This window comes from Phocaeicola sp. GP0067 (genome assembly GCF_031119655.1).
Lineage (GTDB): Bacteria > Bacteroidota > Bacteroidia > Bacteroidales > Bacteroidaceae > Phocaeicola > Phocaeicola vulgatus.
Window position 1 is genome coordinate 1 of the sequence record NZ_JAVHZY010000012.1, and the last position, 115343, is coordinate 115343.

The window sequence follows — 115343 nt, forward strand, 5'->3', positions numbered from 1 at the left end:
AAGTTCTTCATGTTCAGACTGGCTAGGCTATACGCTTAAAAGAAAGCTTGCCAACCCGGAAAATCCGCTGACCCTATTTTATGGACGGGTGCGATATAATGTTAGATCAACTTTATTCTTATCCCCTGGGATTAAAATGCATTATATGCCATGAGCAAAGGAATTATAGTTGTAGGAGGTGCAGAAGAGGAACATTACAACTTATTAGGCAAAGACAGACTTCATCCTATCATCAACGTATACCCTGAAGAAAATGACATTTATAATAAACTAGATAGTTTATAGCTAACCCAAATTTCTCAATTATCCGCCGACAGCATTGAATATATCAAAAAATACCATTGCCTAATAAGGTGGCTAAAGAATGTTTGGATTTTTGGGAGAAAAATTAATTCCATCCATTAGCACTTCACTATCAGCATCTTATTACTTCCATCAAAAAAATATATCTAAAAAAAGAGCAAAATGTTTGCATAATTCAATTTATCCCCTTATCTTTGCACCGCGTTTGAGAGATAACGCTTCTGAAAAGAAGGAAGTTTGGGTGAGTGGCTGAAACCACCAGTTTGCTAAACTGACGTACGGGTAACCGTACCGGGGGTTCGAATCCCCCAGCTTCCGCAAGCGGGTCATAAAAGTAGTTTATGACCCGCTTTTATTTTTCAATGATTTGAGATCAAGGCTTTCGGAAGCCCTAAAAAGACGGCTCAAAATACTTCATTAAAACTTCAGGGAAGATAACCAGTAGTAACTTATGTAGATTGCGATCAGAATCGCATTGGGTTGTTTTTTTTAATCCAACCGCACTGATAGCTTACTTTCGCGTATTAACATAACATACCCACAGTTTTTTCGGACTGACCATTAAATTCCTATTTTATAGTAACAGCACAAAAAAAATCATTTTTTATTTTGCAGATTAAAAACAAACTTTTAACTTTGCAGCGTCTTAGAAAAAGAGTTAAGAGCAACTGATGGCGGTATCGTCTAGTGGCCTAGGACGCGGCCCTCTCACGGCTGAAACTCGGGTTCGATTCCCGGTTCCGCTACCTTTAGAAGCTAATTGGTTTATTGTCACCAATTAGCTTTATTTTTTTATAAAACTAAAATAAAAAGAGTACTTATCATTTTTTCATTTATTGACTACTTTATACTTAAAAATGCACAAGTATTCGCATTATACCTACTAATAGTGATGCATAGCTCACAAAAAAGGAGTACCTTTGCAGCCCTAAATCATCTTAATAATGACAGTATGGAAATGAACAAAGTTTTTAAGGATGGATTGTGGAGTAAGGAAATTAATGTTTCAGACTTCGTATATACCAACATTACCCCTTATGAGGGCGATGCCTCATTCTTGGCAGGCCCCACAGAGCGAACTAAAAAAGTGTGGAACGAATGCCTCAAGGCACTAGAAGAAGAACGTGCCAATAACGGAGTTCGTTCCCTTGATAATGTAACAGTATCTACTATCACCTCACATAAAGCAGGATACATTGACCGTGAAAACGAACTGATTGTAGGTCTTCAGACGGACGAACTTCTGCGCCGTGCCATCAAACCTTACGGTGGTATCAAGGTCGTAGAAAAAGCCTGCCATGAAAACGGTGTGGAAGTAGATGAAAAAGTAAAGGATATCTTTACTCATTATCGCAAAACCCATAATGATGGCGTATTTGATGCTTATACCGAAGAAATCCGCTCTTTCCGTTCACTCGGTTTCCTGACCGGTCTGCCCGATAACTATGCACGCGGACGCATTATTGGTGACTACCGCCGTTTGGCACTGTATGGTATCGACCGACTGATTGAAGCAAAACAAGAAGATTTGCGCAATATCACCAGTCCGATGACCGATGCCCGTATCCGCCTGCGCGAAGAAGTAGCCGAACAAATTAAAGCACTGAAAGAAATAAAAATATTGGGTGAATATTACGGACTCGATTTGAGCCGTCCCGCTACTAATGCACAAGAAGCGGTTCAGTGGGTTTATATGGCATATCTTGCTGCCGTGAAAGAACAAGATGGAGCAGCTATGTCATTGGGCAACGTTTCTTCATTCCTGGATATCTATATTCAATATGATTTGGATCATGGTAAAATTGACGAGTCATTCGCTCAGGAGCTAGTGGATCAGTTTATCATCAAGTTACGTATGGTCCGCCATCTGCGTATGCAATCATACAATGACATCTTTGCAGGTGACCCCACCTGGGTGACCGAATCTATCGGCGGACGATTCAACGACGGACGCACCAAAGTAACAAAAACTTCTTTCCGCTTCTTACAAACACTATACAATCTGGGTCCGTCACCTGAACCCAATATGACTGTACTGTGGAGTCCGGAGTTGCCGGAAGGTTTCAAAGAATTCTGCGCACAGGTTTCTATCGACACTTCTTCCATACAGTACGAAAACGATACGCTGATGCGCGAAGTGCGTAACTGTGACGATTATGGCATTGCCTGCTGTGTGTCTTATCAGGCTATCGGCAAACAAATCCAATTCTTCGGGGCACGCTGTAATCTGGCTAAGGCTCTGTTACTAGCTATCAATGGCGGACGTTGCGAAAATACAGGAACTGTAATGGTGAAAGATATTCCTGTATTGACAGGAGACTTGCTGAACTTTGAAGAAGTATGGTCTAATTATAAGAAAGTATTAATGCAGATTGCACGTGTGTATAATGATGCGATGAATATCATTCACTATATGCATGACAAATATTATTACGAAAAGGCTCAAATGGCATTCATTGATACCGATCCACGTATCAATCTGGCATATGGCGTAGCCGGTCTGTCCATTGCCATTGACTCATTGTCTGCCATCAAATACGGCAAGGTACGTGCCAAACGTAATGATATAGGTTTGACTGAAGGCTTTGATATTGAAAATACATATCCTTGCTTCGGTAATGATGATGACCGCGTAGACCACTTAGGAGTAGATTTGGTTTATTTCTTCAGTGAAGAATTAAAGAAACATCCGGTATACAAAAACGCCCGTCCTACCCTGTCACTGCTGACTATCACCTCCAATGTAATGTACGGTAAGAAAACAGGTGCCACTCCTGACGGTCGTGCCAAAGGGGTTGCTTTCGCTCCGGGTGCCAACCCGATGCACGGACGTGATAAGAACGGTGCCATCGCCTCATTGAGTTCTGTAGCCAAACTACGCTATCGTGATGCTCAGGACGGCATCAGTAACACATTCTCTATCGTACCAAAATCACTAGGAGTGGATCGGGAAACCCGTATAGAGAATCTGATAACCATGATGGACGGTTATTTCACCAAAGGGGCACACCACCTGAATGTAAATGTGCTGAACCGTGAAATGCTGGAAGATGCAATGGAGCATCCTGAAAAATACCCGCAACTTACTATCCGCGTATCAGGTTATGCCGTAAATTTCATCAAATTGAGCCGTGAACATCAGCTGGAAGTAATCAGCCGTTCTTTCCACGAAAGAATGTAACATCACATATACATTAATCGTAGGGGCGGGTTTTAAACCTGCCCTTACCAGTTTAAAGACAAACCATTATGATCAGAGTACATTCTTACGAGTCAATGGGGACGTTTGACGGTCCCGGCTTACGCTTAGTCGTATTTTTACAAGGATGCAATTTCCGATGTCTCTATTGTGCCAACCCCGACACAATTGACACCAAAGGTGAAAGTACGGAAACGGCAATAGACGAAATTGTGCATATGGCTGTCAGCCAAAAAGCTTTTTTCGGTAAAAAAGGAGGTGTGACTTTCAGCGGCGGCGAACCTACATTGCAAGCAAAAGCACTGATTCCGTTATTCCAGCGGTTAAAAGAACAAAACATCCACATCTGTATAGATACCAACGGCAGTATATGGAATGAGGAAGTAGAGGAACTGCTAAAATGGACAGACCTCGTATTATTAGATATCAAGGAATTTAATAATGTGCGACATCGGCAACTGACAGAACGTAGCAACGAACAAACCATACGTACCGCTGAATGGCTTGAAAAAAACGGAAAACCTTTTTGGTTGCGCTACGTATTAGTTCCAGGCTATAGTTCCTTTGAGGAAGACATACGGGCATTAGGAGAGCACTTCAAGAACTATCACATGATTCAAAGAGTAGAGATACTACCTTATCATACATTAGGCGTACACAAATATGAAGCCATGGGAAAAGAATACAAACTGAACGGAATAAAAGAAAATACCCTAGAACAATTGGAAACAGCCAAAACGTTATTTGGTGAATATTTCAATACCGTATATTTAAATTAGAAAAGACAAACTTACCGTCTATCCGGTACTTAAGTTCCGTTAAGGAGATGAGCCCCATAATTTTCGCCTCATCTCCTTTTTATGTATAAGAAACAATATATTTATATCAGCACTACCATCACATCCCGTGCCCCATGAGCACCCATTACCAAGGCCTGCTCAATATCAGCTGTCTTTGACGGACCGGAAATAAAGGTTCCGAAACCATATTCGCCTGTATCTATCAGTTTATATGCTTCATGCATATTGTTCACAATCTTATTCTTATCTAGAAGAATAACCAACTTTTCGGCAATAAAATAAATGGCACGCTGCTTTACATCCTGCTCTATCCATACCGCACCATTCTCCGCAACCCCAATCTTTCCATCTATGACAGCCAAATCCGTCCCATTCAATTCTGCAGGATCTTCCAAATCATCGGGATTAAATGTTGCACAAGTAATACTCTTCAGATTAGAAGCGATGCGTTTGGCTCCAGGATAAGCTTTTTTAATGAAATCATTCACGTTCTCCTCTTTTTCCAAAAAAATGGCTTCTCCTCCTACTTGCTTCATGACGAAATAAAACTGTTCTACCTTACTGGGATAAGTCAATGCCATATCTTCCAATGGCTTTAAATCCGGTTTCTCATATTTTACATGTGTAGCACGCCGGATGCTCTGCAATATATCTTCTCTGCTGCTCATAATTTACTTCACTTTACCTTTCTTCCACATTTCATTGAAACTCTCCTTAGCAAATTTCGGCATTTCACGTCCTTTCCCCCAGTCATTCAATCCGTTATAGATAAGGAAACGCGGCACTCCATTTACCAATGGCGCCCATTTTAATGCCATATTGAATATCGAAGGGCGGTTCATCATGAATTCCATGCCACCGGACATTACCTTTTTCATCCGGTCTGCCTTACCCAATTTATCCAAATCCTGGCGCCACAAATAGATCTGCTCCGCCAAATCCACTTTAGCCGGACATACAAACGAACAGGAATAACACAAAGAACAAGCCGACACATTGTCATAATAATGTAACGGCGCCTTCAACATCCCCAGGTTAATCCCGATAGGGCCGGGAATAAAATAAGTATAAGAGTACCCCCCACTACGTCTATATACAGGACATGTATTCATACAGGCTCCACAACGAATACAATTCAAAGTCTTGATATGCTTTGGGTCGGCTAATATCTTACTACGTCCGTTATCTACAATAATAATATGAAGTTCCCCACCCTCTCTAGGCTTTCGATAATGAGAAGTATATGTAGTAATGGGTTGTCCTGTAGCCGAACGGGCCAACAAACGGGTGAACACTCCCAATGATTCACGATCCGGCACAATTTTTTCCATACCAAAAGCCGCAATCTGTAATTTAGGCTGGGAAGTACCCATATCCGCATTTCCTTCATTGGTACATACCACAATCTCACCAGTAGAAGCTACAGCAAAGTTAGCACCTGTCATAGCCGCCTCAGCATGAATAAATTTCTGACGGAGATTTTTCCGGGCTGCATGTGTAAGGTAAGTAGGGTCAAAATTTCCTTTCTCCGTACCCATCTCTCTCTCGAAAAGCTCACCTACCTGTTCACGTTTGATATGAATAGCAGGTAATACAATATGGCTCGGCTTCAGATGCATCAATTGCAAGATACGCTCTCCCAAGTCGCTTTCTACCACTTCAATCCCTTTGCTTTCCAAAAAAGGATTAAGTTCACACTCCTCAGCCAACATGGATTTGCTTTTTATAAAATGCTTCACTCCATGCTGGTTCAGAATATTGTAGACAATGTTACAATACTCATCCGCATCCTTTGCCCAATAGACATGAGCTCCGTTAGCACGCGCATTGTTTTCAAACTCCACCAATAATTCGTCCAAATGGCTGTTACTATATAGTTTAGTAGCACATGCCATATTACGCAATTCCTCCCATTCGGGAACTTCTTTACTCAGTCTGTCACGCTTTGCCCTAACCAGCCAAAGTGTTTCGTCATGCCATGCGGCCTGTTTCTTGTTTTTCAGAAACTCCGCAGCTGCTTTTGAATGTTTCGTACTCATAATCCTGCCGCTAAGATTTCAACAATGTGCAATGTCTTGATAGGAAGTTTGTCACGGGCAATGATACCATTCTGATGCATCAGGCACGAACTGTCGGCCCCCACAATATATTCAGCACCGGTAGCAATATGACGCATCACCTTGTCATGCCCCATCTGCACGGAAACCGCATCTTCCTCTACGGCAAACATACCGCCGAAACCGCAACATTCGTCTTTGCGTTCCGGTTCCACAACTTCCACTCCTTCTACCAAAGAGAGCAAATCACGCAATTTGCTGAAATAAGGAATATTAAGTTCGCTGGCAGAAGAAAGTTTCATCAATCTCACTCCATGACAACTGTTTTGCAGACTCACTTTATGTGGAAACTTGGCTTTCAACGAAGAAGGCTTGACGATATCATGAATAAACTCACAGATATCATATATCTTACCTTCGCTGGCACACCGATGTTTGTCTTCTTTCAACAGACGACTGTAGTTATCACGCACAAAAACGACGCAACTGGCCGAAGGGCCCACTATATAATCGTAATTCTTAAACTGTTCGTCAAAATGACGGGCCAAATCTACCGCTTTATTCTCGAAACCTGCATTCGCCATCGGTTGGCCGCAACAAGTCTGATTGAGAGGATAATCCACATCCACTCCCAAACTTTTCAGCAGCTTGTACGAGGCTATCCCCACCTGCGGATATACCGCATTGATATAACAAGGAATAAATAAACCTACTTTCATTGTCATTAGTTAATATGTGTCCTATATTGAATAACAAAGTTAGAGGATATTTGTTAAGAAAACAACGAGATTTCTAACGAATAATGAAGCGGAATAGGTAAAAAAGCATAATATTGTGAGCAAAAGCCTTACTAATAAAAAAGTACTCCCCGCGAATCACTTCGCAGGGAGCACTTTTAACTAATAACTAACTTTGTGGTTTACGTAATTTCTATATGACTAACTTATAGTGCAAAGATAGAGGTTAGGGACCACATCCACAATCACTTCATTTAGGTATTCTATCTTATTCCACTCACCATTTGTAGGTATTATAAGTTCATCTTCACCTCGCTTAGTTCAACCAGTTTATTTACGATAGCGTAAATAGTCAATCCGGCAGGTGAATGTATCTGTAGCTTGCGCGCAATATTCCGACGGTGAGTTATCACCGTATGAATGGAGAGGAACAGTTTTTCCGCCGTTTCCTTATTTGTCATCCCACGTACCACGCAACAAATAATTTCTTTCTCACGCTGGCTCAACGCTTCCTGTTCGCCATCTGTTTCATCCACACCAAGATTCATCAGGTCTACTAACTTTTTATTTAAAACTTCGATGTCATCATATAGCGCTATACTCTCATCGTATCCCTTCAACAGATTGGTATCTGTGACTGAACACAACAAAGAAACGCATTTGACAGATGCCTGTGGATAGTTCGATTTGAACTCGTCCACGTTAAACCATCCTCCGAAAGTAGGATTTATGATTAGAATATCCGGCTGATGTCCCTGCATACAATTTTGCAGTCCTTCAAGAGAAGTTATTTCCACCGGCTGTATTATAAGATCAGGCATGCGCTTCAGCACAGCCACAAGTCCGCTACGCACAATGACTGAAGTTTCGGCCACCGCAACGTGCACAAGTTCTGTCCGTTTCATTTCCCCTCCTTTTCCAGCCTAAGTACAGCAGGCACAAACAAGTAATCCTCTACGCGGCAATGAGATGCCAAATCTTGTTCACAACTGAATATGTCGAATAATACGGCGTTCAACAAATGGTTATTTCCTTTTGCCGGATAATATTTAATAATGATGTTTTTTAACTCAGTCAGTGTCGCATCTATCTGATCATGCCTGCGGGCAAACTGTGAGATACGGAATCCTCCCGTTTCTCGTCCCGTCATCAGATTCTCTACATAAGTAAACACATTCATATCTTCATAATCCATGTGTTTACGCACTTCTCCGGCATACTGATCAAAAAATTTCAGAATGAGAAATGCAACCTCGTTTTCCGTGGAACAATCTATAGCTTCTATCAATTTACGGCGTATGGTAGGCAGACAGAAATCAAGGAAATAATGATGTGCCTGTTTTAAATAATTCATCAATGAAGGCATAGAAATATCCTTCACATCATCCTCCATCCGGTCGCTATCTTCAATCATGAAGTTTACCACCGCAAGGAAAGTACGACAATCCACTCCATTTTCACGGCACACCTCCTGTACTGTCTTGTCTCCAAACCCTAACGAAAGATCAAAACGACTCATTACCTGTAGCAATGTATAGTTATCACAGATAAGATAACTCATTTTGTCCGTCGGAGTATATTTACTTGTTTTATACATAGTTATGTTTTTTGTTTCTCTTTATGGCCGCAAAGTTACGGAAAATCACCAGGGTTATCAATCACTATAAATAGGTATTTTCTCTTGTACCCTATAATTCCCGTTCAACCGGCCAATGCCAGTCTTTTAATTATATATTAATATATAGCCGTTAAGATAAGTGGCAAGAAGCAACCACAAAAGATAAGGAACAAAAAGATATGCCGAAGATTTCCTCACCGGATAACTTTCTATCATATAATAAATAACAAGCACATCCAGCACCAGAATATTTGCAAAACCTAGCAACGGACTCCGAAAATAAAAGAAGAAAATGCTCCATGTAAAATTAAACAGAAGCTGGAATCCGAATAATCTGATAATCATTTGTCGTCTTATTGTCCATATATGCCAAATCAACCCGATAGAAATTCCCATGCACAGATAGATAAAACTCCAAGCAATGGGAAAAGCTATATCAGGGGGTGTACAAGAAGGTTTTTCCAATGCAGGATACCAGTTGAGTATAGACTCCGACTGAAAATAAGAAGCAGTACAGCCTACACTAAAACAGATAAGTATAGCAATCAGTATGGGGATTATTCTTTTCATAAGGAGAATTATTTCTATTTATGCCATAATTAACAAACCAACCTCCGGATTTGTTGCAGAAACAGAACACTTCTCCCCTGCAGGTGTCTAAAAAACGTGCTCCCATTCGTTCGCTTACGATGGGAGCACTTACAACACAAAAACTAAACTAGACTTAACTAAACTATTCTATTAAGAAGTTTCACAACTTCCCTTGTCTATGCTGCAAATATAAAAAGATTATTTCTTTTTTGCAAAAGGATATCGACAAAATATCAACTTTTATCATTCAAATATCACATTTTTCAAACAGAATGACTATTCAAATATATCTGTAACTCCTGTTTATAACTATCGGAAATCGGAATATACTCTTTACCGAAAACAATCCGCCCCCGATCAAGCACCTTAATTTTACTCTTTTGCACTATAAACGAGCGATGTACGCGAATAAAACGACTGGAAGGAAGCTTCTCTTCCATAGCTTTCATACTGATAAGTGACAGGATAGCTTTCGGCTCATCCTCCACATGTATTTTAATATAATCCTTCAACCCTTCTATATACAATATCCGGTCTAAAGCAATTCGGAGCAATTTATAATCACTTTTTACATATATACAATCATCCGCCTCATCGGCATCAACACCATTATCCGCCTTTTGTTTCAATTCATACCATTGCACCGCTTTATTCACCGATTGCAAAAAATCGACATAGCTGATAGGTTTCAACAAATAGTCCAAGGCATTGACTTTATAACTATCCAAGGCATACTGTCCGAATGCAGTAGTAAAAATAATCCTTGTTTCAGGACTGACCATGCGTGAAAACTCCAAACCGTTCAACTCGGGCATTTGAATATCAAGGAACAAGACATGCACCTCCTCGTGAAGAGGAATTTCTGTCATAGCTTGCACCGCACTGGAATACCTCCCTACCAACCGGAGGAAAGACGTTTTTTCCACATAGCTTCTCAGCAATTCCAAAGCCAGCGGCTCATCATCTACAATAGCACAATTCAGTATCATAAACTTTTAGTCTGTATAGTTAATATAGAAGAATATACCTGTCCGTTTTCACTGATCCCTTTTATCCATTCGTAATGTCCCGGATAAATCAGTTCCAACCGCTTGCTTACCTGTTCCAGCCCCACTCCACTTCCACTTTTATCTTGCCCGGACTTCGGATGATTGCTGTTAAGGATCTCACATCTCACCGTACCATCCGTATGCCCAAAGATAGAGATACTGATAAAACTGTCTACCGTGGGGCTGATACCATGCTTGAAGGCATTTTCTATCAGCGATATGAAAATAAGGGGAGCGATTTGCAACGCACCTCCAGAGTCTGCCTCCAAATTCACACTCACTTCTACCTGCTGTGGCAGGCGGATACGCATCAGAGCTACATAATTACGGATAAAGTCCAATTCTTTTTCAAGCGGAACAAAAGTCTGCTGATTGTCATAAAGCACATGCCGCAACAATTTACTCAGCTCTTGTACTGCCTCTTGTGCCTTGTCACTATTAAAAGCAATCAAAGCATAGATATTATTTAATGTATTGAGCAGAAAATGAGGATTCAACTGGTTCTTCAAGTTTTTCAGTTCCGCTTCCGTCTTTTGTCTCTCCGCTTCTATCAACCGCTCTTCCGCCTGACGCCAACGCAGGCTGGTACGAATGGCCGCACCCAATCCGGCAACAAAAATCATCATCCCCATATCCCGCGCATAAAATATCCAACGGGGCGGAATATGACGTGCAAACTCAGGAGGCGGAGGAGTGCTTATACTTTCCAGAAATACATGAAGAAGCACACTCAGACAAAGTATCAGCACGGCATTGCTCAGAATATACTTACGCATTTCGTCCGTGAACATATAGCGGGGAACCAGGCACAAGTAATTGACATAGAAGATAATAAAATAGCACAAAGGAACACAACTATGCCTCAAGAATTGGGCCAGATTGAAGCCGCTTCCAAGGTCCATGAATACAAGCGGAAAGCCAAAAACGAGCAACCAACTGACAATATGGATACTCATTTCCAAAAAACGTCGTTGTGAAAATAACTGTTTCATACAGGCAAAGATAAGAAAGATTAGATTAGAAATAAGATTTCCATGATTCTTATTCCATAAAATAAGACTGGCAGGAATCAGTGAAACAAAATTGATTTACAAAAAACATTATAAACAGATAATCGGGAAAAGACCGGAACCCAACTAGCATTCCCATAAATCAATTCTGCTTCACCCCCACACCTTTTCATCCCTACTCGTAACGCAAAGCGTCTATCGGATCCAAATCTGCAGCTTTCTTCGCCGGATACCATCCGAAAAACACACCGGTGACGGTACATACCAGAAATGAAAGCAACACACTCCAAGGCTGGATAAATACAGGCCAATGTGCTATCGTTTTAATCATAAAACTGGCTCCACAACCGATAATCACTCCTATCAGCCCCCCCGTGATACTGATCAGGATAGCCTCTATCAGAAACTGGCTCAGGATATCTACTCCTCGAGCCCCGACCGACATACGCAAACCTATTTCACGAGTACGCTCTGTTACAGACACATACATGATATTCATGATACCGATACCACCGACCACCAAAGATATACCGGCAATACAAGCCAACAAGGTAGTCATCAAGTCTGTTGTAGTGTTGAGCATACTACTCAGCTCCTGCTGGGTGCGGATGGTAAAGTCATCATCATCCGTTTCTTTCAGCTTATGTTCACGACGCAGAATGGTCGTTATCTCATCTACAGCCTCATCGGTCATATCTTCTGTCAGAGCCGAAGCAAAAATTCCACTTAGGTAAGTCTGTGCCAGCAATCGTTTCATCACTGTACTGTAAGGAGCCAGTACTACATCATCCTGGTCCATGCCCATCGAGTTATACCCTTTTGATTTCAGCACACCAATTACCCGGAAAGGAATTTGATTACAACGAATCACTTTCCCTATCGGATCCGATCCGTCGGGAAAAAGATTATCGACAATGGTTTTACCGATAACACAAACCTTGGCTGCCGTACGGATGTCATTCTCGGTAAACATCTCCCCCTGTTCCACGGTGAGCTGACGTATGGTAAGATAATCCATACTTACACCACTCACCGAAGACGGGTAGTTGTTGGCCCCCGCAACAAGTTGTCCCGAAGAAGAAACGTTGGGACTAATGCCGGAGAGATAAGTACACTCTTCGCTCAACTTTTCATAATTTTCCAGTTTCAGTGTCTGCATGGCCGAAGGGTCTTGGCGGACCCCTCCACGCATCTCTGCTCCCGGATGAATCATAATCATGTTTGACCCCATCTCCGAGATTTGTTGCTGGATGCTCTTTTTCGAGCCCTGACCGATGGCAAGCATAGCAATGACTGATGCCACACCGATGATGATCCCCAACATGGTGAGGAAAGCGCGGAGCTTGTTGTTGGCAAGAGCCCGGAGAGCTATTTTAAATAGATTCGTTCCGTTCATAATGATTCTTTTTTATGGTTAGTCCTCATCATTCTTGGGCAAGGCAGCCAGCGCGGCAGCGGCCGAAAGGATCTGAGGATTGATGGTATCTTCCACTACATGCCCGTCACGCAAGCGGATATTACGGCTGCTATACTGGGCTATTTCGGGATTGTGAGTGACAAAAATAAGTGTACGACCTTCGGCGTGTAACTTTTGGAAAAGTACCAGAATTTCGAAAGAGGTACGGGTATCCAGATTACCGGTCGCTTCATCAGCCAAAATAACGGCAGGATTATTCACCAGAGCACGGGCAATGGCCACACGCTGCATCTGTCCGCCGGACATTTGGTTGGATTTATGTTCCAAACGGTCACCTAGCCCCACGGCTATCAGTGATTCAATGGCACGTTTCCGTCTTTCGGAAGCCGATATGGACGAGTTATACATCAAGGGCAACTCCACATTCTCTACGGCAGTCGTCTTAGGCAACAGATTATAGTTCTGAAATACAAAACCTATTTTACGGTTGCGCAACACAGCCCGCTGAGGTTTGCTCATGGTACGCACGGACACACCATCCAACAGGTATTCACCACTGGTAGGGGTATCAAGACATCCCAAAGTATTCAGCAGAGTGGACTTGCCGGAACCAGAAGTACCCATGATAGTGACAAACTCTCCTTCATAAATGGTAAAAGAGATGCCACGCAGAGCGTGGACGGTTTCATCGCCTACCTGGAAGTTCCGTTTTATATTTTGTAATTCGATTATCTTTTTCATATGATTTATTCTTTCAATGTAAACGGAAGCATTACCTTTTATTACTTGTTCTTTTTCTTATTGCTTCCCGGAGGGCCTGGCATGAACGGACTTCTCTCACCTTCTCCGGCAGACGGCTCTTCCATTCCAGGCATAGCACCTTTCACTACCGTTTCTGTCACTACCGGCGTATTTTCAGTGATGCCACTCACAATCTCTGTCTTGCTGCCATCAGTAATACCTATTTTCACAGGATGGGCGGTAAAGGTATTGTTATCCAGTGTCCACACTTTATGACTGCTCTGGCAATCGTTTATCTTACGACCTCCCACTATGTCTTTGTTGGGAGTAAAGCGCAAAGCCTTGTTGGGAACGGTCAACACATTATCCTTGGTCAATGTATAAATGGTAGCGTTGGCGGTAAGACGCGGTTTCAGTTTCAAATAGGGATTATCAGCTGTTATCACTACCTCATAAGTAACTACAGTGGTACTGGTGGTTGTTGAAGAGCTGCTGCTCGTGCTGTTCGTACTTCCCAAACGAACCTGTCTGACTACTCCTTCGAACACATCGTCGGGATAAGCATCCACGGTAAAGGTTACACGGGCTCCTTCCTCCACCCCGGCAATATCGGCTTCATCCACATCGGCCACCACCTGCATCTTGGTCAAGTCGGCAGCGATGGTGAACAGTGTCGGAGTTTCGAAACCGGATGCTACGGTCTGTCCTTCTTCCACATCACGGCTGGTCACCACTCCATCGATAGGCGAGGTGATGGTTGCGTATGACAGGTTACGCTCAGCCTTTGCCAGAGCCGCCTTGCTTTGCTCCAATGCACTTTGGGCACGTTGGAAATTATAAACCGTTTCTTCATAGTCCATATCGCTGATTAATTGCTTCTCGTGCAGTTTACGGTTGCGGTCATATAATTTCTTTTGGTAATCGTACTCGGCCTCATTGCCGTCATAAGTGGCCTTTGCCGACTGAAGTTCACTTTGCAGTGTCACTTTATCCATCTCGGCTATCAATTCTCCTTTCTTTACCACAGAATTGTAATCCACATAAATCTTGTCAATAATACCAGATACCTGCGTACCCACTTCCACCTCTGTCACCGGCTCTATGGTTCCGGTAGCAGTAATGAAATTGCTGACATTACCTTTCGTTACGGTTTCCGTTGCGAAATCGACCGTACTTTTTCCCTCCGGTCCGCCAAGCATCCAGTAACCGCCTGCCACGACCACTACGGCTACCGCTGTAGTAAGGATCATTTTCTTCTTTTCCATAATATAATATGTATAGCGTTATGATTATAATTTTATATCCTGACCTGCATAGAAGTTCAGTAGAGTCCGATCCAAGATAGCCATATACTTGGCCTGGATACGTTGCTGCTGTGCACTGAGCAGGTTATTTTTCTCGGTAAGCAACTCTACGGTATTCTTCATTCCCAAGTTGAATTGCTCGCTGACCATCTCATAACTGGCCTGGCTACTTTTCAGCTTACTCTCAGCCGCCGCATATTGCTCTTGAGCATTAGTAGCGTCCAACCACAGACTTTCTATATTCTTATAGAGTTCCTTTTGCTTGTTTATCAAATCGAGTAGACTACTATCATATTGCAAACGTGCCTTCTGCACAGCACTTTTGTTCTGGCGATTATCAAAAATCGGAATGTTTATATTCAATCCTATCATATTATTCCAGCCATATTTCATTTGTTTGCTCCAGCTATTATCACTGGCACTGTTTGTCATACTCCCCGTAGATGCACTCAGACTGATGGTAGGGAGATAGCCGGCTTTAGCCACTGATATGTCCAATTTGGAATTCTCTATGCTCAACTTGCTGCTTTGAATTTCCGGACGTGATGCCAAAGCCTGCTGATAAACATCCTCCTGAGCAGGTAACGGTTGCAAAACATGTTCATCGGCGAGTTCGGGAAGAACCAAATCCATTTCTTCCGTACCATCCAGCTCCAACAACTGCTTCAACTGCAATTTATAGTCACGCAAGGAACTTTCGGAGATCACCAACTGATATTTGTCACTGCCTACCTGTGATTCCAATTGTGCCAAATCGGCTTTTGAAATACTTCCTTTATGAAAGAGTTCTTTGCCCCTGTCGTATGTAGCTTGGCTCACCTGTAAGGTGTTCTGGTTAATTTTCACCGACTCGTCGGCATAAAGTATCTGGATGAATATTTGTGCAATCTGCTCTTGCAAAGAGTTTTCTGTTTCGGCTACGGTAAGCCCTGCAATCTGCTGACTCGTCTTCTTTTGTTTGATGGCATTCAACCGTTTGTTACCATTCCACAATGTCCATTGTGCATTCAGACCATAGTTTCCATTATAAGTGGTTTTACTGTCACTACTGATGATTTCCGTTCCGCTTACCGTGTTACTGGTTTCCTGATACGGACGGTTCGTCACATTCTGTCCTGTGCTGAACGACAGACTGGGAAATAGTGCGGCTTTGGCGGTTTTCACGTCTACAGAACTCTCTTCCAGTGAGATTTTGTCCTGCTGCAATTGGATATTTTTCTCCAATGCATAGTCAATACAGTCGTCCAGCGTCCACTTTTTGGCCTCTTGCGCGGAAACCGAAGTGACCGCGACCCAAATCATTACGAAATATACTACTCGTTGTCTCATCCTTTTTACTATTTAATTTGTTTGTACAAAAGTAGAGGACTGTGATTTTTTTAGCAATAAATATAGATTTGTGGAATATTTCTATGGACAAAAACTTGCTTTTTACCGATAAAGTGTTTTTCTTTGTAATTATTACAACTTTAAGATAAATTTATGAATGATTCTTTGTTGACACGCATCTGGATATTCTATCGCGACGGCTTTCGCGAGATGACCTTGGGACGTACCCTTTGGACGATTATTCTTATCAAACTATTCATCATGTTCTTTATTCTAAAACTTTTCTTCTTTCCCTCCTTCCTTGGCGGGAAGACAACGGAAGAGAAGCAACAGTATGTAGGTGAGGAGTTAATAGAACGGGCAAATCCATAAACATTTAAATAAATCAGAAAGTTATGTTTGAAAACATTGACACTTCATTAATTGACTGGTCAAGAGCACAGTTCGCTCTAACGGCCATGTATCACTGGCTTTTCGTACCTCTCACTTTGGGATTAGCTGTGATAATGGGGCTCATGGAGACCTTTTATGTAACAACAGGTAAGGAATTCTGGAAGAACACAGCTAAATTCTGGATGAAACTGTTTGGAATCAATTTCGCCGTAGGTGTTGCCACCGGTCTGATTCTGGAATTCGAGTTCGGAACTAACTGGAGTAACTATTCCTGGTTTGTGGGCGATATCTTCGGAGCCCCACTGGCTATCGAAGGAATCCTGGCATTTTTTATGGAAGCCACTTTCATTGCCGTCATGTTCTTCGGCTGGAACAAAGTGAGCAAGCGTTTCCATCTGGCATCCACCTGGCTCACCGGACTGGGAGCAACGATCTCCGCTTGGTGGATTCTGGTCGCCAATGCCTGGATGCAATACCCCGTAGGGATGGCTTTCAATCCCGAAACAGTAAGAAATGAAATGGTGGACTTTGCAGCTGTCGCCCTCTCTCCCATGGCTATCGCCAAGTTCTTCCACACAGTGTTAAGCAGCTGGATACTGGGAGCCGTTTTTGTAGTAGGAATAAGTTGCTGGTATTTACTGCGCAACCGTCAGAAGGAGTTCGCTCTGAGCAGTATTAAAGTTGCCGCCGCCGTAGGTTTGTTCGCCTCTCTCGTCACTGCATGGACGGGGGATATTTCGGGAGTACAGGTAGCCAAAGTGCAACCTATGAAAATGGCTGCCGCTGAAGGATTGCACGATGGCGGAAACGGAGTACCCTTCACCATTGCAGGCGATTTGAAAATCCCCAAAATGCTTTCTATCCTTGCCACTCACGACATAGACGGTTATGTACCGGGTATCAACAATCTGCTGGAAGGTGGTTATCAGATGCCCGACGGTACAACGGCTTTATCGGCCGAAGAGAAAATTAAACGCGGACAGATTGCCATCGCCGCCCTGGATGCATTCCGCAAAGCGCATAAGGCAGGTGACGAAGCAAGTGCCGCAGCAGCTCGCAAGACATTGGACGAAAACGTGAAATATTTTGGTTACGGATATATCAAGGATCCCGCCCATCTGGTTCCTAATGTAGGACTTACTTTCTGGTCATTCCGGATCATGGTAGGGCTGGGAGGTTATTTCATCCTGTTCTTTATTATAGTACTGATTGTATCGAAAAAAGAGAAGCTGGCTGATATGCGATGGTTACAACGGGTGGCTTTGTGGACTATTCCACTAGCCTATATCGGCAGTCAGGCAGGCTGGGTGGTAGCCGAAGTGGGGCGCCAGCCATGGGCCATACAGGATATGTTGCCTGTAGGAGCAGCCATCTCCAAATTGCAGACAGGTTCCGTACAGCTTACTTTCTTTATCTTCCTTCTATTGTTTACCGTTCTGCTCTTTGCTGAAATAGGTATCATGCTGAAGGCCATCAAGAAAGGACCGGAAGGAATTAAGAATTAAGGAATAAATGAAACAGGCGGAAATAATTCAGGCTGCGCAATAAATGGGCTACATACAGGAGATTAATTCCGCCAGCAAGTCATTCTTTTTTTAGTTCAAGTTTCTCTAATTCTATTTTTCAATATTCAATTCTCAATTTTTAATTTAGAATATTATGGACTATATATTTCTACAAAATTATTGGTGGTTCCTAGTATCGTTACTGGGTGCTTTGTTGGTGTTCCTGCTCTTTGTGCAGGGTGGCAACTCTTTGCTGTTCACGCTGGGACGCAATGACGAAGAACGTGCCTTGCTGGTAAACTCCACAGGACGCAAGTGGGAGTTTACTTTTACCACCCTTGTCACTTTCGGCGGCGCCTTCTTCGCTTCTTTTCCGCTGTTCTACAGTACCAGCTTTGGCGGTGCTTACTGGTTGTGGATGATTATTCTTTTCAGTTTCGTATTGCAAGCTGTTTCATACGAGTTCCAGTCCAAGCTGGGCAATCTGCTGGGCAAACATACTTACCAATGGTTTCTGGTTATAAATGGTATTGTAGAGCCTCTATTGCTGGGAGGTGCGGTAGCCACATTCTTTACCGGCTCCAATTTCCTGGTTAATAAAGGAAACATGGGTAATGAGTTGATGCCTGTCATCAGCAGTTGGGCAAACGGATGGCACGGACTGGATGCGCTGACCAATCCTTGGAATCTGGTCTTGGGATTTGCCGTATTCTTCCTGGCCCGCCTTTTGGGCAATCTTTATTTTATCAATAACATCCGGGATAAAGACTTAATCCCCCGCTGCCGCCGTCAGCTTATAACAGATGCTATTCCTTTCCTTATTCTATTTCTGGCATTTGTTATCCGTACTTTATTGGCTGATGGTTTCGCTGTAAATCCCGAGACAAAAGAAGTTTATATGGAACCTTACAAGTATTTCATCAATCTGATGGATATGCCTCTATTGCTGGTATTGTTCCTATCAGGCGTTGTCGGGGTACTTTGGGGTATCGGAAGGGCTGTCTTCAGCAAGACTGCGACCAATGGTATCTGGTTTACCGGAATAGGAGTTGTATTGACTGTATTAGCTTTATTGCTTTGTGCGGGATATAATAATACGGCTTATTACCCGTCCACAGCCGATCTACAAAGTTCGCTGACCTTGGCAAACAGTTGCTCCAGCGAATTTACCCTGCGCACCATGGCATACGTTTCCATTCTGGTACCTTTCGTTCTGGCCTATATTATTTATGCTTGGCGTGCCATAGACCGCAAGCCCATTACAGCAAAGGAACTGGAACAAGACGGACACGCTTATTAAAGAGTCTTAATGGATTATAGTGAAGGCATCCTGTTTTGCAAATAGCTGTAAACAGGATGCCTTTCTATGTTAAATAACATTGTTTCAACCTGTAAAATGAAGAGAATATCTTGCAAATTTCCGAAATATCCGTACCTTTGCATTGTGTTTTTCATAGTATTAGATTTAAGGTTAACAAAGGTTGGAGCAAGGCGTTGCTCCTTTTTTTATATCTATAGGAGACATAGCATCCATAGTTGATTCATTTCCCATCTAGAAAGTTATTTTCGTTTAAACTCTTCATCTAAAAGAAATATTATGATACAAGTGATGCATACAGTTGCGGATTACGTGCATGATGCCAAATATAAGATGCCGGATAGACCCCTTCCTTGTTTTTATCAAGGATTTCTTTCAAAATACTGCATTTGTTCTCGCCCGTCACTAGAAAACAGGTATGCCGGGCTTCTATCAAGGGACGTCCCGTCATGCATATACGCACTGTTTTATTATAAGGATTGACGGACACCTCATACGGTTCCCCGGCGGTAAGAAGTTCCTGATGGTCGGGGAAAATGGATGATGTATGCCCGTCCTCTCCTATCCCTAATAATACAAAATCAAAAACAGGCACACCGTCCACGGTCGGAACGGTGGTCTTGACTATGGAAGAATACTGTTTGGCTTCTTCTTCGGGAGCGCCCTCACCCACAATACGATAGTAATGACTGGCAGGAATACCTACCTTACTAAACAACAGACGATAGGCCAAGCCAAAGTTGCTCTGATCATCGCCAGGTGGCACACAACGCTCGTCTACCCAATAGAAATAAATACGGGACCAAGGGGTATATGCGGCATATTCACGCTCCCAAACCTCAAAAAGTGTGGCAGGAGTAGTTCCTCCGGAAAGAGCAATGGTAAAAGGCCGTTCAAGCTCTTTATCCATCGCTTCCAATATATGAGTTATCAAGGTTTGCGACGCTTGTACAGGCGACGCATAAAAGTTATGGTCAATCATCTTATTCACTATTTATTACTTAGAGTTTGCTGTTTTAAATTTACTATCCACAGATGACGACTTACAATTTACAGTATAAATTGGAATGTGTCAGATTCTTGCACGGGTTTGTCCATTCGGAATGACTGCGGTTGATCAATACATCCGCTTCTTTCGGTCCCCATGTTCCTGCAGGATACCCATAAAGAGGAGTTTCGGGATGCTTCTTCCAATAATCCAGAATCTTATCAAAGTAAGTCCAGCTCTCGTCCACAGCATCGGAACGGGTAAAAAGTGTAGGATCACCCACCAGACTGTCTTCCAACAGGCGTACATACGCATCCCCCGTTTCCTGATCGTGCTGGTCATAGCTGAAGTCCATCTCCATGGTTCCCATATAGAAACCGGCACCAGGTTCTTTCATGGCTATGCGCTGAAGAATTCCCTCGTCGGGTTGAATACGGATAATCAGTTCCTCACCTTTGTAAAAGCCTTCCTTCATTTGGAACATCTGCATAGGAGCAGGTTTGAAATGAACCACAATTTCGGTCACCTTGGTAGGCATCTGCTTTCCGGTACGGATATAAAAAGGCACTCCCTGCCAACGCCAGTTATCCACATACAGACACATCGCCACGTAGGTATCTGTACGGGAATCAGGACGAACATTCTTTTCTTCACGATAACCGATACGGTCATCACCAGCAATATATTGTCCGCGGATGACATTATCACGGATATACTTATCAGTCAGCGGACGAAGGGATTGGTAGACCTTGATCACCTCGTTACGGAAACCATTCTTGTCAAACTTGGCTGGTGGTTCCATGGCAGTAATAGCAAGCAACTGCATCAAATGGTTCTGTACCATATCGCGCAGAGCTCCCGCCCCGTCATAATATCCTCCGCGAGTACCTATACCCATATTTTCCACCGCAGTGATTTCTACATAATCTATATAGTTACGGTTCCATATCGGTTCGTAAATAGTACTTCCAAAACGGGTCACCATAATATTCTGCACCGTTTCCTTGCCCAGAAAATGATCGATGCGGTAGATATCCTCTTCTTTAAAATAAGCGGCATAGATTTTATTTAGTTTCTGAGCGGAAGCCAGGTCGTATCCGAAAGGCTTCTCGACAATGATACGCTTTAATCCAGGCTTTTTCAACAAGCCCGCATCATGCAGACATTTCGGAATCAATTCATAAAGCAAGGGCGGAGTTGCCAGATAGAACAAATAGTTCCCATTATTCTCATATTGAGGCGAAAGCTCCTTCAAACGGTCATTCAACAGAAAATAAGTGGTTTCGTCAGCTGGGTCCATGGACTGGTAATGAACAGTAGAGAGAAAATCGTCCAATGTTTCCATTTCCTCTTTAGTAAGAAAACCGAATTTTATCAGTTCTTCTTTCAGATAGGCACGATAGGTCTCGTCCGTGTATGCAGTACGGGCACAGCCGATAATGGCAAAATGCTCGGGGAAGCGTTTCCCGTTATGTATCTTTATCAAGGCAGGCATCAGTTTGCGCCGGGTTAAATCACCGGATGCACCGAAGATGACCAAAAATAAACTATGTGGTAAACTCATGATTCTTTCTTTTAAAAATGAATGTATAATGCTTTGTGTTGCGACATATCAATAGTTGTCTTCCCAATGTTCGTGGAAAAATTCCCCCCGTGGACTGTCCACACGCTCGAAGGTATGAGCTCCGAAATAATCACGCATCGCTTGAATCATATTGGCTGGGGAACGGTTGGTGGTCAGACCTAGAAAATAATTCAACGCTGCGGAAAGTACAGGTACGGGCAACCCTTCTCTCAACATGACACCGATGTATTTCTTCCACGCGGGCAGGGCTTCCATTACTTCCCGTCCGAAATGCTCGTCCAGCAACAGATGCGACAATCCCGGTGCACGGTGATAGGCCTCGGCAATGTCGTTCAGAAAAGCAGAACGAATAATGCATCCGGCGCGCCACAACAGCGCGATAGTGGAAAGATTCAACTTCCAGCCATATTGCTCACTGGCAGTGCACATCAGAGCAAACCCTTGCGCATAGCCTGTCAGACGAGCCGCATATAAGATACTTTCCAATCCGATCACCGTATCCTGATAATTATATACCGGATGATTCTCCACATGCATATAATGTTTGGACATCAGCACGCGCAAGTTCTTCTCTGCCGACAGATTACGGGCAAAAACCGCCTCGGCAATCACGTCCAGTGGTGTATTTAGTTGTAGGGAGTTAATGACACTCCAGCGACCCGTTCCTTTTTGTCCCGCAGCATCCAGAATGTTATCGAGCAAATAATCGCCTCCTTCTTCTTTATGACGCAGAATGGCCGAAGTAATCTCTATCAGGTAACTATGCAGACGTCCTTTGTCCCATTGTTCAAAAATATCCGCCATCTGTTCATTCTTCAACGCCAGCAGGTGCTTCATGGAGAAATAAGTTTCAGCAATCAGCTGCATATCCCCATATTCTATGCCATTATGCACCATTTTTACATAGTGGCCTGCGCCACCGGGACCTACCCACTCACAACACGGAGTACCATCCTCAGCTTTTGCCGCAATACTTTTCAGCATCGGCTGAATGACTGGCCATGCCTCTTGCGCACCACCGGGCATGATGGACGCTCCATGCAAAGCACCCTCCTCACCTCCTGAAATGCCGCAACCTACAAAGTACATACCTTTATCATAAAGTTCCTTTACACGACGTTCCGTATCTTCATAATAAGAGTTGCCTCCGTCAATGAGGATATCACCCTTTTCCATCAAAGGAAACAGCTTGCCCGTCAGTTCATCGACAGCGGGACCCGCCTGTACCATCAAAAGGATGACACGCGGAGTTTTCAGTGCTTCGACAAAATCTGTCAGTTCATTACTGCCTATGATGCCTTTTCCTTTGGCGCGGTTGGCTATAAAGTGTTCCACTACATTTTCTTCTTTTCCAGGAACGGTACGGTTCCATACTACAACCTTCCATCCCTTGTTGGCAAGATTCAGAGCAAGGTTCTGCCCCATCACACCTAATCCGATTAATCCTATATCTGCCTTTTCCATAAATTATTCTTTTTATATTTAACAATTTGATAGGTTATTTGTTCAATAATTCTATCTTTGCAATTTGAATAATAACACATTATCATGAAGAGGTTAAAAATCGGCTTATTAGCCCGAATTATCATCGCCATCACATTGGGTATAGGATTCGGAAACGTTCTTCCCGGCGAATTGGTCAGAGTATTTGTGACTTTCAACGGAATCTTCAGCGAGTTCTTGGGTTTCATCATTCCACTGATTATTCTCGGGCTGGTCACTCCTGCCATTGCCGATATCGGTAAGGAGGCAGGAAAGATGCTGGTGATAACGACATTGGTAGCATACAGCGCCACGTTGTTCTCTGGTTTCCTGTCTTATTTCACCGGAGTGACTTTTTTCCCTTCCATGATTACTCCGGGAGCACCGATAGAACAAATTAGCGAGGCACATGATATTTCTCCATTCTTCACTGTAGCCATCCCCCCAGTGATGAATGTGATGACTTCCTTGATTTTAGCCTTCACACTAGGTCTGGGCATCGCACATTTGGATAGTACAGCGCTGAAAAACGTATGTAACGATTTCAAAGAAATCATAGTCAAAACCATCCAGACGGTGATTCTGCCCCTACTGCCTATCTATATATTCGGTATATTCCTGAATATGACCCATTCCGGACAAGTATATAACATTCTGGTGGTATTTATCAAGATCATCGGAGTCATTTTCCTGCTTCACATCTTCCTGTTGGTTTTTCAATATACCATTGCAGCGCTGTTTGTACATCGGAATCCGTTCAAACTACTGGGAAAGATGATGCCTGCCTATTTCACAGCATTGGGCACACAGTCATCGGCAGCCACCATTCCGGTGACTTTGCGACAGACTGTCAAGAATGGGGTCACGGAGGATATAGCCGGATTTGTCATTCCGCTATGTGCCACAATTCATCTGTCGGGAAGCACGTTGAAGATTGTTGCTTGCGCACTGGCACTGATGATTATGCAAGGAATGCCCTTTGATTTCCCCATGTTTGCAGGATTCATCTTTATGCTGGGAATCACGATGGTAGCTGCACCGGGAGTACCGGGAGGAGCCATCATGGCTGCATTGGGGATCCTGTCTTCCATGCTGGGATTCGGAGAAAGTGAACAGGCTTTGATGATAGCACTTTACATTGCCATGGATAGTTTCGGTACTGCTTGTAATGTGACGGGCGATGGGGCTATCGCATTGATTATTGATAAGTTTTTCGGAAAGAAAAATCTCCGGTCCATACAATAAACAGGAAAAATATTCCCGAATCAGATAAAGTCAGGAAACTCTGTAACCCATTCATGAAAAGTTGCCAGGCTGATTTATGACGTGTATGATAAAAAAGGTAACGGCTTTAACTCTGATAAAAGAAAGACATTTTCATGATAAATAGCAGGCAGGCAACAAGTTGCCTGCCGATTCTTCATAACAAACAAAAAAGGAAAGCATGAGCTAGAATACAGGCATCTGCCAAATGAATCCCACTGACACACGATGGGTACTGAAATTATCCTCACCCAACGCCTTTGCACGATCGGTATATTTATAGGAACGCCCCACGTATGCCAGGAAGAAGTGCAGATTGCTCTCCATCGGATAAAATTCTATACCTCCTGCATATCCCCATGCCGTGCGATATTTCCCTTTTTCCACTTCATCACTTGCCTTATAAACGGAAGCAGTTTCATACATTCCTTTTGCAAACAAGTTCCACTTTGGGGCAAAACGATAATTCACATGCAACACATAGGACATATATTCGGCATTAAAAGCATTGTGTGCCTGATTATCAGTTCCTACGATGTTAGTTATAATCCCTTTACGGTCTACTCCTTCACGAGAATACATCCAGTCAAAATAGGCATGCCATTTAGGGCTGAAATTAAATTCATTACCCAAAGCGTAATAATACATCTTTTCGCCCTTCGTTTCGTTCATAACAGAGGCAGACCAACGGGTTTTGAAAACATCCAGGAAATTTCCGTTCCAGTTCAAGGTATAAACTAACGGCAGTTTGGTACGTTCCAAATCCCCATACATCTCCTCGGACGGTCCGTTCCGACTGTTCAATACCTGAAATTGTATCTGCTGATAAGAATTATAGTTGTATGCCACATTCAAACCAGTCATGAAGTTACTCATGTGCTCTATCATGTCACTATATTCGTAAATATCAATCGGATTCAAATCAAATTCTATACCACCATACGAGACACATTGCTTTCCGGCAAAAAATGAGAACTTATTTAATTTGATGCCTACTCCTGCCCAATCTATGCTGGTAGGTACATTATCTATATTGCCGGAACCATCGTTACCCCGATTCAGACGCTGACGGTAACGGTAACTCAACCAATCATTGATATCTCCCTTCATTTCGATACGGAGCTGCTTCATTTCGAATGCGCCCTGATCAAATCCGGAGTCGTTCCATTTCATATTGAAATCACCGTGCATATTAAGATAGAGATTGAACTTGTCCGTTTTCTTCTTGATACCGGTGACTTCTTCAAACAGACTTTTGTCACCGGCCATGAAATCACTTCCGGAAGATTGGGCATATAAAGGGTAAGTGCCTGAGACAGCAAGGGCTGTCAGGCATACTAACATTATTCTTTTCATAAGTCAAAGTTTTAGGTTATAATGTATTCTCTTTTTCTTTTATGCGCGCAAAAGAAAAAGAGATAAAAAGAAAAAGTGCCGGATGGACTAGTATACGTTGAAGTATTCCTGAATCTTCTTCCAGTCTTTTGTTTTAGTTAATGCCAACATCAACAACACACGCGCTTTCTGAGGATTCAACTCTTGTGAAGCCACGAATTGATATTTATTATCATCCACCTCGGCATCCAATGTGGTCGGTCCGGTAGGAACACGGCTGGAACGCACTACCAAAATACCTTGCTGACGGGCCTTTTCCAACATCGGAAACAAATTCTGATGAATGTTGCCATTCCCCACACCGGCATGAATAATACCTTGGTAACCATTATTCAGGAAAGGGATCATAACATCAGCCTCTACATTGGAATAACTGTAAACGATACCTACTTTCGGCAGCTTGTCAAGGTGGGCCACATCAAAATCGGAACCGGTGGTATGGCGTTTCAAAGATTCCATATTATAAAAAACCTTACCATTCAATACATATCCCAACGCACCGGAGTTAGGAGACTGGAAAGTTTGTACATCCACTGTATTGGTCTTCATGGCTCCGTGGGCTCCCAAAATCAAACCGTTCATGGCAATTACGACACCTTTACCCCGTGATTCCCTGGCGGCGGCAGTAACTACTGCATTATACAAGTTCAACGGTCCGTCCGCACTCATGGCCGTAGAGGGGCGCATGGCTCCTACCAATACAACAGGCTTGTCACTCTTCACAGTCAAGTTCAGGAAAAAGGCGGTTTCTTCCATCGTGTCAGTCCCGTGAGTAATCACGATACCGTCCACATCTCCACGGCTGAAAAGCTCGTTGATACGCTTGGCCAACGTCAGCCATACGGCATCATTCATGTCCTGAGAACCGATTTTTACAATCTGTTCCCCGGTCACATTGGCTATTTTGTTCACTTCGGGAACCGCTTCCAGCAATGTGCTGATAGCCACCTGCCCGGCAGTATAATTTGTTTTAGTAGCCGAAGCGCCTGTTCCGGCAATAGTCCCCCCTGTAGCCAATATATGGATATTAGGCTTTTGGGCGACAGCAGCCAATGTGGTACATACCAGCATTGCCGCCATAAGGCTGAGTTTTCTTAATCCGTTCATAATCTTTTCAAGTTTAGGTTTTATTACTATAATAATTATTTGGAAATTTTGTTCACACAAAGAAGAAGATGTGCCGATGATATATATGTTATACATCGAATCATTATAAATGTTACAGGCAGAAGATCACTCATCTTCAAGTCCGAATACACCTACCCCCTTTCCTTTCTAGAACACCTGTACCAGCAGCAGACCTACCACAATAGAAACAATGGTGGCCACCATCCCAGGCATCATGAACGAATGATTCAGAATCCATTTTCCAATGCCTGTTGTTCCTGTACGGTCAAAATTTATAGCTGCCACTACTGTAGGATAATTAGGAATAAAGAAATATCCGTTGACAGCAGGGAACAAAGCAATCAACATCATCGGAGAAATACCCAGTGCTATTCCTAACGGCACAATGGCACGCACCGTAGCAGCCTGGCTATAAAGCAAAATGGACATGACAAACAATGCCAGACCGAACAACCAGGGCATTTGGCGCACAATCCCCTCAATAGAGCCTGTCAGTTCCGTAATGTTTCCATTAATGAAGGTATCTCCCATCCATGCAATACCAAATATAGCGATTACCGCCTGCATCCCGGCAGGAAACACACTGCCTTGTGTAGCTTTAATTCCATCCGTACGTGAAATGAGAAGAATAACAGCCGCCGCACACAACATCAAAATCTCAATAATAGCCGGCATATCCAAAGCCGTACCATTGAACACAGGACGCATGGCAGGAATAGAACCGAACAACACTATCAACAGCGTGGCGGCAATAAAAATTATCACCGAGATACGGGCATGAAACATATTCTTCACATCGTTCAGCTCCACATGTTTTGTATCAATCATCCCGGCTTCCAAGCGGCGCAAGTATTCGGGATCTTCCAACAACTCTTTACCCACCTTCTTTGAAAGGAAAGCTCCCACCAACACACCGATTAATGTAGCGGGAATAGTAATCTTCAGAATATCAAACAGAGTGATGTCAAATCCTGTCAGCAATCCCAGCAACGCTACGGTAGCGGCAGAGATAGGGCTGGCGGTAATAGCCTGTTGCGAGGCGATAACGGCAATGCCTAAAGGACGCTCAGGACGAATTTTAGTTTCCGTAGCCACCTCGGCTATGACAGGAAGCACAGAGTAGGCTACATGCCCCGTACCTGCGACAAAAGTAAACAGATAAGTAACCAACGGACTCAGGATAGTCACTTGTGAAGGGTTACGACGCAACAACCGTTCTGCTAATTTCACCATATAGTCCAGTCCGCCGGCAGCCTGCATACAAGAGGCGGCAGAGATAACGGCGACAATCATCAACATCACATCAATAGGGGGAGCGGTAGGTTGAAGTCCGAAAACAAAGGTCAATATGGCAAGGCCCACACCTCCCATCACTCCCAGTCCGATACCTCCCAGACGGGCACCTACAATAATAGCGACAAGTACAAATAGCAGTTGTAATAACATGTTTTTTATCCGTTTATAAATATACAATTTTAATTCTGAGAACAAAGATAGACCATTTCTGTTCTACAAACCTTAAAATTTCTAAGAATTTTTCCTTTTTTCACTACTTTCTCCCTAAAACATTCAATAAAAGTTAGTTGTTTTGTATAATGAACAATTTGTCAATGTGCTAATCGGCTGTATTATGTCCCACATAGTTATTGGTACATTAGCAAATAGACAAATTATTAAATTATTACATATGAACAGAATTTGCAATCTTTTTGGAATAAAGTATCCCATCATACAGGGAGGAATGGTATGGTGTAGCGGTTGGCGACTAGCCTCCGCAGTAAGTAACGCCGGAGGACTGGGACTGATAGGAGCAGGCTCCATGCATCCCGAGACCTTACGCGAACACATACAGAAATGCAAAGCGGCGACAGACAAACCTTTCGGAGTAAACATTCCGCTGATGTATCCCGAAATAGACATCCTTATCAATATGGTAATAGAAGAGGGTGTGAAAATCGTCTTCACCTCTGCCGGAAATCCAAAGACCTGGACAGAACACCTGCATGAGCATGGAATCATTGTGGCCCATGTAGTGGCAAGCACCAAGTTTGCCGCCAAATGTGAAGAAGCAGGTGTAGACGCCATCGTAGCCGAAGGATTCGAAGCAGGAGGACATAACGGACGGGAGGAAACGACCACCCTATGTCTTATTCCAGCCGTCAGACAGATCACCACTGTGCCGTTGATAGCTGCCGGAGGTATCGGATCGGGAGAAAGCATACTGGCTGCTATGGCATTGGGGGCCGACGGGGTACAAATAGGCACGCGCTTTGCATTAACCGAAGAGAGTTCTGCTCATTTCACATTCAAAGACCGGTGTCTGCGACTGAATGAAGGAGATACCCAACTGACATTGAAACAGCTCTCTCCCGTCCGGTTGGTCAAGAATGATTTCTTCAAACAAGTAGAAGAAGCGGAAAGCCGTGGCGCAACAACGGATGAACTACGCACTTTGTTAGGAAAAGGACGTGCCAAAAAGGGAATCTTTGAAGGAGATTTATTCGAAGGTGAACTGGAAATAGGACAAGTCGCATCATGCATACATAAATTACAGACGGTAGACGAAGTGATGAAAGAACTGGTGGAAGATTTCAATGCCGCATTAAACAGGGTCAATGAGCTGAAAAGATTTATCTGATAAGGAGAACGATGAAACGATTAATAAACCGGAGAGTGAATCAAAACCAAAATGAACATTCTAAAGGTTACAGATTGTAACCGACAAATACAGAAAAGCCGTATCATTACTCAAAAGTGATACGGCCTTCTTATTGTCAATGAAGAATGTCAAGTTTCAGATGAAAAATTCTTTTCTATAAAGTTGAGTTTTATAAAATTAAGTTATTCTACTTACACCTTCTCTTATTAAGCAGATTAGCACTCAGGAATCCCACCAAAAATATCAGCAACGTCCCGAACACGATAGCCAGATTGGCATGTACAAAGGGGGATATCACAATCCAACAAACCAGAATTACTCCACAAACGACTCCCAGTACCGCATCAAAATTACGTGCCTTCTTCGAAATATACCCCAATAGAAACAGTCCCAACATGCCTCCGCTGAAAATAGACGCCAACGCCCACCAGGCATCCAGCGCACTTTGCACACTCATAAAGGCAAAAGCCACCAGAATCCCTGCCACTCCCACTCCTACACTGGAGAGTTTCAGCACCAACATCCGCTCCCTGTTTCCGGCATGTTTGCGGAACCGCTGATAATAATCCGTCAGAATGATGGTAGACGAACTAGTGACACTGGTCGCAATGGTACTCATACCTGCGGCAAAGATAGAAGCAATCAGCAGGCCTGTCAACCCCACCGGCAACTCATTGACTATAAAAAACGGAAAGACATAATCCGCCCTCACCCCGTCGGGCAAGATCCCCGGATGCACTTTATAGAACGCATACAGCCCAGTCCCTATCATAAAGAAAACGGCCGAAACGGGAATAAACAAATATCCTCCGAACAAGGCCGAAAACTTAGCCTCTTTCTCATTCTTCGCCGTATGATAACGTTGCACATAACTCTGGTCTATACCATAGTTCTGCAAATTAGTAAATATACCATAAATCAGACACACCCAAAAAGTGGACTCACTTAAACTGCTTCCAAAGCTTCCCAAGCTGAATTTACCATCTTCCATGGCGATGGAGAAAGTCTGCACCGGACCTCCGGGCATATCAAAAAGCAAAATAAACATACATACCAACGCACCTCCGATCAGAATAATTCCCTGTATGGCCTCTGTCCAAATGACAGCCTTCATGCCACCCAACATGGAATAAAGCACAATAGCCACACTGGTTACAACAATAATGGTCTGGATATGCCATCCCAACAATACATTCATGGGCAACGCCAACAAATACAGAATAGACCCTGTACGTGCTATCTGGGTGAGCAGATAGCAGGACGAAGCATATATACGTGCCCAAGGACCGAAACGGTTTTCCAAAAAGCTATAAGCCGATATGCTGTCCTGACTCCGGTAAAAAGGCACAAAGTAACGAGCCGCAAAATAAGAGGCGATAGGAATAGAAAGACTGAATACAAATGCATTCCAATCTCCCGAAAAGGCCTTTCCCGGATATCCCAGATAACTGATACTGCTGACATACGTGGCGAAAATGGACATCCCCACCACCCAGCCGGGCAAACTTCTTCCGGCAGAAGTGAACTCCTCGGAGGTACCTTTCTTCTTAAAGAAAGAACAACCGAAGGCCACGACTCCGCCGGTAAACAACAAAAAGACGATTATATCAATGATATGCATACAGACCGAGCATTTAAGGTTTCAATTCCGGACAAAAAGGGAGTGCCTCCAACGCCTTGCGTATCTTCTCGCGTTCCGGAACATTGAAGCGATGGAAAGGAGCCGCAACAAAATCATCACAAACGCCCAATAAAGACAACGCGCATTTCAATCCTTTCAAATAACTGGAGCCATGCTGCCCCACGGTATAAATACTGCTACTGATTTGCATCACCAAGGGTTGCAGCCGACTTACGGTTTCCATGTCACGCGCTACCGCAGCATGATAAAGATCTACATATAATTCCGGGAACATATTGGCACCTCCGTTGATCCCCCCATGTCCACCCAGCAACACACACTCTGCCGTAATTTCCTCCGGTCCCACCAACATGGCGAAATCCTGTCTGTCCTTCATGACATACATCACGGACTGGAAATAAACGGCATTAGCCGAACTATCCTTGAATCCCACCACCTGAGGATTACGGGCAATGCGTTGAATAGTAGCCGGAGCAAAATTCACTTTCGTGTGCGACGGCATATTGTACAAGAAGATAGGTAACGGCAACTGAGGAATCAGGTCCTCATAAAATTCGGCCAGTTCAGGCTGTCCCGGAGCAAAGTAGTAAGGGGGAGCGGAAACTACGGCTGAAGCACCACACTCGGCCCCTACATGTGCCAGATGAATACTTTCTACAATTGATGTATCGGAAATACAAACCAGAACCGGAAGTCTTCCGGCATTGATACGGCAAGTTTCCTTTATCATTTCATGGCGAAGCCGGTAACTGATACTCTGCGCTTCTCCGGTGGTACCCAGTATAAATAATCCGTGCACTCCTCCTTTTATCAATCGTTCTATCAACCTTTCCAAACCATCAATATCCAGTTTGTCATTATCCAGTAACGGAGTCACTAAAGGAGGAATAATGCCTGTCATAGGCTTTTTTAATGTGTTTTCCATGATTCGTTTTCTTTTAAAAATTTCAATGCTATATTTATGAAACGAACAGTAGGATTATTTGTACTCAGCCCAACATCCCGGCTTGTCCGGAAAGCGACAGGGCACTATCGTTTAACCTGTCGTCTTCCGTCTGCCCGGAACGTACCTTTAGAAAAAGAACTTTTAATTCCGCTTCAAGAAAAGAAAGTTAGTTATACATGCGGGCAACTCTTCCTGATAATGTGTCACCATAATCATGGTCTTGTCCTTACGACGACAGAAAGTTTCTATCACATCTTTCACCAACCGGCGGTTGTACAAGTCCAACCCATGCAAAGGCTCGTCCAAAATAAGCAACTCAGGATCCTTCACAAAAGCACGGGCCAACAACACCAGACGCTGCTCGCCACTGGACAACTGCAAGAAATTCCGGTCTTTCAAATCTGCAATACCAAAAATATCCATCCACCATTCACAAGCCGCCATCTGCTCGGGACGCGGACGTTTGTACAACCCCACAGAATCATGTAGTCCGCTTGCCACAATATCTATGGCAGGAAGGTTCTTCAGATAAGCGCGATGCATCTCAGGACTGACATATCCTATATGCTTCTTTATCTCCCAAATACTTTCTCCGGAACCGCGTTTTCTGCCGAACAAGGTAATATCACAAGCATAACTCTGCGGATTATCCGCACAGACCAAACTCAACAACGTAGACTTTCCTGAACCGTTCTCTCCACTCAAAGCCCATTTCTCGCCACTTTTCACTGTCCAGTCCAAATCTTTCAAAATGGTACGCTCGCCATAACGGATGCTTACCTTGTTCAAATCAACTACGTGCTCGGTGTGATACAAATCACCGCCGTAAGGCAAATTCAGAATCCGTGCCTCCTTTTCTTCGGAAAGTATCCGTTCCGGTATCGGCTTACGGACCGCCAAATATTCCTGCAAAGTTATCTTTTTACCACACACCCTGTCTTCCACAGGAATAACATGAGTAATAAAAGCAGGAATATCATCGGACTTAGACAAGATAAGGATTACCTGCAAATGGGTTACTTTAGTCAGTTCGCCCAACAATGTATGAAGCAGGTCCCTCGTCTTCGCATCCAGTCCGATAAAGGGATTATCCATAATCAGTACACGCGGATTACTCAGCAAAGTCTTTGTCAGTTGAAACTTACGTAACTCACCACTGGAAAGCAGAATAATATGTTTATCCAGCATCCTCTCTATGCCAAACAGTTCATACAAAGCCTTTTTCAGACCTGAATCGGTCGCTTCGGGCAACAAATCACGTACCAGTGGGGTTTCATCCAAATCATGGGCATTCCATCGTTGCTGATAATAGTAATTTCCATCGGAATCTCCGTATGAATCACGGAAAGCAATATACTTTATATTCTCGTATGCCATCTTCGAAGGAGAAAGAGAGAAATCATACTTCACTTCGTTCATCAACAACGGCCACCGGCCTGTAATCGTATCTACCAATATACTTTTTCCTGCCCCGTTTCTCCCCACAACAGCTATATGTTCTCCGGTGGCAAGTGTCATATTCACCGGTTCCTTCATCCGGTACAGCGGATGGCGGGTCACACCATTTTCTATCGCAATAATATTCTGCATTACAAATCTCTTTTTTATCCAACAGGATGCAAAGGTAACAAAATAATATAAAAATAAGATAATATATTATCATCTTGTTACATCAATCATCCACCTTAATTATATATGATACCAATTATACGACACTGAATAACCAACAAAATATTACCTAAACTATATGTTCCATAACAGAATACAGGCTCAAATTTATAAAGCATCAACAAGATATATATTTGCACTAAATTAAGACAAAAGGAAATAATAACAGAAGAAATTATAGACAAAATGGCAACAACAATCAAGTTCACAAAGATGCAGGGAGCAGGTAATGACTATATATACGTAAACACCCTAAAGCACCTTATGTCCTAAAACTGCATACGGAGAACGAGCTGGTAGAAGAAGTAACAGTGGACATGGATCTTCCCCTGCTTGCCAACTCCAGACAAATAAATACCCCGGACGGCAAAATGTTGGCAAAAACAATCACAGTAGATGGAAAAGAATACAAAAGAACATTTGTTTGTATGTGAAATCCACATTTAGTGGTTTTCATAGATGATATAAAAGATGTAAATTTGCCGGCAATAGGTCCGAAACTGGAGAATCATCCGCTTTTTCCCGAACGAACCAATATAGAATTCGTTGAAGTATTATCACATAACAAGCACAAGCCATTACAAGAAAAACAAATACATACGAGATATAACAAACTCACTATTATGGATTAAAAAGGTAAAAAGCAATGAAAAAGAGTTTTAGAAAAACAACATTTCTGTCGGCCTTGGCAATAGCTGTTCCGGCAATGGGCATGGCGCAGGACAAAGTGGAAGCCAGCGCAGGAGCCGATCTCGTAAGCGGATACATCTGGCGTGGCCAAGATTTAGGAGGTGTCAGTATCCAACCCACGTTGTCAGTTTCTTACAAAGGGTTCTCATTGTCTGCATGGGGAACAGCAGGTATCGAAAAAGAAGATACAAAAGAGATTGACCTCACATTAGGCTACGCCACAGGAGGTTTCAGTATCTCCGTCACAGATTACTGGTTCAATGGAGGACCGGGGTATTTTCATTACGGCTCACACAATACCAACCATACCTTCGAGGCACAAATAGGTTATGACTTCGGACCGCTGGCCTTGAACTGGTATACCAATTTCGCCGGAACCGACGGAGTGAATAACGGAGGAAACAGAGCCTATTCGTCCTATATCTCGGCTACCGTACCTTTCACACTGGCAGGGCTGGAATGGACAGCGGAAATAGGAGCGACTCCGTGGGGCACAGACTTTTACAACTATTCCGAAGCCCCTGTATGCAACGGTTCCAACGGTTTCACCGTATGCGACATCAGCATGGGAGCCGCCAAGGAAATAAAAATCACCGATTCATTCTCCGTTCCAGCTTTTGCAAAAGTCACCGTAAACCCACGCACTGAAGGGGCTTATTTCGTTTTCGGGCTAAGTTTTTAATCATAAAGAGCATAACCAGACAAGGATAACAACAAAGTATTAGTTTTTTAGAAGGTAAAAAGATTACATTATATACAAAATACAAATACAACAATAAAAAAATTGAAGCTATTATCTGTAAGACCCAATTCGAGGACGTAAAAGAAGCATTGCTCGAAGCCAAAATCGAATGGCTTTCCTATTGCAATGTAAAAGGCATTGGCAAAACATGTCAAGGACGCATTTGAATGCCGTCCGCATCCGTACAGAAGAACGCGGATATATCGCCTTGTACAATGCAGAACAGGAGAAATAACTCATTACACGGCCAAAACTACTCCACAAAGTAAAAATCATACTATAACTTAAGCGGAAAATTATGGATACAACTAATAAAAAGAGGTCGTCAGATGTAGAACAACCTCTTTTTATCAGGTAAACACATCATAAACAAGAAAGATGAATTACAAGCAAGGTACCTTCACAAATGCTGTATCCGGGAAATGCTTCTCTATATAACGACAAATATAAGTTTCTGTATCTGCTTGAATGATTTTATCCTCTCCTTCGGGAAACAGATTGTACATCACTGTATGAAGCTTTATCCCTCTCCGTTCTATAGCCTCAAAACTCAATAATGTATGGTTGATACTTCCCAATCGTCCCGAAGTAACAAAAACTAAGGGATAACCCGATTCCTGAACATAGTCTATAGTCAGATTATCTTCTGTCAACGGCACCATCAGCCCCCCGGCTCCTTCTACTAAAACAGCATCATAGCGCTCACTCAGCACCTCCGTGGCATGCTTTATTTTATCAAAATCAATGGCGCGGTTATCTATTCGTGAAGCCAAATGGGGAGAAGCCGGATAAGAAAATATTTCAGGTTTGGTAAGTCCCTGCTCATCCTCAGGCAAATACTCCATCCCCATCAGACGACGATGCAACTCAATATCCTCCGAATAACCTTCCGGATTTCCTGTCTGTATGAATTTTTGAGTAATAGTACGACATCCTTGTTTGTTCCAAAGATGTGCCAGATAGGCCGTGGCATAACTTTTACCAATATTTGTATCAATACCACTTACGAAAAATACATTCTGTTTCATGATTCTTTTTATTTCTATTGTCTTTTCTTTGCAATAATATAAATAGGATGATAAGTCAAAGTCACCGAACGACCATCACTGAACAAACGGGCATACTTGTCACAGAAATCCTGCAAATCCCTTTTAGTCCACGCTTGTTGCCTGACAGCAGCCACCCCGGTGTGTTTCAAGTGATAAAGCACTTCGAGCGGAGTACCGAAAGTCAGACAGATACGTTCCTCATGAGCCTTCACGATCTCATAGTATATGCGCAGCGCTTCTTCTAATTCCTCTAAAGAACGATAGTGAAGACCGCTGCCGGTAACCGATGCAACTTCTTTCAGATTATCCCTGCCGAACGTAGTAAAAGCAAAATATCCTTTCTGCTTCAACAAAGTATTACAACGTTCAAAAAACAGCTCGGGAGAAACAAACCACTGTAATGCCGAGCATGATACAATCAAATCCTGTCCTTTTGGAAAAGGAAGGGACTCGGCATCCCCTGCCAGAAAGGTAGCCTGCCCGCTTCCCAACAAATCGGTGAAACAAGAACTCATCTCCTGACAAATGTCATTCAACACCAGTTTTTCAGGATGGAGGGTTTCCATCAACCTGCGGGTAAGAAAGCCCGTCCCGCTACCAATTTCCAATATCCGGCTGCACGGACGGGGCAAATAATGATTTAGCATATCACTCATGCGGTATGCTATCTGCTTTTGTGCCACCGCCTCACGGTTATAACTCTCTACAGCGCGGGAAAAGCGACGGGTTATCAATTGCTTATTAATCATACGTTTTTGTTTTAAATAACAGACGGGCATAGCAAATCTCTCATTATTTCTTCTGAATAATGAGGAATATCATACTCTGCCACTTCCGTCCCTGTCCATGCATTTCTTTGGTTGACCGCCGTAAAAATCAAATCATTCTTGCCTATAACAGCCCGTTCCCATGCAAAACTGGGAACAGCGCAAGATTTTACCTGTTCTCCAATCCTCCGAAGCTCTTCTTGCAGTTCCTCTACCGCACGTTGCGGACGTTTCGACAAGAATGTTTCCAGATTCTCCTTTTTCAAACACATCCTGCGGATAAACTTTTCCAGCGCAACCTCATTCAAGCCTTCCAGTGTTCCTTCAAAAACTTGCTGCGGAATACCTTTCAAATCATCGACAGGAGTTACCGTGCCATTCAAAGCAACACGCTCACAAATAGGCAAGTCCATATCCTGCAATACCATAGACGCGGCCCATACTCCCATAGACCAGGCTATCAGGCGAATCTCCTGATAACCCTGCAACAACGTGAAATCAAAATCCAGCGAACGATAATCATAACAAACCAACAGATCGCTATTTTCGGGGCAATAATCCATGAAAGGACATTCATCCATTCCCCAACCGGCAAAAAAAAGTGTCAATCGGGGAAGATGCTTTTGTTGTATAAAATAATGTTTCATATCAATTCTATCAGACTTTTTATTTCTTCTTCAGTAATATCCGCTGTCAACGAAAAACGGATACGCGATGTTCCTTCGGGCACAGTGGGAGGACGCACCGGCAACGCATAAAAACCTTTACGCTGCAAGAAATCGGTCTTTAACACCGTATCACCGCTATCGCCTATCGTCATTGGCAGAATATGGCTGGTAGAAGGACAAGCGTAGCCTTTCTTTACCAACGCGTCTTTCAAAAGAGAGGATATTCTCTTCAACCTTTCCCTCCGGAAGCTGAAACTGTCCAAATGCTCCAGGATAAAGAATGTCCATAGCAAGTTGACAGGAGGAAGAGCCGTTGTAAATATGAATGTACGCATTTTATTGATCAAATAATCACGGATGGTCTTCGAACAAACAATATAGCCTCCTACTGAGGCCAACGCTTTACCAAAAGTTCCACATAAAAAATCGATGTCAGCCACACAATCCTGTTCTTCCGCACACCCCAGGCCATGTATCCCCCGCACCCCTACAGCATGCGCTTCATCCACATACAGCAATACATTATCATATTGTTGCTTCAAAGTGACCAAACGGCGGAGATCGGCCTCATCACCGTCCATACTGAAAATACTTTCGGTTACAATAATTATTCTATCATACCCGGCATGATTGGAAACCAGCAACTGTTCCAATTGGTCATATCGGTTATGCCGGTACCGGATACACTTGGCCGCCGATAAACGAATGCCGTCAATAATGCTGGCATGTACCAGTTTATCGGCAAGAATCAATGTACGAGCATCGCTCACTGCAGGAAGAATACCGGCATTCATGTGATAACCACTATTAAAAACCAACGCGCTTTCCTTCCGAAACAGTCGGGCAAGCAAATCCTCTATCTGAACATAGATATTAAAATTTCCTGTCAGCAGCCGAGAGGATGAAGAGGAAGGAAGAAAAGTGTCGGGAGTAAGACTTTGCAAGAATTCCGTACGTAATGGCAGGTAAGCAGCCAATCCCAGATAATCGTTGGATGAAAGGTTAAGCATCACTTTTCCATTCACCTCCACCTCTCTTCCCAAATGGCGGATAACAGGCAACTTACGAAGATTACTTTTATTTTCAAGCAGGGCTAATTCTCTTTCCCAGTCTGTTAATGAATTCATTTTTTCTATTTTTCCCAATACTATCACTTATTCTTTTAATTCTCCTACTATCTTTACCAGTGAATGCGTCAATTTGCTCAATTCTTCCGGCTGAATTATAAAAGGCGGCATGATATACACCAGTTTTCCAAAAGGACGTACCCATACTCCTTCTTCGACAAAACGACGTTGCATGAAAGCCATATCTACCGGTTTCTTCACTTCAATAACCCCGATAGCTCCCAATACACGCACATCAGCCACCTGCGGCAATAAAGCAGCAGGAGCCAGCTCCCTCTTCAATTGTGATTCAATAGCCTTTACCTTTTCCTCCCAACTATATGAAAGCAACAATTCCACGGATGCTTTCGCTACGGCACAAGCCAACGGATTTCCCATAAAAGTAGGGCCGTGCATAAAGACTCCCGGATAACCGCCGGAAATGGTATCAGCCACCTCATCACTGGCAAGGACAGCAGAAAAAGTCATGTATCCACCGGTCAGTGCCTTACCTATGCACATGATATCGGGCTGGACACCTGCATGCTCCCAAGCAAACAGTTTCCCTGTTCTTCCGAAACCTGTCGCTATCTCATCAAAGATTAACAACAGACGATATTGCCTGCAAAGTTTCTCTACCTGGCGCAAAAACTCAGGATGATAAAAACGCATTCCGCCCGCCCCTTGTACAATAGGTTCCAAAATCAATGCAGCCATTTCTTCATGATGCTGTTCCAATATTTCCTTCAAGGGTTCTATATCCTCTTCATACCAGATTCCGCCAAAGCGCGACCGAGGAGCAGGAACAAAATAACGCACAGGCAATGTAGGGCCAAAAATATGATGCATACCGGTCACCGGATCACAAACGGACATGGCATTCCACGTATCTCCATGATATCCGGACTGAATAGTTACAAAATTATTTTTCTTTTCCTTCCCTTGCGCATACCAATATTGCACGGCCATTTTCAGTGCCACTTCTACCGCAACCGAACCGGAATCAGCATAAAATATTTTCTGCATACGGGGAGGAACAATCTTCAGCAACAACCTGCCTAATTCGATGGCCGGATCGTGTGTCAGTCCGCCGAACATGACATGGCTCATACGGTCTATCTGTTCCTTGAGCGCTTGGTTCAATACCGGATGATTGTATCCATGTACCATGCACCACCACGAAGACATCCCTTCTATCAAACATCTTCCGTCCTCCAATTCTATATATACTCCATCCGCCCGCCTTACCTTATAAGTGGGCAGCGGATGAGTAGTCGATGTATAAGGATGCCATAAATGCTCCCTGTCAAAATTTTCCATATATTATTTCCTTATTGTTATAATAACTTTATAATGTATCAAAGCGAATACCCGGCCTCTTCTATCAATATTTTATCTTCTGATACTTTGGAACCTAATGTAGTCAGCAAATCTCCCACAATGGCAGAATTAATACCGATATACAATGCTTTCTTTACAGCTTCCACACTCATCTGTGAACGCCCTCCGGCAAAACGAAGAAAGGCTGTGGGATTGATAAAACGGAATAAAGCGATGGTTGTCAGAATCTCCGCCTCTGCAAGACGATCCATTTTTTCCAATGGAGTGCCGGGTATAGGCTGTAACAGGTTTATAGGAATAGACTGTACTTCCAATTCCCTCAGTGTAAAAGCAAACTCAATACGCTGTTCCATTGTTTCGCCCATGCCGATGATTCCTCCGCTGCATACATCCATCCCCACCCTGCGTGCTGCCTGCAACGTTTCTATTTTCTGTTCTTGTGTATGAGTAGAACATAGAGATGAAAAATAAGAGGGAGCCGTTTCCAGATTACAATGATAACGGGTGATGCCTGCCTTAAACAGCCGTTCCAATTCCGCTTCATCCAGTAATCCTAAAGAAGCGCATAACTGAATATGCGAATGCGCACGCATGTACTCTGTTGTCTCACATAGCCGGTCCATGTTACGGCTACCCGGTTTCCTGCCGCTGGTCACCAAAGAAAAACGGGATACTCCCTGCGCTTCGTTATACAAAGCATGGCGCAGACATTCTTCCTTCCCAACCAAATCATAAACATCCGCTTTTGTTTTATAATGTGCAGACTGTGCGCACCATTTACAATTCTCAGGACATTTACCGGATTTAGCATTGATAATGGAACACATATCGAATTTCCGAGAAGCCAGAACCCGTGTTATCTCATGAGCCGCATCATACAAATCCTGTTTCTCTGCCTGGCAGGACAGCCAACGGGCTTCTTCTACGGTAATCTTCTCACCGCCCAACACTTTGTTTCTTATTTCATTCAGCATCATATACAGTTCATATTAAGACAAAAAAAGCCGAAAAGATGCATGGCACATCTTTCCGGCAAACAAATATTTATTTAAATAAAAAAGACAAATCACGTCAGCCACCTGTGGTTGAGGCAGTTGGATCCGAAGCATTTGCAACATGGATTCAACAGGGGCCATTCCTTCTTCATATTCCTCTCCAGCATCCTCTTTCCGTGCGGAAGAGCAAACAGAGAATGCCGTGCAAACATTTGCCTGTTTACCCAACGATACATCGGCAATCTCCTTTTTCAGATTACCAATAGTTACATATTTGCCCAAGCTATAAAACATAGCGTACTTCTTCCGGCTCCAATAGCGGAAACGTATCGTATGTTTATTCTGGCACAATTGTTTCATGTTTTTTCGTATCTGAGATTGGCAAAGGTAAATAAAATATTCAATGCAGCAAACTTTTATATAGAAAAACACCGTTCCGCCTCTTACAACCTTAAAACCAGTTTTCCGAAAGCACAACGGTGAATTCTTAAGTCCTTTATATTATATTTCTGTTATTCTTCTTTCTTCGAAGCAGCTTTCTTGGCAACCGGCTTCTTTGCCGTCGCTTTCTTGGCCGCCGCCGGTTTCTTGGCAGCAGGTTCTTTCTTTACGGCAGGAGCCTTTTTGCCTTCAGCTTTCTCCAGTTTAGCCTGCAATCTCTCCACTTCCTTGTTCAAAGCCACCAATTCCTCGCCCTGATTCTTAATGGTAGTAAGCAACGAATTTAATTCTTCGTTATCCATATCTACCGGATACAACGAATTGACACGACTTATAAAATCACCCAAAATGTTCATATAGTTGGTGAAAGCATCATACGGAGAATCATAAATACCACGATTCAACCAAATACCGGTATTCTTAGTGGTCATGAAGCGGAAATTATTACTTGCCTGCAAATAATCCCAATCCTGCTTAATACGGCGATCATCGCACAAATGAACACGTTCTGCCACACTATAAAGTTTATTGAAAGCCTCACGCTGCATCACATTGCCTAACCACGGACTGATATCGCGTTCCTCGTCTATCCATGACATAGGATAAGGAACATCCACCTGATCCACAGATTTCAGTTTGGTAATGATATCGGTCGGAGTAGAGAAAGTAACCCCTCTTTCTTTTGCGCAGACAGGCAGTGCTTTCATAAATTCCAAAATATTGGAAGACAATGGCTGGGCGATACCCAAAGCAGAAAGTTCCATGAAAATATTGATAACCTGCTCCTCCTCCGGCAAAGCTGCAATCCAATCTATATATTTGTCGGCAAACAACGGATATTCATTCCATTCGGAATTAGAGAAACGCAGGCTGATGTCATCAGACAATTTGAAATCGCGAAGCAATAACTTCAAGTTCGGATTCATGGCGCAATGATACAGGTAGTGCGGGCTCTTCCAACCCAAAATATGTTTCGCGCCTTCAGTCAACATACCTTTAAAGCCCATATCGGCTATCGTAGCGCCAATATCATTCGAATAAATCAAGCTGGAGTTACGGAATACCTTCGGCTCCTTGCCAAATATTTGTTTAATCTTGGTACGCATACGTTCCACTTCTTCGCGGAAACAATCTTCATTAGCCAATGAGGAAAGACCGTGAGAATAAGGTTCGCACAAGAATTCGCAACATCCGGTCTCATTCAACTGATGCAACAACTCGATTACACCGGGCGCATGCACTTCCAACTGTTCCAGCGCCACACCCGAGATAGACAAAGCCACCTTGAAAGTATCACCGTGATTCTTTGCCATTTCAATCAACGCACTCAGCGCAGGAATATACGAGCGTTCGGCTATATCACTGATGCCGCGCTCATTTTCATAATCATCATAATAATAATGGTCACGGCCTATATCAAAACAGCGATAGCGTTTCAGATGGATAATTTGATGTATTTCAAAATAAAGACATATTGTTTTCATATCCTAGTTATTGTTTTATTATTTACCATAGTTTTTTAACACCTGCTCATAGAGGGCACGGATTCTCAAGCCGACTTTCTCCCATGTAATGCCATCCACCTCTTTCTTTCCTTCTTCCTGCAGATATTGGAAAAGAGAAGGATTCGTACAAATAGAATAGATGGCATCGGCCATAGCGTTGATATCCCAATAATCTGTCTTGATTACTTTATCCAAAATTTCACCGCAACCCGATTGCTTTGAGATGATAGAAGGAGTTCCGCACTGCATAGCCTCTAAAGGAGCAATACCAAAAGGTTCTGACACGGAAGGCATTACGAATACATCACTGTTTTTATATGCTTCATAAACCTGACGCCCACGCTGGAACCCCGGGAAATGAAAACGGTCTGCAATACCTCGTTCCGCAGCCAGATTGATCATGGCGTCCAGCATGTCTCCCGATCCTGCCATTACAAAACGGATGTTACGGGTACGCTTCAAGACCAATGCGGCGGCTTCCACAAAATACTCGGGTCCTTTCTGCATCGTGATACGCCCCAGGAAAGTCACCACTTTTTCTTTCGAGTGATCAGGACGAGGAATGTCCAGCAAATCTTGCGAAAGCGGATAAACGGCATTGTGCATGGCAAAACATTTGCGCGGGTCTTGATGATATTGGTGAATAACAGTCTGACGGGTCAGCTCGGACACACACATAATACAGTCGGCATGATCCATGCCATTCTTTTCCATAGCATATACTGTAGGATTCACTTTACCGCGCGAACGGTCAAAATCAGTAGCATGCACATGGATGCACAAAGGTTTGCCACTTACCAGCTTGGCATGCACACCAGCCGGATAAGTCAGCCAGTCGTGCGCATGGATAATATCAAATTCTTGCTGGCGCGCAACCACACCGGCAATAATAGAAAAGTTATTGATCTCATCATGAAGGTTTCCCGGATAGCCACCGGCAAACTCCATACACCCCAGATCATTGACGTGCATATATGAGAAATCAGAATAGATATGATCACGGAAAGCATAATACTGTTCCGGAGTCGAAGTCGAAAGACGTGACTTTAAGTAATCATAATCCACATCACGCCACACAATGGGCACTTGGTTCATGCCTATAATGTTCAGAAACTTTTCTTCGTCGCCACAAGGTTTGGGCAAACAGAAGGTTGTTTCCATATCACCTTGCAGACTCAGACCTTTTGTTATACCGTAAGATGCTACAGCAAGACCACCATATATTTTGGGAGGAAATTCCCATCCAAACATTAATACTTTCATACAGGTCCCTCCTTTCAATAATTGTATTTACTCAATAAATATAATACTCGTAATATCTCTGCCACATTCATAGCGAATGATACAGCTCCACGACCTTTGAAAGGCGGGTTACCATCAAACAGTTCAGGTATAGAGCCAATACAATGAGAAGTCATTTCGTCTTCGTAGCCTATCAGCTGACGCTCCACAAATCCTATGCCACTCATCTTATAAATACGAAGGTAAGCTTCAAAATAGAAGCCAGCCAGCCAAGGCCATGCGGTACCTTGATGATAAGCATAATCACGCTGCATCTGAGGACCCACATAGTTCGGGTTGTAACCGCCACTCTTCGGGCTGAGCGAACGGAGCCCTTTCGGGGTAAGCAGTTCTTTGGTCACAATGTCCAACACCCCTTTCTTCTGACGGGCATCAAGCGGAGAATAGTCGAATGCTACAGTAAATATCATGTTCGGACGCACGCTCCAGTCCATCATATTGCCATCCACATAATCCAGTAAATAACCATACTCATTCAAGAAAGTATCCACGAAAGCCTTTCCCGTCTTTTCTGCCAATACATTTAACGTTTCAGCCAAATTATTGTTTCCACCTTCGCCCAACAGTTCACTTGTAAAACGTAAGGCATTATACCACAAAGCATTAATTTCTACGATATAGCCTGTACGAGGAATCACAGGACGTCCGTTTGCGGTAGAATTCATCCATGTGATAGCCTTTTCCGTTCCGTTGGCATATAGCAGACCGTTTGAATGCAAGAAAAGGTTCGGATGATTCTCCCGGCGAAGGTATTCCATAATGTCCTGCAACAATGTACCATATTTCTCACGGCATTGGTCACGCGACACCATCTTGGCATATTGCTGGATACACCACACCGCCCAAAGCAAAACATCAGGATGCTCCATTTCATACACTTTAACATCATCAGGCTCATCATTAATAAAGTCATGAATTGCCTTGCGGGCCGTTTCCATCACCATTTCAAACTTAGCCACTTCATCAATCGCCAATGTCAGTCCCGGCAGGGAAATAAACATATCGCGCGCACGGCATTTAAACCACGGATATCCTGCCAGAATATAAAACTCATCTCCCTGTTTATTTAAGAACTGATGGGCAGCATTTATCAGACAGTGCTGGAAATTATCACGCGGAGTACGTTCTTCCACCTCCTCTTCAAAGGTTCTCTTTAATGTACGGGTACCGGCCTCGGAAACACCTCCTGAAAAGACAATGCTTTCACCTTTCTTTATGTCCACTTCAAAATAACCCGGAACATACAAATCTTCATTAAAATCATATCCTCTCTCCTGCTCTTTGGGATACTCAATTCCCCGATACCAATCCGGCTGATAGTGGAATTCGTTCTTCTTGTTCAATTGCATATATAATTCGGGATAGCCCGGATACATGCATGTCTTGATCCCATTGTCCACCTCCTGATAGTCACGGCTGGCTTGTGCGTTCTCATGAGTATACTGACGGACGCTGCGGAAAGCCAGAAACGGACGCAAACGCAACGTAGTGGCCGAATGTGCCTCCAGCAAAGTATAACGGATTAAAATTCTATTTTCATGATGAACGAAAAGCTTTTCCTTCTTCAGAATCACACCACCTACCCGGTATATAGTGGTAGGAACTTTCTCACACTCGAATTCCCGGATATACTTGTGTCCCCTGGGGCTGTAATTGTCACCCTGATACTTATGAAGCCCCAGGTTAAATTCAGCGCCGTGTTGTATCACTGTTTCATCCAACGACGATAACAATACATGGTTTTCATCATCCAGCTCAGGCACCGGAATGACAAGCAATCCATGATATTTTCTCGTATTGCAATCAACAATGGTTGTACAATGGTAAGCCCCTGAACGGTTTGTGCGGAGAATTTCTTTCGGTAATGATTCCCCGAGGTTCGTCATAAGAGTCTTGTCAAATCGTAAGTAACTCATAGTTGTTATTTTAAGGTTATAAATCAAATTTCCATATCAATTTGTGTCACATATTATTTTTGTATGCAACGCTCAAAATTAGTAATTAAATGGATAAAGCAAAATTAAATAGCAAAATATTTTTCATTTTTCGCTCAAATATCCGTAGTATTGCACAGAAATCAGCATAATTATGACAAAATGAAACTTGAAATTCAAAAAATTCTATTGGCTTTTGCTCTTCCGTTATTACTTCTTTTCATTCTGTACACCCTGCGTACAATGGAAAGTGTCATGAATTGGGATTTTATCACCTGGGGCATATATCCCAAAGAAACCAAAGGAATAATGGGGATTCTCACTTCTCCATTGATACACGCCGATTGGGGACATTTATTTGCGAACACTTTCCCTCTTCTTTTTTTATTATGGTGTCTGCTCTACTTTTATCGTGATTTGGGCATTGGTATACTTTTTTTCATCTGGATAGTCAGTGGAATACTTACATTTATAATAGGCAAGCCTGGATGGCATATAGGTGCCAGCAGTATAATTTATTCACTCGCCTTCTTTCTGTTCTTCAGTGGCATTCTCCGCAAACACGTTCCTTTAGTAGCCCTGTCATTGCTTGTCACCTTTCTATATGGCAGCCTGGTATGGAACATGTTCCCGCAGTTCGCTTCCTCCACCACTTCTTGGGAGGGACACTTGGGGGGCGCAGCGGCCGGAATAGCCGCAGCTATATTGTTCAGACACAAAGGCCCTCAACAACCGGAACTTTTCATTGACGAGGAAGAAGAAGATAACAGGAGTTATCCGGAAGACGAAGAAGTCATTACAAATCCGGACCAAGAAAAGAAAGAATGACTAAACCAATCTTTCCGCCTCATGAAGTCCAAAGGACCGGAAGGGATGAAAAAAGCAATAACCCGCTAACGGAATTAAACGAATGCTCATATCCTCCCTATTGTATAAGCCTTTTCTATCTTCAGATTAAACCTTTTTATACGGATATATTCTATCTCCATAGCCTTTGGAGTTATCTCCCAAGGCTATGGAGTTAACTCCAAAGCTTATGGAGATAACTCCAAAGGCTTGCGGAGATAAAACAGGCAGGAAGAAAACCCTTAACCATACGTCAGGAAAGGTTTAGGAATCCGAATAAAATATTTTAAGGATGAATCTGATTACAAGACCACACACTCCTTACAGAAAAAAGTCTCCCTACGCCCTTCTTTTAAAAAGAAAAACTATAAAACCTTGTTTCAGGGAAGCACACCTTTGGAACAACAAAAGGTCCGGACTTGGAAAAGCCCGGACCTTTATTTTATATCCATCAATACAAGATATTAATACACCTCTACCTTTGCAGCAGCAGCCTTGCACTTGTCACGCAAAGCGTCCAAGTCACTGCCATTAGGAGCATAACAAACCACAACTCCCATACGGCGGTTCAATTTTGTATAAGGTTTACCAAAAATACGGAGATAAGTATTTGTCTCCTTACAAACTTCCTCTTCACCACGATAACGGGGAGCTTCCTTGCTGGCAATTGGAGAAAGAATCACTGCACTGGCCCCTATGCGTTCTTGTGTAATTTCAGGGATAGGAAGTCCTAACACCGCACGCAGATGCAACTCAAACTCATTTAAATTCTGAGTACCTGCCAAAGTCACCATTCCGGTATCATGCGGACGGGGAGAAAGTTCGGAGAAATAAACTCCGTTTTCATGACTCAAGAAAAATTCAACTCCCCAGATTCCCGCACCGGTCAAAGCCGCCGTCACTTTATCGGCCATACGCTGTGCCTCCTTCAAATGTTCGGGATCAATGTGCGCCGGCTGGAAACTTTCCCTATAATCTCCCCCTTTCTGTACATGTCCGATAGGCGGACAGAACAAAGTAGGACCGTTTTTCTGAGTGACGGTGAGCAAAGTAATCTCACTATCGAACTGAATAAATTCCTCAATGATCAATTCTTTAATATCTCCACGACTGCCTTCACACCCATAATGCCATGCCTGTTCCAACTCATCCACGCTCTTGACCAAAGACTGGCCTTTGCCGGATGAAGACATCAAAGGTTTCACCACACAGGGAAAACCAATCTCTTTTGCGGCCTCCTGCAATTCTTCCAAAGACTTGGCATAGAAATACTTGGCTGTCTTTAATCCTAATTCCTTAGCTGCCAAATCACGAATGGCCTTGCGGTTCATCGTGAAATTCACTGCACGGGCACTCGGCACTACTTGAATACCTTCCTGTTCCAAATGATACAGACGTTCGGTACGGATAGCTTCAATTTCAGGCACAATTATATCCGGCTTGTGTTTGGCTACCACAGCATCCAACGCATCACCGTCAAGCATACTGAACACTTCAAATTCATCAGCCACCTGCATGGCCGGAGCACCTGCATAAGAGTCGCAAGCAATAACATACTGCCCTTTACGTTTTGCCGCAATGACGAATTCCTTACCTAATTCGCCAGAACCCAGCAATAAAATCTTCTTAGTCATAGTATTTATATATGTTTGATATTCCTTACAAAAAACGGAGAGTTGAGAACAAGACACCTCTTGATTCCCAACTTTCCATCTGCAAAGATAGTGTATTTTATAAACTATACGATATCATTGAAGCAATATTTGGATCATTCAGTACAAAGAAAACACCCACTCCCAACGCGATGAGCCACAATACGATAAATATAATTTTGGTTACAATGGACATGGGTTGCCAACCTCCAAAATGACGCATCAGCATGTGTATCAGTCCTATAATAGGAATACCGATAACCAGAATACCTGCTACGGACATAGCGACAGTCAACCCCGGAGAGCTACCCACCGTAGCCCAATTAACCGCAGGCAGCACCTCATAAAGCACAGCCGGCAATGCAGCAATCAGTCCCGTAGCCGCCATCAGCAATGCAAAAAAGACAATCAATAATACAAACAATACAGGCGCACAGCAAATAGCAATGAAAACAAGCAGGAACTTGATAAGGAACCCTGCCACAGACACAATCCCCTCCCCTATCTTTTGCAAGATACTCCTAGGACGGTCTGAGCGTACATAATCATTCACTTTTTCAAATCCGTCTGTTACAGTCTTGCCTATATTCTCCACATTAATAGCAGCCCCCTTCATGGCGAGTTTCTCGGGAGCGGTACGCGCCATAGGAATAATAATCCACGCTATGATATAAGCCAATATCACCCCATGAACAAAGAAACCAAGAACCAATAGAATGATACGTACCCAAGTAACATCCCATCCCATATAAGCAGCCAGTCCGGAAGCCACTCCACCTAGTACCTTATTGTCCGGATCACGAAACAAGCGGCGCATAGTGGTTCCTTTTTGTTTTTCCGAACCCGATGCTTCTCCACTTTCTTCATCGGAAAGATCTTCGGGTTTACCCATCCGGGCTATGATTTCTTCCACATCTTCAATGGTAATAACCTGTTTACCTTCATTCAAACGGTCGGTAAACAGCTCAGAGATACGTAATTCTATATCATGTACAATTTCTTCCGCTCCCTCCTCACGACAGAAGTGAATACGCAGGTTAGTTAAATAGTTATCCAACAAATGGTAAGCGTCTTCGTCTATATAATAAACGGTACCTCCTAAATTTATGGTTAAAGTCTTTTTCATTGTATCCTGTTTTTAATTGTTTTTTAAATGATTCACTGTATTCGCCAGCTCCTCCCAGGCAGCCTCCAGTCCGCTAAGGAATGTTTCACCCTGAGGAGTGAGACTATAATATTTACGAGGTGGTCCCTGAGTGGACTCTACCCATTCGTATGAGAGCAGGTCATCGTTTTTCAGCCGGGTAAGCAGCGGATAAAGCGTCCCTTCTACTACAATGAGCCGGGCTTCTTTCAATTTTTGAATGATATCCGAAGCATATGACGGCTCTTTGTGCAACAACAATAAAATGCAGTATTCCAGCATTCCTTTGCGCATCTGAGATCGTACATTGTCTACATTCATAATCTATAATACTTTGTTTGGCACAAATATATGTATTATACAAGTACCTTGTATTACATAGTTCTACTATTTTGCATAAATTAATATTTAAACAAGAAAAAGAAAGGAAGCCCCTTTTTTTCTTGCAAAAAGTTTATCTTTGCCTCTCGTTATAACACTAAAAAGATATAAAGATCATGTTTACCATAAAAAAGGCAACGACCAATGATATTCAGTTGATTAACGAGATGGCTCAGATCGTGTTTCCAGCTACCTACCGGGAAATTCTTTCAAAAGAACAATTGGATTACATGATGGACTGGATGTACTCTCCGAAAAACCTGCGTAAACAAATGGAAGAGGAAGGGCACATCTATTACATAGCTTACAAAGATGGAGAAGCTGCCGGATATGTTTCCATACAGCCCGAAGGAGAACATTTATTTCATCTGCAGAAAATCTATGTACTTCCCCGTTTTCAAGGTTGCCGGTTGGGCAAAGCACTATTTGAGCAGGCCGTCAAAGCAATTAAAGAAATCCATCCCGGACCTTGCGAAATGCATTTGAATGTAAACCGTAACAATAAGGCTTTACAATTCTACCAACATTTGGGAATGGAAAAAGTTGCAGAAGGAGATTTCCATATAGGCAACGGATATTATATGAACGATTATATCATGGGACTGAAAATCTAACCCTATCTTACAAAAACAAAATGGACGAATATCGTATCAATGGATTGACCATAAAAGAAAATTTGCTGCAACTGGCAGAAAATGGAAATAAAAAGTTCACCGAATCGCTGCATCCGGGAATAGAAAATGTATTGGGTATCCGCATCCCTGCCCTAAGGCGGTTAGGAGCACAAATTGCCAAAGATGACTGGGAGAGTTATCTACAGACTGCGGATACTTATTATATGGAGGAACGTATGCTACAAGGTATGGTAATAAGTAATCTGAAAATGAAAGACACGGAAGCATATCTTTCACTGGTTGCCCGGTTTATTGCCATCATCAACAGTTGGTCTGTTTGTGACACCTTTGACTTTTACGGCAAACAACGGTTTGTGGACAAGAACAAGAAAAGGGTCTGGCTATTTTTGGAAGACCGGATGAAATCCGACAAAGAATATGAAATACGTTTCGGAGTAGTAATGGCAATGGCTCATTATATTGACGAAGAGTATATAGACAACGTATTGCAATGGATGGACCGGATCAGTCACGAAGGATATTATGTGAAGATGGCTGTAGCATGGGCTTTATCCGTATGTTATGTCAAGTTTCCTCAAAAAACGATGAACTATCTGAAGGAAAATCATTTAGATGACTTTACTTACAATAAGGCACTACAAAAAATCATAGAATCTTATCGGGTAAGCACGGAGGACAAAGAAATCATCCGCAGCATGAAAAGAAAAAACAAATAATGTCCATTTACCGCAAAGAGGCTTTGAATCCTTCCGAAAGAAATTCACCATTCATATTCGGAAAGATCCAAACCGCTCCAGCAGCTATTAATAATCGGGAAAAGTTATTCCTCCCAAACCAAATAAGCTGAAACCAGCCAATGATTCAATTTATTGCCATCTACCTGTTGTGCCTCAGGGATACTTACCTTAAAAGAATGTTTACCGGCCGACAAGTCACCAATAACAGCCTCCTCAGGCATCACATCGCTACCCGGACACCAATTGGAACGGGACAAATCCGAAGAAGCCAAAGGTTCTTCAATCTCTTTTGTCGTATACCCCTTATCACCTATATATGCGGCAACTCGTGGTATCAGCCATACTCCCGTGGCCGGATTAAAACGGCGGAAAGAAGCACAGTCATCACGCCAAGGAATGAAATTCAACACCTCCTTGCCATCAACAGACACGATGTTCCGTTTCTCCACAAACTCATCTCCGCCACTATGTCCTCCGTGACCTGTTACAATATACTTCAAACGAACATTCTTGGCAGCTTTCGGCATATCAAAATCCATCACCACATCTTTGCGTGAGAAAATATCCGGATAAGTCTGTCCGATATAATACACCGTATTCATCAAAGGCTTCACACGGCGCTCCGGCATCACGTCGCAAGTGATCTTACTCTCCTTCACATCCAATTCCATACTGGCCACATACCCCTCGGCAGTCCATGTATCAATATAAATTCCCACGTATGCCTCTCTCTCCAATGCCGGATAAAGATCGGTAATATCCTGCACCCAAGTCACACTCTTTTCCCATTTCGGGATATATACAGGACGCCTCTTGCTGCTCAAAGAATCATTATCCGAACTATAATACCCCACACCGAACGGGGTCATAAAACGCATCAGTTCAAGGGTAGGCACATAATCCTGACCCGGAACAATACCAATCATTTTTTCATATTTGGTACTGTCTACCGCAGGAAACGCCCTCTTGCCTTCGGCTATATTCATCAGATTAATCACCGATTCTTTGGGAAGCACAAAACAAGAGCCAGATTTATCCCAACGGTCACCATTGGAAGCTACAGTTACTTTCAGGGTAACATCCACATCCCTTTTATAATCGGGCAAGGTTATTTTCTTTAAAATGATACGCCCGTTTACCAGACGGATCACTCCGTCAGCATTGGCAGGAGTATAATTAGGGAAAGAATCGGGACGAAAACAAACAGGGGTTTTGTCGAATACTTGAATATGAGTATTTCCCAATGCCGGTAATTCTTTGTGATTTGCAGCATCGGCCGGCATCATAAAAGTTGCCGCCACAGCCAGTGGGGCAATAAAGGTCAGCAGGTTCATTCTTTTTAATTATAGGTTAGTAATCAAGGGTATATAAATTAATTTCACAAAAAACTACACGGACCTACACAAATCGTCCGATCTGTATAAATCCATGTAGTCTATAATAAAAAAAGGAATTATTGATGCTGTTCACGCAACAAATCATTCACAGTCTTCACCGGATTAAAGGTACTCAACGGCACTTCAACAAAAACAGTGTTCCAGTCACTCATTGCGCCGTTCCACAAGCCCGGAAGCTCCAATGCTTTCAGTTCTCTACCGTTCTTTGATTTATAAGAGATAAAACCTGTAGCCTTATCCACATACTTCACCAAGTCGAATTTGTTTCCTTTATAATCGCGTACCGCACACACCAAATCCACCGGATTAAAGTGAGTACCTTTCTCGAACATCTCTTTCTTGGCCGGATCATTCATGTCAATCTGAGAACTTTCCAAAATTTGCAGTGAAACAGTACCATCCGCATTATAAGCCAGGAACGGGCCGCCTCCCGGTTCACCCACATTCTTCACCATACCGCATACACGCATCGGACGGTTTAACTTCTTACGCAGATAAATAACCAAATCGGCATCTTCCAGATCCTTGATATCCGGTTTGCGGCAACATAAAGTCTGCTGTAAGAAACGAATGATCTCTTCCAGCTGCGCATGTGTATATTTACCGCCATCCAGCAATTCCAAATATTCAAATACCTGCCTCTGCAGAGTAACCAGTACCCCCGCAATCAGCTTTTTATACGTAACAGTATCCTCTTTCAAGCGATCGGGCACCACATTATCTATATTCTTGATAAAGATAACATCGGCATCCAGGTCATTCAGATTCTCAATCAGCGCGCCGTGCCCTCCCGGACGGAACAACAGTTTGCCTTTATCGCGGAAAGGTTTGTTCTCCATATCGGCAGCAACCGTATCCGTACTCGGTTTCTGTTCAGAAAATGACACATCATATTCTACTCCATACTTCTTTGCATAAACGGCAACCTTCTCTTCCACCAGCTTTGTGAACAATTCACGATGTTCCGTAGAAACGGTGAAATGCACATTCACTTTTCCGGTTCTGCCTGCCGCATACAACGCGCCTTCCACCAAATGTTCTTCCAGCGGCGTACGCACACCATCCGCATACCGATGGAATTTCAACAACCCCTTCGGTAATGCCCCATAGTTCAAGCCGGCAGCTTCCAGCAGATTGGCTACTATAGGTTTATAATCCTTCCCGGCCATCAAAGCATCAATATTCTTTCCTGTATTATCCATACAAGCCGCATTCAAGTCATTGTAGAATGCGAAGCTATGAATATGGTCGAAAAATTTCTTTTCGAAATCTGTCTTCGGAGTATTGTAATCAGCCCCCAGGAATTCGAACAAATTCTTGAACATGCGGCTGGCAGCACCAGAGGCGGGTACAAACTTCACGATGGTTTTCTCACCTTCCTTATATGTATCCCATGCTTCCAAATAATTTTTCATTTCAATTTCGGCGGGAGCCATGATTCCCTTTTCAACAGAAGCGGCCGCATCCAGCTTCAAAAATGGGAAACCCTTTTCAAAGCAAGCCAGTTGTTCTGCAATCTGCTGCTCGGAAATTCCTTTTTTCACTAATAAGTCTTTGTCTTCAGGTGTTAACATAAGTACATGATTTTATATGGTTTAAATAAATTGTTACCTTATTCTTTCACTATTAATTGCCCAAAAATACAAAAAAATGCGAGAACACTACCTAATAAATAAAGAAAAAAACTACCTTTACCCTCGAAAAGATTTCACGTGTTATGGAAGAAAAAGCATTTTTCACAGCCAAAGAGCGTGAGCAACTGTTCGCCCTCTATAAACGATTGCTGCAATTATCCGGCGACACCTTGCAGAAGGGTGATTGCCATAAGTTAAAAATACACCTCATAAAAGCAGTTGCCGAAGGTAACCTGCCACGAAATTGTTTCGGGATGAATCCTATCATCAAAGATATGCAGACCGCTGTCATCGTGGCCGAGGAAATTGGGATGAAACGGGCTTCCATCCTGGGGATCATGCTGCACGAATCGGTAAAGAACCATTTATGCACCTTAGCATCTGTACAACAGGAATATGGAGAGGATGTAGCGGGGATCATACGCGGTCTTGTGAAAATCAATGAGCTATACTCCAAAAGCCCTACCATAGAATCGGAAAATTTCCGCAACCTGCTGCTCTCCTTTGCCGAAGACATGCGTGTTATTCTGATCATCATTGCAGACCGCGTGAACCTGATGAGACAGATAAAGGAGACTCCCAATATAGAAGCACGCACCCAAGTAGCCAACGAAGCTGCCTATCTGTACGCACCGCTGGCACACAAGCTGGGGCTATACAAACTGAAATCGGAACTGGAAGACCTTTCCTTGAAATATACCGAACACGACGTATATTATCATATAAAGGACAAACTGAACGAAACGAAAGCCTCCCGTGACAAATACATAGCCGCCTTTATCGAACCGATACAGCATAAGCTGGAAGAAGCAGGATTGAAGTTCCACATGAAAGGGCGTACCAAGTCCATCCATTCCATCTATCAGAAAATGAAGAAACAGAAATGTCCCTTCGAAGGAGTGTATGACTTGTTTGCCATCCGAATCATTCTGGACTCTCCCGTCGACAAGGAAAAACAAGAATGCTGGCAGGTATATTCCATTGTGACCGATATGTATATGCCCAATCCCAAACGTCTGCGCGACTGGCTCTCCGTACCCAAAAGTAACGGATACGAATCCTTGCATACCACTGTAATGGGGCCTGAAGGCAAATGGGTGGAAGTACAGATACGCACCGAACGCATGGACGAGATAGCGGAACGTGGTCTGGCAGCCCACTGGCGTTACAAAGGCGTAAAAGGAGAAAGCGGTCTGGATGAATGGCTGACCTCCATCCGGGAAACACTGGAGAATGCCGACAGTGACCTGGAAGTGATGGACCAGTTCAAACTGGAATTATACGAAGACGAAGTATTCGTATTCACCCCCAAAGGTGACTTGTACAAGATGCCGAAAGGAGCGACCGTACTGGACTTTGCTTTCGCCATCCACAGCAAACTGGGTTCCAAGTGTATCGGAGCAAAGGTGAACGGAAAGAACGCACAATTAAAGCAAACGCTGAACAGCGGTGACCAGGTAGAAGTCATGACTTCAAACACCCAGACACCCAAACGCGACTGGCTGAACATCGTCACCACTTCGAAGGCAAGAACCAAAATACGCCAGGCCATCAAAGAGATAGAAGCCCGCCAGACAGAGTTCGCCAAAGAAACCATAGAACGTAAATTCAAGAACCGCAAACTGGAATACGATGAAGCAGTGATGATGCGCCTGATAAAAAAGCTGGGATACAAAACCGTAACCGAGTTCTACCAGGACATAGCCAACGAGACAAGAGATGTGAACGACATCATCGAAAAATACCTGGAACTGAAGAAAAAGGAAACGGAAAACCGGGAAGATATTGTCTATCGCAGCGCCGAGAATTTCAGCATGCAGACAGCACAGGACGACAAGACCTTCAAAGAGGACGTACTGGTCATTGATCAGAATTTGAAAGGACTGGACTTCAAATTAGCCAAATGCTGTAACCCTATCTATGGCGATGATGTATTCGGATTTGTAACCATCAGCGGAGGAATCAAAATACACCGTACCGACTGTCCTAATGCACGGGAGTTGCAATCACGTTTTGCCTACCGTATCGTAAAGGCGCGTTGGGCTGGGAAAAGCCACGGCAAACAATACCCCATCACGCTGCGCATCGTTGGCCATGATGATATAGGAATTGTGACAAATATCACCTCCATTATCAATAAGGAAAACGATATCCTGCTCCGTTCCATCAGCATCGACTCGCACGACGGGCTGTTCAGCGGCATGATGACCGTAATGGTAGATGATACTTCAAAGCTGGAATCATTAGTAAAAAAGATAAAGACAGTAAAAGGAGTAAAACAGGTAAACAGAGGATAAACTCACCCCAAACTTAAAAAAATGAATGAACTGCATAAACGACTAAAAAGCTTTACATACGCCTGGAAAGGCGTATGTAGTTTTTTAAGCAAGGAACACAATGCCTGGATACATTGCACAGCCATCATCGCCGTAACCATTGCAGGCATCCGGTTTGAAATAACACGCACCGAATGGCTTGTCATCCTCCTGTGCTTTGCAATGGTACTGGCTGCCGAAGCATTCAACACAGCCATAGAACGCCTGGTAAACCTGGTATCACCAGACTACCATCCTATAGCCGGAGACGTAAAGGACATAGCGGCAGGAGCCGTACTGATTTGCGCTATCTTTGCCGCCCTCATAGGGTTGATTATCTTTGTCCCTTATTTTTAAAGGTGTTAATTTACCATTTATTTCACTAACAGTTAAAGACCTTTTATAAAAAAAACAGTAATTTAGCCCCGATAATTTTTAAAAAGTGGAACTAATGAAGAAAATTTTGCTTTCAACATTATTGTTGATTATAGGGTTAACCACATACGCAGCCGTATGGCAATCTCAAGGAGAAGCAGAAATAACCTTTGAGAAAACAACACATAACTTCGGTTCATTCCCCGAGTCTAGCCCGAAAGTTACTTGCGTTTTCAAATTCAAAAATTCGGGAGACGGTCCCTTGGTCATTCATCAAGCGATCGCATCTTGCGGATGTACTGTTCCCCAATATCCTAAAGAGCCCATCAAACCGGGTGAAAGTGGACAGATAACAGTGACTTATAATGGAGCCGGCAAATTTCCGGGACATTTCAAGAAATCAATCACTATCCGCACAAACGGGAAAAATGAAATGACACGTCTTTATATAGAAGGTGATATGACCCCGAAAGGCACAGTTGCAGAATAGAATTCTCACATCATAAGAGAGAGGATGTATCAAAACAAAAGAAGATTCGAGTTTGATACATCCTCTTTTTATATCCGGAAAACACTGCCCCGCCTGCCTGTATCCAAGTAAAGACAAAAAAATAAGAAAAAAAGAACATTTTTCCCCAATAATAAGCCACTCTTATTCTGATTAAAATAACGTACTTTGCAGCAAATTTAAGAGAACAATGACAAACAAGCTATTATTCTTTGTCCTGCTGGCCCTCTGTTTCAGTGGCTGTGACATGCTGGAAACCCATCCATACGATGTACATATTACAGGAGAAAGAGAACTGACCAACAAAAACATCCAGTTGATAGAAAACAAAATGCAAGGCAAAAAAACAATCCGCTTTGCCATGATCAGTGATACCCAACGATGGTACAACTCTACCGAAGATGTTGTAAAAGCCCTCAATGCCCGTGGTGACATAGACTTTGTCATTCACGGAGGAGACCAGTCCGATTTCGGCGTCACAAAAGAATTCATATGGATGCGGGACATATTTAACAAATTCCAGATGCCCTACGTATGCCTTTTAGGCAACCACGACTGCCTGGGTACAGGTGAAGACGCATACAGAGCCATTTATGGAGATCCCAACTTCGCCTTCACAGCCGGAAATGTACGCTTTATCTGCCTCAATACCAATGCGATGGAATATGATTATTCGGAACCGGTTCCCGATTTCAATTTTATAGAAAATGAACTGAACAACCTGTCGCCTGAAATAGAAAAAACGGTATTCGCAATGCACGTAAAACCTTTTGAATTTGTATTCAACAACAATGTAGCAAAAATCTTCCAACTATACGTCAACCAGTTCCCCAAAGTCCAGTTCTGTCTTTACGGCCATGAACACAAATTCGCAGTAGATGATCTATTCAACGACGGAGTTCTGTATTTCCAATGTCCCTGCATAGACAAACGCATCTACTTATTATTCACCATTAAAGAAGATGGAACCTACGATTATGAAACAGTTGAATTTTAAAAAGATATTTCTGAACCTATTGTGGCCACTATTGCCTTTTACGGCACAAGCCCAAGAAAATAATACACTTTACTCCATCTTATCCAAAGACAGCATACTTGTCTCCTCTCCTTCCGTTCAAAACCAAGAGGAAGATATTGTAACCCAAATGCCAAACCGGCACCATAAATACGACAAGCGCGTACACCGTTACAGGCGTGCGTGGGAAGCTTTGATCCCCACCCACACCAAATTACAGTACGCCGGTGGAATGGGCCTGTTATCCTGGGGCATAGGCTGGGATTATGGAAAAAGAGGCCAATGGGAAACCGATCTTCTTTTGGGCTTCATCCCCCGCTACTCATCCAAACATTTCAAGATGACCATGACCTTGAAACAGAATTATATCCCGTGGAGTATCTGGCTGGGTAAAGACTTCTCGCTGGAACCGCTGACTACCGGAATCTATTTCAACACCGTATTCAGCGATGATTTCTGGACAAGCGAACCTGAGCGCTATCCCCGTGGATACTACGGATTTTCCACCCGTATCCGCACCCATATCTTTCTGGGACAACGCGTCCGTTTCGATGTGCCCGAAAAGTACCGGAAGTTCTCTAAAAGTATCACCGCATTCTACGAAATCAGCACATGCGATTTATACGTTGTCAGTGCGTTCAACAACAGTTATTTGAAACCCGATGACTATCTGAGACTATCATTTGGATTGAAATTTCAGATATTCTAATCAAATCATGAGGATGTTTCTCTATTTTTTCACTATTTTTGGGCATTTATTATGATAAATTTCAAAAATAACAACATAGAGAAACATGAAACAAGAAGAAGAAAAATCGGTTGGATTGCCCGATAACGCGTTCCGACCTCTGAAACCGGGGGAACAATATCACCCCATCATGTCACCAAACAAAAAATATCCCGAAGTAAACCTATGGTCTGTGCTATGGGGTATCGCCATGGCGGTATTATTCTCGGCGGCCGCAGCTTACCTGGGATTAAAAGTGGGACAGGTTTTTGAAGCCGCCATCCCTATCGCCATCATCGCCGTAGGTGTATCGGGAGCCGCCAAGCGTAAAAACGCGTTAGGTGAGAATGTCATCATCCAATCCATCGGTGCCTGTTCGGGAGTCATAGTGGCAGGAGCCATCTTCACATTGCCCGCCCTTTATATATTGCAGGACAAATACCCCGAAATGACAGTCAACTTCTTTCAGATGTTTGTCAGCTCACTGCTGGGAGGTATTTTGGGAATCCTGTTCCTCATCCCCTTCCGTAAATATTTCGTCAGCGACAAACATGGCGAATATCCCTTCCCCGAAGCCACTGCCAGTACGCAAGTGCTTGTTTCCGGCGAGAAAGGCGGAAGCCAGGCAAAGCCATTGCTTTTTGCAGGACTAATAGGAGGTCTGTACGATTTCATTGTAGCCACATTCGGCTGGTGGAATGAAAACTTCACCACCCGCGTATGCGGCTGGGGTGAGATGGTTGCCGAAAAAGCCAAACTGGTGATGAAAATAAACACCGGTGCAGCAGTATTAGGCCTAGGCTATATTGTCGGCTTGAAATACGCGGCTATCATTTGTGCCGGTTCATTGGTGGTATGGCTGGTTATTGTTCCAGGTATGGCCCTGTTGTTCGGCGACCAAGTGCTGAATGCATGGAATCCGGCCTTGACACAAACCATTAGCGAAATGTCACCCGAACTTATATTCAAGGAATATGCCAAAAGTATCGGTATCGGTGGTATCGCCATGGCCGGTGTGATCGGTATCGTGCGCTCATGGGGCATTATAAAGAGTGCTGTGGGACTGGCCGCCAAAGAGATGGGCGGCAAGAAGGTGGAAGCAAACGTCATCCGCACGCAAAAAGACCTTTCCATGAAAGTGATCGCCTTCGGTTCCATCTTCACCATCCTGCTGATCTTACTGTTCTTCTTTTTTGATGTGATGCATGGAAATGTATTACACAGCATTGTAGCCATCCTGCTCGTAGCCGGCATTGCATTCCTGTTCACCACCGTAGCCGCCAACGCTATCGCCATAGTCGGCACTAACCCAGTATCGGGAATGACACTGATGACACTGATACTTGCCTCGGTAGTAATGGTTGCCGTTGGACTAAAAGGCGCTACCGGCATGGTTGCCGCACTGGTTATGGGTGGTGTGGTTTGTACGGCACTCTCTATGGCAGGCGGGTTCATCACAGACTTGAAAATAGGTTACTGGCTGGGCAGTACTCCTGCCAAACAGGAAACATGGAAATTCCTCGGCACACTGGTATCGGCAGCAACTGTGGGCGGCGTCATCATGATCCTGAACAAGACCTACGGCTTCTCCACCGGCGCATTGGCAGCTCCGCAGGCCAACGCGATGGCAGCCGTAATAGACCCGCTGATGAACGGTGTAGGCGCTCCCTGGCTGCTTTACGGAATAGGCGCTGTGCTGGCATTGGTGCTGACCTACTTCAAAGTACCCGCACTGGCTTTTGCGCTGGGTATGTTCATTCCACTGGAATTGAACCTGCCGTTGCTGGTAGGTGGAGCGGTGAATTGGTATGTCACTACCCGCAGCAAAGACGAGGCGGTGAACGCCGAACGTGGCGAGAAGGGAACTTTGCTGGCATCCGGATTCATAGCCGGAGGCGCATTGATGGGGGTTGTCAGTGCCGCCATGCGCTTTGGCGGTATCAATCTGATCAACGAAGAATGGCTGAGCAACCCGTTGAGCGAAGTGCTGTCAATGGCCGCCTATATCCTCCTGATCATATGGCTGGTTAAAGCCAGTATGCATATAAAGAAAAAATAACCCTTTTTCAAATACCGTGAAAATAAAAGCTATATGAAACGAATCTTACTAATGAGTTTACTTGCAATCTCTACCGCATTATCTGCCCAGAAACCTGTAGAGTTGGAATTATGGCCCGATGGCGCCCCCAACTCCAACGGCATCACCACCCCCGAGCAGAAATTAGAGAACAACCGGATTTCCAATGTCAGCGAGCCTACCCTTACCGTTTATCCGGCAGCCAAACCGAACGGACTGGCTGTCGTGGCTTGTCCCGGAGGGGGATACATACGCCTGGCTATGAATCACGAAGGGCACGATATGGCAGACTGGTTCAACGCACAAGGCATCACATACGCCGTATTGAAATACCGTATGCCAAACGGACACCATGATGTACCATTGAGCGACGCCCATCAGGCTATCCGGCTGATGAGAGAACACGCCAACGAATGGCATATTCAAAAAGTGGGTATCATGGGGGCCTCTGCGGGCGGACATCTGGCCAGTACGGCAGCCACCCACTATACAGCCGGAACGCGTCCGGATTTTCAGATCCTGTTTTATCCCGTCATAAGCATGGATCTGTCCAACTGCCATAAGGGCTCACGTGACAATCTTTTAGGGAAAAGCCCGTCAGAAGAGCTAGTGAGACTTTACTCCAATGAACTGCAAGTAACAGGCGACACTCCTCCCGCCTTCATCATGCATAGCAGCGATGACGGAACTGTACCCGTCAGCAACAGCGTGAGCTATTACCTGGCGCTGGTAAAGAATAAAGTCCCTGCTTCCCTCCACACCTATCCTATCGGCGGCCACGGCTGGGGCTTCCGCGACAGCTTTACCTATAAGCGCCAATGGACGGGAGAATTAGAAAAATGGCTGAGAGAAATACTGTAAAAAAGCAAGGAGATGAATGTGTCAAAACAAAAATGACTGCTCCGAAAAGTTACAGATAGTAATTATAACACTTATTCATTGGCCATTACCTGTCACAGGTGTGGTATAAACGTATTTGAATACCTATACGACATTATAGACCGTTGTGCCGCATGGCCTCCCAATACCTCTATAGAAAAATATCGTGATTTACTTCCGGGCAAATGGAAGCAGACACAAAAATAGCCGCCCCAAAATCTGGACGGCTATCTTTTTTATAGCTTATACGCTATCGCGGAAGGTTGTACCAATACAGAGTTTGATGCGACCCTTTCTTTAGCCTTTTAGGATGCTCAAATTATAAATTCATATTTCCAAAAACTGGATTTTGACACACCCACTTTCTATTTCCGATAAACACCTGCATCTTTATCTGCAGAAGACAAAAAACAGGCATTCGTTTCTCTTTCGCTTATTTTCTTGCGCCAAGTTGAATATCCAAATGATACAAAGCCACATCACCACCCAGCTTGATCTTGTCCAAAATACCCTGAACGGTAGCTTCCTCTTCTACCTGCTCGCGTACAAATCCCCACAAGAAATCCTGAGAAGCCTTGTCCTTTTCAGCAGAAGCAACATCTACCAGTTTGTCAATCAATTCGGAAACATGGCATTCATGCTTGTATACATGCTCGAACACATCCAGCGGAGAAGCCCATTCCTGAGGAACAGCATCCACAGCCCCCACCTTGGCTTGTCCGCCACGTTTCATCACATATTGCGCCAACACATCAGCATGATCACTCTCCTCATGAGCCTGCGCTTTCATCCATGAAGCAAAACCTTCATAGCCTTTCGCAGCGAAGAAATAAGACATGGAAAGATAAAGATTAGCCGACCACATTTCGGCTACAATCTGAGCATTAATTGCGTCTTGTAATTTTTGTGAAATCATAATTTTTATTTTTTAGTTAAATTGTAACTGTTGCAAATATATAATTTTTCTAGTGATTAACACTATGTCCGTTCACCTTTTTATAAAAATTATATTTTATCTCATCCAAGTCTTTGCGATTCAAAAGAAAAGTCTTACCTTTGCACCCGCTAATACGGGTTATTAGCATTAATTCAAATCATTAATTATAAAAACATTATTTAGAAATGGCAACTAAAATCAGATTGCAAAGAAACGGACGCAAAAGCTATGCGTTTTATTCAATCGTTATCGCAGACGTAAGAGCTCCACGTGATGGTAAATTTACTGAAAAAATTGGTACTTATAACCCTAATACCAATCCTGCCACAGTAGATTTGAATTTTGAACGCGCACTTCATTGGGTAATGTGCGGTGCACAGCCTACTGACACAGTACGTAACATCTTGTCAAAAGAAGGTGTTTACATGAAAAAGCACTTGCTGGGCGGTGTTGCCAAAGGCGCATTCACAGAAGCAGAAGCTGAAGCTAAATTCGAAGCTTGGAAGAACAACAAACAATCTGGTCTGGCTACTTTGAAGGCTAAACTGGATGAAGCAAAGAAAGCTGAAGCAAAAGCTCGTTTGGAAGCTGAAAAGAAAGTAAATGAAGAAATTGCCAAGAAAGTAGCTGAGAAGAAAGCTGCTGAAGCCGCTGCCAAAGCTGAAGCAGAAGCCGCTAACGCTCCTGCTGAAGAAGCACCTGCTGCTGAAGCTACTGAAGCTCCTGCTGAAGCATAATTCAATTTTACTTCAAAAAGAACAGCTCCTCTGATCTATATCGGAGGAGTTTTTTTATACTCTTATCCGAGGAATCAAAGGGAGTTTATCTCATCTTCCGAAAGTCCGGTAACTTTTGCGATTTCAGCTATGGAAAGCCCGGCATTCTTCAAATTTCCTGCAATAGCTTTGGCTTTCATCCATTCACCTTCTGCAATGCCTTTCTGAATAGCTGTATTAATCACATTGTTCCAATCTCTATATACTTTCAAACTCTCCTCATAGGCATAAAGGTTCTCTTTTGAGAACTGAGCAATTTCGGCAGCCTCAAACAGCCGGTTGAACACACGTTCTTGAAGGGAAGTAGGACGTTCCATCAAACGGGCCAGATTCTTGAGCACAAACATCCATTTATCAAACAACGTATCCAACTCCTGCTCGGTTTTATGGAATTTAGGCATTTCCAGATACACAAAAGTCAGTTTGTCAAAAAACACTTCATGAGTAGTTGTATCCATCAGCTTCACTTCATGGCGGAAGCCGGAAGACGAAACATCATCCAAGGCAAAATTCAAGATACCGATCACATACACTGCTTTCAGTTCATAGTTCCAGATTTCCCCTTTAATAGCCTGTTCCCTGATAGGATAGGTAGCATAATAAATACTCCGGTCCTTGAAAAACTGTTGCTCCCCTCTCTGCATTTCTATCAGAATCTTTTCTCCTTTTTCATTTTCACAATAGACATCAAAGACAGCCCGGCGGTCAATCTCTTTGCTGCCCAGATGCTCTGTATTCAAGTAGATGACATCCTCAATGACCTGCTTGCCATCGAACAAGGCATTCAAGAAGCCAATAAGAATCTCTTTGTTCAAGTCGGTTCCAAACAATAATTTGAATGCAAAGTCCGTATAGGGATTTACATATCTTTCACGCAATCCTTCACTACACATAAGCGTTTGATATTTAAAGTTATTTTAATTCTGTTGAAAGCAGTTCAATACAAAGGAACGAAAAAAAGCGGATTTCAAGAAAGTTATCTGCTAATAAATTGTTAATGTTCCAATATGTCACTCACCTCTATAGGGAGAAAGCATTTATACAAAGACGGGAATAACTGTATAAAGAGTTTCGTAATAAAAAAGAAAAAGGACTGTCCTGCCGGTTAACTCCTTATGTTTTTAACTTACAGCCTGCAAATATTCAAAGAAATATCATGCAACAGGCTTGAGGTCGCTACTTTTCTACCCTCTAACGATGAGTTCACATCCTTTACTTATAAACTGTAAGCAACAATAAAGGGGCTGTCATTCACGACCAGCCCCTTTATTTATCTTCAAAATTTAAAACCTTATTTTGTTACTTCAGGCTCACCTTGCAGTTCAAATTTAGCATTTCCTAAACCTTTAAAAGTATAAGTATAAGTAAATGTTTCAAGCCCATTATACACTTTTGCAGAAATGACATAGAAACAATCAACCCCACTTACTTGCGCGCCGGCTGTAGGATACTCTGTTGCCAAGATCAATTCAATACCCTCCTGAACCATAGACAACAAATAAGCCTCAGCCTCTTTATCATCTGCCGGCACCACCCCATCGGGGTCATTCGAACGGCGTTTAGCCAACTGGATATTGAAGTTTACATAATAAGAGCTGCCACCGAACCAGTATTCCGAGTTTCCATATTTGGCATCCATATACCCAGCATCCTTATTCGCTTTCACCCAATTTTCCAAAATCAAATAATCTTCGGAAGCCAATGATTTCGTTACCGTCGGATCAAACAACCACTCGGTTCCATTATGTACAAAATTCACTTTTTCTTTCAGTTCAATATTGTTATTCAGAACCCATGTACCCTCCTTGAACAGATACTCGTCCACCTCAATCGTCGTTACCTTATTATAATATTTGTACATGACGGCTTTTGAATCCCCTTCCTGGGCATATGGAAATTTCTGAGCCAGGAACTGGGGCAGATAATTCTCCGGAGCATCCGAAGTGCTGAAGTTATCATGACTGCCCGGGCTTCCCATAGCGTCATAATCGGCAGGAGCCACTACAACCAATCTGCTATCTTCTTTAACCTTCCAAGCCGTTCCGTCAAACTGATACAATGCATTATAAGGCTTTTCATTCGTCGGAGCCAATACAGCCGATGAAATACTTACATTATCGAGCTGAACAGTCGTGGTTTTCGCCTTGGGCCCCTCGCCTACATAGCGGAACGCAACATAAACGCTTTTGCCATTGTATGCCTCCAGACCGGCTTTCCCTACATTCACAAAATTATCGTTGTAGCCGTTGGCAGGCCCTTCAGGGAAAGTAAACTGGTCTTTCACGCTAGTCCACTGTGCCATATCAATCGAACCATTTCCCGCATATGTATCGGAAACCAATACATCCAGACAATCCGCATTATAGTATCCGAACTTTATGTCGAAAGACAGTCCGGCATCTTTGCTCGTCACTGCTACTGCCGGAGAAACAAGCCAAGTATCCACCTCACCCTCAAAGCCATTGGCCGAGAATTGTGCGTAACCATTCAAACTACTATAGTTTTTTCCCTGCCATTTTCTATCGCCTTTCAGAGTCACCTGCTCCCAGCCTTCCAACACGATATCCTCATTGGTCGTAACCGACTCAAAGTCCTGAGAGTACAAGTCCTCCCCTGTAAATTCAGGATCAACATCGTCATATTTGTAATCTACCAGCACAAGATCACCTTTTGCCGCATCCTTATACTGACCGGCCAGCCACTCGGGCAATACGGTAGCCGGAGCATGTGCCGGAGCCAGGAACTTCACGGGAGAGCCTTCGCCCCACAGGGCCTCATAATCCTTATCACCCAAAGAAGTATTAGTCACTGTCCTATACTCCAGTACGTAATCGGAAGGAGTATTCTGATAGTTATAGGTCACTCCTACCGAAGAACCTTTCCCCCATGAAGGCAGCATCTTCGCGATGATGGAAGGAACATACTTCTCAGCCGATGCAAACTCGTTCAGAGCCTTATCCGTCTTGACGGCATTCGCCAAGGCTTTTTCAGCATCCGAAGTGGCAGCCTTCGCCGCTGCAGAGCTGATCGTTTCGTAATCGGCATCAGTCAGTACATATTCCGCCATCGTCTGGGTGTTCGTTGTACCTTCCGCATCGATTTCATTATAAATATCGTCCATGGGATCACATGCCGCAGCAAAGAATCCCAACAAAGACCATGCAATTAAATTATATTTTAACTTCATATTTATTGACTATTTTAGAGATTAAAAGATTACTTTAAAACCGGCAGACCATGTAGTACCGAAGCCATAATATACCAATGCAGTTTTCCAGTCATGGTTCGTACCGTCCTTAGCATCGGCTATATATTCCGTATTAGTCAAATTATATACATTACTGTATACGATGGCACGGATATCTTTGGTAATATTGAAACGATAGTTCATGCCCAAATCAATCGTACCATAATCTGGCAACTTCCAGGAGTCAATACCGGCATCCGCTTCATTCACCCGGTTCTGAGGATCGAAGTCTGCATAGTTCTTGCCGAAGAAGTTGTAGTCGGCCGAGATTTTAAATCCTTTGAACGGTTCCCAAGAAGCGCTCAATGCGGAAGTGAGCTGTGCGGAGTTACCCACATGGACATCTTTCAGATAAGCGTCGTATGTTCCGATAGGATTATTCGCTTCATCATACATAGTGAAGTGAATATCATCTTTCCATTTCCAATCGCCTAAAGAGAACATACCTTTCAATTCAAAGGACTTGACAGGACGGTAAGTCGCTTCCAGCTCCACACCCATGTGAACAGCGTCCAAGCCTGTAAGGTTGGCATATTCCTGACCGATCTTACGGCGCAAGGACTTATCCATCCATTGAGTGTAATAACCATTCAATGCAATATTGACCTGTTCCGTGCTAAATCCATAACCCAATTCAAACGTAGTAATTTTTTCGTAGGGTACATCCTTTTCGGGAGCTGCCGTATTGCTTGCAAAGACAGAGTTGAAGAAAGGCGCGCGGGTAAAATATCCTGCATTGACAAATACATTGTGGTTGTCATTGAACTTATAGTTAAAACCACCCTTCACGCTCCAAGGCAGGAAATTCTGAAGGCTGGACACTCTGTCCAGTTTATCCGCACCCGTGGCAGAGTATCTTGAATCCGTACCACCACGGTCATCATATCTATAAGCCTCTTCAGTCAATGATGCCGACAGGAATCCCGACCATTTGTCGGTATTATATTCAGCCTGTGCAAAAACACCACCCCAGAATATCTCTCCAATGCTATAGTAATTGAACTTGTCACCCACTTTCAGCAACTGGTTCTTGGTTTGGAATGCCAGCGGCGAGGTCTGCAGATAGAACTCACCACCCAGCAAATCATCAATTTCCTCTGTATGATACCCTTTATAGTAACGTAAGTCAACACCTCCCGTAAGAGTCAGGTTCTCAGTCAGATGATTCTTATAGGAACTCAGCATGCCATACCAGTCATGGTCATTGACAGCATTGGTAAAAATCACCTGCGACCCGTTTTGAGAAGCCGCATTGGCAGCCATAGCACGTTCGTAGTCGAACAAACCGTCCGGAGTCATCATGGCACCATCCTTGGGACGGCCGGTATTGTTATCAATAGTCAGCCAATTACTCATCGCGCCACGTGCACGGCGTCCGCCGCCTGTAGCCATTGAGCCGTATAGAGAAGTGGTCAGTGTCGATTTATCGTCGATAGTCCAGTAATGATTCAAAGAAACCTGAGGCTTATGATAATAATTATAGCCATAACCGCTACCTACCGCTTCACCGTTGATATAACCATATCCGTTATTGAAACGTCCGCCATCGGGACTATTCTTGTAATCCTCGATATAGTGCATGGTAGAGCGCTGGTTGTGCCACTGAGGAGCTCCAAAAGCTGTCAATGACAATTTATGATGATCGTTGATTACCTTCGAGATATTTCCAAAGTAAGTCCATCCTTCATAATTGGTACCTTTCACGTAACCATCTCCCGTATTCAGCGCCCCCATGAATGTAATAGCCCATCCGTTGTCCATCAGTCCGGTAGAGAAAGAAACCGAATACTTGCGGAAACCATCGTTACCAATACCGAAATAAGCTGATCCACCTTTTTGGGCTTCGGTACTTTTAGTAACCATATTCATGGTTCCTCCCACAGAAGAAATACCTAATGCTGACGCACCCAAACCACGCTGTACCTGAATAAACTGGCTCACATCAGACAAACCGGACCAGTTAGACCAATAAACCTTACCGTTTTCCATGCCGTTGATGGGCACACCATTGATCAGCACGCCTAGGTTGGACGAATCAAAACCACGCATATTGATACGGGAATCACCATAGCCACCACTTTCACGGGTTACATACACCGAAGGAACTGATTTCAGCAATTCGGGGAATTCCAAATTACCTATTTTCTCCTCTATCTTGGCCAGTTTCACGTTAGAAATAGGAATAGGAGTCTGACGGTCGCTCTTTATAATAGAGGCAATAACACTGACCTCACCCAAACCAATAGCATCTGGAGACATCTTGACCTCACCCAAGTCTATCGTATTGCTTCCTTTTACTTGATGCGTAATTTCGTTGTATCCCAAGTACTTGAATACAAGAGTAGCCTTAGAAGAGGTAAGTTTCAACACAAAGTTACCGTCAATATCCGTTACAGTACCCAGTGTCGTACCGCTAACCGATACAGTGGCCCCAATCAATGGCTCATTGTTCTCGGCATCTACTACTTTACCTTTTACTGTTCCTTGCGCAACAGCCGTAGCAGTGAAACAGATTGTCAGAACTGCCAACAGGAGGAAATGCTTTAGATGATTTCTCATAATTTTGTCTTTGATTTAAATTAATTAGTTAGTATTTCATTCCCAATAGGAAAGACAAAGATAAAAATTTAATTCATATAAATTGAATTTATATTAGATTATTTAAACGAAAAGGATACTTTTTAGGCGAAATATGACAATTATGTTAAGAAAAGAACAAAAAGCCGCCTCAAAAGAGGGGAAAACTGTCCGGAAATTCCAGAGCAACTGCCACATGATTACTGTAGAGAGAAGAGCAAATGGAAACCACCGGAATTATTTTCAGCATACCTTATTCCCAAAGCCGTATCCACTGATCCGGACAAATCCGGCCCGTCCCTACGACAAAACGACAGGTCATTTTCATTCAGACTCTCTCACTTTCAAAATGACAGAGCAAAAAGAAAACGAAAGAATGTGCATACAAAAAGAGGCGCACCTTCATGGGTACGCCTCTCTATCCTGTTCCTGTATTGTCTGATACAGGCTATTTCATTTAGTTAAAGATATAACGGACACTGAACTGTATGGAATACGTAGAATTGAAACTGTTCAGATTGGAATACGTATCAGTCAGTTTCTTTCCTCCGTTCTTCTGGAACTGGTAAGCGCCGCCCTTATAGCTCAACAAGGAAGTATTGTTCACCGTCTTATAAATTCCCCAGTCGCTATTCAGCAAGTTCAGGAAGTTCTTGATATCCACTCCGAACTGCAAGGTATTGCGCTTGCCCCCTACATTGAGGAAGAAATCCTGATTGAACTTCAAATCCAGCTGATGATGCCAAGGCATGATGGCTCCTCCGCGTTCGGCATACTTGCCTTTACGGCCTTTCAGATAACTGTCCTCATTAATGTAAGCCCAGAAATCATCGCGCTGCTCCTTGGCGGAATAAGTCACCTCACCCGTCTTGCTGTCAGTATAATCGGCAAAGTTCCACTTATCCAGCGCCTCACGGGATGCCGGAATGTACAGCAAGTTGTTTGAGCCGTAATCGCCTACAATATTTCCGGTGAATGTATAGGAATAACGGGCGGCGGAATATCCTCCGGCATAGCCCATGTTCATACCCTCATAAATCAAAGACAAGGAGGAAGCGAAATTCTTGGCGTATTTAATACGGTAAGCAGCGGAAGCCAGCACACGGTTGGGCGATACATACGTACCATAGCCGGTCTCCGTGTCATTATTTCCGTTGACAGAGTAACGGTTGTTGTAATAAGCCGAGTTCACCTGGTCGCCGATGCCGTCGCCATACGACTTGGCATAAGAACGGGTGTAGGAAGCGGAAAGATGCAGGCCGAAATCAAATGTCTTGGCCAGTGAGGCGGTGAGTGAGTAATAATAAGCGCTGTTTCCCGCATTGGTGATATAATAAGCATCCGTCTTGTTCGCATTGGAGTACTCAAACATTCTGCGGACATCACCCGGAGCTATCTCCTGCTCTCCTTTAAACTTACGTCCCAAATTAGTCACTGTAGCCGGATTGAACTCTTTGCTGAAAATACCTTCCAACGTAAAGTCAATGTCTCCGGGAAGTTTTGCATCAAAAGCCAATGATGACTTCCAGGTGGCATTCATCTTCAAGTCGCGGTCAATGATGGTGGCTCCGGAAGGTGCGGCAGGATCGGTAGCCGCCGGAAGGTTCAAGTTAGGATCTTTCAACATATCAGCCACGCTGGTGTGGAAACTCGGTTGTCCGTACTTAGCGTCCTTCTGCTCGTTATAATAATAGGTACTTTGTCCGCAATTGGCATTACCTACTGCCGAAACCAGCCATACGAACGGCAGACGGCCGATGAAGTAACCGCTACCGCCACGCAATACATACTTACGCTCGCCTGTAAGGTCCCAGTTGAAGCCGATACGGGGGGAGGCGGTCAGCTGGTAGGATGAAGGCAACTGGTCTGTGGCGTAATGATATCCGTCAAAGTCAATCTGTGCGAAATTCTTGTTATAGTTGTTCTTCAGCTCCGGATAAATGGGCAGTTCGAAACGCACCCCGGCAGTCAGTCTGAAGTTGTCTGTGATATTCATCTGGTCCTGCAGATAGAAAGAAAGCTGCTGGTACTTCATGTTCGCCAGGAACTGGGAACCGTCCCCGGTGTTGGAATAAGTGACACCGAAAGCAGCCGGAGCTCTGTTGTTCACAAAATCATCCCAAGAGGAATAGACATAATAACCGCTACCCGCCTGCATGAATCCGTTCACTGCCTTATTGGACTCAAACTGGATACCGCCCATAAAGTTATGGATACCGCTGGAGAAATTGAATTCATCGGTAATGACAAAGGTCTTCACCTGGCGCAAGTTCCCTTCTGTAAAGGGGTCCGGGCCGAATGAGGCATACAGGGAGCCTTGGTCAAGAATATCCACCGTAGGGAATGTTCCACCTTCGTAAGTACGAGGTTCGTTCTGATAAGAATAAGTAAAACGCAAGGCGTTATTGATTGCGCCCCACTTTGAATTCCATTCGGAAGCTATGGAAGTGAAGTTCTGCTCTTGCATGTAGCGTGAGCTTTCAAAATACATACCGGCATTCGCTGTACGTCCCGAACTGCTCTTGCCCGCACTGCCGTCTACTCCGCCCGGATAAATGATTGAATCCTTAAACGGAGTGGTGGAAGAGGAAGGGTTGGAGGAATACTTGGAATGGGTATGGGTGAAACGGAAATTAATCTTGTTGTTGTTGTTGATGTTCCAGTCCAGACGCCCCATGATCTTATAAGAAGGAGTTTCCAAAGAGTATCCTTGATAACGTCCCGGATTATAGTTGTATTTTTCCGACAGGTATTGGCTGATGTTGTTCATCCCCACAAAGGTACGGCCGCCTACCGTTGTGGTGTTCTCGAACGGACGGTGCACGATGCCGTTGGTGCTCCATTCGTCATTGGCGCCGCTACGCGCTATGCCCGACGGACCTGCCTGCACATTATCCTGATATTCGCCGTTCACGAAGAAGAATAACTTGTTTTTAATGATCGCACCTCCCAAAGAAGCTCCGTAGGTGGTACTGTGGTCACGGTTGCGGGTCAGCTCATAGTCCTCTACCTTATTACCGGTAAGGTGGGTATTGGAAGTATACATATAGGCTGTACCTTTGAACTCATTCGTACCACTCTTTGTCACGGCGTTGATGGCACCTCCTGTAAACCCGCTCTGACGGACATCAAAGGGAGTGGTGGAAACGGAAATCTGTTCCAACGCATCCAAAGAGATAGGCGAACCGCCTGCCGGCAAGTTCGAGCCGATACCGAAGGCATTATTGAAAGCGGCTCCGTCCACAGTGACATAAGACTGGCGGTAGTTACCTCCACCCACTGAGAAACCGCTACCGATATTGGCTCCCTGAGGGGTCAGACGCATGATATCATTCATGCTGCGGCTCACCGTAGGTACTTCCGACATTCTGGCCGCATCGACATTAGTCACCGCTCCGGCGCGGTCAGACTTCATATTACTGCTCTTGGAAGCGGTTATCACTACTTCATCCAGCAGTTCGGTAGACTCCTTCAAGTTCGCATCCAATACGTAATTCTCTCCCAACTGGAGATTGATGCTCTTGTAAACCACTGATTGATAACCTACATAAGAAACTTCTACTTTGTAAGGACCGCCGGCACGCATGCCCTGGATGGAATAACGGCCGTCCACATTGGTAATGGCCCCATAATGGGTGCCGGACGGCTCATGAATAGCCTGAATCGTCGCGCCGATAATGGCTTCATTGCTTTGATCGACCACCTTTCCACTCATTGACGAGGTAGTGACCTGAGCGTTAACAGTAGCAGCGATTACCAACATAACCACCGCAAAAAAAGATCGCATTCTTTTTACCATAAACTTTTTATTAATTAATATTATAATTAATGTCTTAAAAGACGTTGCAAAGATAGCTAATAGAAACGATATACAAACTACAAATCGGTTACAATTTACAGTGGCAGGTCTATAGAAAGAGAATTTATATTTATAGTGAACCACATTCATCCTGCCGGATGACCCCGGGACACGGGCCCGACGGGAATTCCATGCGGTGCGCGCATAATAAGATAGGTGTATAATAAAAAGGCTCTTAACCTCAAAAACGTCTTTATACTGAGGAAGTTGCCATACATTTCTGACGAGCCGTTGTGTGTATATGCAAACTTACCCAAGAATACGTTACTGTTCGTACACTTGGGTAAGATTTTATAGACAGGGCGTCATCAGTCTTCCATCAGCTTGCGGTAGCGCACCCGTTTCGGCTCCTCATTACCCAAACGCTTCATCTTGTTCTCTTCGTATTCCGAATAGGATCCTTCAAAGAAAAAGACCTCACTGTTTCCTTCGAAAGCCAAGATATGGGTACAGATACGGTCCAAGAACCAACGGTCGTGGCTGATCACCACCGCACAGCCCGCAAAATCGTCCAGACCTTCTTCCAATGCGCGCAGCGTGTTCACGTCAATATCATTGGTAGGCTCGTCCAGCAGCAGCACGTTGCCTTCTTCCTTCAGTGCCATAGCCAGATGCAGGCGGTTGCGCTCACCACCCGAAAGCATTCCACAAAGTTTCTCCTGATCGGCTCCCGAAAAATTGAAACGGCTGAGGTAGGCACGCGCGTTGATATCCCTGTTTCCCAGACGGATCAGTTCGTTTCCACCGCTGATCACCTGATAAACGGACTTGGCAGGGTCGATATCTTTATGTTGCTGGTCCACGTATGCCAGTTTCACGGTCTCTCCTACCTCGAAAGTACCTTTGTCTACGGTTTCCAGTCCCATAATCAAGCGGAACAAGGTAGTCTTGCCGGCACCGTTAGGACCGATTACACCGACAATGCCGTTAGGGGGCAGCATGAAATTCAGGTTATCGAACAACAGCTTGTCACCATAAGCTTTCGCCACTCCTTTGGCCTCAATCACCTTGTTTCCCAAACGGGGACCGTTCGGGATGAAGATTTCCAGTTTCTCTTCCTTTTCTTTCACATCCTCATTCAGCAGCTTGTCGTAAGAGTTCAGACGGGCCTTTCCTTTTGCCTGACGGGCTTTGGGAGCCATGCGCACCCAATCCAACTCGCGTTCCAAGGTCTTGCGGCGTTTGCTTGCCACCTTCTCTTCCATCTCCATGCGTTTGGTCTTCTGTTCCAGCCAGCTGGAGTAATTTCCTTTCCAGGGAATTCCTTCGCCACGGTCCAGTTCCAGAATCCATCCGGCTACATGGTCCAGGAAGTAACGGTCGTGGGTTACGGCAATCACCGTACCTTCATATTGCTGCAAATGCTGTTCCAGCCAGTCGATACTTTCCGCATCCAAATGGTTGGTAGGCTCGTCCAGTAACAGAATATCCGGCTTCTGCAACAGCAGACGGCACAATGCCACACGGCGACGCTCGCCTCCCGAGAGGTTCTTCACCGGCTGGTCTTCGGGCGGACAGCGCAACGCATCCATGGCGCGTTCCAGCTTGCTGTCCAGATTCCATGCGTCCGTAGCGTCAATGATGTCCTGCAACTCTGCCTGACGGGCAAAGAGCGCATCCATCTTTTCAGAATCCTCATAGTATTCGGGAAGCCCGAACTTATTGTTTATTTCTTCGTATTCCGCCAGTGTGTCCACGATGCTCTGCACTCCTTCCATCACCACCTCTTTCACTGTCTTTTCATCATCCAGATGCGGTTCCTGTGCCAGATAGCCTACAGAGTAGCCCGGCGAGAACACCACTTCTCCCTGATAACTTTTCTCCAGTCCGGCAATGATTTTCATCAGTGTTGATTTACCCGAACCGTTCAGACCGATGATACCGATCTTAGCACCGTAAAAAAAGGATAGGTAGATGTCCTTCAATACCTGTTTGTTCGCTTGGAAGGCTTTGCTTACGCCCACCATCGAAAAGATAATCTTTTTGTCGTCTGCCATATTCTTTATATTATTAATTTATGTAAGTTGCCATATTTCACTGTTTTTCCTCCATCTTTCTGTAATACCACGGATGTGTGAAGAACTCATACATCAGCAGCAGAACGACACAGATACCGATACATATCCAATAAATGGTATCGGGATGACCCTCAGTCCACATATTCTCAAACAGGAAACCAATCAGTACTCCTGCCTCCCACATCAGCTGATAGGTATTGTTTCCCGTTCCCCGCTCGCAATGCCTCGGCAGGCTGATCATTTTTATAAAGAAACGTGACACAGTGGTTCCGGTTCCCATCCCCAACAAAATGCCAGCTATATAACTGTTCATCAAGCTATTGGAAAAAGCGAGCAATAACAACCCTCCTATCATTGCCGCCTGCCCCAGCTCTACTTCCGAACGACCGGAAGCATGAGAAAGCACGTAACGCAAAAGCAGCAAAGACAGGACAAAGCCTATCAGGATACAAACAAAAAACAATTCATTGTAAATATGTGCCACCAATATCCCAAAGATAATGGCCACCATCATCATATTCATCCCCGGCCACAAAGTGCGCGGCAGCAAAAAACGGTCCAGCGAGAACCATGAAGTGCTGAGCGGAGCACGGAAAGGAACTTTCACCGCCGGAATCAGCACCAGCGCCAACGCTCCCAGAGCCATACTGGTATAAATGATATGGTGAAAATTCCAATAAGGATAAATATAGATCCCCAAGGCAAGACCCACCACCATTCCAAAACGACCCGCCCAGGCAAAAGCGATATTGGCGTCCGTGCGGCGGCGGGAAGCAGTGACATCAATCACCAATGTACTGCCCGTAGTCATGGTAATGACGCTGAACAGCCCTCCCTGGACAGCCCTGACCAAAGCTACGAACCCTACGGTCGCAACGTACGGATATAGCAGACTGGATGCCACAAACAGGAATATCGCTATAAAGCACACACTTTTACGTTTGAACGTATCAATAAGGTAGCTGTTGAATGTTCCCGGAAGGAACATGGCCAGCCCGAAAACAGCAATGGCTGCTCCTGCTTCCGCATAACTGCAATACCAGTGCCGCACCATCCATAAAGGCAGCACAGGAAGCATCATGTATAGTGATGCATAAAGCAAAAAATTGGAAAGGGATAACAAAAACATATTCCCAGTCCACAGTTTTGCCTTTTCATACGGAAAGAAGAAGTCATCATACATATCAGCAAAAACTTTTAATATTGTTCGTCTTCGTTAGGGAAATCCCCTTTTTTCACATCATCCACATACTGCTGTATGGCTCCCGTCATAACTGTATGCAGATCGGCATAACGACGGAGGAAACGAGGACTGAAACCGTTGGTCATCCCCAGCATATCCGATACGACCAGCACCTGCCCGTCTACCGCGCCACCGGCTCCGATACCGATAACGGGAATGGTCAGTTCCCTGGCCACACGCTCTGCCAGTGACGCAGGGATTTTCTCAAGTACCAGCGCAAAACACCCTGCCTCTTCCAGCAAATGTGCATCGCTCAACAACTTCTCGGCCTCTTCCTCGTCCTTGGCGCGTACAGTATAGGTTCCATATTTATTGATAGATTGCGGCATTAACCCCAAATGTCCCATGATGGGAATGCCGGCAGCAATGATTTTCTTTACCGCATCAATGATCTCCACACCCCCTTCCAGTTTCAAAGCATCAGCGTGCGTAATCTTCATTACTTTGATCGCATTGGTCACCGCTTCGTATTCGGAAGTCTGGTAAGTGCCAAAAGGCAGATCCACCACAACAAGCGCGCGTTTCACCCCACGGACCACAGACTTTCCATGATAAATCATCTGATCAAGGGTGATAGGAAGTGTGGTCACATTTCCTGCCATGACATTCGAAGCGGAGTCACCTACCAATATAACATCGATGCCTGCGCCATCTACAATCTGCGCTGTCGTGTAATCATAGGAGGTAAGCATAGAAATTTTCTCGCCTCTCTGCTTCATTTCCACCAAACGGTGGGTAGTTACTTTGCGTGTATCGCCCGAAATATATCCTGCCATATTTACTTTAATTTATAAAAAACGGCTGCAAAGGTAGATGTTTTAGTTGACATTACCTCATCATATTCTTCATTTTTTCGAAACTGAATCCATTAAAGTCCTGAATAACAGCATTTGCCTTGTCGCGTATTTGCTCTTCAGGATTGGTGGTAGCCAGTCCTATCACAGTCATTCCGGCACGGTTCCCCGCCTCAAGCCCATGAAACGAGTCCTCGAAAACCACACAGTTCTCCGGCACGGTGTCAAAAACTGTCGCACCTAACAGAAAGCATTCGGGGTCAGGCTTGGAATGAGTAAACATTTCAGCAGTGAGGATACGGTCCACACTTTGCTTCAATTCCGGGTGTGCTTTATATACGTTGCTCATCTTCATCTCATTTGAACTTGTGACTATAGCTATCTTTACCCCGTTTTCCCTCAATTCTTTCAGGAAAGCCTCTACGCCCGGGATATAATTATATAACATATTTTTTTCAAATTTGTTCAAATCTTCTGTAATTTCATGCTGTACCTCTTCCATTCCGGCAAAATAGTTGGCATAAATCTGTGTCAAGGTCTGTCCTTTTATCAACCGGCCGAATTCGGGAAGCTCCGGATGGTATTTCCGTCCTTGTTCATTCCAGAATATACTATACTGAGTCTCAGTGTCCATTACCACTCCGTCAAAATCGAATAAAGCTGCTATGCTTTTTGTTGAATTCATATTACTTTTAGTTTGATTTAACGCCACAAAGGTCCGAATAATCCTCCATATTCCTAACTTTGCAAAGCTTAAAAATAACAAAAACGCGAATGAAAGAAAACAACCCGCACATACTGGGTACAGAAAAGGTCGGAAAGCTACTTTTAGAGTACTCTATCCCTGCCATCATAGGGATGACACTGACATCACTGTACAATATTATTGATAGTGTATTTATCGGTCATGGTGTCGGCGCCATGGCCATATCGGGCTTGGCTATTTCTTTTCCGCTGATGAATCTGCTGGTGGCATTCTGTACACTGGTCGGGGTGGGTGGCGCTACCATTTCTTCTATCCGCCTGGGGCAGAAGGATACGGACGGTGCCGAGAAAGTGCTGGGAAACGTAACGGTGCTCTGTGTGATAAATTCTATTTTCTACGGAGGCATCACCCTGCTGTTTCTGGACCGGATTCTGTTCTTCTTCGGGGCAAGCCATGACACGTTGCCATACGCCCGCGACTTTATGCAGATTATATTAATAGGAAGTCCTGTCACCTATGTAATGATCGGACTGAATAATATCATGCGTGCCACCGGTTATCCCCGAAAGGCAATGCTGTCCTCCATGCTGACAGTGGGATGCAACATTATTCTGGCTCCTGTCTTTATTTTCTGGCTAGGTTGGGGAATCCGCGGAGCAGCCACGGCAACCATCCTTTCACAGTTTGCCGGCATGATATGGGTGCTGAGCCATTTCATGCAGGAAAAAAGTTATATCCGCTTCAAGAAAGGGATATTCAAATTAAGGAAACGGATCGTAGAGAATATCTTCAGTATCGGTATGTCGCCGTTCCTGATGAATGTCTGCGCTTCGGCCATTGTCATTATATTCAACAAGAGCCTGCTGCTCTACGGGGGCGATCTGGCTATCGGCGCATACGGCATATTAAACCGTCTGCTGATGCTGTTTGTAATGGTTATCATGGGGCTGACTATGGGAATGCAACCGATTGTGGGCTATAATCATGGCGCACACAAATTCGGCCGGGTGAAGCAGACTTTGAAATATTGCATGATTGCAGGGGGGTGCATCACTTCGTTGGGATTTGCTTTCAGCGAACTTTTCCCTAATTTGGTTGTTAATATGTTTACAGACGATAAAGAACTTACAGCATTGGCACGCACCGGGTTACAAATCGGAGTACTGATGTTTCCTTTCGTGGGAATACAAATTGTAATTTCCAGTTTCTTCCAATCTATTGGGAAAGCGAAAATTTCTATCTTCCTCTCCTTGTCCCGCCAACTGTTGTATTTATTACCCTGCCTGCTGTTACTACCTCATTGGTGGGGACTGAACGGTATCTGGCTCAGTATGCCTGTATCCGATCTGTTAGCGTTTATCACAGCCTGCCTGATGCTGGCACATCATATTAAAAAATTAAACAAGATCACAGAAGTATGATATTTAATGCAGAAAACATTCTCTTGATAGGTTCCATCCTATTGTTCGTAAGTATTGTAGTGAGTAAGACCGGATACCGGTTCGGAATCCCTACGCTACTTGTTTTTTTATTGGTCGGCATGCTGTTCGGAAGCGATGGCCTGGGACTCCAGTTCCATGATGCGGGCGAAGCCCAGTTCATCGGCATGATGGCCCTTAGCATCATTCTGTTCTCAGGGGGTATGGATACCAAATACTCGGATATCAAGCCTGTATTGCCACAAGGCATACTGCTTTCCACCTTCGGTGTGTTGCTTACTACTATTTTCACCGGATTCTTTATTTATTGGATTTCCGGATTCTCGAATGTCAGCATTACCATGTCCCTGATGACGGCCATGCTGCTGGCGGCTACCATGTCCTCTACGGACTCTGCTTCCGTGTTCAACATCCTGCGCTCGCAAAGCATGAATCTGAAACATAACCTCCGACCGATGCTGGAACTGGAAAGCGGAAGTAATGACCCTATGGCGTATATGCTTACTATCGTCCTGATACAGTTCATCACGTCGGCAGGCATGGGGGCAGACGATATTCTGATTTCATTCCTGATTCAGTTTGCTGTGGGTGGCACATCAGGATTCCTGCTGGGAAAACTGGCGGTAGCAATCATCAACAAGATTGACTTGAAGAACCAATCACTCTATCCTATCTTGCTGCTGAGCTTTATTTTCTTCACATTCACCATGACCGACCTGTGTAAAGGAAACGGCTATCTGGCTGTCTATATAGCAGGGATGATGGTGGGTAACGCACGCATTGTAAACCGTAAGGAGATCGCTACTTTTATGAGCGGCATGACCTGGCTCTTCCAAATTATCATGTTCCTGAGCCTGGGATTGCTGGTGAATCCCCATGAAATGTTGTCCATCGCCATACCGGCAACCTTGATCGGCATTTTCATGATTGTCCTCGCCCGCCCGCTCAGTGTCCTGCTCTGCCTCCTTCCCTTTAAAAAGATGAACATCAACTCACGGCTGTTTATTTCCTGGGTGGGATTGCGCGGAGCAGTACCTATCATATTCGCCACTTATCCAGTAGTAGCTGATGTGCCGGGATCTACTCAGATTTTCAATATCGTATTCTTCATTACCATATTGTCTTTAGTGGTTCAGGGAACGACCATTTCATGGATGGCCAAATTACTCCATCTGGATACCCCACTGGAAAAAACAGGAAATGATTTCGGAGTAGAGATACCGGAGGAAATCAATACAGACCTCCGCGATATCGTACTGACGGAAGAAATGCTGGCAAAAGGAAACAGACTAATGGATATGAACCTGCCTAAAGGTATGCTGGTGATGCTGATAAAAAGAGGAAACGAGTTCATGATTCCCAATGGCTCTCTGCAACTGCACGCCGGTGACAAGCTGCTGATTATCTCGGAAAGCAAAACGAAATGAAAAATTTGCCCATGTGCCCACGTGCTGCGCTATGGTCCCGCATGGCAATTGGCACATGGGCAAATTCGCACATTATTCAACTGAGCAACAGCATGATATTCAATGCGGAGACAATCACCGCAATGGTATAAAGCACGAATGAACTCCACCGGGAGTTGGCATATTTGCCCATCACCCGTTTGGAAGAGGTCAGTCCTACTTGCAGGAACACCGTGAAAGGCAGCTGGATACTCAGAATCATCTGAGAAATGATAAGTCCGTAAAAGGGATTCTCAATAAAGAAGATAAGAACCAATGCTATCCCCAAAGAAATCAAAATACCGACCTTAGAGTGGATATCCTTGATATGATAAGACTCACCGAAAATACCCGCAAAGATAGAACCTGCCGCCATACCACTGGTTATGGTGGAGGAAATCCCCGCCATCAGCAATGCCAGGGCAAAGATGATTCCGGCATGGCTGCCCAGCAACGGGTCAAGCAACGACTTCGCCTGCTGCAACTCTTCCACCGGAGTCCGGGTACGGAAGAAAGTAGCGGCTGCCAGTAAGATCATGGCACTATTGATGGCCCATCCTACAATCATGGAGAACAAAGTATCATAGAATTCATATTTCAATACTTTACGAATGGAGCTCTCGTCCTGCTTGTTGTACTCGTGGCTCTGTATCACCTCTGAATGCAAGAAAAGGTTATGCGGCATAACCACTGCCCCAAGTACGCTCATGATAATCAGCATACTGCCCTGGGGTATCTCAGGAACCACCCAGGAACGGATCGCCACAGGCCAGTCAATATCTACCAAAAACAACTCATACAGAAACGAAAGTCCGATTACGGATACAAAAGCAATGATGGCTCTTTCTATCTTTTTATATGAATTGGAAAAAAGCATAATGACGACAAACATCGTAGTAAGGACAGATCCCCAGGCAATGGGAATTTCCAAAAGCATCTGCAAGGCAATGGCTCCTCCCAGTATCTCCGCCAGCGAAGTGGATATGGAGGCCAGCACCGCGCTGCCCAAAATGGGACGGGATATCCACTTGGGACAATACTGCGTGGCTGCTTCACTCAGGCACAATCCCGTCACAATGCCCAGGTGGGCCACATTGTGCTGCAACACAATCAACATAATGGTAGACAAGGTCACCACCCACAACAACGCGTAACCAAATTCGGAACCGGCCGCAAAATTCGAGGCCCAGTTTCCCGGATCAATAAAACCTACAGTAACCAGTAATCCGGGACCAATATATTTAAAGAAATCAAGACCACCCAGATAACGCTTGTGGTCCGTACGTTTTAATTCATCTATAATGCGAGACATGTTTTACTTTTTTTGTTTGCACAAACTTACTAATAAAAAACAAAAATCCATTTGCTTTGTTCAAACTTATAGTTTACTTTCGCTTCAAAATACCGATTTATAATGAAAAGAGAAACAGTTATAATAGCGGCCCTGGGTATCCTTACTTTGGCAGGATGTAATAATAACCACCGTTCACAAGTCCGTAAATTCAAACAGACAGCCGAAAAGACCAACCGGTCCTGCCCCACACGCATGAACGAAACGATTACACTGGACAGCACCTGTTATAATGAGAAAGATAATAGTGTGAGCTATTTCTACAGTGTTACAGGAGAACTGGACAACGCCACTTATATGAACACCCATTATGCCGCCTTTAAACAAGCCCTGCAGGATGCAGTAGACAACTCGGTGGAAATGGAGGAATACCGGAAATTCGGTACTTCCATCCGCTATATCTATTATTCGGGATCAAGTAAAAGGCAACTGGCTGCATTCTCCTTCAATTCCCCCAAATAGATTCCGTTTCAGCCCATCCGGATGCATGATACCACGCTATGGAAGACTTGAAATAATTGTTCCAAAGCAAATATTTGGGAGTGGTGAATGAATTGGGGATATACATACCCATTCCACTGTAGTTATCCCCATCTATTCTGTACAAGGATGAGGTGGGATCATGAGTATAACCTGTATAAACGACCGTCTTCTTTAATTGTTGCGTAAAATCGTCCGGAGCCATTCCTCCACACAATTTTCCAATAAACTGTAACATATCATAGGCATATCCTTTGAAGCTGCTGCTGCCTTTGCCATATTGCTGCAAATCAGCTGTATCCACGTTTTTCAGGCTATTCTGATTGGACAAAATCACACTTCTGACCGCTTCCGCCAAGCCTTCCATCTGATTGCAATCCACTGCCGAAATGGTTCCCCAACCATTATAGTTATAATAATCTATATAATCTTTACAGATTGGCTCCAAATAATCCTTGATCGCATTTTCATACAAATAAGGCATCACACTTGCATAAGGAAATCCGGCTGCCGGTATATCAAGTACAGAAGCGATACAGTATCTGGCAGCATCCTTCAGCTCATAATACACCTCCGCACACCCCATCATACACGCATCAAACAAGACAAAATCAAACTTTTGAGGATTTACCGTACGCAACACTTCCGCCAATTCCGGTATCAACGCTGTGTCACTGGAATACCGCCCGCCATCTTGTCCTATAGAACGGGTGCCGGTAATAGTGGGCAACCATCCCGAACCGTGAGATCCAAAGATTATTCCATAACTTTCCGACGGGTAAGCACTCATCATATCACCTATCACTGTCTGCATGACGGTTTTCTCCGTCGATGTCTGAGGGGGATATTTTTTTCTGATGTTACCAATACCAATCAAATCATAGATAGATGTATTCTTATCAGCCATCATTGCATCTATCGTTCCTTTAGACAGGCTGTTGATACCCCCCCTGACCATTGGTTACATATTCTACGATACAAGGCTCCGGCCAACTGATATCCGAAGCCTCACCATCCCAATATACCAATAAAGCAGCCGAATCCTTCATAGCCTGAAGTCCTTGCATCATCGTCTGAATATTATCACGCAAACTGGAATTCAAACTGTTATCCGCCCAAAAGAATGCCAGAACCGTTCTTCCGGCATGTTGCTGAGGAATCACGATTGTTTCCTTCTCACAAGAGAAGAAAAAGCAGGCTGCCAAGAATAGAAATAGAATCTTTTTCATAAGAAAAGGATTACTCTTCCGGTTTCTTGAACTTGAACGCATTGGGGTTCACTTCGCGAATCAGCAAGGTCTTTCCTTTTTGATACTTGGTCTTCATCTTGTTGATGGTCTTCTGCAGTTTCTTTCTGCTGTTCGAGAAATAAACAAAGCAAGTACGGTTCGTCAGCCCTTCCTCGTTTTCCAAATAATTTTTCAGCTGATAACTGTATTGTGAGCGTTCCGGCAACATCTTATTCTTATCCAGCCTCACACTGTCCAGCAACTGGATTTCCGTGAAATAAACCAATGAATCTGTAAACGATGCGGATACGCCTACTATATAAACAGATTTACTTCCTTTCAATGAGAATGCCGAGCATACCATCAGTACCAATAATAAAGAGCACAGAATCTTTATGGATTTCATAATTCTAATTTTATAATTTTATTAGAGGACAAAAGTAGTTATTTACGGACAAATACGAAAAAGTAATAGATTAATTAACTATAATAATTTGCTGATGTGCCCATTACCATGCGGCACATAGCGCAACCGATAGGCATTATTGGTATATTATGAACAAAAGCACAAGACGGAAACAACCTTCCATCTTGTGCTTTGTTTTCTTTTCGGAAACCGAATCTTTCTTACCCTAAATAAGACTTAAGCAGCTTGCTACGCGAATTTTGTCTCAATCTTCTAATGGCTTTCTCTTTAATCTGGCGTACGCGCTCACGAGTGAGGCCGAATTTATCGCCGATTTCTTCCAACGTCATTTCCTGCGTATTAATACCGAAAAACATCTGGATAATATCCTTCTCCCTTTCGGTCAGCGTAGAGAGTGCTCTATCAATTTCCCTCGCAAGTGACTCATTAACCAAGGAACGGTCTGCCATAGGCGAGTCGTCGTTCACAAGCACATCCAGCAAGCTGTTGTCTTCTCCTTCCACAAAAGGAGCGTCTACAGAAATGTGGCGTCCTGAAACCTTCAACGTGTCCGAGATTTTGTCTACAGGTATTTCCAGTTCATCGGCCAGTTCTTCCGGAGAAGGACGACGTTCGTTTTCCTGTTCGAATTTAGAAAAGGCTTTGCTGATCTTGTTCAACGAGCCTACCTGATTCAACGGCAAACGGACAATACGTGACTGTTCTGCCAATGCCTGGAGAATAGACTGACGAATCCACCATACGGCGTAACTGATAAACTTGAAGCCTCGGGTTTCATCGAACTTTTCGGCTGCTTTAATCAATCCCAGGTTGCCTTCATTAATCAAGTCAGGAAGACTTAATCCCTGATTTTGATACTGCTTGGCTACAGACACGACGAAACGCAAGTTGGCACGTGTCAGTTTTTCCAATGCTACCCGGTCGCCTTTACGGATACGCTGAGCGAGCTCTACCTCTTCCTCTACAGTAATCAGGTCTTCACGGCCTATTTCCTGTAAATACTTATCCAGAGATGCGCTCTCTCGGTTAGTGATACTTTTGGTAATCTTTAATTGTCTCATTCTCTATAAAACAAATTTGGGATGCAAATTTACAACATTAAATGGAATACATCCATTTTTGTTTGAAAAATATTAGCTAATAAATCAAAAAAGACTATCTTTGTCCTCCTTTTCCTAAATATTTTGCGAAAATAAGGTTATCAGTCCTGTTTGACTATAAAATCAGGATGCACGGAAGTAACCCTTACCGTGCATCCTCTAAACTTTACCTATTGAAACTTTCTACCTTAAAAATCTTCTTATTCCTGTGTCAAATCCACTGCATAGTTCGCACGTTTACCTGATGGGAACATACCACTCAGGAACAATACCTGATCCGGTGACTGGGTAGCAGCTTTCAGCACATCTTCCAAATCATTTACTGATTTGACAGGTTGTCCGTTTGCCTTCAGGATGATGAAGCCTTTACGGATACCGGCAGCCTTCATCTTACCGTCTGTCACACCTGTGACTTCCACACCATATCCCAAATTCAATTGTCTCTTCAATTCCTGAGGAACTTCACGGAATGCTGCGCCCAAGATATCCATGCCCGCACTCTTCACCACTTTCGTTGTTCCCTGTGCATTCTTCAAGGTCATCTCGATATCCTTTTCTTTCTTGTCACGCAACACCTTGACGGTTACTTTGTCACCCGGACGGTGTTTAGCCAACCCCTCCTGCAACTCTGCAAAGTTCTTCACACGTTTTCCGTCAATACCGATAATGACATCATCTACTTCCAAGTTGCCGGCCGCAGAACCTCCCTCAATTATCTCAGCAATCAACACACCGTCGGTGGCGCCCAGTTCCTTCACCTTCTTCTTGATTTCTTCCGGCATCATCTGCTGGTCATCATTAATCGGAGTACCCTTGATGCCCAATACCGCACGCTGAACGGTTCCATATTCTTTCAAGTCGGCTATAACTTTCGTCATGATACTGGTTGGAATAGCAAACCCATAACCCGAATAAGCTCCTGTAGGTGAATAAAGTACGGAATTGATACCTACCAGTTCACCCCTTGCATTCACCAATGCACCACCACTGTTGCCTTGGTTGATCGCAGCATCTGTCTGGATGAAAGATTCCACACCATTATTATATACCCCTAAAGAACGGGCTTTGGCACTCACAATACCGGCTGTTACCGTAGAAGTCATATTAAAGGGATTACCCACAGCCAATACCCACTCACCTACTTTCAAAGCCTCCGAATTGCCCACGGGAATCGTAGGAAGCTCATCCGCTTCAATTTTAACCAACGCTAAATCCGTGCTGGGGTCTGTGCCGATTACACGTCCCTTGTATTCACGTCCGTCATTCAGTTTGACACTGATCACATCAGCATTATCGATTACATGGTTATTCGTTACAATATATCCATCTTTCGAGATGATCACTCCGGAACCGAATCCCACTCTTTCAGGAGTCTGCACCTGACGCTGCTGACCGCCGCCTCTGCCATTTCCAAAAATATCACCAAAGAAATCATAGAACGGATCACGAACGGTAACCGTCTGAGTCTTTGATTCTTGAGTTGACTTTATATGAACTACTGCATGCACTGAATTTTCCGCTGCCTGAGTCAAATCCACCGGTTGCATTTGAATGGCGTCCAACGCGGCGAGTCTTGTATTCGGATTTTGTTGGAACACATCATTAAAAGCCACGCTTTTGTTTGGCTCGGGTTTCAACATAGAATAAGCCGTTACTCCTGCTACACCTGCGCTGACTGCTACAATTGCTGCTGCGCCTAGTACCATTTTAGTTGCTTGTTTCATAACTTAATATCTATTAATTTGTTAATTTCAAGTTTGGTTTAACATTTATGACGCTAATGTAATGACAAATATTGTACGGTTGTACCGTTTGTCAGAGTTTTTTTTCCTCTTTTAACACAGACAGATAAGCACTTAACAGGGGTTAACCGCAGAATCTGCCAAATTTGCATTCATTATCAATAGCTGACAGACAGCAAGATGACACAGGATGCAACTTGCCTCATAGATAGTTATGTCTTGCAGGAAATACTTGCCTCTCGCCGGAATGCATCCATATACACCCTCTATAAAAGGGCATGTCCGTGACCGGTCTTTCCAACTTTACTTTTTCAACTGGTTCAATACCCTTCCCACACTATCCGAAAGAACGACAACAGCTCCTGCCAGAATAGCAATATCCTTAATGACCAGACGACCGGCGCCCGTCAGCAAAGGGAATCCCTGTTCGCCACTTCCCAAATCGGGGACCCACACCTCGGGCGTTGTTACAAGGAAAGACAAAGTGCCCAATGTCATGACAATAGCCAGTCCGGCCCCCACCAAACCGGTTTTCGGAGAGAAGATGCCTAAAAACGTCAAGATACCGATCCCCATAATCAAAATACCCAATCCATGAGAGAACCCATAAGTATTGTTCTCTTCATGCCACAGGTGCTTCGTTTCATCGAGTTCGCCTTCTTTCAGCTTATATTCTTTATATTCAGGAGCGTCCTTGGTATAAAAGAAACTCATAAAGGGACTGTTCGCCACAAAAGGCACAATTCCTTCGGCTTCATAGTTCCAGAATTTCAGACCACCAATCCATACAAAAATTACAAGGATTGCCACACGGATAAGATTGATACCCAGTTTTTGGGCAGATGCTGCTATTGTTAAAAACGCAACAAACAGAGATTTTAATTTTGCCATCATTGCTTTCATTATTAAAAGATTTAACTTCCTGGTGCAAAGGTCGGTGGTTTTCCCCCTCCGGTAAATGGCAATTTCCCCATATAGGTTGGCAATTATTCCCGCTTCTCTCTTTTCCGGTATTCCGAAAGGCTCTCCTTGTTCATTTTCTTAAAGAAACGGCTGAACGTAGCCAAATCCTCAAATCCCAGAATCTCACTGATTTCTTTCGCACTCTTACCCGTATAAAGCAACAAGCGCTTGGCTTCCGCATCCACGCGTTCATGAATGACACGCAAAGGAGAAGAAAGTCCGTAAAGGGAAAAGAGATTAGAAATAGTCTTGGGAGAACGGCACAACATATCAGCATAATCCTGTACTTGCTTCTTCTCCTTAAAATGACTGTCAACCAGTACATAAAACTGACGAATCACATCAAACATGTTCTCACGTCCCGGGTCCACATCAAACTTTTCACGGGCTATGCGGGTACAAGTGATAATGAAACGTTTCAGAATAATACGCAACATTTCTTCCTGCAAGTTGTCTTGTATTCCACACTCCCCCCTGAAAATATCGACAATACTGTCAAGACGGGCCGACTGGGAAGGCGAAAGCTTCAAACGCATGACACGGGAAGAACCGTTAAACAGGAATCCGTTACAAGACACCTCGCTGTCATGCCCGTAAATACAATAAAAGTTACTATTGAATAAAAAAGTGAGGTATTCACCGTCCACTCCCCTTATCTGCACATGATGCAAAGGAGTAAGCGAAATCATTTCCTCTTTTTCCAGATGCATCACCACATGATCCACTTCCACATCCAACGTTCCATGCCGCACCCATATAAATTTATAAAGACTCCTGTCACGCTGCAAAAAGGAGTTTTCATGGAAACAGGAAGTCATTGCTATATTTCCATTCAATTTAGTACGTAAGTGATATTCCATAACTACTTCTGATTAAGTGATGTTCCCCTACTTTTTCAAAAATAAGATGACGGGATAAATATAAGACTATTCCTTTATATAAAAAAGAAATAGAACAAAAGAATGACTTCCCCTCCCACTCCCTTTATCAGCATTCGCGCCCCACTGCCATATCGGCCGGCAGGAATCCCCATCCAATCATCTCCCATCTGCCTATACGAAAACTTTCCATTCCGTCCTGTCTCTTTTAATATTTGTTAAACTTTTCCATTTCTTCGTCCACTCATTAATTTAATAGTACATTTGTTGCATCACAAGCATCATAGCTATATAACAAAAGAAGAGTAGGACATCAATAATGGACAGAAATCTTAAAAGAACGTGTGTAGCCCATATACAACGGTTACTGATATGTACCTGTATATTCACCTTCTTTGCAACCATCGGCAAAGCCTCCCATGTACAGGAAAACACCGAGGCGGGGAACTATATTCTGATTCTGAACAGCTACAACGAATCCTCCCCCTGGAGCAACAGCATCACCACCCCCATCGTTCACAAAATAGCCGGAATAGAGAACATGGACGCTTACATAGAGCATCTGAATCTTTTTATGGTAGGCGACTCCACTAAAATCGAGAGATTCTCAGAAATTCTTTCTTCGAAATACGGCTCCACCCCTCCCCGCCTGCTGGTATTCATTGGGAGCATGAGCCTGATTTTCAGAGAAGAGATTCAATCTTTATGGGGTAAAGTACCTGCCATTGTATGCGGAGCCGACCCCTATGTATACCATGAGAAATTCTACAGGCAGAGAGATACAGTCACCCCCGAAGAAAAGACACACATGAGCGAATTGGCAGAAGAGTTCAATTTCACCTACATGCACACCCCCATCTATCTGGAAGAAAACGTGCAACTGATGTGCAGGATGATTCCCGGTATGAAGAAACTGATTTTCCTGGGAGACGGCATCTACCCCAATCCGGAATATGACAAGCAACTGCGAGAGCTGATTAAAGACAAATACCCGCAAATGGATTACGAATACATCTCCTCGCGTACCAACAGTCTGCATCAGCTATATAACGCCGTGCGTAAAACAGACAAGACCACAGGCATTCTGGTATCCACCTGGTTCACCGAATCGTTCACTTCAAGCAATTTTCTGATTAATGCCTACAGAAGTATCGCCAGCATCTCCGCCCCTTTGTTCACCATCCGCTATGCAGGTATGGATGACGGCGGCATGGTAGGAGGATACATGTATAATGACCAAATCTTTACCAGGCAATTACTGAAAACGATAGACGAGATACTACATGGGAAGAAAGCCAGCGACATACCTTTTTATGAACCCAACGAAGCACACCCCGCATTCAACTACACAAGACTGGTAAATAAAGGACTCGATCCCGACCTATGCCCTGGTGACACCGTTTTCTATGACAAACCGGCCAACTTTCTGAACAAATATAAATGGATCATCCTAAGTGTACTCATTGCTTTTATACTGATGGCCGTGGCACAGCAAAAACGCATCCAAATGCTGAAAGCGCTGAGACGCGCCCAGCAAAATGAAATAGACACGAACACACAATATACCAATCTGATAGACAATATGCCTATCCTTTACATGAAAGAACAGGTAATATGGGACAAAGAAGGGAATATCGCAGACAGCATTTATATGGATGTCAACCGCTATTTCGAACGATGTTTCTTGCCCAAATCCGAGGTGATAGGGAAAAGAGCCTCTGAAATTTTCCCGGAGTCCTTGCCGGAATTCACCCATTTCATGGAACTCACCTTAAAAGAAAAGAAATCGATCACCTTCCCATATTATTTTAAGACCGTCAACATCTTCTATGATGTTGTCCTGAATTGCTCTACCGAACCGGACACAGTGGATGTGTTCTGCATGGACAGCACCGAACTGCACAATGCGCAGCAAATGCTGAGCGCCACGAACCATAAACTTTCCATGGCACTGGAAGTAGCCAACATCGTACCTTGGAAATGGAATTTGAAAGACCATACCATTTTATGCGACCTCAACCGCCCCATTGTCATGGCGGCCATGCCGGGAAGCATCAGCGAAGATCAGTTGAGCGTTTCGGACGAGCAATACTTCGCTAAAATCATTAAAGAAGACCGCCCGCGCGTGATACAGGCCTACCGTGACCTGGCAGACGGGAAAATAGAGAAAGTAAAAGAGGAATACCGCGTGCTGGCCAATGACGGAACACAATGGAAAATAGACTGGATAGAAGCGCAGGCAGCTGTGGAAAGCAAAGACGAAAACGGAATGCCGCTCACTTTGGTAGGATCTTCCCTAGTCATAACTGAACGGAAGAAAATGGAAGACGAACTGCTTTCAGCCAAGGACCGCGCGGAAGAATCCAACCGGCTGAAGTCCGCTTTTCTTGCCAATATGAGCCACGAAATACGCACTCCGCTAAATGCTATCATCGGTTTCTCAAACATCCTTGCTGCTGCAGAAGAGGAACAGGAAAAGCAGGAATATATCAATATCATTGAAAGTAACAACACGTTGCTGCTGCAATTAATCAGCGACATACTGGACTTATCGAAAATAGAGGCCGGTACATTAGAGTTCAGCTATTGCAACATAGAACTGAATGATATTATTTCCGAGATAGAAAGTGTCACCCGTTATCGGACAGAGAGCAACGGCATTCAACTGATTGTACAGAAAGGACTTCCCTCCTGCCTCATAAGAACGGAAAAGAACCGTCTGATGCAGGTACTGAACAATTTACTGAACAACGCCAGCAAATTTACCTCACAAGGAAGCATCACCTTCGGCTACAAACTATGCGACAAAGAACTTTATTTCTATGTTAAAGATACCGGTTGCGGCATTCCAGCCGACAAAGTGAACTCCATATTCGGACGTTTCGTCAAACTGAACTCTTTTGTACAGGGTACAGGACTGGGGCTATCCATTTGCCAGACAATTGTAGAGCACATGGGAGGACGCATCGGTGTTGAGTCCGAGGAAGGAAAAGGATCCACTTTCTGGTTCACCATTCCCTACCAGCCTGCCGCTGCAGAGAACAAGAGAGAGGAAGAGCATCAACTCATTTCCGTGCAAAAAGACAAGCTGACCATTCTGATCGCCGAAGACAATGAGAGCAATTACCGGCTGTTTCAATCTATCTTGAAACGAGAATATAACCTGGTACATGCCTGGGATGGAAAAGAGGCGGTCAATTTGTATAAGCTCCATACCCCTCAGATAATTCTGATGGATATCAATATGCCGGTGATGGATGGCTATGAGGCCACCCGGGAAATACGAAAACTATCCTTGGATGTGCCTATCATTGCTGTTACCGCTTTCGCCTATGCCAGTGATGAACAACGGGCCATGGAAAACGGCTTCGACGGCTATATGGCCAAGCCCATCAGCGCCCCGCAACTGAGACAACAGATTGCTGCCATATTACAGAAACGCATTATCTTGTTATAATCTCCGTTTTTTCCATTATACTCAGCCGAAATCCGACGTAGAGACCGATCTGACTCCGCAACTATAAACAAGAAAACGACCGAAAGCGCCACAAGGATGGGAAACTAAAGCTGATTATAACGTAAATGCGAAGTTAATTCATCACTTCAGCTCCATTAAGTCTTTTTTTCAGTACCATTAAAGCATTTCTTACGGTCACCTTTTACAGACTGCGACAGCAGTCCGTATGTTTCACTGCGGCAGACCGTACAGTCCACTGTAGCAGACTGTACGGTCCACTGCCGAAGACTATAGTAACAGTCCGCACAAAAAGACTTAACAGTCCGCATGACAAGGCCTGATATACCCGACAAAAAGTATTAATCCCCCATATCTAAAAAAAGTTCCCCCTTGCTCACCTTCACAGGCTATGCAAGAGGGAGATTCCATACTAACTCTTAACCTAATAAATAAACGACAAAATCATTCTTTATATCTCAAGGCTCCGGCAGGCAGTTTCTCACCTTTCTCACCAAAGCTCTTCAATGCGTCTTCCGATTCAATGGTTACTTTACTTTCATCCAGCATACTCCGGTCAAGGCCGAACACGTCTATAAAGAAATCATAAACCGCATTGCGCTTGTTCGGACCGAAATCATGGCGTTCTTGCGGCAAATGTACATTGCTCACCTTGTCCGTCGCACCGTAAAAACCGTAGATGCGTTGCAAGTAAGGATATTCCAAACGAGGAACCGTGGCTGTCCAGTCTCCTCCGTCGGAAACCACCAGCATGGGACGCGGAGCAAACAGGGCGGCCAGTTCCGCATTGCAAGTTCCTCCACCTGCCAGCTGGATGGGCTTGCCACTTTCACACGGGCAACCGCCATCAAAGTGAGAAGCCAGACTGACCACAGGAGCAGCAGCTGTAAAACGGTCGTCCAGGACGGTAAGCAACACCGTCTGCGTTCCTCCGCCGGAACCACCGTTCACGCCGATGCGTGCAGGATCTATATCTTTACGATTTGCCAGCATATCATCCAGTATCAACAATCCGTTCATGGCCTGAATGGTGTGCGCATCACTGGTATGGTGCGCTTCCGCACCTACCTGCAAGGCGGATTCACCCCAACCATACAGGTCATAATCCACGCAGACAGCCCCCATACGTGCCAGTGTCGCCATGCGCTGCTGCTGGTCTTTGCGGTAGCGTCCCTGTCCAAAATGACCATTGGGGCAGATAATCAGTGCATGTTTGCCTTTGGTGCGGGGGGCATAGACTGAACCGCAGACATAAAGCCCCGGCAAGGTTTCCAATGCAAAGTTCTGCACGGTATAGCCATCAAATTTGCGTATTTTGGAAAGAACAGGCTTTGCATCCTTCACTGTTTTCCTCAGCATATCATCCAGTCCCAGACGTTGGCGCACCTCTTTGCGGAGAATCTCCCTGCGCTGTTCCCATTGACTTTTATCACTATATAAACCACTAAGGTATGCCAGCATTTTTTCTCCGTCGGCATCCGTGCGGCGGGCGTATTCGTAAGGTTTCAACTTATATACCTTGTCACTTTGCTTTACGAATTTATAATCGAAGGGGGAAAGCACATTGGTCAGCGTTTCCTCCAATGAATAAGGCCGGATACGGAAATCGGCATACGGAAGCATACGCCCCACCGTATCCACGTCATATTTCAAGCGGACCTGGAAACGGGCGGCAACGTCATTCAACACATCGGATAACGGACGTGCGAACCGGGTTTCATAAGTTTGTGCAGATGCAGCGGAAAAAGAGAGTGCCGCCATGCACCATAATAGTTGTTTCTTCATCGGGAAGTCTATTTTATTTCTTTACCATCCACATACACATCATCCAGCACCAAGTCCTTGCAGTCTTCAAAAACACAGCGTTGCTTGGCATTCTGAATATACACATCACGCATCACAATACCGGTAATAGGCGCTTCGGGCAGGCCTACCACCATAATGGGGGTATTCACATCACGGACCGTCACATCCGACACATAGATATTGCGAAATTCCGGAGTACGGTCACTCTTCGGTTCGGCAGGCATCTTGCTATATTTCAGATTGAGGACGATAGCCTCTTTCTTGATGTTACGCATCACAATATTGCTTACCCGGATATCTTCTACAATGCCTCCGCGGCCACGGGTGGATTTCAGACGAATCCCCCGGTCGGTTCCGTCAAAGATACAATTGCTGATGGTTACTTTCTTCACTCCTCCGCTCATCTCGCTGCCGATAACCACACCACCGTGTCCGCTCAACATGGTGCAATTGGTAATCGTGATATTCTCGCAAGGGACACCCAGTTTACGCGCTTGCAAGTCACGTCCGGATTTGATGGTGATGCAGTCATCGCCTACCGAAATGTGGCAGTCGCTGATGTGTACATTCTTACAAGACTCGGGGTTGATGCCGTCCGTGTTGGGGGAAGGCACATTGTGGATGGTAATGCCTTTAATGGTCACATTGTCGCAAAATTCAGGATTTACAGTCCAGAAGGGAGAGTTGATAATCTTCACGCCCTCTACCCGTACATTCTTACAACGGATGGGATGTATGAAAGGAGGACGGAAAAAGCGACGGTCCAGTGTGCCATGCCAGTCTTCATTGGTTTCAGCGTAAAGGGCTTTCAAGTCGTTTTCCTTCTCGAACATGGGCTGGTACTTGTTGATGTTTCTCTTGCCGTTATCTCTAAGGTCTACCAGTACACGGAAAAATTCAGTCCACCATGCCTTACCCTGTCCATCCAGAGTTCCTTCTCCCTTGATGGTAATATTTTCTGCATCCACGGCGTAAATCAACGGTTGGAAACTTTTCATCATGATTCCCTCGTGACGCACTTCCACATAAGGGAGGAAGTCGTCAAAGTTCTCCGAGAATTTCAAGGTGGCTCCTGCTTCCAATTCTAATGTAATATTACTTTTCATGTGGATGGAACCGGTGAGATAAGTTCCTGCGGGGAAAAAGAGTGTTCCGCCACCATTGGCGTTCAGGCGGTCGATGGTGGAATTAATCAATGCCGTGTTTAATTTCCGGCCTTGTATATCGGCACCGGCTTGCTGCATATCCACACGCTCGGCATGCAGAAAAGACAAACTGCAAACACATAGCAACAGACTTAAAAAGGTACGTTTATTCATATCGTTCATTAGTTGATTTTAGTTTTACCAAACACCCCAGGGGGCTTTTCCTATGAAAGCTGCGTTTATTTCTTAAAAGAATAAGTTCCGCTTTCCACTATCTTCGGCTCTTTCTCATCGGGAAGGAATACGCGTGCCGTACACCCTACAGGTATCGTTACTTTCAATGTAAAGACTCCATTCTCGCGGATCCAGTCTACCGCAACTTTTCCGTACAAGGTTTGGGTAGAGGCACGGACGTATGTCAAATCGCCTACCGGACGGGGACGTATTTCTATTTCCTTCATTCCCGGTTTTCCTTCAACGGTGCGGATACCCGCCAGCGAGTTGAAGAACCATTCGTCAATCTGCCCCATCATAAAGTGATTCCACGAAGAACCTTGTCGCGGATCCCATTGCTCGGTCAGCGTGGTAGCTCCAAATTTCAGTTGGAAACCATACCCCGGGGCCTCTTCATGGTTATGCATGGTGTACATCAGCTCATTCAGTCCGTTACGGGCTAGCGTCTGGAACAAATAACGATTTCCCACATCACCAGTAGTCAGCCGATTACCATGACGTTTTATATCCGCTACCAAGTTATCAAGTACCGCCTGTTTATCTTCGGCAGGAACCATTCCGAGAAACAACGGCAGGGCATTACTACACTGACTTCCCGTACCATACTGACGAGTATCCTTATGATAAAACTCCCGATGGAATGCTTTATTAATTTCTTCACCCAAATGAGTGTAATATGCTACATCATACCTATTATCCAGCATACGTGCCGCCTCCACCAAATAGCGAACAACCATATAATAATGGGCGGTAGCTACTAAAGGAACAGGCGTATTACGAGAAAATCCGGCCCGGAAATCTCCATAATCATACCAATCACCCAGTCCGAAAGAAACGATTCCATCATTGGCACGGGTAGTCATATAATCAATGTAACGGCGCATTCCGTTATAGTATTTTCTAATCAATGAATCATCCCCATACGTCTCATAATACATGAAAGGCAATACCACAAAGGTACATCCCCATTCGGGAGATTCGGCAAAAGCATCCATACCGGGACCCTCGAACACCACATATTCCGGAGCAGTGGTAGGAACCGCGCCATTGGCATGCTGTGCATCGGCTATGTTCTGAAGAGTCTGAGGAAGAAAGCCCGTCAAATCATAATTGTACAGTAAACCGGGACCGCATAAATGATCCTGTTCCAGCCAGCCCAGTTTCTCCCGGTGCGGACAATCCGTAAACACGGACTGCATATTGCTTCGCACCGCTTTCTCTATCAGCCGATGGGCCTCATTGAATATACGATTGGAACATTGGAATGTGGATACCTTAGGAGCCGAGTTATAAACAAAGCACGACTGTATCTTCTGGATCACCGGAAGACGGTGGGGATTCTTCTGCCCTTTCAGCACAGCGCCTTCCACCTGAATATACCGAAAGCCATAGTAAGAAAAACGAGGATGCCAAGTCTCCACTCCCTCCCCTTTCAGGGTATACTCATAATAATGTTGTCTGCCGGTCTGACGCTGATTGCAAGCTCCCTCGTCCGTCAGGGATTCGGATACAAGCAAGGTTATTTTCTGCCCTTTCTTTCCACGGACGGTAATTTCGGGGAAACCGGCCAGGTTCTGTCCCATATCCAGCACAAAGGCAGACGGGTCCACCGTCCGTTTGGTTGACTTGCAGGCGGCTGTTATCTGTTCAGCGGTGAGCTTGGTCACTTTCCGGATATCATAACGCTCCATGATCTTTACCGGTTGCGCTATCTGCGGACGAAGCACCCCTTTGGGGGCTTCCTGAATCACGACAGGATGCCAATCCTGCTCTTTAAAACCGAACATGTTCCAGCCTTTCTGCTCACGGCGGGCGTCATAATCTTCTCCGCCATAGATGCAATTGAACAGTACGGGACTGAAATCGTACTTCCAGTCCTTTCCGGAAACAATCGTTTCACTGGTTCCGTCTTCATAATTCACCACCATTCGGAAACGAAGCGTGGGGGCGCCGAAACTGATTTGCAATTTACGATAGCGGCCGCCTTGCACATTGTAAAATCCATTTCCCAGCAGGACTCCGATGGCGTTACCTCCTTTCTTCACTTGCGAGGTGACATCATAAGTATTATAATAGACACTTTTGTCATAATCGCTCCAAAGAGGGGCAAATTCGCTGTCTCCCACTTTTTCTCCATTCAGCGAAAATTCATAAAAGCCCAAGCCACATACATACGCCGTGGCGTCTTTCACTTTCTTTGCCACATGGAACTCGCGGCGCAGATAAATACTTTTCTTTGCCAAAGTATCCACAGCAGCCCAAGCGGCCTTTGCCTCAGGCTTTTTCAGTTCACTGCCATGATATTTCCGACCTTCGGGTAAATGAGCGTCTTTACGGGTAATGGCCCCAATCCATTCACTGCCGGCGAAAGCCGCTTCGGAAGTCAGGATACTGAAATCAGAGGGGGCACTCCATGCCGAAGGCGTATCAGCCTCATCCCAGACACGGACACGCCAAGTATAATGCCTGTCCTTCTCCAAGACCGCATCCGCACAGGAAACCAACTGGCTTTGAGCGGATTTTACTTTACCGCTGTTCCAGACTACTTTTCCTGCCCATACATCCCGAATCTCTATCTCATAAGCGGTCTGCCGCGTGCCATTTTCCGGCGAACTCATCTGCCATCCCAAACGAGGGGCATCAGAGGTGGTCACTCTTCCTTCGCGCATCTCACACGTCAGACGGGTAACAGTTATGTCCTTCGCCTGCACGGCGAAAGACATAACTAACAAAGCGGCTATTAAGAATTTTCTGTAATTCATTTTTCTTTCAACAGTCTGTTTATTATCTTAAGACATCCCCTTTATTCAAATCTATAGCACATTCTCACAAAGGACACGGGTCAATGTATCGGCGTGTCCCACTTCCTTTCCATCCACATAGATATGCAGACCTTTTCCACGCTGGTAACGGCTGCCGTCCTTATCCCACAAAATAGTGAGGTTACGGCCATGGTACAACACATTATCCAAACAGAAATAATCCCATTTTCCTTCGGGAATCAACGGATTCACCTCCACTGTGTTATCCATGCGCGGACGGAGTCCTATCAAACCGGTAATCATCAAATCATTAAAAGTAGAATGATTGTAATAACGGCTGCGTTCCTGATCTCCTTTCAACCAATAACCGGTCACCTCATCCAGATACTCGCCTATGTAGGGGCGGCCACGGTGATGCTGCGACTCCACATAGCGTTCCATTTGATGGAAATACACGCTATCTGTCAATACAGTCTGAGGATAATTATTCATGAAATTGGCCATTGCGGTCAAAGTCTGTGCAGATGCAAACGGCCAGATAGCCCCATCCCATTCACACTTACCTACGCCATGCGTGCGGAACTCAGGATGACGGCGCTCGGCAGTGGTAAGTCCGTAAGGTGCGGAAAAACCTTTCTCGTCCATCACTTCCTTCCATGCCACAGTGTATTTGGAAGAAGCATCCGGCAAATTGAAATACCAAGGGATATAGCCGATAGCCTCGCGTACCTCGGCGGACGCATCTCCACGCATCGTTTCAAAGAAATGATGGTCTGTGTTCCACAACTTATCCTGTACCAATGTTTTAATGGAATCGGCTTTCAATCCATATTTCATGGCCATGCCCTCATCTCCTGTCATGATGCCGATAAGAGAGAGTGCTTTGGCATTGCCATACATATAACTGTTGATAGTGGGACGGGCATATTGCTTACGACGGCCTCCGCTGATGGATTCTTCCATACCATCCTGCACATCTCCCTGCCAATAAAGTCCATTGGGCAGGCGGTTTGTCTTTTCCCAACGGGCATATTCCGCTTCCAAATCCTTTACCATATCCAACAAAAACTCCTTGTTTCCATCGACCATGTAACGTCCCAGTACCGCATCCGCATTCCACGAGCTGAACTTGGTCATTTTAGCCATCGGGCCTCCTTCGTTACCCCGATACCAAGTATGGATAATCTGATTCAAGTATTCCGGATTACGCAACCAGCGGCTCTCATAAATATGATGACCGATGGCACAAGCTATCAGATTGTATTTATCGGCATACGAACGGTTTACCAGAAATTCGGTCATGCCATAGCCCACCGGAGTTTCCTTGATGTGCTTGCGCAGCGTCCACCAACGATAATAATACATTTCCTCAAAGTTCTTTTGAGAGCACTCGAAAAGAGGAATGTTTTCTTCCATCCATTGAGATGCACGGGCATTGGGAATAGCCTGGGCTATATTCTCATCCTCCATGCTGTTGAAATAATCCACATAGGGCTTGAAATCCTTATATTTCAAGAAGGCTGCACCGGCATCCTTATCAGCAGAAGCCGTCTTGAAATGAGCTATACGATAGGTGCACAAAGGTTCCTGCTCACCCGCATTCGGCAGAATGCCATACCAGTCTGCCGGGGTATCCACCGTAGGATAAGTCCGTTGCGCTCCGGTGCGGAACATCACTCTCTCGATGGCCGGAACGGGTGCAAAGAACATACGTTGCCCCACTTTCTTTCCATCCACATAGACAATTACCATGCGGTTGGCAACAGAAAGCTCCACTTCTACCTTATACGTCTTGCCCGGTTCATACTTCAACAAATTACCAAACCGCGCACCTCCTTTGGCACGGAAAAGTCCATCGGGAGTCAATTCCAGACGGGAACAGGCAATGCCGTTTTCATCCAGAAATTCTATCTGCAAAAGTCCTTTATCGTTCTGTTCCGCCATCAGTTCGAAAGATACTTTCAGTTCTTTTGTAGCAGGTATCTTACGCTCCACACGGGCATAATCGAATAAGTCCTTGTCTTGCAGCACCAGCCATTTTCCATCCAGTGATACGGGAGCCCACTGCAAGGAATACAAATTCCAGTCGGTCAGTTCGCTCAAATCTTTGTAGCCGGCAAAATCGTCGTCAGCATGCTCGCTGGCGTGTGCGCGGACGGGCACAGGAATATGAGACACCCACATATCCTCTTTATTCATACTGTAAGTCACCCATAAATCACCATCGGGAGGAGTCCCGTTACCTTCCTGAATACCCCGTACATACTGAGGACCGAATGATTTATAATTACCTCCGTAACGCATCGGTGTAATCTCGCCGTGCACCAGATTCAAGGTCGTATATTCCAGCCCGTCCTTACTGAGCGAGATAGCCAGCGGCCAGCGAAACTCGGAAGGATTATACACCGTGGCGTATGTACCGTCACTCAAACGCTGCCCCCAGATCTTCGCATTACTGTTTACAAAGCCTTTCGCACGTTCCACCGGTTGCGCCCATGTGTTCCCGCCATCCTCGCTGATGGAAGTCAGGGCATGTTTCCACAGGCTTACCAAACGGCCGTCGGGCAAGGTATAGTCACAATACGCTTTGTATTCCTTGTGTAAAGGAATCAACGGGTCATTGCGGTCGGCTTCCTCCACCCACTGCATACGGTAGCGGGGATTATCCAGAATCTCCTGACAGGCTTTTACAAACTCCTTGTCTTTACTCCGTTTAAAATAAGGATAAGAGGTATTCTTTTCATTGAACGCATGGTTATAATAAATGAAATAAATGGGGCCGAAGGAACCGTCCTTTTTAATTTCGCGAACCACACGGCCTATTCCGTTCCCGTCATTCGGGTCATCTTTCTTGTCCAGCGCCACGCCATAGTTTCCCATGGCTATCAGTCGGCCGCTCTTTGACACATAAAAGCCTACACGCTGATGCATGATGGCATCCAGATCTTTCGCCTTGTCTGTGCGTCCGGGCTTGGTATAGCCATCGGGAACCCGGTAGATAGGGAAAAGGGTCACCGGGTTTGTCCAGTGATAACCGTCTTTCGAGGTCATCAGGAAAGTTTGTGAGGGAGGAATATGCTCGTCCGAAGGATCGGAAAGATAATGCATATAGAATTGTCCGTTCCAATAAGCCAACATGGACTGATGATTGTATGTCCATCCATTGCCGTTATCGGGTGCAGGATGTTCCCGGTTGGCACGCATCACCTGAATATTGTGTACCCCTACCACGGGTGACAATTGCCCGTCATGACAGGTAGGGTTAGACAGCTCCGTGCCTGTATAGTGTACTCTATCTTGCGCCGATACCGAAAGTGCCAGCGAACAGGCTGCTGCAAAGGTAAAAAGTTGTTTCAGTTCCATTTATTTACTTCTATGTTGTTTTTCCATTTATTAAAATGAGGTTTCTCTTCAGCTTGATTGACCTGCAAACAAGCAAAGCTCTACAAAACTACGAATTTCTTCGTTTCCCGATAAAAGCTCCGGGCTTTAAAAAAAGACGAAAGCACAAAGCAAATGTACTCTATAAAATAATGCTATTTATAAAAAGAGTCTTTTTGTTAATGAATTTGCATAAAAGAAGCTTTTTTACTATCTTAGCAGCATGAAGTTAACAGTTTGATAACTTTTCTACGAGAAATATGTTATTTATAGTATTCACTTTCTTAACAACCGTTTGCTTATGAAACAAAAGAATAAGATGTTATCCACCCATGGCATTAAAACACTATTCGAAACCCGATTAACCCAACTCACTTCATTGGCTTCAGAAAGTCAGGATGAAACAGCTTTCAAGAATAAGCTGAACGATTATCTATTATCCGGTCCTATTTACAATCCTACTGCCGCAAGGCAAATTAAAAGACTGATAGATAACGATGGAAAAACCATTTACGAAGCCTCTACAGAACAGGAGATTAAAATAGAAACCATCTCACTGCTTTGGAAGTTTTTAACGAATCGTATCATCAATGAAGAGATTTCCGTTGATTTATGGATTGACCTGTATCACCAGTTCGACCGGCTTTATCACGAAGAAGAGGAGCTACCTGATGAAAAACAAGTGCAACAGTGGATGAAACGCTGGCCCAGCGGACTGAATGAGGATGTCCGGGCTATCCGCCGACAAAACAAAGAACGTATCATCTCCCTTCTTATCCAGAAAATAGAAAACAGACACGCACCCTCCAGCCGCTACCTTTTTCCTGAAGGAAGCACGGAAGAGGACAAACGCCGGCTGGTCTGTCAATGGTGGAACGAAGCCCGTTTTCATCTGGCAATGGCCGTAAAAAGCCCTACCGAACTGAACCGGATGCTAGGCAACTCCCTGTCCGAAGAAACCTTGCAGCTTTATCACAAAGCACGCAAGAAAGGAATGCCTGTCTTCATCACCCCTTATTATTTGTCATTATTGAATCCTACCGGAAAAGGATATGATGACGAAGCCATACGCAGCTATATCTTGTACTCTTCCCAATTGGTAGAAACTTACGGTAACATCCACGCATGGGAAAAAGAAGATGCAGTAGAGGACGGAAAGCCCAACGCTGCCGGATGGCTGCTGCCGGACGGACACAACATTCACCGCCGTTATCCCGATGTGGCCATTCTTATCCCCGACTCGATGGGACGTGCCTGCGGCGGCCTATGTGCATCCTGCCAGCGCATGTACGACTTTCAAAGTGAACGTCTGAACTTCAACTTCGAGGAATTGAAGCCGAAAGAGAGCTGGGACAAGAGGTTGAGAAAACTGATGGAATATTTCGAGAACGACACTCAGCTCAGGGATATCCTGATTACGGGAGGCGATGCATTGATGAGCCAGAACAAGACCTTGCGCAATATACTGGAAGCCGTCTACAAAATGGCTGTCCGCAAACGGAACGCAAACCTGCAACGCGCCGAAGGAGAGAAATATGCGGAACTGCAACGAGTACGCTTGGGCAGCCGGCTCCCGGTATATCTGCCCATGCGAATCAATGACGAGCTATTGGAAATCTTACGCGAGTTCAAAGAAAAGGCATCTGCCGTAGGAGTCAGCCAATTTCTGATTCAAACGCATTTCCAGACTCCGCTGGAAGTAACACCCGAAGCGCGTGAAGCTATCCGCAAGATACTGGCAGCCGGGTGGACTATCACCAACCAGTTAGTATATAATGTGGCGGCTTCCCGTCGCGGACACACCGCCAAGCTGCGCAAAGTATTGAATGGGCTGGGTGTACTATGCTATTACACCTTCTCGGTAAAAGGATTTGAGGAGAATTATGCCGTATTTGCACCTAACAGCCGCTCCTTGCAGGAGAAAGAAGAGGAAAAGGTATGGGGAAAACTCTCCGCAGAGCAAGAAAAGGAGTTTTTGAACCTGTTGAGAAACAGTAAAGACCGTGCGGCAGCCGTACAGCGTTTCTGCACCTTCCATCAGATTCCTTTCGTAGCAACAGACCGCAGCGTACTGAACCTGCCGGGTATAGGCAAGAGCATGACTTTCGTAACTATCGGTATGACAAAAGAGGGAAAACGGATACTGGAATTTGACCATGACCCAACCCGCCAGCATAGTCCGATTATTCATCAGATGGAAAAAATATACATCAAGGAAAACAAGTCTATCTGGCAATATATGCTGCAATTGCAGGAAATGGGCGAGAAGAAAGAAGAATATGCCAGTCTGTGGAAATATATGGAAGGAGAAACAGAACACCGCTTCCCCTTATATAATTATCCCGATCCGGGATTCCGGATTACAGAAAAGTATAGTCACTTGTCAGTAGTTGGTAATAAATCAATCTGCTAATTTGTCAATGTGACAATGTGCTAATGTGCCATGTGGAACAAAGCGTAACCCATTGACATATTAGCACATTGACAAATCAGCAGATTATTCAATTCGTAATCTTGATCCCCACAAAATACGTTCTAGGCTGTGTAGGCCCATAGAAATAACCCGAGTCACGATAACCACCTTTGTCCAAATCCTTTTGGAAAGCATTAAAGATATTCTGCACTCCACCGTTCAATTGCAACTTGATATGGTCATTCAATACAAACGTATAATTCAGTTTCACATTCAAATCAAAGAAATCAGGAGTATGCACCATTTCATCTTTAGCGATATATTGTCCTATATATTCCTCGGGCAATTCTGTCGGTGCGAAATGTGGCACATGCATCCGGCCTGTGTACACACCGGACAAGGAGCAGTCGAAATTCTTGAACGGAGCAGATGTCAATGTGAAATAACCGTAATAGTCAGGAGTACGGGGCATCCGCTTCACCGGCGCTACCTCAGGATTCTCACTCCATGCCTCCAGCTCAGTATATTCGCTGCGCTGCACCGTGAAGCCCACCTGTAAAGCCGCATCACGTCCATGTGCAATCTTTCCGTCCAGATTCACGCCATACACACGTGCCCCGTTACCGTTACGACGCTCCTTCACCTTGTTACCATTCTCGTCATGGCCCATATCCTCCAGTACAAATACGTCATCCAATCCGGTATAGAACCCTTCCAATAACAAATTGGTCTGGAAATGACCGATATTCGCCGTCCAGTCAATGGAGCCGCTGATGCTGTTAGAATGCTCAGGCTTCAGCCCTTCCGCCAACTTGATAAGCACGCCCTCACCTCCTACTGCCGTAACGTGCAAGTCTTCATCATAAGCCTGCGGCGCACGGAAACCGGTGGACCAGGTGATGCGCGCCTGTAGTTTGTCACTGGGTTTGTAGAGCAGGTTCAGACGGGGGCTGAAGATGGGGTTGTCAATCAGGTTATGGTCATCCAGACGGAACCCGGCCAAGAATACAAACTGATTCATTTTCCATTCGTTCTGCACAAAAGCGCTGGCAATGCGTACATCCTGTTTCATATCACGGTGATAACCGGTCATAACATCGTGCAGGGAGTTGTTCTGATACTCCAGCCCGGCGGTAAAAGTAGCAGGAGAGAATAAAACTTTCTCAAAATTACCCACATACATGCCGCCTGCCACCCAAGTCAGATCTTTCGTCTTTCCGTATGCATTCGCATCCTGTTGCGCACCATAATAACTGTTACGGTCGGTATGCTGGATGGAAGAATAGAAAGAAAGCTTATGCTTGTATTCTTTCCAAAACAGATCATAACTCAATCCGCCACTATTGATAACGTGCTTGGTCTGTTCGGTGATATCCGTTTCGTGCGGCTGCAAATCAAATTTATTCCCTCCGCGGCGGAACTCATTCGTGGTATGATATTCCAGACTGATACGGCTGAACTGCGTAGGACGGTAATAGGTGCGCAGCCCGAACGTATTCATATTCAGCTTTCCCAACTCCGAGAAACCGTCCCCGTCCGCATCATACGGATTACGGTTCCGATAAGACTGATACAAAGCGATGCCATACGTATTGTCTTTTGACACCAAAGAGGCATTGGCTCCCATATACTGTTCCCACACCTTGCCGTTCATATTGGACATTGTTGAAGAAACCTGAAATGAATTGTTGATGGGGTCTTTCGTGATGATATTGATGGTTCCGCCCACTGCATTAGCACCAAACAAGGCCGACCCTCCTCCGCGGACAACCTCTATACGCTCTATCATATTCACCGGAATCTGCTCCAAGCCATACACACCGGACAGAGCACTGACTACCGGACGACTATTGATAAGAATCTGAGAATAAGGTCCTTCCAGCCCATTGATACGCACTTGAGGGAAGCCGCAGTTCTGGCAGTTGTTCTCCACACGCAACCCCGACTGGTAATTCAAGGATTTAGCCAAATCGGTAGAATTCACCGATTCGAACAGCTTGGCATTCATCACATTGACTACCACCGGAGCCACCTTGCGACTTGTCTCATTGCGATTGGCCGATACGACTACCTCGTCCGTCATAATACTTTCGTCACTCATCAAAAAATGAACATCTACCGTGAAGTCGTTACTGACGGTCACTTTCTTTTCCTGTGTCTCATAGCCCAGTAGCTGAACCCTCAATGTGTACTTTCCTGCCGGAACCTTCTTGAAACGGAACTCCCCGTCCTCGTTACTCACCGTACCTTCCCCGGTTTCCACAATCAATATGGTAGCATACGGAAGGCTGTTCTCCGTGCCTTTTTCCACTACATGACCTGAAATCACATTTCCTTCCTTCACAGGATTTACATCTTCTGCATACGCATGGATACCCGCACCCATCACCATGAGCACGAGTAACAGAATATATTGTTTCATCTATTTTTTCTATTACTAAAATGTTTCGGTTTATTCAATTAAAGAATGTGTGCAGCTCTACGGCAAAAGCACATCCGCATCTGTTGAACGGATTATCCGAATGTATCCCGTCAACAGATATACCTTATGTTTCAGCAATAAAAAGGAGGAGCGCGCAAATGGATACATTGCGCACAAAGCGCTTTCGCGCGGAAAGTATTTGTCTTGTATTCCAAAACATACAACACAGGACGGAATACAGTCATCTCTGTCTGCCCCCCGGGCTCCAGAGTCTGGATAGTGCTCAGATGAGCAATTGAGATTACCTGTCCTGTGGTATGCGTATGGTGTTTTTCGGACGAAGGATGAGAGTGCACAATCATCACCCCGTTCACAATATGAACGTGGGTAAACAAAGTGATGCTTACCTGATACGTTAAAAACAGCGCCAGCAGTAATAACGGGGCTACTATGTACCTTCTCTTGCTCAACTATTTATTTCTTTTCCTCGCCAAACAACAATTGATAGTCTTTTTTCGCGGCAGGCACAGTCCATTCCTCCGGAATAAACTTCCACTGGTGCATAGCATGAGGATGCAGCACTTTTTCCTGCTCAATATATTGCATCAGATAATAACGCAAATCCTTATCGGTTGCAAAAATAATACGTTTTGCCAAATCTTCCTTGGAAATTCCAGCTCCAAGAGTCAGTAAATCTCCGCCACCGTTCCCACGGTAAGAATTCAAAGCCACTTTATAAACCTTATCCATACTGAAAGGAGTCCCGTCCGACATGCTCTGAATCGTGATTTTCTCTCCTGCCGGCTTGGTCACGTCCACCGTATAATTAATGCCTGCGGCAGAGTCAAAGTTAAAGCTGAAATTCTTGAAATTAGCACGCTTCCCCTTCTCCACCGGCTCCTTGAAAAGCATCAGGTGGTCCTCGGAACTCTTCATCTGATTAGTCCAGATGGCGTATGCCATTTCCAGGAAACCTTTAATTTCCTTGCCCGAAAGTTCCATCACATACAGCATGTTCTCGTACTTGTACAAATTGAACATATCACTCACATAGATGTCTCCTTCTTTAATCTCTGCCCGGAAGGACAACGGAGCACAGAAAGACACTTCAGCACCCGAAATTTCCAATTGCAACTGATGAATCAGGTCTATGAAAGGAGAAGAACCGAAATAAGCATCCTTCGCTGTGATGGTACGTGAAATTGTACCGATTTTACGGGATACAAAGTCATTTACAGCCTTGTATTGAGGGGCAAACTTATCCATAAACTCCCGGCTGACAGGATACTTGTTCATATCCGCCAATCTACCTTCCACCGACTTCTCCACTACTTTCCCATCTTTCTTTGTTACGGTCAGGGTCACATCCGAAACTACATTGGCATTGTTTGCCGGGTCAATGACCAGCACACTGTCTCCTGCCACATTCTGCACCTTTACACATTCCCTAGTATGGTCGTGCCCCATCAGCACCACATCAAAGCCCGAAACCCGTTTGGCTACATCCATAGAGGCATCTTCCACCACCTGTCCCAACACGTTGCCCGACTTTCCGGCATGAAACAATCCCACAATGACATCAGGATTCTCTTTTTCCTTTATAATCTTCACCCATTTGCGTGCGCAGGGCTCCATTTCCTCAAAATGCAGACCACTCCATAATTTCTCCGGCAACCATGAAGGAATGGCCGGAGTAATCATACCCAGAACCGCTATCCTCACTCCGTCGCGCTCCAACACCTCGTAGGGTTTCAGATAAGGTTTTCCAGTGGCATTGTCTATTATATTAGCCCCCAGTACCGGAAAATCGCACTGTTTTATCCAACGGTCGTACACCGCATGCCCAGTCTCTACATCATGGTTACCCATATTACCTACCACATATCCCATATAATTCATCATATCCGCCGCAACATGAGTAGACACGGTATCCATAAAATTATAATAGTAAGCTGTAGGCTGACCTTGCAGGATATCCCCATTATCCATCAACAGGCAATTATCCCCATATTTCTCACGCTGTTCTTTCACAAAGGAATGAACACGGGCAAGACTTCCACTCCATTCTTTCCGTTCGATAAAGTTATACGGAAAGAAATTCCCGTGCACATCACTGGTTTCTATAATCTTGATAACCACTTCTTCCTGATTATTGGATGCAGACAACTGCATACCTGCCCACAACAGCAGGGCACTGATACATATTCTATATTTCATTTCTCTATTCTTTATTCTTTTTTAGTCAAAGGATGCGTGAATACAAACCGGGCGCCTTCGGTATAATCCTTGTCCACCCATATCTTACCTCCCAGATTCTCGATTATCAGCCTGCTAATGGCCAATCCCAGCCCCGTACCTTGGGAATATTCATTCAATTTCTCGAAACGTTCAAATACCTTTTCACTCTTATCGGGCGGAATACCGCAACCAGTATCCGACACTGACAATTCCAACTGCTGATGCTGTTTGTCTATGGCAACCGTCAGTTTGATAGAACCGGACGGAGTAAATTTTGCGGCATTGGACAGCAAATTAATCAACACCTGCTTCAGACGCTGGGCATCCGTCTTGACAACCAGCGAAGGCACAGGAGTTTCAAACAGAAACAAAGCACTGGTCTTGCGTCCATACTCCACTGTAGACAAAGCCGTCTGACACAACTCTACCACATCACATTCTTCCCATACGAATTTTATCCTTCCGGATTCCATGCGCGAGATGTCCAGAATATCATTTATGAGGTGCAACAACAAATCGGAATTCTTCTGAATGATATCACAATACTGCTCTTTCTCGGCAGGAGAGGAATCATCACTGACCAACACGCTGGAAAATCCCACAATGGCATTCAAGGGAGTGCGTATTTCGTGACTCATATTGGCCAGAAAAGCCGTCTTCAACCTGTTGGATTCCTCCGCTTTCTCCTTGGCTACCAGCAGTTCCTCGCCGGATACTTCCAGATTATGTTTCAAGTGGTTGATACGGATAATATAATATATGGCTATCAAGAAACAGGCTATCAGGAACATGAACGCCGAAACAACCCCTATGACCCAATATTTATACTGCTCATAAAACGAAGGAGTCTTGTTCACCAACACCGCTCCCTGAGGAAGATTCAATGAATCCAATTTGAATTCATGCAAACGCTTTATATCAAAAGTATAGTTTCCGGGAATAGTCAACAAGTCCACCCCTTCTCTATCCCCTTTATCCAAAAAATCATAAGTAACCGCGCCTATATTCTTTCCTACCGCATGGTACTCGGGAGTATATCCTCCCAATGCCCAATGTCCCAGCCCCACAGATGCAATAGTAAACACAGGCAGGGTGGGATTCGCATCGCGCAGCATATAAGTCGTATTACCAATAACATAACTCTCCGTACAGTCTACACGCCATGTTCCCAATAACACACACGTATTTTGAGGCAACCTGCGCATCCTTTCACTCACTTCCATAAAGGTTTCTGTACGGCCGTCCAGCCAAATTGTTTCTAAATCGGGGTACTTCTTCATCTCCTTTTTAACCAAGGCTTGCATAGACAACCCGCCATAGGTATTATCCGATATAAATGCCACACGGCGCATATCAGGATAAAAACGACGCATCAGCTTTATGTTTTTATCGACATCATATTCATATACATAACCGGCAACAATATTATAATCACTGAAATCCGTATAAATATTCTTACTTTCAGGTTCCCATACCCGCGTGTCGATACTATCATCGGGCAATACCAGTCCGTTGACACTGACCATGCCACAGATAGACGGAGTCTTTTTAGCTATCTCTGTGTCTTGTGAGATATAAGCCGACCATGCCTCCTGCCCCAACAATATAACCAGTGACGGACGGTTTTTCCCCTTATACTTACCAAGGATGGAGGCCATACGCGATTTCCACAGATAGGCCTCGGACAAATTCTTGCAGTTCATACTCTCTATGATCGGAGTATACTTGCCGCCACGCTGTCTGTATTCATCCATAAAAGCAGACAGGTTGTCAGAAATACTACGCGTTTCGGGATTATAAGAAGTGACAATAAGGATAGGCCCTTCCGAGGTCGTTTCCGCCTTCACAGGACACAGAGCAACCACAGGAAGCAGCAGGACTAATAGCATAAAAAACCTGAATATGATTGCCAATCCCCTCATTTCCTTTAGAATAATTTCTAAAAATTCGCTGCAAAGATAATAAAATAAAAACAGAACACAACCAATTGGCATGTATTTTGTTTCTCTTAAAGCAGATGAAATTTAACAAATATATAATATGGCTTACATAGACTATTACAAAGTATTGGGAGTGGACAAAAGCGCCACCCAAGATGATATCAAGAAGGCTTTCCGTAAGCTGGCCCGCAAATACCATCCTGACTTGAATCCGAATGATCCTGGAGCCAAAGATAAGTTTCAGGAGATAAATGAAGCCAACGAAGTACTGAGTGACCCGGAAAAACGTAAGAAATACGACGAATACGGGGAACACTGGAAACATGCCGACGAATTTGAAAAACAAAAGCAACAATATGGAGGTGCTGGTGGATTCGGAGGGTTTGGCGGAGCCGGAAGCGGATTCGGTACGGACGGTAACGGCAGTTACTGGTATTCCGGCAATGGAGGAGAAGAATTCACCGGTGCACATTTCGGTGGCAGCGCAGGTGGTTTCTCTGATTTCTTTGAAGAACTGTTCGGGCATCGTGGCGGTGCAAACGGCGGACGAAGCGCCGGATTCCGTGGACAGGACTATAATGCTGAATTACAACTTTCATTGCGTGAAGCCGCCGAAACACACAAACAAGTGCTTAATGTAAACGGAAAGAACATACGTATCACTGTTCCGGCAGGTATAGCCAACGGACAGACTATCAAATTGCGTGGTCATGGTGCACCGGGGGTAAACGGTGGTCCTGCAGGCGATCTGTACATCACCTTTGTCATTCCAGACGATCCTGTATTCAAACGTTTGGGAAATGATTTATATATCCATGCTCCGCTTAGCCTCTACACCGCCGTACTGGGTGGTGAAGAAACCGTGGACACACTGAACGGCAAGGTAAAACTGAAAGTAAAACCTGAAACCCAGAACGGAACCAAAGTCCGTTTGAAAGGCAAAGGCTTTCCTGTTTACAAGGAAGAAGGCAAATTTGGCGATCTGATAGTAACTTATAATGTCACCATTCCTAGCAACCTGACCGAACATCAGAAAGAGCTGTTCCGCCAATTAAAAGATAGTAGCAATTAAAAAAAGAGAAGGATTATGCAGACCGATTTAATTATTATCAACGATTTTTGCGACCGTTGCCATGTGGACCCGTCGTTCATTATGGAACTGGAAGAAGACGGACTGATCGAAGTCCGGGTGATTGACGAGGAACGCTACCTCCCCACATCCCAACTAGCGGAACTGGAGCGTTACACGCATTTATATTATGACTTGTCCATCAATATTGCAGGAATCGACGCCATTCACCACATGCTGGAACGTATAGAACTTCTGCAACAGGAAGTGCGTTCATTAAGAAACGAACTGGAATTCTACCGCTAAAATCCGTGTCCGGAGAGGGAAAGCGAAAACTGCACCCACTTCTCTTTCCGGCACTGTTCATTTACTTTTATATTTCTGTTTTTACCGTTGTTTCTATACGATAAGCAGGAGTGCCGAACCGATCATCACCGATTCTCTTCTCATTATTATATATACCAAGAAAAAGTAATGGGCTGTTCCGCTCTTTCTTCGTTTTTCCATTTATTTTCTTACTTTTTTCCGCTTTATTATCCTACGTTTAACCTAAAATCACTATCTTTGTACACTTAAAAGCAGCCGGCCGGTCTGCCGCTGACGCCGTAAGGCGAAAGAGGAAAGTCCGGGCAACGCAGAGCATCCTACTTCCTAACAGAAAGCTATCTGCAAAGGTGGAGTAACGTAGAAGAAAACAACCGCCACAATTCCTACGGGAAACGGGGTAAGGGTGAGAAGGTGGGGTAAGAGCCTACCAGCCGCATGGTGACATGACGGGCTGTACGTCTTAGGAGTTGTAAGGTCATGTAAACCGACATTATGAGGGTTGCTCGCCCCACGTCGGAGGGTAGACCGCTAGAGCCTGTTGGTGACAACAGGCGTAGATAAATGGCAGGCACTTCGCCGCAAGGCGAAGAACAGAACCCGGCTTACAGGCCGGCTGCTTTTTTTTCATATATCCTAATGAAGAGCTTATGAGTACCATGAACAAGGAAAAACTGAAAGGTCTGCAATCGTTTCTCAAAGATGATATATGGCGGGTGACAGAAGACGAGGTTAGCAAATCCCGAGGAATACTCTATAATGCAATAAAAATCGCTACTCTTTCTGTTCGTGAATTCACTCAGGGACGTATTTTGAATAAAGCATCCGCACTGACATACAGCACCCTGCTTTCTATTATTCCCATTCTGGCCATTTTATTCGCCATCGCACGCGGTTTCGGCTTCTCCAACCTGCTGGAAACCCAGTTCCGTAGCGGTCTTGAAGGACAGAGTGCGGCTGCCGAAACCATTCTTGGCCTGATTGACTCCTATCTGGTGCACGCCAAAAGCGGAATTTTTATCGGAGTGGGTCTGGTGATGTTGTTCTGGACCATTCTGAGCCTGACCTATAACATAGAACGTACCTTCAATTATATATGGCAAGTGAAGAAGCCCCGTACACTGTATCGCAAAATGACGGATTATTTCTCCATCCTGCTCTTACTGCCCCTACTTATCGTACTTTCCAGCGGTCTTACCATCTTTATGTCCACCATGGTGAAAAACATGGAGGACTTCGTATTACTGGCACCCCTGATGAAATTTCTGGTACGCCTGATCCCTTTCATCCTGACTTGGGCCATGTTTACGGGACTGTTCGTCTTTATGCCCAATACTAAAGTGAAACTGAAGTATGCCATCATTCCGGGTATCATCGCAGGCACAGCCTTTCAGGCTTTTCAATACTTGTATATCGGCAGTCAGATATGGGTATCAAGGTACAATGCAATCTATGGTAGCTTCGCCGCCATTCCTATGTTCTTGTTATGGGCGCAGATTTCATGGGGAATCTGCCTGTATGGCGCAGAACTTTGCTATGTGGCACAGAATCTTCGCAACTACAGTTTCAGCAAAGAAACGGCAAATATCAGCCGCCGTTATCACGACTTTCTGTGTATCCTCATCATGTCTCTGATATGCAAGCGCTTTGAGACGGAAGAGGCTCCTTATACCGCCGAGACACTCAGCGACGAACATAAAATCCCGATAAGGCTCACCAAGAAAATCCTGTATGAACTACAGGACATGCACATGATTTATGAAACTGCTATGGACGGTGACGATGAAAGCATAGGCTATTTGCCGTCAGTAGATATCAACCGGATGAACGTGGCTATGCTGCTGAACAGACTGGACATAGCCGGAACGGAAGCCTTCAAAATAGACAAAAAGCGATACAGCAGTTCTTGGGAGGCGCTGGCAAATGCCCGTGAA

The 115343-nt window shown here is 44.4% G+C and carries 90 protein-coding genes, 2 tRNA genes, 1 other RNA gene and 2 pseudogenes (1 of these 95 running past the window's edge); 33 read left to right on the top strand and 62 right to left on the bottom strand.

The genetic code is table 11. The features are described 5' to 3' along the window. Positions 1 to 534: 534 nt before the first annotated feature. The 4 genes from RE317_RS10960 to pflA all read left to right on the top strand — a co-directional run bounded on the left by RE317_RS10960 (position 535) and on the right by pflA (position 4281). Positions 535 to 621 (top strand) — tRNA-Ser (locus RE317_RS10960). A gap of 355 nt (positions 622 to 976) precedes the next feature. Next, positions 977 to 1049, top strand: a tRNA-Glu gene (locus RE317_RS10965). Positions 1050 to 1255: 206 nt separating this feature from the next. Beyond that, complete coding sequence (gene pflB, locus RE317_RS10970) at positions 1256 to 3484, top strand: formate C-acetyltransferase (RefSeq protein ID WP_005847919.1); 2229 nt, start codon at positions 1256 to 1258, stop codon at positions 3482 to 3484. A 68-nt stretch (positions 3485 to 3552) separates the two neighbouring features. Next, positions 3553 to 4281 carry a pyruvate formate-lyase-activating protein gene (gene pflA, locus RE317_RS10975; RefSeq protein WP_008667336.1) on the top strand — a complete coding sequence of 243 codons (729 nt, stop codon included), beginning with the start codon at positions 3553 to 3555 and terminating at the stop codon, positions 4279 to 4281. 101 nt (positions 4282 to 4382) lie between these two features. Here the strand turns inward: pflA and RE317_RS10980 are convergent, their stop codons facing one another. The 12 genes from RE317_RS10980 to RE317_RS11035 form a co-directional block, all read right to left on the bottom strand. Next, entirely contained in the window at positions 4383 to 4970 is a 588-nt protein-coding gene (locus tag RE317_RS10980) for an LUD domain-containing protein (RefSeq protein ID WP_005847921.1), read from the bottom strand. Between the two features lie 3 nt (positions 4971 to 4973). Beyond that, positions 4974 to 6341: a lactate utilization protein B gene (locus RE317_RS10985; RefSeq protein ID WP_005847923.1), complete on the bottom strand. Its 1368-nt coding sequence runs from the start codon at positions 6339 to 6341 to the stop codon at positions 4974 to 4976. Next, a complete protein-coding gene (locus tag RE317_RS10990) occupies positions 6338 to 7078 on the bottom strand; it encodes a (Fe-S)-binding protein (protein ID WP_005843421.1) in 741 nt (246 codons plus the stop codon). The genes RE317_RS10985 and RE317_RS10990 overlap by 4 nt, the downstream gene beginning before the upstream one ends. 311 nt (positions 7079 to 7389) lie before the next feature. Continuing rightward, complete coding sequence (locus RE317_RS10995; protein ID WP_005843420.1) at positions 7390 to 8001, bottom strand: response regulator transcription factor; 612 nt, start codon at positions 7999 to 8001, stop codon at positions 7390 to 7392. Continuing rightward, positions 7998 to 8693, bottom strand: coding sequence for a hemerythrin domain-containing protein (locus RE317_RS11000; RefSeq protein ID WP_005843418.1), 696 nt, complete (start codon positions 8691 to 8693; stop codon positions 7998 to 8000). Before RE317_RS11000 ends, RE317_RS10995 begins: the two co-directional genes overlap by 4 nt. Positions 8694 to 8819: 126 nt before the next feature. Beyond that, on the bottom strand, positions 8820 to 9284 hold the full coding sequence (locus tag RE317_RS11005) for a TspO/MBR family protein (RefSeq protein ID WP_008667334.1): 465 nt from the start codon (positions 9282 to 9284) through the stop codon (positions 8820 to 8822). A 284-nt stretch (positions 9285 to 9568) separates the two neighbouring features. After that, entirely contained in the window at positions 9569 to 10294 is a 726-nt protein-coding gene (locus tag RE317_RS11010; RefSeq protein ID WP_005843414.1) for a LytTR family DNA-binding domain-containing protein, read from the bottom strand. Further along, on the bottom strand, positions 10291 to 11346 hold the full coding sequence (locus RE317_RS11015; protein WP_008667332.1) for a sensor histidine kinase: 1056 nt from the start codon (positions 11344 to 11346) through the stop codon (positions 10291 to 10293). The genes RE317_RS11010 and RE317_RS11015 overlap by 4 nt, the downstream gene beginning before the upstream one ends. A gap of 193 nt (positions 11347 to 11539) precedes the next feature. Next, a complete protein-coding gene (locus tag RE317_RS11020; protein ID WP_005843410.1) occupies positions 11540 to 12760 on the bottom strand; it encodes an ABC transporter permease in 1221 nt (406 codons plus the stop codon). A gap of 18 nt (positions 12761 to 12778) precedes the next feature. After that, on the bottom strand, positions 12779 to 13522 hold the full coding sequence (locus RE317_RS11025) for an ABC transporter ATP-binding protein (RefSeq protein WP_005843409.1): 744 nt from the start codon (positions 13520 to 13522) through the stop codon (positions 12779 to 12781). A gap of 41 nt (positions 13523 to 13563) precedes the next feature. Further along, complete coding sequence (locus tag RE317_RS11030; RefSeq protein ID WP_008782357.1) at positions 13564 to 14787, bottom strand: efflux RND transporter periplasmic adaptor subunit; 1224 nt, start codon at positions 14785 to 14787, stop codon at positions 13564 to 13566. A 24-nt stretch (positions 14788 to 14811) separates the two neighbouring features. Next, positions 14812 to 16155, bottom strand: coding sequence for a TolC family protein (locus tag RE317_RS11035; protein ID WP_008667330.1), 1344 nt, complete (start codon positions 16153 to 16155; stop codon positions 14812 to 14814). A 153-nt stretch (positions 16156 to 16308) separates the two neighbouring features. Between RE317_RS11035 and RE317_RS11040 the strand changes: the two genes are divergently transcribed. The 3 genes from RE317_RS11040 (at position 16309) to cydB (ending at position 19353) form a co-directional block, all read left to right on the top strand. Further along, complete coding sequence (locus RE317_RS11040; RefSeq protein WP_005843404.1) at positions 16309 to 16527, top strand: DUF4492 domain-containing protein; 219 nt, start codon at positions 16309 to 16311, stop codon at positions 16525 to 16527. Between the two features lie 23 nt (positions 16528 to 16550). Then, positions 16551 to 18053 (top strand): cytochrome ubiquinol oxidase subunit I, encoded by a 1503-nt coding sequence (locus RE317_RS11045; RefSeq protein ID WP_005843401.1) that lies wholly within the window; start codon positions 16551 to 16553, stop codon positions 18051 to 18053. 154 nt (positions 18054 to 18207) lie between these two features. Then, the gene (cydB, locus tag RE317_RS11050) at positions 18208 to 19353 is read left to right on the top strand and encodes a cytochrome d ubiquinol oxidase subunit II (RefSeq protein ID WP_008667328.1); all 1146 of its coding nucleotides are present in this window, start codon (positions 18208 to 18210) and stop codon (positions 19351 to 19353) included. Between the two features lie 295 nt (positions 19354 to 19648). Here the strand turns inward: cydB and pgl are convergent, their stop codons facing one another. The 3 genes from pgl to gnd form a co-directional block, all read right to left on the bottom strand. Next, complete coding sequence (pgl, locus tag RE317_RS11055) at positions 19649 to 20353, bottom strand: 6-phosphogluconolactonase (RefSeq protein ID WP_008667327.1); 705 nt, start codon at positions 20351 to 20353, stop codon at positions 19649 to 19651. 61 nt (positions 20354 to 20414) lie between these two features. Further along, the gene (gene zwf, locus RE317_RS11060) at positions 20415 to 21923 is read right to left on the bottom strand and encodes a glucose-6-phosphate dehydrogenase (RefSeq protein ID WP_005843394.1); all 1509 of its coding nucleotides are present in this window, start codon (positions 21921 to 21923) and stop codon (positions 20415 to 20417) included. Between the two features lie 48 nt (positions 21924 to 21971). Continuing rightward, a complete protein-coding gene (gene gnd, locus RE317_RS11065) occupies positions 21972 to 23408 on the bottom strand; it encodes a decarboxylating NADP(+)-dependent phosphogluconate dehydrogenase (protein ID WP_008667325.1) in 1437 nt (478 codons plus the stop codon). An 84-nt stretch (positions 23409 to 23492) separates the two neighbouring features. Here gnd and RE317_RS11070 point away from each other — a divergent pair, with 84 nt between their 5' ends. Next, positions 23493 to 24671 (top strand): dicarboxylate/amino acid:cation symporter, encoded by a 1179-nt coding sequence (locus RE317_RS11070; RefSeq protein ID WP_008667324.1) that lies wholly within the window; start codon positions 23493 to 23495, stop codon positions 24669 to 24671. Between the two features lie 204 nt (positions 24672 to 24875). Here RE317_RS11070 and RE317_RS11075 read toward each other — a convergent pair whose 3' ends face one another. The 3 genes from RE317_RS11075 to RE317_RS11085 all read right to left on the bottom strand — a co-directional run bounded on the left by RE317_RS11075 (position 24876) and on the right by RE317_RS11085 (position 28658). Continuing rightward, positions 24876 to 26045 (bottom strand): porin, encoded by a 1170-nt coding sequence (locus tag RE317_RS11075; protein WP_008667323.1) that lies wholly within the window; start codon positions 26043 to 26045, stop codon positions 24876 to 24878. A gap of 87 nt (positions 26046 to 26132) precedes the next feature. Continuing rightward, positions 26133 to 27191 (bottom strand): L-asparaginase 2, encoded by a 1059-nt coding sequence (gene ansB, locus RE317_RS11080; protein ID WP_008667322.1) that lies wholly within the window; start codon positions 27189 to 27191, stop codon positions 26133 to 26135. 168 nt (positions 27192 to 27359) lie between these two features. Then, complete coding sequence (locus RE317_RS11085; protein WP_005847962.1) at positions 27360 to 28658, bottom strand: anaerobic C4-dicarboxylate transporter family protein; 1299 nt, start codon at positions 28656 to 28658, stop codon at positions 27360 to 27362. A gap of 241 nt (positions 28659 to 28899) precedes the next feature. On the opposite strand from RE317_RS11085, the gene RE317_RS11090 reads away from it, so the two are divergent. Continuing rightward, a complete protein-coding gene (locus RE317_RS11090; protein WP_008667319.1) occupies positions 28900 to 29850 on the top strand; it encodes a nitronate monooxygenase family protein in 951 nt (316 codons plus the stop codon). A gap of 208 nt (positions 29851 to 30058) precedes the next feature. Here RE317_RS11090 and RE317_RS11095 read toward each other — a convergent pair whose 3' ends face one another. The 3 genes from RE317_RS11095 to RE317_RS11105 form a co-directional block, all read right to left on the bottom strand. After that, positions 30059 to 31492 (bottom strand): sodium:solute symporter, encoded by a 1434-nt coding sequence (locus RE317_RS11095; RefSeq protein ID WP_008667317.1) that lies wholly within the window; start codon positions 31490 to 31492, stop codon positions 30059 to 30061. A 13-nt stretch (positions 31493 to 31505) separates the two neighbouring features. Beyond that, positions 31506 to 32438 carry a dihydrodipicolinate synthase family protein gene (locus RE317_RS11100; RefSeq protein WP_005847966.1) on the bottom strand — a complete coding sequence of 311 codons (933 nt, stop codon included), beginning with the start codon at positions 32436 to 32438 and terminating at the stop codon, positions 31506 to 31508. Between the two features lie 162 nt (positions 32439 to 32600). Continuing rightward, positions 32601 to 34049, bottom strand: a complete 1449-nt coding sequence (locus tag RE317_RS11105; RefSeq protein WP_008667314.1) for an ATP-binding cassette domain-containing protein — start codon at positions 34047 to 34049, stop codon at positions 32601 to 32603. A 344-nt stretch (positions 34050 to 34393) separates the two neighbouring features. Between RE317_RS11105 and RE317_RS11110 the strand changes: the two are divergent. From RE317_RS11110 to RE317_RS11120, 3 genes and pseudogenes are all read left to right on the top strand, one after another. Beyond that, positions 34394 to 34684: pseudogene (locus RE317_RS11110) on the top strand (diaminopimelate epimerase); the annotation flags it as partial. Positions 34685 to 34773: 89 nt separating this feature from the next. Beyond that, complete coding sequence (locus RE317_RS11115) at positions 34774 to 35499, top strand: hypothetical protein (protein WP_005847970.1); 726 nt, start codon at positions 34774 to 34776, stop codon at positions 35497 to 35499. A gap of 62 nt (positions 35500 to 35561) precedes the next feature. After that, a pseudogene (locus RE317_RS11120) lies at positions 35562 to 35723 on the top strand (P-II family nitrogen regulator); the annotation flags it as partial. Positions 35724 to 35942: 219 nt separating this feature from the next. Here RE317_RS11120 and bioD read toward each other — a convergent pair. The 10 genes from bioD to RE317_RS11170 all read right to left on the bottom strand — a co-directional run bounded on the left by bioD (position 35943) and on the right by RE317_RS11170 (position 46649). Then, positions 35943 to 36587 carry a dethiobiotin synthase gene (gene bioD, locus RE317_RS11125; RefSeq protein WP_005843364.1) on the bottom strand — a complete coding sequence of 215 codons (645 nt, stop codon included), beginning with the start codon at positions 36585 to 36587 and terminating at the stop codon, positions 35943 to 35945. 14 nt (positions 36588 to 36601) lie between these two features. After that, complete coding sequence (gene bioC / locus RE317_RS11130) at positions 36602 to 37357, bottom strand: malonyl-ACP O-methyltransferase BioC (RefSeq protein WP_117873258.1); 756 nt, start codon at positions 37355 to 37357, stop codon at positions 36602 to 36604. An 11-nt stretch (positions 37358 to 37368) separates the two neighbouring features. Then, on the bottom strand, positions 37369 to 38022 hold the full coding sequence (locus RE317_RS11135; protein WP_005847975.1) for a DUF452 family protein: 654 nt from the start codon (positions 38020 to 38022) through the stop codon (positions 37369 to 37371). Beyond that, positions 38019 to 39170 carry an 8-amino-7-oxononanoate synthase gene (locus tag RE317_RS11140; protein ID WP_032939351.1) on the bottom strand — a complete coding sequence of 384 codons (1152 nt, stop codon included), beginning with the start codon at positions 39168 to 39170 and terminating at the stop codon, positions 38019 to 38021. Before RE317_RS11140 ends, RE317_RS11135 begins: the two co-directional genes overlap by 4 nt. A gap of 27 nt (positions 39171 to 39197) precedes the next feature. Continuing rightward, complete coding sequence (gene bioA / locus RE317_RS11145) at positions 39198 to 40469, bottom strand: adenosylmethionine--8-amino-7-oxononanoate transaminase (RefSeq protein ID WP_008667308.1); 1272 nt, start codon at positions 40467 to 40469, stop codon at positions 39198 to 39200. A 38-nt stretch (positions 40470 to 40507) separates the two neighbouring features. Then, positions 40508 to 41467 carry a biotin synthase BioB gene (bioB, locus tag RE317_RS11150; RefSeq protein ID WP_005843355.1) on the bottom strand — a complete coding sequence of 320 codons (960 nt, stop codon included), beginning with the start codon at positions 41465 to 41467 and terminating at the stop codon, positions 40508 to 40510. Positions 41468 to 41479: 12 nt separating this feature from the next. Further along, entirely contained in the window at positions 41480 to 41845 is a 366-nt protein-coding gene (locus RE317_RS11155) for a hypothetical protein (RefSeq protein WP_008667305.1), read from the bottom strand. A gap of 152 nt (positions 41846 to 41997) precedes the next feature. After that, positions 41998 to 43410, bottom strand: coding sequence for a glycoside hydrolase family 57 protein (locus tag RE317_RS11160; RefSeq protein WP_008667303.1), 1413 nt, complete (start codon positions 43408 to 43410; stop codon positions 41998 to 42000). A gap of 18 nt (positions 43411 to 43428) precedes the next feature. Continuing rightward, the gene (locus RE317_RS11165; protein ID WP_005843349.1) at positions 43429 to 44694 is read right to left on the bottom strand and encodes a glycosyltransferase; all 1266 of its coding nucleotides are present in this window, start codon (positions 44692 to 44694) and stop codon (positions 43429 to 43431) included. A 14-nt stretch (positions 44695 to 44708) separates the two neighbouring features. Further along, positions 44709 to 46649 carry a glycogen debranching enzyme N-terminal domain-containing protein gene (locus RE317_RS11170; RefSeq protein WP_005847983.1) on the bottom strand — a complete coding sequence of 647 codons (1941 nt, stop codon included), beginning with the start codon at positions 46647 to 46649 and terminating at the stop codon, positions 44709 to 44711. 180 nt (positions 46650 to 46829) lie between these two features. Between RE317_RS11170 and RE317_RS11175 the strand changes: the two genes are divergently transcribed. After that, on the top strand, positions 46830 to 47495 hold the full coding sequence (locus RE317_RS11175; protein WP_005847985.1) for a rhomboid family intramembrane serine protease: 666 nt from the start codon (positions 46830 to 46832) through the stop codon (positions 47493 to 47495). 482 nt (positions 47496 to 47977) lie between these two features. On the opposite strand, the gene purT is transcribed toward RE317_RS11175, so the two are convergent. The 3 genes from purT to RE317_RS11190 all read right to left on the bottom strand — a co-directional run bounded on the left by purT (position 47978) and on the right by RE317_RS11190 (position 50630). Continuing rightward, positions 47978 to 49156, bottom strand: coding sequence for a formate-dependent phosphoribosylglycinamide formyltransferase (gene purT, locus RE317_RS11180; protein ID WP_258458885.1), 1179 nt, complete (start codon positions 49154 to 49156; stop codon positions 47978 to 47980). A gap of 88 nt (positions 49157 to 49244) precedes the next feature. Further along, positions 49245 to 50291: a PspC domain-containing protein gene (locus tag RE317_RS11185; RefSeq protein WP_005843329.1), complete on the bottom strand. Its 1047-nt coding sequence runs from the start codon at positions 50289 to 50291 to the stop codon at positions 49245 to 49247. A gap of 12 nt (positions 50292 to 50303) precedes the next feature. Then, entirely contained in the window at positions 50304 to 50630 is a 327-nt protein-coding gene (locus RE317_RS11190; RefSeq protein WP_005843327.1) for a PadR family transcriptional regulator, read from the bottom strand. 176 nt (positions 50631 to 50806) lie between these two features. Between RE317_RS11190 and RE317_RS11195 the strand changes: the two genes are divergently transcribed. Beyond that, positions 50807 to 51304, top strand: coding sequence for a GNAT family N-acetyltransferase (locus RE317_RS11195; protein WP_005847991.1), 498 nt, complete (start codon positions 50807 to 50809; stop codon positions 51302 to 51304). 20 nt (positions 51305 to 51324) lie between these two features. Next, positions 51325 to 52041, top strand: coding sequence for a DNA alkylation repair protein (locus RE317_RS11200; RefSeq protein WP_005847993.1), 717 nt, complete (start codon positions 51325 to 51327; stop codon positions 52039 to 52041). Between the two features lie 104 nt (positions 52042 to 52145). Here the strand turns inward: RE317_RS11200 and RE317_RS11205 are convergent, their stop codons facing one another. Both RE317_RS11205 and RE317_RS11210 read right to left on the bottom strand, forming a co-directional pair. Then, entirely contained in the window at positions 52146 to 53396 is a 1251-nt protein-coding gene (locus RE317_RS11205; protein WP_005843321.1) for a PNGase F N-terminal domain-containing protein, read from the bottom strand. A gap of 119 nt (positions 53397 to 53515) precedes the next feature. After that, complete coding sequence (locus RE317_RS11210) at positions 53516 to 55033, bottom strand: DUF4301 family protein (RefSeq protein WP_005847995.1); 1518 nt, start codon at positions 55031 to 55033, stop codon at positions 53516 to 53518. Positions 55034 to 55176: 143 nt separating this feature from the next. On the opposite strand from RE317_RS11210, the gene RE317_RS11215 reads away from it, so the two are divergent. The 7 genes from RE317_RS11215 (at position 55177) to RE317_RS11245 (ending at position 62971) form a co-directional block, all read left to right on the top strand. After that, positions 55177 to 57390 (top strand): bifunctional (p)ppGpp synthetase/guanosine-3',5'-bis(diphosphate) 3'-pyrophosphohydrolase, encoded by a 2214-nt coding sequence (locus tag RE317_RS11215; protein ID WP_005847998.1) that lies wholly within the window; start codon positions 55177 to 55179, stop codon positions 57388 to 57390. Between the two features lie 21 nt (positions 57391 to 57411). Beyond that, positions 57412 to 57765 carry a diacylglycerol kinase family protein gene (locus RE317_RS11220; protein WP_008667295.1) on the top strand — a complete coding sequence of 118 codons (354 nt, stop codon included), beginning with the start codon at positions 57412 to 57414 and terminating at the stop codon, positions 57763 to 57765. A 94-nt stretch (positions 57766 to 57859) separates the two neighbouring features. Next, entirely contained in the window at positions 57860 to 58273 is a 414-nt protein-coding gene (locus tag RE317_RS11225; protein WP_005848002.1) for a DUF1573 domain-containing protein, read from the top strand. A 208-nt stretch (positions 58274 to 58481) separates the two neighbouring features. Further along, the gene (locus RE317_RS11230) at positions 58482 to 59288 is read left to right on the top strand and encodes a metallophosphoesterase (protein ID WP_005843301.1); all 807 of its coding nucleotides are present in this window, start codon (positions 58482 to 58484) and stop codon (positions 59286 to 59288) included. Further along, positions 59254 to 60015, top strand: coding sequence for a hypothetical protein (locus RE317_RS11235; RefSeq protein WP_005848003.1), 762 nt, complete (start codon positions 59254 to 59256; stop codon positions 60013 to 60015). The genes RE317_RS11230 and RE317_RS11235 overlap by 35 nt, the downstream gene beginning before the upstream one ends. Positions 60016 to 60100: 85 nt before the next feature. Next, positions 60101 to 62092 carry an OPT family oligopeptide transporter gene (locus RE317_RS11240; protein ID WP_008667292.1) on the top strand — a complete coding sequence of 664 codons (1992 nt, stop codon included), beginning with the start codon at positions 60101 to 60103 and terminating at the stop codon, positions 62090 to 62092. 33 nt (positions 62093 to 62125) lie between these two features. Then, positions 62126 to 62971, top strand: a complete 846-nt coding sequence (locus RE317_RS11245) for an alpha/beta hydrolase (RefSeq protein WP_008667290.1) — start codon at positions 62126 to 62128, stop codon at positions 62969 to 62971. A gap of 451 nt (positions 62972 to 63422) precedes the next feature. Here the strand turns inward: RE317_RS11245 and RE317_RS11250 are convergent, their stop codons facing one another. Further along, positions 63423 to 63905: a ferritin gene (locus RE317_RS11250; protein WP_005843294.1), complete on the bottom strand. Its 483-nt coding sequence runs from the start codon at positions 63903 to 63905 to the stop codon at positions 63423 to 63425. Between the two features lie 206 nt (positions 63906 to 64111). Between RE317_RS11250 and RE317_RS11255 the strand changes: the two genes are divergently transcribed. Next, positions 64112 to 64663: a 30S ribosomal protein S16 gene (locus RE317_RS11255; protein ID WP_005843292.1), complete on the top strand. Its 552-nt coding sequence runs from the start codon at positions 64112 to 64114 to the stop codon at positions 64661 to 64663. Between the two features lie 74 nt (positions 64664 to 64737). On the opposite strand, the gene RE317_RS11260 is transcribed toward RE317_RS11255, so the two are convergent. The 3 genes from RE317_RS11260 to RE317_RS11270 all read right to left on the bottom strand — a co-directional run bounded on the left by RE317_RS11260 (position 64738) and on the right by RE317_RS11270 (position 70508). Continuing rightward, the gene (locus RE317_RS11260; protein ID WP_008667285.1) at positions 64738 to 65595 is read right to left on the bottom strand and encodes an Rpn family recombination-promoting nuclease/putative transposase; all 858 of its coding nucleotides are present in this window, start codon (positions 65593 to 65595) and stop codon (positions 64738 to 64740) included. Positions 65596 to 65993: 398 nt separating this feature from the next. Continuing rightward, the gene (locus RE317_RS11265) at positions 65994 to 67889 is read right to left on the bottom strand and encodes a choice-of-anchor J domain-containing protein (protein ID WP_008667284.1); all 1896 of its coding nucleotides are present in this window, start codon (positions 67887 to 67889) and stop codon (positions 65994 to 65996) included. 21 nt (positions 67890 to 67910) lie between these two features. After that, a complete protein-coding gene (locus RE317_RS11270) occupies positions 67911 to 70508 on the bottom strand; it encodes a TonB-dependent receptor domain-containing protein (RefSeq protein ID WP_008667283.1) in 2598 nt (865 codons plus the stop codon). 142 nt (positions 70509 to 70650) lie between these two features. On the opposite strand from RE317_RS11270, the gene RE317_RS11275 reads away from it, so the two are divergent. Next, complete coding sequence (locus tag RE317_RS11275) at positions 70651 to 70968, top strand: hypothetical protein (protein WP_032939346.1); 318 nt, start codon at positions 70651 to 70653, stop codon at positions 70966 to 70968. A 15-nt stretch (positions 70969 to 70983) separates the two neighbouring features. Here the strand turns inward: RE317_RS11275 and RE317_RS11280 are convergent, their stop codons facing one another. From RE317_RS11280 to RE317_RS11300, 5 genes are all read right to left on the bottom strand, one after another. Continuing rightward, positions 70984 to 74325: a carboxypeptidase regulatory-like domain-containing protein gene (locus tag RE317_RS11280; RefSeq protein ID WP_005848017.1), complete on the bottom strand. Its 3342-nt coding sequence runs from the start codon at positions 74323 to 74325 to the stop codon at positions 70984 to 70986. Between the two features lie 368 nt (positions 74326 to 74693). After that, entirely contained in the window at positions 74694 to 76382 is a 1689-nt protein-coding gene (gene ettA / locus RE317_RS11285; protein ID WP_005843280.1) for an energy-dependent translational throttle protein EttA, read from the bottom strand. A gap of 37 nt (positions 76383 to 76419) precedes the next feature. Further along, on the bottom strand, positions 76420 to 77586 hold the full coding sequence (locus tag RE317_RS11290) for an MFS transporter (protein WP_005843278.1): 1167 nt from the start codon (positions 77584 to 77586) through the stop codon (positions 76420 to 76422). Between the two features lie 14 nt (positions 77587 to 77600). Then, positions 77601 to 78422 (bottom strand): 3-methyl-2-oxobutanoate hydroxymethyltransferase, encoded by an 822-nt coding sequence (gene panB, locus RE317_RS11295; protein ID WP_005848022.1) that lies wholly within the window; start codon positions 78420 to 78422, stop codon positions 77601 to 77603. 52 nt (positions 78423 to 78474) lie between these two features. Then, positions 78475 to 79125, bottom strand: coding sequence for an HAD family phosphatase (locus tag RE317_RS11300; RefSeq protein ID WP_005848024.1), 651 nt, complete (start codon positions 79123 to 79125; stop codon positions 78475 to 78477). Positions 79126 to 79214: 89 nt separating this feature from the next. On the opposite strand from RE317_RS11300, the gene RE317_RS11305 reads away from it, so the two are divergent. Together RE317_RS11305 and RE317_RS11310 are read left to right on the top strand one after the other, a co-directional pair. Further along, positions 79215 to 80567 (top strand): MATE family efflux transporter, encoded by a 1353-nt coding sequence (locus RE317_RS11305; protein WP_005843272.1) that lies wholly within the window; start codon positions 79215 to 79217, stop codon positions 80565 to 80567. After that, complete coding sequence (locus tag RE317_RS11310; RefSeq protein ID WP_005843270.1) at positions 80564 to 82012, top strand: potassium/proton antiporter; 1449 nt, start codon at positions 80564 to 80566, stop codon at positions 82010 to 82012. Before RE317_RS11305 ends, RE317_RS11310 begins: the two co-directional genes overlap by 4 nt. Before the next feature lie 76 nt (positions 82013 to 82088). Here RE317_RS11310 and RE317_RS11315 read toward each other — a convergent pair whose 3' ends face one another. After that, entirely contained in the window at positions 82089 to 83342 is a 1254-nt protein-coding gene (locus RE317_RS11315) for an Nramp family divalent metal transporter (RefSeq protein WP_005843268.1), read from the bottom strand. A gap of 102 nt (positions 83343 to 83444) precedes the next feature. Between RE317_RS11315 and RE317_RS11320 the strand changes: the two genes are divergently transcribed. Then, on the top strand, positions 83445 to 83843 hold the full coding sequence (locus RE317_RS11320; protein ID WP_005843266.1) for a hypothetical protein: 399 nt from the start codon (positions 83445 to 83447) through the stop codon (positions 83841 to 83843). Here the strand turns inward: RE317_RS11320 and RE317_RS11325 are convergent. The 7 genes from RE317_RS11325 to RE317_RS11355 form a co-directional block, all read right to left on the bottom strand. Then, positions 83827 to 84819, bottom strand: coding sequence for a clostripain-related cysteine peptidase (locus RE317_RS11325; protein ID WP_303266242.1), 993 nt, complete (start codon positions 84817 to 84819; stop codon positions 83827 to 83829). The two genes, RE317_RS11320 and RE317_RS11325, sit on opposite strands and share 17 nt — an antisense overlap. Continuing rightward, complete coding sequence (locus RE317_RS11330; protein ID WP_303266243.1) at positions 84788 to 85090, bottom strand: hypothetical protein; 303 nt, start codon at positions 85088 to 85090, stop codon at positions 84788 to 84790. The genes RE317_RS11325 and RE317_RS11330 overlap by 32 nt, the downstream gene beginning before the upstream one ends. Before the next feature lie 10 nt (positions 85091 to 85100). Continuing rightward, positions 85101 to 85496, bottom strand: a complete 396-nt coding sequence (locus tag RE317_RS11335; protein WP_005848031.1) for a hypothetical protein — start codon at positions 85494 to 85496, stop codon at positions 85101 to 85103. Between the two features lie 221 nt (positions 85497 to 85717). Continuing rightward, on the bottom strand, positions 85718 to 86578 hold the full coding sequence (locus RE317_RS11340; RefSeq protein ID WP_005843258.1) for an RNA polymerase sigma factor RpoD/SigA: 861 nt from the start codon (positions 86576 to 86578) through the stop codon (positions 85718 to 85720). 239 nt (positions 86579 to 86817) lie between these two features. Beyond that, positions 86818 to 88341: a Do family serine endopeptidase gene (locus tag RE317_RS11345; protein WP_120002725.1), complete on the bottom strand. Its 1524-nt coding sequence runs from the start codon at positions 88339 to 88341 to the stop codon at positions 86818 to 86820. Positions 88342 to 88662: 321 nt separating this feature from the next. Then, positions 88663 to 89253, bottom strand: a complete 591-nt coding sequence (locus RE317_RS11350) for a DUF417 family protein (RefSeq protein ID WP_118430289.1) — start codon at positions 89251 to 89253, stop codon at positions 88663 to 88665. 92 nt (positions 89254 to 89345) lie between these two features. Next, positions 89346 to 90182 (bottom strand): helix-turn-helix domain-containing protein, encoded by an 837-nt coding sequence (locus RE317_RS11355; RefSeq protein ID WP_074783081.1) that lies wholly within the window; start codon positions 90180 to 90182, stop codon positions 89346 to 89348. Positions 90183 to 90519: 337 nt separating this feature from the next. On the opposite strand from RE317_RS11355, the gene RE317_RS11360 reads away from it, so the two are divergent. Then, the gene (locus tag RE317_RS11360) at positions 90520 to 93657 is read left to right on the top strand and encodes an ATP-binding protein (RefSeq protein ID WP_005848038.1); all 3138 of its coding nucleotides are present in this window, start codon (positions 90520 to 90522) and stop codon (positions 93655 to 93657) included. A 155-nt stretch (positions 93658 to 93812) separates the two neighbouring features. Here the strand turns inward: RE317_RS11360 and RE317_RS11365 are convergent, their stop codons facing one another. From RE317_RS11365 to RE317_RS11385, 5 genes are all read right to left on the bottom strand, one after another. Then, positions 93813 to 93986, bottom strand: a complete 174-nt coding sequence (locus RE317_RS11365; RefSeq protein WP_155268258.1) for a hypothetical protein — start codon at positions 93984 to 93986, stop codon at positions 93813 to 93815. 133 nt (positions 93987 to 94119) lie between these two features. Beyond that, a complete protein-coding gene (locus RE317_RS11370) occupies positions 94120 to 95460 on the bottom strand; it encodes a S9 family peptidase (RefSeq protein WP_118430285.1) in 1341 nt (446 codons plus the stop codon). Positions 95461 to 95468: 8 nt separating this feature from the next. Continuing rightward, entirely contained in the window at positions 95469 to 96809 is a 1341-nt protein-coding gene (locus tag RE317_RS11375; protein ID WP_165859760.1) for a glycoside hydrolase family 28 protein, read from the bottom strand. 56 nt (positions 96810 to 96865) lie between these two features. Next, complete coding sequence (locus RE317_RS11380) at positions 96866 to 99622, bottom strand: glycoside hydrolase family 78 protein (protein WP_118430286.1); 2757 nt, start codon at positions 99620 to 99622, stop codon at positions 96866 to 96868. A gap of 51 nt (positions 99623 to 99673) precedes the next feature. Then, the gene (locus RE317_RS11385) at positions 99674 to 102985 is read right to left on the bottom strand and encodes a glycosyl hydrolase family 65 protein (RefSeq protein WP_118430287.1); all 3312 of its coding nucleotides are present in this window, start codon (positions 102983 to 102985) and stop codon (positions 99674 to 99676) included. A gap of 319 nt (positions 102986 to 103304) precedes the next feature. Between RE317_RS11385 and RE317_RS11390 the strand changes: the two genes are divergently transcribed. Beyond that, a complete protein-coding gene (locus RE317_RS11390) occupies positions 103305 to 105416 on the top strand; it encodes a KamA family radical SAM protein (protein WP_008667261.1) in 2112 nt (703 codons plus the stop codon). Between the two features lie 88 nt (positions 105417 to 105504). Here RE317_RS11390 and RE317_RS11395 read toward each other — a convergent pair whose 3' ends face one another. From RE317_RS11395 to RE317_RS11410, 4 genes are all read right to left on the bottom strand, one after another. Next, positions 105505 to 107838 (bottom strand): TonB-dependent receptor, encoded by a 2334-nt coding sequence (locus tag RE317_RS11395; RefSeq protein WP_008667259.1) that lies wholly within the window; start codon positions 107836 to 107838, stop codon positions 105505 to 105507. Between the two features lie 131 nt (positions 107839 to 107969). Beyond that, a complete protein-coding gene (locus RE317_RS11400; RefSeq protein ID WP_032939344.1) occupies positions 107970 to 108308 on the bottom strand; it encodes a hypothetical protein in 339 nt (112 codons plus the stop codon). A 4-nt stretch (positions 108309 to 108312) separates the two neighbouring features. After that, positions 108313 to 110055, bottom strand: coding sequence for a bifunctional UDP-sugar hydrolase/5'-nucleotidase (locus tag RE317_RS11405; RefSeq protein WP_008667256.1), 1743 nt, complete (start codon positions 110053 to 110055; stop codon positions 108313 to 108315). 11 nt (positions 110056 to 110066) lie between these two features. Then, on the bottom strand, positions 110067 to 112070 hold the full coding sequence (locus RE317_RS11410) for a HAMP domain-containing sensor histidine kinase (RefSeq protein WP_011965716.1): 2004 nt from the start codon (positions 112068 to 112070) through the stop codon (positions 110067 to 110069). A 46-nt stretch (positions 112071 to 112116) separates the two neighbouring features. Here RE317_RS11410 and RE317_RS11415 point away from each other — a divergent pair, with 46 nt between their 5' ends. From RE317_RS11415 to RE317_RS11430, 4 genes are all read left to right on the top strand, one after another. Further along, on the top strand, positions 112117 to 113088 hold the full coding sequence (locus tag RE317_RS11415; protein WP_005843835.1) for a DnaJ C-terminal domain-containing protein: 972 nt from the start codon (positions 112117 to 112119) through the stop codon (positions 113086 to 113088). Positions 113089 to 113103: 15 nt separating this feature from the next. Further along, entirely contained in the window at positions 113104 to 113391 is a 288-nt protein-coding gene (locus tag RE317_RS11420; RefSeq protein WP_005843833.1) for a chaperone modulator CbpM, read from the top strand. Positions 113392 to 113663: 272 nt separating this feature from the next. Then, positions 113664 to 114033, top strand: an RNA gene (rnpB, locus tag RE317_RS11425) — RNase P RNA component class A. 26 nt (positions 114034 to 114059) lie between these two features. Beyond that, positions 114060 to 115343 carry the 5' portion of a YihY/virulence factor BrkB family protein gene (locus RE317_RS11430; RefSeq protein WP_005843831.1) on the top strand. The gene runs 45 nt beyond the window's last position, so only the first 1284 of its 1329 coding nucleotides appear in the window; its start codon is at positions 114060 to 114062; the stop codon falls past the right edge of the window.

Excerpts from the sequence above, each read along its gene's own strand:
- pflB (WP_005847919.1), top strand. The coding sequence starts at position 1,256 with ATGGAAATGAACAAAGTTTTTAAGGATGGATTGTGGAGTAAGGAAATT.
- pflA (WP_008667336.1), top strand. The coding sequence starts at position 3,553 with ATGATCAGAGTACATTCTTACGAGTCAATGGGGACGTTTGACGGTCCC.
- RE317_RS10980 (WP_005847921.1), bottom strand. The coding sequence starts at position 4,970 with ATGAGCAGCAGAGAAGATATATTGCAGAGCATCCGGCGTGCTACACAT.
- RE317_RS10985 (WP_005847923.1), bottom strand. The coding sequence starts at position 6,341 with ATGAGTACGAAACATTCAAAAGCAGCTGCGGAGTTTCTGAAAAACAAG.
- RE317_RS10990 (WP_005843421.1), bottom strand. The coding sequence starts at position 7,078 with ATGAAAGTAGGTTTATTTATTCCTTGTTATATCAATGCGGTATATCCG.
- RE317_RS10995 (WP_005843420.1), bottom strand. The coding sequence starts at position 8,001 with ATGAAACGGACAGAACTTGTGCACGTTGCGGTGGCCGAAACTTCAGTC.
- RE317_RS11000 (WP_005843418.1), bottom strand. The coding sequence starts at position 8,693 with ATGTATAAAACAAGTAAATATACTCCGACGGACAAAATGAGTTATCTT.
- RE317_RS11005 (WP_008667334.1), bottom strand. The coding sequence starts at position 9,284 with ATGAAAAGAATAATCCCCATACTGATTGCTATACTTATCTGTTTTAGT.
- RE317_RS11010 (WP_005843414.1), bottom strand. The coding sequence starts at position 10,294 with ATGATACTGAATTGTGCTATTGTAGATGATGAGCCGCTGGCTTTGGAA.
- RE317_RS11015 (WP_008667332.1), bottom strand. The coding sequence starts at position 11,346 with ATGAAACAGTTATTTTCACAACGACGTTTTTTGGAAATGAGTATCCAT.
- RE317_RS11020 (WP_005843410.1), bottom strand. The coding sequence starts at position 12,760 with ATGAACGGAACGAATCTATTTAAAATAGCTCTCCGGGCTCTTGCCAAC.
- RE317_RS11025 (WP_005843409.1), bottom strand. The coding sequence starts at position 13,522 with ATGAAAAAGATAATCGAATTACAAAATATAAAACGGAACTTCCAGGTA.
- RE317_RS11030 (WP_008782357.1), bottom strand. The coding sequence starts at position 14,787 with ATGGAAAAGAAGAAAATGATCCTTACTACAGCGGTAGCCGTAGTGGTC.
- RE317_RS11035 (WP_008667330.1), bottom strand. The coding sequence starts at position 16,155 with ATGAGACAACGAGTAGTATATTTCGTAATGATTTGGGTCGCGGTCACT.
- RE317_RS11040 (WP_005843404.1), top strand. The coding sequence starts at position 16,309 with ATGAATGATTCTTTGTTGACACGCATCTGGATATTCTATCGCGACGGC.
- RE317_RS11045 (WP_005843401.1), top strand. The coding sequence starts at position 16,551 with ATGTTTGAAAACATTGACACTTCATTAATTGACTGGTCAAGAGCACAG.
- cydB (WP_008667328.1), top strand. The coding sequence starts at position 18,208 with ATGGACTATATATTTCTACAAAATTATTGGTGGTTCCTAGTATCGTTA.
- pgl (WP_008667327.1), bottom strand. The coding sequence starts at position 20,353 with ATGATTGACCATAACTTTTATGCGTCGCCTGTACAAGCGTCGCAAACC.
- zwf (WP_005843394.1), bottom strand. The coding sequence starts at position 21,923 with ATGAGTTTACCACATAGTTTATTTTTGGTCATCTTCGGTGCATCCGGT.
- gnd (WP_008667325.1), bottom strand. The coding sequence starts at position 23,408 with ATGGAAAAGGCAGATATAGGATTAATCGGATTAGGTGTGATGGGGCAG.
- RE317_RS11070 (WP_008667324.1), top strand. The coding sequence starts at position 23,493 with ATGAAGAGGTTAAAAATCGGCTTATTAGCCCGAATTATCATCGCCATC.
- RE317_RS11075 (WP_008667323.1), bottom strand. The coding sequence starts at position 26,045 with ATGAAAAGAATAATGTTAGTATGCCTGACAGCCCTTGCTGTCTCAGGC.
- ansB (WP_008667322.1), bottom strand. The coding sequence starts at position 27,191 with ATGAACGGATTAAGAAAACTCAGCCTTATGGCGGCAATGCTGGTATGT.
- RE317_RS11085 (WP_005847962.1), bottom strand. The coding sequence starts at position 28,658 with ATGTTATTACAACTGCTATTTGTACTTGTCGCTATTATTGTAGGTGCC.
- RE317_RS11090 (WP_008667319.1), top strand. The coding sequence starts at position 28,900 with ATGAACAGAATTTGCAATCTTTTTGGAATAAAGTATCCCATCATACAG.
- RE317_RS11095 (WP_008667317.1), bottom strand. The coding sequence starts at position 31,492 with ATGCATATCATTGATATAATCGTCTTTTTGTTGTTTACCGGCGGAGTC.
- RE317_RS11100 (WP_005847966.1), bottom strand. The coding sequence starts at position 32,438 with ATGGAAAACACATTAAAAAAGCCTATGACAGGCATTATTCCTCCTTTA.
- RE317_RS11105 (WP_008667314.1), bottom strand. The coding sequence starts at position 34,049 with ATGCAGAATATTATTGCGATAGAAAATGGTGTGACCCGCCATCCGCTG.
- RE317_RS11115 (WP_005847970.1), top strand. The coding sequence starts at position 34,774 with ATGAAAAAGAGTTTTAGAAAAACAACATTTCTGTCGGCCTTGGCAATA.
- bioD (WP_005843364.1), bottom strand. The coding sequence starts at position 36,587 with ATGAAACAGAATGTATTTTTCGTAAGTGGTATTGATACAAATATTGGT.
- bioC (WP_117873258.1), bottom strand. The coding sequence starts at position 37,357 with ATGATTAATAAGCAATTGATAACCCGTCGCTTTTCCCGCGCTGTAGAG.
- RE317_RS11135 (WP_005847975.1), bottom strand. The coding sequence starts at position 38,022 with ATGAAACATTATTTTATACAACAAAAGCATCTTCCCCGATTGACACTT.
- RE317_RS11140 (WP_032939351.1), bottom strand. The coding sequence starts at position 39,170 with ATGAATTCATTAACAGACTGGGAAAGAGAATTAGCCCTGCTTGAAAAT.
- bioA (WP_008667308.1), bottom strand. The coding sequence starts at position 40,469 with ATGGAAAATTTTGACAGGGAGCATTTATGGCATCCTTATACATCGACT.
- bioB (WP_005843355.1), bottom strand. The coding sequence starts at position 41,467 with ATGATGCTGAATGAAATAAGAAACAAAGTGTTGGGCGGTGAGAAGATT.
- RE317_RS11155 (WP_008667305.1), bottom strand. The coding sequence starts at position 41,845 with ATGAAACAATTGTGCCAGAATAAACATACGATACGTTTCCGCTATTGG.
- RE317_RS11160 (WP_008667303.1), bottom strand. The coding sequence starts at position 43,410 with ATGAAAACAATATGTCTTTATTTTGAAATACATCAAATTATCCATCTG.
- RE317_RS11165 (WP_005843349.1), bottom strand. The coding sequence starts at position 44,694 with ATGAAAGTATTAATGTTTGGATGGGAATTTCCTCCCAAAATATATGGT.
- RE317_RS11170 (WP_005847983.1), bottom strand. The coding sequence starts at position 46,649 with ATGAGTTACTTACGATTTGACAAGACTCTTATGACGAACCTCGGGGAA.
- RE317_RS11175 (WP_005847985.1), top strand. The coding sequence starts at position 46,830 with ATGAAACTTGAAATTCAAAAAATTCTATTGGCTTTTGCTCTTCCGTTA.
- RE317_RS11185 (WP_005843329.1), bottom strand. The coding sequence starts at position 50,291 with ATGAAAAAGACTTTAACCATAAATTTAGGAGGTACCGTTTATTATATA.
- RE317_RS11190 (WP_005843327.1), bottom strand. The coding sequence starts at position 50,630 with ATGAATGTAGACAATGTACGATCTCAGATGCGCAAAGGAATGCTGGAA.
- RE317_RS11195 (WP_005847991.1), top strand. The coding sequence starts at position 50,807 with ATGTTTACCATAAAAAAGGCAACGACCAATGATATTCAGTTGATTAAC.
- RE317_RS11200 (WP_005847993.1), top strand. The coding sequence starts at position 51,325 with ATGGACGAATATCGTATCAATGGATTGACCATAAAAGAAAATTTGCTG.
- RE317_RS11205 (WP_005843321.1), bottom strand. The coding sequence starts at position 53,396 with ATGAACCTGCTGACCTTTATTGCCCCACTGGCTGTGGCGGCAACTTTT.
- RE317_RS11210 (WP_005847995.1), bottom strand. The coding sequence starts at position 55,033 with ATGTTAACACCTGAAGACAAAGACTTATTAGTGAAAAAAGGAATTTCC.
- RE317_RS11215 (WP_005847998.1), top strand. The coding sequence starts at position 55,177 with ATGGAAGAAAAAGCATTTTTCACAGCCAAAGAGCGTGAGCAACTGTTC.
- RE317_RS11220 (WP_008667295.1), top strand. The coding sequence starts at position 57,412 with ATGAATGAACTGCATAAACGACTAAAAAGCTTTACATACGCCTGGAAA.
- RE317_RS11225 (WP_005848002.1), top strand. The coding sequence starts at position 57,860 with ATGAAGAAAATTTTGCTTTCAACATTATTGTTGATTATAGGGTTAACC.
- RE317_RS11230 (WP_005843301.1), top strand. The coding sequence starts at position 58,482 with ATGACAAACAAGCTATTATTCTTTGTCCTGCTGGCCCTCTGTTTCAGT.
- RE317_RS11235 (WP_005848003.1), top strand. The coding sequence starts at position 59,254 with ATGGAACCTACGATTATGAAACAGTTGAATTTTAAAAAGATATTTCTG.
- RE317_RS11240 (WP_008667292.1), top strand. The coding sequence starts at position 60,101 with ATGAAACAAGAAGAAGAAAAATCGGTTGGATTGCCCGATAACGCGTTC.
- RE317_RS11245 (WP_008667290.1), top strand. The coding sequence starts at position 62,126 with ATGAAACGAATCTTACTAATGAGTTTACTTGCAATCTCTACCGCATTA.
- RE317_RS11250 (WP_005843294.1), bottom strand. The coding sequence starts at position 63,905 with ATGATTTCACAAAAATTACAAGACGCAATTAATGCTCAGATTGTAGCC.
- RE317_RS11255 (WP_005843292.1), top strand. The coding sequence starts at position 64,112 with ATGGCAACTAAAATCAGATTGCAAAGAAACGGACGCAAAAGCTATGCG.
- RE317_RS11260 (WP_008667285.1), bottom strand. The coding sequence starts at position 65,595 with ATGTGTAGTGAAGGATTGCGTGAAAGATATGTAAATCCCTATACGGAC.
- RE317_RS11265 (WP_008667284.1), bottom strand. The coding sequence starts at position 67,889 with ATGAAGTTAAAATATAATTTAATTGCATGGTCTTTGTTGGGATTCTTT.
- RE317_RS11270 (WP_008667283.1), bottom strand. The coding sequence starts at position 70,508 with ATGAGAAATCATCTAAAGCATTTCCTCCTGTTGGCAGTTCTGACAATC.
- RE317_RS11275 (WP_032939346.1), top strand. The coding sequence starts at position 70,651 with ATGTTAAGAAAAGAACAAAAAGCCGCCTCAAAAGAGGGGAAAACTGTC.
- RE317_RS11280 (WP_005848017.1), bottom strand. The coding sequence starts at position 74,325 with ATGGTAAAAAGAATGCGATCTTTTTTTGCGGTGGTTATGTTGGTAATC.
- ettA (WP_005843280.1), bottom strand. The coding sequence starts at position 76,382 with ATGGCAGACGACAAAAAGATTATCTTTTCGATGGTGGGCGTAAGCAAA.
- RE317_RS11290 (WP_005843278.1), bottom strand. The coding sequence starts at position 77,586 with ATGTATGATGACTTCTTCTTTCCGTATGAAAAGGCAAAACTGTGGACT.
- panB (WP_005848022.1), bottom strand. The coding sequence starts at position 78,422 with ATGGCAGGATATATTTCGGGCGATACACGCAAAGTAACTACCCACCGT.
- RE317_RS11300 (WP_005848024.1), bottom strand. The coding sequence starts at position 79,125 with ATGAATTCAACAAAAAGCATAGCAGCTTTATTCGATTTTGACGGAGTG.
- RE317_RS11305 (WP_005843272.1), top strand. The coding sequence starts at position 79,215 with ATGAAAGAAAACAACCCGCACATACTGGGTACAGAAAAGGTCGGAAAG.
- RE317_RS11310 (WP_005843270.1), top strand. The coding sequence starts at position 80,564 with ATGATATTTAATGCAGAAAACATTCTCTTGATAGGTTCCATCCTATTG.
- RE317_RS11315 (WP_005843268.1), bottom strand. The coding sequence starts at position 83,342 with ATGTCTCGCATTATAGATGAATTAAAACGTACGGACCACAAGCGTTAT.
- RE317_RS11320 (WP_005843266.1), top strand. The coding sequence starts at position 83,445 with ATGAAAAGAGAAACAGTTATAATAGCGGCCCTGGGTATCCTTACTTTG.
- RE317_RS11325 (WP_303266242.1), bottom strand. The coding sequence starts at position 84,819 with ATGGTCAGGGGGGGTATCAACAGCCTGTCTAAAGGAACGATAGATGCA.
- RE317_RS11330 (WP_303266243.1), bottom strand. The coding sequence starts at position 85,090 with ATGAAAAAGATTCTATTTCTATTCTTGGCAGCCTGCTTTTTCTTCTCT.
- RE317_RS11335 (WP_005848031.1), bottom strand. The coding sequence starts at position 85,496 with ATGAAATCCATAAAGATTCTGTGCTCTTTATTATTGGTACTGATGGTA.
- RE317_RS11340 (WP_005843258.1), bottom strand. The coding sequence starts at position 86,578 with ATGAGACAATTAAAGATTACCAAAAGTATCACTAACCGAGAGAGCGCA.
- RE317_RS11345 (WP_120002725.1), bottom strand. The coding sequence starts at position 88,341 with ATGAAACAAGCAACTAAAATGGTACTAGGCGCAGCAGCAATTGTAGCA.
- RE317_RS11350 (WP_118430289.1), bottom strand. The coding sequence starts at position 89,253 with ATGATGGCAAAATTAAAATCTCTGTTTGTTGCGTTTTTAACAATAGCA.
- RE317_RS11355 (WP_074783081.1), bottom strand. The coding sequence starts at position 90,182 with ATGGAATATCACTTACGTACTAAATTGAATGGAAATATAGCAATGACT.
- RE317_RS11360 (WP_005848038.1), top strand. The coding sequence starts at position 90,520 with ATGGACAGAAATCTTAAAAGAACGTGTGTAGCCCATATACAACGGTTA.
- RE317_RS11365 (WP_155268258.1), bottom strand. The coding sequence starts at position 93,986 with ATGCGGACTGTTAAGTCTTTTTGTGCGGACTGTTACTATAGTCTTCGG.
- RE317_RS11370 (WP_118430285.1), bottom strand. The coding sequence starts at position 95,460 with ATGAAGAAACAACTATTATGGTGCATGGCGGCACTCTCTTTTTCCGCT.
- RE317_RS11375 (WP_165859760.1), bottom strand. The coding sequence starts at position 96,809 with ATGAACGATATGAATAAACGTACCTTTTTAAGTCTGTTGCTATGTGTT.
- RE317_RS11380 (WP_118430286.1), bottom strand. The coding sequence starts at position 99,622 with ATGAATTACAGAAAATTCTTAATAGCCGCTTTGTTAGTTATGTCTTTC.
- RE317_RS11385 (WP_118430287.1), bottom strand. The coding sequence starts at position 102,985 with ATGGAACTGAAACAACTTTTTACCTTTGCAGCAGCCTGTTCGCTGGCA.
- RE317_RS11390 (WP_008667261.1), top strand. The coding sequence starts at position 103,305 with ATGAAACAAAAGAATAAGATGTTATCCACCCATGGCATTAAAACACTA.
- RE317_RS11395 (WP_008667259.1), bottom strand. The coding sequence starts at position 107,838 with ATGAAACAATATATTCTGTTACTCGTGCTCATGGTGATGGGTGCGGGT.
- RE317_RS11405 (WP_008667256.1), bottom strand. The coding sequence starts at position 110,055 with ATGAAATATAGAATATGTATCAGTGCCCTGCTGTTGTGGGCAGGTATG.
- RE317_RS11410 (WP_011965716.1), bottom strand. The coding sequence starts at position 112,070 with ATGCCAATTGGTTGTGTTCTGTTTTTATTTTATTATCTTTGCAGCGAA.
- RE317_RS11415 (WP_005843835.1), top strand. The coding sequence starts at position 112,117 with ATGGCTTACATAGACTATTACAAAGTATTGGGAGTGGACAAAAGCGCC.
- RE317_RS11420 (WP_005843833.1), top strand. The coding sequence starts at position 113,104 with ATGCAGACCGATTTAATTATTATCAACGATTTTTGCGACCGTTGCCAT.